The 115,343-nt window shown below is 39.7% G+C and carries 114 protein-coding genes, 2 pseudogenes and 1 other annotated feature (2 of these 117 cut by a window edge); of the genes and pseudogenes, 64 read left to right on the top strand and 52 right to left on the bottom strand.

All coding sequences use genetic code 11. From position 1 onward, the window contains the following. Nucleotides 1–308, bottom strand: partial view of an Rsd/AlgQ family anti-sigma factor gene (locus RB215_RS14240; RefSeq protein ID WP_011329527.1) — the 5' portion only. 163 nt of this gene lie to the left of the window's left edge; only the first 308 of its 471 coding nucleotides appear in the window; the start codon lies at nt 306–308; its stop codon lies beyond the left edge, outside the window. Between the two features lie 526 nt (nt 309–834). Between RB215_RS14240 and hemE the strand changes: the two genes are divergently transcribed. Further along, nucleotides 835–1,899, top strand: a complete 1,065-nt coding sequence (gene hemE / locus RB215_RS14235; protein ID WP_058374381.1) for a uroporphyrinogen decarboxylase — start codon at nt 835–837, stop codon at nt 1,897–1,899. A gap of 181 nt (nt 1,900–2,080) precedes the next feature. On the opposite strand, the gene sthA is transcribed toward hemE, so the two are convergent. Then, nucleotides 2,081–3,511 carry a Si-specific NAD(P)(+) transhydrogenase gene (sthA, locus tag RB215_RS14230; RefSeq protein ID WP_172459241.1) on the bottom strand — a complete coding sequence of 477 codons (1,431 nt, stop codon included), beginning with the start codon at nt 3,509–3,511 and terminating at the stop codon, nt 2,081–2,083. Nucleotides 3,512–3,524: 13 nt separating this feature from the next. Next, complete coding sequence (locus tag RB215_RS14225; protein ID WP_011329524.1) at nt 3,525–4,658, bottom strand: fatty acid desaturase; 1,134 nt, start codon at nt 4,656–4,658, stop codon at nt 3,525–3,527. Nucleotides 4,659–4,784: 126 nt separating this feature from the next. Between RB215_RS14225 and fabR the strand changes: the two genes are divergently transcribed. The 5 genes from fabR to leuD all read left to right on the top strand — a co-directional run bounded on the left by fabR (nt 4,785) and on the right by leuD (nt 10,494). Next, entirely contained in the window at nt 4,785–5,405 is a 621-nt protein-coding gene (gene fabR, locus RB215_RS14220; RefSeq protein WP_011329523.1) for an HTH-type transcriptional repressor FabR, read from the top strand. A gap of 395 nt (nt 5,406–5,800) precedes the next feature. After that, nucleotides 5,801–7,354 carry a 2-isopropylmalate synthase gene (leuA, locus tag RB215_RS14215; RefSeq protein ID WP_011329522.1) on the top strand — a complete coding sequence of 518 codons (1,554 nt, stop codon included), beginning with the start codon at nt 5,801–5,803 and terminating at the stop codon, nt 7,352–7,354. Beyond that, complete coding sequence (gene leuB, locus RB215_RS14210) at nt 7,351–8,427, top strand: 3-isopropylmalate dehydrogenase (RefSeq protein ID WP_011329521.1); 1,077 nt, start codon at nt 7,351–7,353, stop codon at nt 8,425–8,427. Before leuA ends, leuB begins: the two co-directional genes overlap by 4 nt. 67 nt (nt 8,428–8,494) lie before the next feature. Beyond that, nucleotides 8,495–9,895 carry a 3-isopropylmalate dehydratase large subunit gene (gene leuC, locus RB215_RS14205; protein WP_309216607.1) on the top strand — a complete coding sequence of 467 codons (1,401 nt, stop codon included), beginning with the start codon at nt 8,495–8,497 and terminating at the stop codon, nt 9,893–9,895. Then, nucleotides 9,895–10,494, top strand: coding sequence for a 3-isopropylmalate dehydratase small subunit (gene leuD / locus RB215_RS14200; protein WP_011329519.1), 600 nt, complete (start codon nt 9,895–9,897; stop codon nt 10,492–10,494). The genes leuC and leuD overlap by 1 nt, the downstream gene beginning before the upstream one ends. A 92-nt stretch (nt 10,495–10,586) precedes the next feature. Here the strand turns inward: leuD and RB215_RS14195 are convergent, their stop codons facing one another. Further along, nucleotides 10,587–10,880 carry a hypothetical protein gene (locus tag RB215_RS14195; RefSeq protein ID WP_011329518.1) on the bottom strand — a complete coding sequence of 98 codons (294 nt, stop codon included), beginning with the start codon at nt 10,878–10,880 and terminating at the stop codon, nt 10,587–10,589. Between the two features lie 209 nt (nt 10,881–11,089). Here RB215_RS14195 and RB215_RS14190 point away from each other — a divergent pair, with 209 nt between their 5' ends. Beyond that, nucleotides 11,090–11,683, top strand: a complete 594-nt coding sequence (locus tag RB215_RS14190) for a hypothetical protein (protein WP_011329517.1) — start codon at nt 11,090–11,092, stop codon at nt 11,681–11,683. A gap of 2 nt (nt 11,684–11,685) precedes the next feature. Here the strand turns inward: RB215_RS14190 and RB215_RS14185 are convergent, their stop codons facing one another. Beyond that, complete coding sequence (locus tag RB215_RS14185; RefSeq protein ID WP_011329516.1) at nt 11,686–12,042, bottom strand: hypothetical protein; 357 nt, start codon at nt 12,040–12,042, stop codon at nt 11,686–11,688. A 100-nt stretch (nt 12,043–12,142) separates the two neighbouring features. Here RB215_RS14185 and RB215_RS14180 point away from each other — a divergent pair, with 100 nt between their 5' ends. Beyond that, nucleotides 12,143–12,583 (top strand): TerB family tellurite resistance protein, encoded by a 441-nt coding sequence (locus RB215_RS14180; protein WP_011329515.1) that lies wholly within the window; start codon nt 12,143–12,145, stop codon nt 12,581–12,583. 12 nt (nt 12,584–12,595) lie between these two features. On the opposite strand, the gene RB215_RS14175 is transcribed toward RB215_RS14180, so the two are convergent. Next, on the bottom strand, nt 12,596–13,162 hold the full coding sequence (locus RB215_RS14175; RefSeq protein ID WP_011329514.1) for an NADPH-dependent FMN reductase: 567 nt from the start codon (nt 13,160–13,162) through the stop codon (nt 12,596–12,598). A gap of 354 nt (nt 13,163–13,516) precedes the next feature. Here RB215_RS14175 and RB215_RS14170 point away from each other — a divergent pair, with 354 nt between their 5' ends. Both RB215_RS14170 and RB215_RS14165 read left to right on the top strand, forming a co-directional pair. After that, nucleotides 13,517–14,413: a LysR family transcriptional regulator gene (locus tag RB215_RS14170; protein ID WP_089368868.1), complete on the top strand. Its 897-nt coding sequence runs from the start codon at nt 13,517–13,519 to the stop codon at nt 14,411–14,413. After that, nucleotides 14,413–14,643, top strand: a complete 231-nt coding sequence (locus tag RB215_RS14165; RefSeq protein ID WP_309216605.1) for a hypothetical protein — start codon at nt 14,413–14,415, stop codon at nt 14,641–14,643. The genes RB215_RS14170 and RB215_RS14165 overlap by 1 nt, the downstream gene beginning before the upstream one ends. Nucleotides 14,644–14,648: 5 nt before the next feature. On the opposite strand, the gene norR is transcribed toward RB215_RS14165, so the two are convergent. Continuing rightward, complete coding sequence (norR, locus tag RB215_RS14160) at nt 14,649–16,235, bottom strand: nitric oxide reductase transcriptional regulator NorR (protein ID WP_089368866.1); 1,587 nt, start codon at nt 16,233–16,235, stop codon at nt 14,649–14,651. 159 nt (nt 16,236–16,394) lie between these two features. Between norR and RB215_RS14155 the strand changes: the two genes are divergently transcribed. The 3 genes from RB215_RS14155 to hmpA are packed head-to-tail and all read left to right on the top strand — an operon-like array spanning nt 16,395 to nt 19,128. Next, nucleotides 16,395–16,664: a hypothetical protein gene (locus RB215_RS14155; protein WP_011329510.1), complete on the top strand. Its 270-nt coding sequence runs from the start codon at nt 16,395–16,397 to the stop codon at nt 16,662–16,664. Beyond that, the gene (locus RB215_RS14150; protein ID WP_086997149.1) at nt 16,664–17,896 is read left to right on the top strand and encodes an NnrS family protein; all 1,233 of its coding nucleotides are present in this window, start codon (nt 16,664–16,666) and stop codon (nt 17,894–17,896) included. Before RB215_RS14155 ends, RB215_RS14150 begins: the two co-directional genes overlap by 1 nt. 50 nt (nt 17,897–17,946) lie before the next feature. Continuing rightward, complete coding sequence (hmpA, locus tag RB215_RS14145) at nt 17,947–19,128, top strand: NO-inducible flavohemoprotein (protein WP_089368863.1); 1,182 nt, start codon at nt 17,947–17,949, stop codon at nt 19,126–19,128. Between the two features lie 305 nt (nt 19,129–19,433). On the opposite strand, the gene RB215_RS14140 is transcribed toward hmpA, so the two are convergent. Continuing rightward, nucleotides 19,434–20,087 carry an endonuclease gene (locus tag RB215_RS14140; RefSeq protein ID WP_011329507.1) on the bottom strand — a complete coding sequence of 218 codons (654 nt, stop codon included), beginning with the start codon at nt 20,085–20,087 and terminating at the stop codon, nt 19,434–19,436. 263 nt (nt 20,088–20,350) lie between these two features. Between RB215_RS14140 and RB215_RS14135 the strand changes: the two genes are divergently transcribed. The 3 genes from RB215_RS14135 to RB215_RS14125 all read left to right on the top strand — a co-directional run bounded on the left by RB215_RS14135 (nt 20,351) and on the right by RB215_RS14125 (nt 22,269). Further along, on the top strand, nt 20,351–21,316 hold the full coding sequence (locus tag RB215_RS14135) for a DnaJ C-terminal domain-containing protein (RefSeq protein ID WP_011329506.1): 966 nt from the start codon (nt 20,351–20,353) through the stop codon (nt 21,314–21,316). Further along, nucleotides 21,316–21,636, top strand: a complete 321-nt coding sequence (locus RB215_RS14130; RefSeq protein WP_011329505.1) for a chaperone modulator CbpM — start codon at nt 21,316–21,318, stop codon at nt 21,634–21,636. The genes RB215_RS14135 and RB215_RS14130 overlap by 1 nt, the downstream gene beginning before the upstream one ends. 252 nt (nt 21,637–21,888) lie before the next feature. Continuing rightward, a complete protein-coding gene (locus RB215_RS14125; RefSeq protein WP_011329504.1) occupies nt 21,889–22,269 on the top strand; it encodes a hypothetical protein in 381 nt (126 codons plus the stop codon). A 2-nt stretch (nt 22,270–22,271) separates the two neighbouring features. On the opposite strand, the gene RB215_RS14120 is transcribed toward RB215_RS14125, so the two are convergent. Together RB215_RS14120 and RB215_RS14115 are read right to left on the bottom strand one after the other, a co-directional pair. Continuing rightward, nucleotides 22,272–22,715 carry a PaaI family thioesterase gene (locus tag RB215_RS14120; protein WP_011329503.1) on the bottom strand — a complete coding sequence of 148 codons (444 nt, stop codon included), beginning with the start codon at nt 22,713–22,715 and terminating at the stop codon, nt 22,272–22,274. A gap of 98 nt (nt 22,716–22,813) precedes the next feature. Further along, complete coding sequence (locus RB215_RS14115; RefSeq protein ID WP_011329502.1) at nt 22,814–23,266, bottom strand: SRPBCC family protein; 453 nt, start codon at nt 23,264–23,266, stop codon at nt 22,814–22,816. Between the two features lie 279 nt (nt 23,267–23,545). Between RB215_RS14115 and lexA the strand changes: the two genes are divergently transcribed. The 5 genes from lexA to RB215_RS14090 all read left to right on the top strand — a co-directional run bounded on the left by lexA (nt 23,546) and on the right by RB215_RS14090 (nt 28,808). Further along, a complete protein-coding gene (gene lexA, locus RB215_RS14110; RefSeq protein WP_086997127.1) occupies nt 23,546–24,163 on the top strand; it encodes a transcriptional repressor LexA in 618 nt (205 codons plus the stop codon). 474 nt (nt 24,164–24,637) lie between these two features. Beyond that, complete coding sequence (gene coxB / locus RB215_RS14105; protein WP_011329500.1) at nt 24,638–25,780, top strand: cytochrome c oxidase subunit II; 1,143 nt, start codon at nt 24,638–24,640, stop codon at nt 25,778–25,780. Continuing rightward, nucleotides 25,780–27,372: a cytochrome c oxidase subunit I gene (ctaD, locus tag RB215_RS14100; RefSeq protein ID WP_011329499.1), complete on the top strand. Its 1,593-nt coding sequence runs from the start codon at nt 25,780–25,782 to the stop codon at nt 27,370–27,372. Before coxB ends, ctaD begins: the two co-directional genes overlap by 1 nt. Beyond that, nucleotides 27,372–27,902 (top strand): cytochrome c oxidase assembly protein, encoded by a 531-nt coding sequence (locus RB215_RS14095; protein WP_086997121.1) that lies wholly within the window; start codon nt 27,372–27,374, stop codon nt 27,900–27,902. Before ctaD ends, RB215_RS14095 begins: the two co-directional genes overlap by 1 nt. A gap of 30 nt (nt 27,903–27,932) precedes the next feature. Continuing rightward, a complete protein-coding gene (locus tag RB215_RS14090; protein WP_011329497.1) occupies nt 27,933–28,808 on the top strand; it encodes a cytochrome c oxidase subunit 3 in 876 nt (291 codons plus the stop codon). Here RB215_RS14090 and RB215_RS14085 read toward each other — a convergent pair. Further along, the gene (locus RB215_RS14085; RefSeq protein ID WP_050754475.1) at nt 28,786–29,016 is read right to left on the bottom strand and encodes a DUF2909 family protein; all 231 of its coding nucleotides are present in this window, start codon (nt 29,014–29,016) and stop codon (nt 28,786–28,788) included. The genes RB215_RS14090 and RB215_RS14085 overlap by 23 nt on opposite strands. 17 nt (nt 29,017–29,033) lie before the next feature. Here RB215_RS14085 and RB215_RS14080 point away from each other — a divergent pair, with 17 nt between their 5' ends. From RB215_RS14080 to RB215_RS14060, 5 genes are read left to right on the top strand one after another with little or no spacing between them, the layout of a single operon-like run. Further along, nucleotides 29,034–29,774, top strand: a complete 741-nt coding sequence (locus RB215_RS14080; protein ID WP_182677805.1) for an SURF1 family protein — start codon at nt 29,034–29,036, stop codon at nt 29,772–29,774. Then, a complete protein-coding gene (locus RB215_RS14075; RefSeq protein ID WP_011329495.1) occupies nt 29,764–30,258 on the top strand; it encodes a hypothetical protein in 495 nt (164 codons plus the stop codon). The genes RB215_RS14080 and RB215_RS14075 overlap by 11 nt, the downstream gene beginning before the upstream one ends. Nucleotides 30,259–30,271: 13 nt before the next feature. Further along, entirely contained in the window at nt 30,272–31,261 is a 990-nt protein-coding gene (locus RB215_RS14070; RefSeq protein ID WP_089368859.1) for a heme A synthase, read from the top strand. 40 nt (nt 31,262–31,301) lie between these two features. Beyond that, entirely contained in the window at nt 31,302–32,231 is a 930-nt protein-coding gene (gene cyoE / locus RB215_RS14065) for a heme o synthase (protein WP_011329493.1), read from the top strand. Continuing rightward, complete coding sequence (locus RB215_RS14060; protein ID WP_309216601.1) at nt 32,228–32,845, top strand: SCO family protein; 618 nt, start codon at nt 32,228–32,230, stop codon at nt 32,843–32,845. The genes cyoE and RB215_RS14060 overlap by 4 nt, the downstream gene beginning before the upstream one ends. Nucleotides 32,846–32,906: 61 nt before the next feature. On the opposite strand, the gene RB215_RS14055 is transcribed toward RB215_RS14060, so the two are convergent. Then, nucleotides 32,907–33,932, bottom strand: coding sequence for a polysaccharide deacetylase family protein (locus RB215_RS14055; protein ID WP_011329491.1), 1,026 nt, complete (start codon nt 33,930–33,932; stop codon nt 32,907–32,909). A gap of 42 nt (nt 33,933–33,974) precedes the next feature. Between RB215_RS14055 and RB215_RS14050 the strand changes: the two genes are divergently transcribed. Further along, nucleotides 33,975–35,246, top strand: coding sequence for an MATE family efflux transporter (locus RB215_RS14050; RefSeq protein WP_309217173.1), 1,272 nt, complete (start codon nt 33,975–33,977; stop codon nt 35,244–35,246). Between the two features lie 14 nt (nt 35,247–35,260). On the opposite strand, the gene RB215_RS14045 is transcribed toward RB215_RS14050, so the two are convergent. Both RB215_RS14045 and nfuA read right to left on the bottom strand, forming a co-directional pair. Continuing rightward, nucleotides 35,261–35,530, bottom strand: a complete 270-nt coding sequence (locus tag RB215_RS14045) for a hypothetical protein (protein WP_011329489.1) — start codon at nt 35,528–35,530, stop codon at nt 35,261–35,263. Between the two features lie 12 nt (nt 35,531–35,542). After that, on the bottom strand, nt 35,543–36,118 hold the full coding sequence (gene nfuA, locus RB215_RS14040) for a Fe-S biogenesis protein NfuA (RefSeq protein ID WP_011329488.1): 576 nt from the start codon (nt 36,116–36,118) through the stop codon (nt 35,543–35,545). A 179-nt stretch (nt 36,119–36,297) separates the two neighbouring features. Between nfuA and RB215_RS14035 the strand changes: the two genes are divergently transcribed. After that, nucleotides 36,298–38,829 (top strand): M14 family zinc carboxypeptidase, encoded by a 2,532-nt coding sequence (locus RB215_RS14035; protein ID WP_309217172.1) that lies wholly within the window; start codon nt 36,298–36,300, stop codon nt 38,827–38,829. Nucleotides 38,830–38,840: 11 nt separating this feature from the next. On the opposite strand, the gene RB215_RS14030 is transcribed toward RB215_RS14035, so the two are convergent. Next, the gene (locus RB215_RS14030; protein WP_011329486.1) at nt 38,841–39,518 is read right to left on the bottom strand and encodes a ComF family protein; all 678 of its coding nucleotides are present in this window, start codon (nt 39,516–39,518) and stop codon (nt 38,841–38,843) included. Nucleotides 39,519–39,592: 74 nt separating this feature from the next. On the opposite strand from RB215_RS14030, the gene bioH reads away from it, so the two are divergent. The 3 genes from bioH to RB215_RS14015 all read left to right on the top strand — a co-directional run bounded on the left by bioH (nt 39,593) and on the right by RB215_RS14015 (nt 41,601). Beyond that, a complete protein-coding gene (gene bioH, locus RB215_RS14025; protein WP_309216598.1) occupies nt 39,593–40,330 on the top strand; it encodes a pimeloyl-ACP methyl ester esterase BioH in 738 nt (245 codons plus the stop codon). A 90-nt stretch (nt 40,331–40,420) separates the two neighbouring features. After that, entirely contained in the window at nt 40,421–40,729 is a 309-nt protein-coding gene (locus RB215_RS14020; RefSeq protein WP_011329484.1) for a hypothetical protein, read from the top strand. A gap of 5 nt (nt 40,730–40,734) precedes the next feature. After that, nucleotides 40,735–41,601 (top strand): putative metalloprotease CJM1_0395 family protein, encoded by an 867-nt coding sequence (locus RB215_RS14015; protein WP_182677816.1) that lies wholly within the window; start codon nt 40,735–40,737, stop codon nt 41,599–41,601. Between the two features lie 311 nt (nt 41,602–41,912). Here the strand turns inward: RB215_RS14015 and RB215_RS14010 are convergent, their stop codons facing one another. From RB215_RS14010 to RB215_RS13995, 4 genes and pseudogenes are all read right to left on the bottom strand, one after another. Next, a complete protein-coding gene (locus RB215_RS14010; RefSeq protein WP_197182271.1) occupies nt 41,913–44,237 on the bottom strand; it encodes a Tex family protein in 2,325 nt (774 codons plus the stop codon). Nucleotides 44,238–44,406: 169 nt separating this feature from the next. Continuing rightward, nucleotides 44,407–44,988 carry a CBS domain-containing protein gene (locus tag RB215_RS14005; RefSeq protein ID WP_309216597.1) on the bottom strand — a complete coding sequence of 194 codons (582 nt, stop codon included), beginning with the start codon at nt 44,986–44,988 and terminating at the stop codon, nt 44,407–44,409. 50 nt (nt 44,989–45,038) lie between these two features. Further along, the gene (locus tag RB215_RS14000) at nt 45,039–45,350 is read right to left on the bottom strand and encodes a hypothetical protein (RefSeq protein ID WP_011329480.1); all 312 of its coding nucleotides are present in this window, start codon (nt 45,348–45,350) and stop codon (nt 45,039–45,041) included. A gap of 118 nt (nt 45,351–45,468) precedes the next feature. Further along, a pseudogene (locus RB215_RS13995) lies at nt 45,469–45,807 on the bottom strand (GreA/GreB family elongation factor); the annotation flags it as partial. A 106-nt stretch (nt 45,808–45,913) separates the two neighbouring features. Between RB215_RS13995 and gmtY the strand changes: the two are divergent. From gmtY to RB215_RS13965, 6 genes are all read left to right on the top strand, one after another. Beyond that, nucleotides 45,914–47,233 (top strand): gamma-mobile-trio recombinase GmtY, encoded by a 1,320-nt coding sequence (gmtY, locus tag RB215_RS13990; protein WP_306287708.1) that lies wholly within the window; start codon nt 45,914–45,916, stop codon nt 47,231–47,233. Beyond that, a complete protein-coding gene (locus RB215_RS13985) occupies nt 47,230–49,962 on the top strand; it encodes a VPA1269 family protein (RefSeq protein WP_248534024.1) in 2,733 nt (910 codons plus the stop codon). The genes gmtY and RB215_RS13985 overlap by 4 nt, the downstream gene beginning before the upstream one ends. Then, a complete protein-coding gene (gene gmtX / locus RB215_RS13980) occupies nt 49,959–50,570 on the top strand; it encodes a gamma-mobile-trio protein GmtX (protein ID WP_306288472.1) in 612 nt (203 codons plus the stop codon). The genes RB215_RS13985 and gmtX overlap by 4 nt, the downstream gene beginning before the upstream one ends. Before the next feature lie 177 nt (nt 50,571–50,747). Beyond that, nucleotides 50,748–50,867, top strand: a complete 120-nt coding sequence (locus tag RB215_RS13975) for a hypothetical protein (RefSeq protein WP_375144242.1) — start codon at nt 50,748–50,750, stop codon at nt 50,865–50,867. A 21-nt stretch (nt 50,868–50,888) separates the two neighbouring features. After that, on the top strand, nt 50,889–51,359 hold the full coding sequence (gene greB, locus RB215_RS13970; RefSeq protein WP_306287710.1) for a transcription elongation factor GreB: 471 nt from the start codon (nt 50,889–50,891) through the stop codon (nt 51,357–51,359). 384 nt (nt 51,360–51,743) lie between these two features. Next, complete coding sequence (locus tag RB215_RS13965) at nt 51,744–52,199, top strand: hypothetical protein (protein WP_309216596.1); 456 nt, start codon at nt 51,744–51,746, stop codon at nt 52,197–52,199. Nucleotides 52,200–52,422: 223 nt separating this feature from the next. Here the strand turns inward: RB215_RS13965 and RB215_RS13960 are convergent, their stop codons facing one another. The 3 genes from RB215_RS13960 to RB215_RS13950 form a co-directional block, all read right to left on the bottom strand. Then, nucleotides 52,423–52,632 (bottom strand): hypothetical protein, encoded by a 210-nt coding sequence (locus tag RB215_RS13960; protein ID WP_306287712.1) that lies wholly within the window; start codon nt 52,630–52,632, stop codon nt 52,423–52,425. A 91-nt stretch (nt 52,633–52,723) separates the two neighbouring features. Beyond that, entirely contained in the window at nt 52,724–54,157 is a 1,434-nt protein-coding gene (locus RB215_RS13955; RefSeq protein ID WP_086993196.1) for a DEAD/DEAH box helicase, read from the bottom strand. Further along, nucleotides 54,154–54,678, bottom strand: coding sequence for a hypothetical protein (locus tag RB215_RS13950; protein ID WP_086993195.1), 525 nt, complete (start codon nt 54,676–54,678; stop codon nt 54,154–54,156). Before RB215_RS13950 ends, RB215_RS13955 begins: the two co-directional genes overlap by 4 nt. A gap of 100 nt (nt 54,679–54,778) precedes the next feature. Between RB215_RS13950 and RB215_RS13945 the strand changes: the two genes are divergently transcribed. Together RB215_RS13945 and RB215_RS13940 are read left to right on the top strand one after the other, a co-directional pair. Beyond that, nucleotides 54,779–55,015, top strand: a complete 237-nt coding sequence (locus tag RB215_RS13945; protein ID WP_004588153.1) for a helix-turn-helix domain-containing protein — start codon at nt 54,779–54,781, stop codon at nt 55,013–55,015. A gap of 150 nt (nt 55,016–55,165) precedes the next feature. Further along, nucleotides 55,166–55,972 (top strand): N-6 DNA methylase, encoded by an 807-nt coding sequence (locus RB215_RS13940; RefSeq protein ID WP_309216593.1) that lies wholly within the window; start codon nt 55,166–55,168, stop codon nt 55,970–55,972. Between the two features lie 399 nt (nt 55,973–56,371). On the opposite strand, the gene RB215_RS13935 is transcribed toward RB215_RS13940, so the two are convergent. Beyond that, on the bottom strand, nt 56,372–57,046 hold the full coding sequence (locus RB215_RS13935) for a hypothetical protein (RefSeq protein WP_013463096.1): 675 nt from the start codon (nt 57,044–57,046) through the stop codon (nt 56,372–56,374). Between the two features lie 120 nt (nt 57,047–57,166). Beyond that, entirely contained in the window at nt 57,167–57,679 is a 513-nt protein-coding gene (locus tag RB215_RS13930) for a hypothetical protein (protein ID WP_024604506.1), read from the bottom strand. An 85-nt stretch (nt 57,680–57,764) separates the two neighbouring features. Here RB215_RS13930 and RB215_RS13925 point away from each other — a divergent pair, with 85 nt between their 5' ends. Then, a complete protein-coding gene (locus RB215_RS13925; protein WP_263972598.1) occupies nt 57,765–58,397 on the top strand; it encodes a recombinase family protein in 633 nt (210 codons plus the stop codon). A 415-nt stretch (nt 58,398–58,812) separates the two neighbouring features. Continuing rightward, nucleotides 58,813–59,256, top strand: coding sequence for a hypothetical protein (locus RB215_RS13920; protein WP_024604508.1), 444 nt, complete (start codon nt 58,813–58,815; stop codon nt 59,254–59,256). Nucleotides 59,257–59,314: 58 nt separating this feature from the next. Here the strand turns inward: RB215_RS13920 and RB215_RS17855 are convergent, their stop codons facing one another. From RB215_RS17855 to RB215_RS13900, 5 genes are all read right to left on the bottom strand, one after another. Further along, nucleotides 59,315–59,629, bottom strand: coding sequence for a DUF4879 domain-containing protein (locus RB215_RS17855; RefSeq protein ID WP_089368985.1), 315 nt, complete (start codon nt 59,627–59,629; stop codon nt 59,315–59,317). A gap of 35 nt (nt 59,630–59,664) precedes the next feature. Beyond that, nucleotides 59,665–60,867: an IS256 family transposase gene (locus RB215_RS13915; protein ID WP_008465246.1), complete on the bottom strand. Its 1,203-nt coding sequence runs from the start codon at nt 60,865–60,867 to the stop codon at nt 59,665–59,667. A gap of 125 nt (nt 60,868–60,992) precedes the next feature. Further along, nucleotides 60,993–61,712: a hypothetical protein gene (locus RB215_RS13910; RefSeq protein ID WP_024606314.1), complete on the bottom strand. Its 720-nt coding sequence runs from the start codon at nt 61,710–61,712 to the stop codon at nt 60,993–60,995. Nucleotides 61,713–61,818: 106 nt separating this feature from the next. Further along, a complete protein-coding gene (locus RB215_RS13905) occupies nt 61,819–62,718 on the bottom strand; it encodes a TniQ family protein (RefSeq protein ID WP_050582235.1) in 900 nt (299 codons plus the stop codon). Nucleotides 62,719–62,887: 169 nt separating this feature from the next. Beyond that, a protein-coding gene (locus tag RB215_RS13900) for an IS3 family transposase (protein WP_223230517.1) occupies nt 62,888–64,107 on the bottom strand; the annotation gives its coding sequence in 2 pieces (ribosomal slippage) (nt 62,888–63,819 and nt 63,819–64,107; 1,221 coding nt in all). Beyond that, nucleotides 63,713–63,829, bottom strand: a sequence feature (AL1L pseudoknot). It overlaps the preceding gene by 117 nt. Before the next feature lie 173 nt (nt 64,108–64,280). Here RB215_RS13900 and RB215_RS13895 point away from each other — a divergent pair. Further along, nucleotides 64,281–64,661, top strand: a complete 381-nt coding sequence (locus tag RB215_RS13895; RefSeq protein ID WP_024606317.1) for a hypothetical protein — start codon at nt 64,281–64,283, stop codon at nt 64,659–64,661. Nucleotides 64,662–64,901: 240 nt separating this feature from the next. After that, on the top strand, nt 64,902–65,339 hold the full coding sequence (locus RB215_RS13890; RefSeq protein ID WP_013463093.1) for a hypothetical protein: 438 nt from the start codon (nt 64,902–64,904) through the stop codon (nt 65,337–65,339). A 43-nt stretch (nt 65,340–65,382) separates the two neighbouring features. On the opposite strand, the gene RB215_RS13885 is transcribed toward RB215_RS13890, so the two are convergent. Then, nucleotides 65,383–65,955 (bottom strand): YolA family protein, encoded by a 573-nt coding sequence (locus tag RB215_RS13885; RefSeq protein WP_013463092.1) that lies wholly within the window; start codon nt 65,953–65,955, stop codon nt 65,383–65,385. Between the two features lie 988 nt (nt 65,956–66,943). On the opposite strand from RB215_RS13885, the gene RB215_RS13880 reads away from it, so the two are divergent. The 9 genes from RB215_RS13880 to RB215_RS13835 all read left to right on the top strand — a co-directional run bounded on the left by RB215_RS13880 (nt 66,944) and on the right by RB215_RS13835 (nt 78,339). Then, nucleotides 66,944–68,077, top strand: coding sequence for a tyrosine-type recombinase/integrase (locus tag RB215_RS13880; RefSeq protein WP_309216592.1), 1,134 nt, complete (start codon nt 66,944–66,946; stop codon nt 68,075–68,077). 7 nt (nt 68,078–68,084) lie between these two features. Continuing rightward, on the top strand, nt 68,085–68,798 hold the full coding sequence (locus tag RB215_RS13875) for a phage integrase SAM-like domain-containing protein (protein ID WP_309216590.1): 714 nt from the start codon (nt 68,085–68,087) through the stop codon (nt 68,796–68,798). Next, nucleotides 68,783–69,574, top strand: coding sequence for a hypothetical protein (locus RB215_RS13870; RefSeq protein ID WP_309216589.1), 792 nt, complete (start codon nt 68,783–68,785; stop codon nt 69,572–69,574). Before RB215_RS13875 ends, RB215_RS13870 begins: the two co-directional genes overlap by 16 nt. Continuing rightward, nucleotides 69,571–71,376, top strand: coding sequence for a site-specific integrase (locus RB215_RS13865; protein WP_309216588.1), 1,806 nt, complete (start codon nt 69,571–69,573; stop codon nt 71,374–71,376). The genes RB215_RS13870 and RB215_RS13865 overlap by 4 nt, the downstream gene beginning before the upstream one ends. Beyond that, entirely contained in the window at nt 71,369–71,773 is a 405-nt protein-coding gene (locus tag RB215_RS13860; RefSeq protein ID WP_165745027.1) for a TetR family transcriptional regulator, read from the top strand. Before RB215_RS13865 ends, RB215_RS13860 begins: the two co-directional genes overlap by 8 nt. Nucleotides 71,774–71,901: 128 nt before the next feature. Continuing rightward, nucleotides 71,902–72,606, top strand: coding sequence for an N-6 DNA methylase (locus RB215_RS13855; protein WP_309217171.1), 705 nt, complete (start codon nt 71,902–71,904; stop codon nt 72,604–72,606). Beyond that, nucleotides 72,606–73,856 (top strand): restriction endonuclease subunit S, encoded by a 1,251-nt coding sequence (locus RB215_RS13850; protein ID WP_309217170.1) that lies wholly within the window; start codon nt 72,606–72,608, stop codon nt 73,854–73,856. Before RB215_RS13855 ends, RB215_RS13850 begins: the two co-directional genes overlap by 1 nt. After that, nucleotides 73,856–76,366 carry an EcoAI/FtnUII family type I restriction enzme subunit R gene (hsdR, locus tag RB215_RS13845; protein ID WP_309216587.1) on the top strand — a complete coding sequence of 837 codons (2,511 nt, stop codon included), beginning with the start codon at nt 73,856–73,858 and terminating at the stop codon, nt 76,364–76,366. Before RB215_RS13850 ends, hsdR begins: the two co-directional genes overlap by 1 nt. Nucleotides 76,367–77,082: 716 nt before the next feature. Next, entirely contained in the window at nt 77,083–78,339 is a 1,257-nt protein-coding gene (locus RB215_RS13835) for a hypothetical protein (protein WP_309216585.1), read from the top strand. A gap of 196 nt (nt 78,340–78,535) precedes the next feature. Here RB215_RS13835 and RB215_RS13830 read toward each other — a convergent pair whose 3' ends face one another. The 6 genes and pseudogenes from RB215_RS13830 to RB215_RS13805 form a co-directional block, all read right to left on the bottom strand. Next, entirely contained in the window at nt 78,536–78,877 is a 342-nt protein-coding gene (locus tag RB215_RS13830) for a PDZ domain-containing protein (RefSeq protein WP_051385864.1), read from the bottom strand. Nucleotides 78,878–78,967: 90 nt separating this feature from the next. After that, nucleotides 78,968–79,270: a hypothetical protein gene (locus RB215_RS13825; RefSeq protein ID WP_024601566.1), complete on the bottom strand. Its 303-nt coding sequence runs from the start codon at nt 79,268–79,270 to the stop codon at nt 78,968–78,970. 690 nt (nt 79,271–79,960) lie between these two features. Continuing rightward, the gene (locus tag RB215_RS13820) at nt 79,961–80,836 is read right to left on the bottom strand and encodes a hypothetical protein (protein WP_013466103.1); all 876 of its coding nucleotides are present in this window, start codon (nt 80,834–80,836) and stop codon (nt 79,961–79,963) included. A 152-nt stretch (nt 80,837–80,988) separates the two neighbouring features. Further along, a complete protein-coding gene (locus RB215_RS13815; protein ID WP_174961883.1) occupies nt 80,989–81,801 on the bottom strand; it encodes a hypothetical protein in 813 nt (270 codons plus the stop codon). Nucleotides 81,802–82,266: 465 nt separating this feature from the next. Beyond that, the gene (locus tag RB215_RS13810; RefSeq protein WP_013466101.1) at nt 82,267–83,268 is read right to left on the bottom strand and encodes a hypothetical protein; all 1,002 of its coding nucleotides are present in this window, start codon (nt 83,266–83,268) and stop codon (nt 82,267–82,269) included. Between the two features lie 296 nt (nt 83,269–83,564). Further along, nucleotides 83,565–83,711, bottom strand: a pseudogene (locus RB215_RS13805) (transcription elongation factor GreB); the annotation flags it as partial. A gap of 193 nt (nt 83,712–83,904) precedes the next feature. On the opposite strand from RB215_RS13805, the gene ompR reads away from it, so the two are divergent. Together ompR and envZ are read left to right on the top strand one after the other, a co-directional pair. After that, nucleotides 83,905–84,624 (top strand): two-component system response regulator OmpR, encoded by a 720-nt coding sequence (gene ompR / locus RB215_RS13800; protein WP_089368855.1) that lies wholly within the window; start codon nt 83,905–83,907, stop codon nt 84,622–84,624. Nucleotides 84,625–84,629: 5 nt separating this feature from the next. Next, nucleotides 84,630–85,931: a two-component system sensor histidine kinase EnvZ gene (gene envZ, locus RB215_RS13795; RefSeq protein ID WP_011329477.1), complete on the top strand. Its 1,302-nt coding sequence runs from the start codon at nt 84,630–84,632 to the stop codon at nt 85,929–85,931. A gap of 72 nt (nt 85,932–86,003) precedes the next feature. Here the strand turns inward: envZ and RB215_RS13790 are convergent, their stop codons facing one another. Beyond that, nucleotides 86,004–88,046 (bottom strand): glycoside hydrolase family 97 protein, encoded by a 2,043-nt coding sequence (locus RB215_RS13790; RefSeq protein WP_086998930.1) that lies wholly within the window; start codon nt 88,044–88,046, stop codon nt 86,004–86,006. 179 nt (nt 88,047–88,225) lie between these two features. Further along, on the bottom strand, nt 88,226–89,089 hold the full coding sequence (speE, locus tag RB215_RS13785; protein ID WP_309216582.1) for a polyamine aminopropyltransferase: 864 nt from the start codon (nt 89,087–89,089) through the stop codon (nt 88,226–88,228). A gap of 200 nt (nt 89,090–89,289) precedes the next feature. Between speE and speA the strand changes: the two genes are divergently transcribed. From speA to RB215_RS13770, 3 genes are all read left to right on the top strand, one after another. Further along, nucleotides 89,290–91,170, top strand: a complete 1,881-nt coding sequence (gene speA, locus RB215_RS13780) for a biosynthetic arginine decarboxylase (protein WP_011329474.1) — start codon at nt 89,290–89,292, stop codon at nt 91,168–91,170. 73 nt (nt 91,171–91,243) lie between these two features. Then, nucleotides 91,244–92,116: an acyltransferase gene (locus RB215_RS13775; RefSeq protein WP_011329473.1), complete on the top strand. Its 873-nt coding sequence runs from the start codon at nt 91,244–91,246 to the stop codon at nt 92,114–92,116. A 227-nt stretch (nt 92,117–92,343) separates the two neighbouring features. Continuing rightward, nucleotides 92,344–93,597 (top strand): mechanosensitive ion channel family protein, encoded by a 1,254-nt coding sequence (locus RB215_RS13770; protein WP_011329472.1) that lies wholly within the window; start codon nt 92,344–92,346, stop codon nt 93,595–93,597. Here the strand turns inward: RB215_RS13770 and chrA are convergent. After that, entirely contained in the window at nt 93,563–94,714 is a 1,152-nt protein-coding gene (gene chrA / locus RB215_RS13765) for a chromate efflux transporter (protein WP_309216581.1), read from the bottom strand. The two genes, RB215_RS13770 and chrA, sit on opposite strands and share 35 nt — an antisense overlap. Nucleotides 94,715–94,900: 186 nt before the next feature. Here chrA and RB215_RS13760 point away from each other — a divergent pair, with 186 nt between their 5' ends. Continuing rightward, nucleotides 94,901–95,530 carry an OmpA family protein gene (locus tag RB215_RS13760; protein ID WP_011329470.1) on the top strand — a complete coding sequence of 210 codons (630 nt, stop codon included), beginning with the start codon at nt 94,901–94,903 and terminating at the stop codon, nt 95,528–95,530. Nucleotides 95,531–95,542: 12 nt separating this feature from the next. Here RB215_RS13760 and RB215_RS13755 read toward each other — a convergent pair whose 3' ends face one another. Next, complete coding sequence (locus RB215_RS13755; protein ID WP_011329469.1) at nt 95,543–97,318, bottom strand: ABC transporter transmembrane domain-containing protein; 1,776 nt, start codon at nt 97,316–97,318, stop codon at nt 95,543–95,545. Between the two features lie 114 nt (nt 97,319–97,432). Here RB215_RS13755 and RB215_RS13750 point away from each other — a divergent pair, with 114 nt between their 5' ends. Together RB215_RS13750 and RB215_RS13745 are read left to right on the top strand one after the other, a co-directional pair. Continuing rightward, nucleotides 97,433–97,618: a hypothetical protein gene (locus RB215_RS13750; RefSeq protein ID WP_041454610.1), complete on the top strand. Its 186-nt coding sequence runs from the start codon at nt 97,433–97,435 to the stop codon at nt 97,616–97,618. A gap of 10 nt (nt 97,619–97,628) precedes the next feature. Then, nucleotides 97,629–98,246 carry a LysE family translocator gene (locus RB215_RS13745; protein WP_011329468.1) on the top strand — a complete coding sequence of 206 codons (618 nt, stop codon included), beginning with the start codon at nt 97,629–97,631 and terminating at the stop codon, nt 98,244–98,246. Between the two features lie 107 nt (nt 98,247–98,353). On the opposite strand, the gene RB215_RS13740 is transcribed toward RB215_RS13745, so the two are convergent. The 4 genes from RB215_RS13740 to RB215_RS13725 form a co-directional block, all read right to left on the bottom strand. Next, nucleotides 98,354–99,091 (bottom strand): MipA/OmpV family protein, encoded by a 738-nt coding sequence (locus tag RB215_RS13740; RefSeq protein WP_306288456.1) that lies wholly within the window; start codon nt 99,089–99,091, stop codon nt 98,354–98,356. Between the two features lie 246 nt (nt 99,092–99,337). Continuing rightward, a complete protein-coding gene (locus RB215_RS13735) occupies nt 99,338–100,429 on the bottom strand; it encodes a hypothetical protein (protein WP_309216579.1) in 1,092 nt (363 codons plus the stop codon). 317 nt (nt 100,430–100,746) lie between these two features. Beyond that, a complete protein-coding gene (locus tag RB215_RS13730) occupies nt 100,747–101,091 on the bottom strand; it encodes a rhodanese-like domain-containing protein (RefSeq protein WP_192531955.1) in 345 nt (114 codons plus the stop codon). 3 nt (nt 101,092–101,094) lie between these two features. Further along, entirely contained in the window at nt 101,095–101,283 is a 189-nt protein-coding gene (locus tag RB215_RS13725) for a DUF2892 domain-containing protein (RefSeq protein ID WP_086998941.1), read from the bottom strand. Nucleotides 101,284–101,412: 129 nt separating this feature from the next. Here RB215_RS13725 and RB215_RS13720 point away from each other — a divergent pair, with 129 nt between their 5' ends. The 3 genes from RB215_RS13720 to RB215_RS13710 are packed head-to-tail and all read left to right on the top strand — an operon-like array spanning nt 101,413 to nt 106,079. After that, nucleotides 101,413–101,715 carry a metalloregulator ArsR/SmtB family transcription factor gene (locus tag RB215_RS13720; protein WP_309216577.1) on the top strand — a complete coding sequence of 101 codons (303 nt, stop codon included), beginning with the start codon at nt 101,413–101,415 and terminating at the stop codon, nt 101,713–101,715. Nucleotides 101,716–101,719: 4 nt separating this feature from the next. After that, nucleotides 101,720–105,004 (top strand): efflux RND transporter permease subunit, encoded by a 3,285-nt coding sequence (locus RB215_RS13715; protein WP_309216576.1) that lies wholly within the window; start codon nt 101,720–101,722, stop codon nt 105,002–105,004. After that, nucleotides 104,994–106,079, top strand: a complete 1,086-nt coding sequence (locus RB215_RS13710; protein WP_182684490.1) for an efflux RND transporter periplasmic adaptor subunit — start codon at nt 104,994–104,996, stop codon at nt 106,077–106,079. The genes RB215_RS13715 and RB215_RS13710 overlap by 11 nt, the downstream gene beginning before the upstream one ends. Nucleotides 106,080–106,122: 43 nt before the next feature. Here the strand turns inward: RB215_RS13710 and RB215_RS13705 are convergent, their stop codons facing one another. The 8 genes from RB215_RS13705 to RB215_RS13670 all read right to left on the bottom strand — a co-directional run bounded on the left by RB215_RS13705 (nt 106,123) and on the right by RB215_RS13670 (nt 113,743). Then, nucleotides 106,123–106,530 carry a YfeK family protein gene (locus tag RB215_RS13705; protein ID WP_309216575.1) on the bottom strand — a complete coding sequence of 136 codons (408 nt, stop codon included), beginning with the start codon at nt 106,528–106,530 and terminating at the stop codon, nt 106,123–106,125. A 1-nt stretch (nt 106,531) separates the two neighbouring features. Beyond that, nucleotides 106,532–107,386, bottom strand: coding sequence for an endonuclease/exonuclease/phosphatase family protein (locus RB215_RS13700; protein ID WP_309216574.1), 855 nt, complete (start codon nt 107,384–107,386; stop codon nt 106,532–106,534). Between the two features lie 194 nt (nt 107,387–107,580). Next, a complete protein-coding gene (locus tag RB215_RS13695; protein WP_182678963.1) occupies nt 107,581–108,819 on the bottom strand; it encodes an ABC transporter permease in 1,239 nt (412 codons plus the stop codon). Beyond that, nucleotides 108,812–109,519, bottom strand: coding sequence for an ABC transporter ATP-binding protein (locus RB215_RS13690; protein ID WP_011329456.1), 708 nt, complete (start codon nt 109,517–109,519; stop codon nt 108,812–108,814). Before RB215_RS13690 ends, RB215_RS13695 begins: the two co-directional genes overlap by 8 nt. Beyond that, complete coding sequence (locus tag RB215_RS13685) at nt 109,519–110,682, bottom strand: efflux RND transporter periplasmic adaptor subunit (RefSeq protein ID WP_011329455.1); 1,164 nt, start codon at nt 110,680–110,682, stop codon at nt 109,519–109,521. Before RB215_RS13685 ends, RB215_RS13690 begins: the two co-directional genes overlap by 1 nt. Nucleotides 110,683–110,736: 54 nt before the next feature. Then, nucleotides 110,737–111,450, bottom strand: a complete 714-nt coding sequence (locus RB215_RS13680) for a YIP1 family protein (RefSeq protein WP_309216573.1) — start codon at nt 111,448–111,450, stop codon at nt 110,737–110,739. A gap of 186 nt (nt 111,451–111,636) precedes the next feature. After that, nucleotides 111,637–112,314, bottom strand: a complete 678-nt coding sequence (locus tag RB215_RS13675; protein WP_197108721.1) for a TorF family putative porin — start codon at nt 112,312–112,314, stop codon at nt 111,637–111,639. A 265-nt stretch (nt 112,315–112,579) separates the two neighbouring features. Beyond that, entirely contained in the window at nt 112,580–113,743 is a 1,164-nt protein-coding gene (locus tag RB215_RS13670; protein ID WP_309216572.1) for a hypothetical protein, read from the bottom strand. Between the two features lie 424 nt (nt 113,744–114,167). Here RB215_RS13670 and RB215_RS13665 point away from each other — a divergent pair, with 424 nt between their 5' ends. Beyond that, nucleotides 114,168–115,343 carry the 5' portion of an AsmA family protein gene (locus RB215_RS13665; RefSeq protein ID WP_089368840.1) on the top strand. 774 nt of this gene lie beyond the right edge of the window, so only the first 1,176 of its 1,950 coding nucleotides appear in the window; its start codon is at nt 114,168–114,170; its stop codon lies beyond the right edge, outside the window.

Below are 115,343 nucleotides of genomic sequence, written 5' to 3'. Positions count from 1 at the left end.
GTGGTATCTGTTATTTTTGGGTAAATAGCATTTGCTAGCAATTGGCTTTCTGGGCCTTTACTTTCACAAGCCTTAGCAATGTCATCGTATATTTCAAAGTGACCGGCAGATAAGTAATCCATTAAAATTTGGCAAAACGTTTCAATTTGTTGTGGTTCAGGCAGGGCATGATCTTTTTTATCAGAAGGTGAAAACCCAGCTAGCTTACAATAAAGCACAATGAGGCGTTGTCGCTCGTTTAGCCATTTATCAATTACAGTATGGCTACCCCCCCACTTTTGTTGAGCATTTTCTACACGCGTCAGCATAATCGTTCTCCTAAGCTGGGTTGGTTTTTTAGTTAAAAGTAAAAATTGTTTATACCTCAAGATATAGTTAATTGATGTGTATATCAACTAGTAAAATAGATGATCTAGAAGCAGTTTATTTTATTTGTAGGGAATTGATAATTTATTGCAGGCAAGAAAAAACCACCTGTTACGGTGGCTTAATTTTTTTCTATGGCTTGTTATAACAAGCTTTCTTATTTTTATTAGAAGATTTTTGTTATTGTTATTTTAAAACTTTTATTTTTATTGTTTTAAGATTTTTATTATTGTTTTTGTTAACGCGGGATAAACAATACCAAGGATTTAAGTATGTTGCAAACATATTAATGAAAAGTTTTAATTGTTGCTATTGTTTGCTTGTTTAATAGTCAAAAACAGTTAAAAACTCAAAACATCTTGATCTACCTCCTGTTGCTGTCAATTTAATCGCTTAGCGATAGAGAGGGAATGAATATGGTGGTACAATCTTGCTCAATTTCTATAAGCATTAGGATTATTTTACGCTATGAGCGAATTAAAAAACGACCGTTATTTACGTGCACTTGCAAAACAACCTGTTGATGTAACTCCAGTATGGATGATGCGTCAAGCAGGACGCTATTTACCAGAATACCGTGCTACACGTGCACAAGCGGGCGATTTTATGAGCCTGTGTAGAAATGCTGAGCTTGCTTGCGAAGTAACACTACAACCATTACGCCGCTACCCGTTAGATGCCGCTATTTTATTTAGTGATATTTTAACCATTCCAGATGCTATGGGCTTAGGTCTGTACTTTGAAACGGGTGAAGGTCCAAAGTTCGAGCGTCCAATTTCATCGCTTGCCGATGTTAAAAAAATTCCTAAGCTAGATCCAAACGACGATCTTGGTTATGTAATGAATGCGGTTAGTACTATTCGTCGTGAACTAAAAGGCGAAGTACCATTAATTGGTTTTTCGGGTTCACCGTGGACGTTAGCGACTTATATGGTTGAAGGCGGCAGCAGCAAAGTATTTGGCAAAATTAAAAAAATGGCATTTGCAGAGCCGCAAACGCTACATTTATTACTCGATAAACTAGCTGATTCGGTTATCGATTACTTAAATGCGCAAATTAAAGCCGGTGCACAATCGTTAATGGTGTTTGACTCATGGGGCGGTGTATTAAGCCCGCGCGACTACAATGAGTTTTCATTGCAGTACATGCACAAAATTGTTGATGGTTTAATTCGTGAATACGATGGCCGTAGAGTACCAGTTACTTTGTTTACTAAAAATGGTGGCCAATGGATTGAAGCAATTGCAGCAACTGGTTGTGATGCTATCGGCCTTGATTGGACCATTAATATTAGCGATGCTAAGCGCCGTGTAGGCGACAAAGTAGCATTACAAGGTAATATGGACCCGTCAATGCTGCACGGTACGCCGGAGCGTATTCGTCAAGAAGTAGCGACTATTTTAGAAGACTTTGGCACAGGTAATGGCCATGTATTTAACCTTGGCCATGGTATTACACCAGATGTAGACCCTGAAAATGCGGGTGTGTTTATTAATGCCGTGCATGAGTTCAGTGCTAAATACCATAAGTAATTAATACCAAATAAAGTACTGAGTGTTTAGTGTGTTACTTTACTGCATGCTAAACAACAAAAAGCCCGCTTACTATTCTTAGTAAGCGGGCTTTTTAATAGGGCGTGTTTGGCACTTATGTGTCGTTATTGCCTATTTATCAAATAACCGCATTACATAGGTTATTCTTAGCTTAAAAGCTTTATTTAAATAAGCGATTTAATCCATTTAACGCTGCAACTCGGTAGGCTTCAGCCATAGTTGGGTAGTTAAAAGTGGTATTTACAAAGTATTCAATATTATTGCCGCCATTTTTTTGCTCCATTATGGCTTGGCCAATGTGGACAATTTCTGAGGCGCGCTCACCAAAGCAATGTACACCCAGTACTTCTTTGGTTTCTGTATGAAATAATATTTTTAAAGTACCCACTTCAGTACCCGCAATTTGCGCACGCGCAAGGTGTTTAAATTGCGCACGACCTACTTCATACGGAACTTTAGCAGCAGTAAGTTGCTGCTCGGTTTTACCTACTGAGCTCATTTCAGGAATAGTATAAATACCCGCTGGAATATCAATAATCAGTTTTTCATCACAGTTGCCACAAGAAATTGCATCAGCTGCAATACGGCCTTGGTCAAATGCGGCACTCGCTAGGCTTGGGTAACCAATCACATCGCCTACAGCGTATACGTTGTCAATTTCGGTTTGATAGGTTTCGTTTACTTTTAACTGGCCACGGCTATCAGGTTTTAAGCCAATTGCTTCAAGGTTAAGCTTGTCGGTATTACCGGTGCGGCCATTAGCAAACAAAATACAGTCAGCTTTTACGCGTTTACCCGATTTTAAATGCATAATTACACAGTCATCACGGGTTTCAATATGATCAAACTCTTCGTTATGACGAATTACAATACCGCTATTCCAAAAGTGATAACTCAGCGCGTCAGATATTTCTGTGTCCATAAAGGCAAGTAGGCGGTCGCGAGTGTTAACTAAATCAACTTTGGCACCTAAGCCTTTAAAAATAGAGGCATACTCACAACCAATTACACCCGCACCATAAATAAGTACGCGATGTGGATCGTGGGTTAACCCTAAAATAGTATCGCTGTCGTAAATACGAGAATGGGTAAAGTCTACTTCTGGCGGACGGTATGGGCGCGAACCTGTAGCAATAACAATAGTCTTGGCCGTTAAACGCTCAGTTGAACCATCTTGGCGAGTTACTTCAACTGTATGTTTATCAATAAAACGCGCGTCGCCTTGAAACATTTGAATACGGTTACGGTCGTAAAAACTGCTACGTAAATTAGACTGCTTAGAAATAACTGAGCTGGCATGGCGTAAAATGTCAGGAAAAGTGAGTCGAGCAAGTCGATCACCGGTATTAAATAAAGGGTTTGTTTTATATTCTATATAACGGCTAACCGAGTGACGTAGGGCTTTAGAGGGAATGGTTCCCCAATGTACACAGCCCCCACCTACGGCTTCGTGGCGTTCAATAACAGCCACTTTTTTGTTATTTTTTGAAAGGTTCATAGCGGTACCTTCACCGCCAGGACCCGTGCCAATAATTACTGCATCATATTGGTATGTCACGGGTGTTTTTTTCTTTTCTGGTTGTTTGGCCACAGCCACTCCTATATTAACTAAAAGAGGCTTTTAATAACCTCGCATTAAGTGCTAGCCATGCCTGTTTCTGATTTTCCCAGGCGGCTTCCAGCTCATGGTATTGTGCCATTAATGCTGAACGTTCACACTGCTTTGCCATGTTATTTTTTTTAACTTCTAACACTTGTTTTTGTAGTGAACAATAATTTTGCAGTTTTTTCAGCAGTAAATCATATTCTTGTTGTAATAATGTAAGCTTATCTTGTGCTAAAGGCAATTTTGCAAGACGAACTTGTGTTTTGCTCATTAAAGTTTCGGCCTTGGCTTTTTCAATGCGTTCAACCGGTGTGCGCTTTAGTTTACTGGCTAAACCAAGGGCAGCTAACGAGCGAATAACCCATTTAGTGGGGTCATAATGAAACCACCTAATGCCGTTACGGTAATCACTGGCAAAAATATGATGAAAGTTATGATACCCCTCGCCATATGTAAATAGGGCTAAAAAGCCGTTGTCGCGGGCGGTATTTTTTTCGGTGTACGGACGAGAGCCCCAAATATGGGCTACCGAATTAATAAAAAAGGTAAAGTGCTGACTAAGTACTAAGCGCAGTAAACCGGCAAGTAATAACATGCCCCATACATCGCCAACTAGTAATCCTAGCGTAAGAGGTAGGCCTACATTCATTAAAAGAGCTAACTTTAAATAATGTTTGTGTTGCCACATTACAATTTTATTGCGTTGTAAATCGCGACAGTTACTGTAATCGCCGTAGCTATCAGCTTGATAGTCACGTAACATCCAGCCAATATGGCTATACCAAAAACCATTGGTTGCGGCATAAGGGTCTTTTATTGGGTCGTCAACTTGGCCGTGATGCACACGGTGGTCGCTGCTCCAATGTAGTGCACTGTTTTGCAGTGCAAATGCACCGCCTAAGGCAAACACAAACTCAACCGCCGGATGGGCGTTATAGGTTTTATGTGCCCACAATCTGTGGTAACCGGCAGTAATTGATAAGCCTGCATAAAACATACAGCCGACAAAGGCAATCCAGTGGGCACTAGAAAATCCGTAGTTAATACCATACCAAGGCACAAGCGTTATCGCGGCCAAAAAAGTAAGGCTAAAAAATAGGACGTTGGTCCAAATAAGTGGTGGTTTGTTCATAATTCTCTATCTCAGCGTACAACTGTAAGCTAAAATAATATTTCAAACTCTTGGCGTCAAGTATTAGACTGAGTAATTAAACTATTTTAATCAAAATTTGCTATAAATTCATTCAGGGAGCTGTTGATGTCGGGTGTTAGAGCGCAACAGAAACAAAAAACACGACAAGCGTTAATTGAGGCGGCATTTAATCAATTGAGTGCCGATCATAGCTTTTCAAACTTAAGTTTACGCGAAGTTGCGCGTGAAGCCGGTATTGCACCAACTTCTTTCTATCGACATTTTAAAGATATGAACGAACTGGGTTTAACCATGGTTGATGAAGCGGGTTTAACCCTGCGTCAACTTATGCGCCAAGCGCGCCGACGCATTGCCAGCGGTGGTAGCGTAATAAATACCTCGGTGGTGACCTTTATGGAGTTTATTGACAACTCGAGTAATCAATTTAGGTTATTACTGCGCGAACGATCTGGTACTTCAAAAGCGTTTAGAGCGGCGGTAGCACGCGAAGTTAAGCACTTTATTTTAGAGTTGGCGCACTACCTAGAAAGCGAAACAAAATGCGATGCCACCCATGCGTATATTCAATCTGAAGCCATGGTAACACTGGTATTTAATGCTGGAGCAGAAGCGCTTGATTTAGAGGGCTTACAACGCGATGAGTTAGTAGAGCGTGTTATTTGGCAATTGCGCTACATTACTCGTGGTGCAACGCATTATGTGCGAGAAACAAATAAAGAGATTTAAACAGAGTAAAAAGTTAATCTAAGCACTGTGCTTTACAGTGCTTAGTAATTTAAGCACTTTGCGGTGCTTTATCGTTAAAAAACCTCACCAAACCTTGCTTTAGTGCATAATTATTTCTGTTTAAAGCGATGTTAAATACAAAAATTAGAATTTTTATGCTTGCACCTTGTGCATGGTAATGTTAAAAATAAGCCTCACTCGACACAAATAAGAAAGCAAGATGCATATTATTCGTTTAATTACACTAAAACTGAACCTCTTACTGCTATGGCAAGTGAGCGGGGATTAGTGTGTTTGCATTGAGCTAAACATAAAAAAACCCCGCACTTGCGGGGTTTTTTTTATCTCGCGGTAGGATAAGTTAACAATAAATAGCATTGGAATGAGAGGCTGTTATGCAAGACCAAGATAAAGTATGGATTTTTGATACCACATTACGTGATGGTGAGCAGGCGCTTAAAGCAAGCCTTACCGAAGATGATAAAATTCAGCTAGCGCACACCATTAGTCGCTTAAATGTAGATGTAATGGAAGTGGGTTTTCCGGTATCGAGCCCAGCAGATTTTCGCTCCGTGCAGCGTATTGCTACCGAGGTTAAAGGGCCAATTATTTGTGGCCTAGCGCGCTCAGTTGCTAAAGACATTGAAGCATGTGGCGAAGCACTTCGTAACGCGCAGCAAAGTCGAATTCATACTTTTATTGCTACCAGTCCTTTGCACCTTGAGCACAAGTTACGCATGAGCTTGGACGATGCCACTGCTATGGCAGTTAAATCAATTAAATTAGCACGTAACTATACCGATGATGTGGAGTTTTCGTGTGAGGACGCCGGACGTACACCGCATTGGGATTTATGCCGCATTGTAGAGCAGGCAATTAAAGCCGGTGCTTCTACTATTAATTTACCCGATACAGTTGGCTTTGTAACGCCGGACGAATACGCAGGCATGATCCGCCATTTAATGAACAATGTGCCAAATATTGATAAAGCACGCTTAAGTGTGCATTGCCATAACGATTTAGGCTTAGCTGTTGCCAACTCTATTGCTGCTGTGCAAGCGGGTGCTCGCCAAATTGAGTGTACTATTAACGGCATTGGTGAACGTGCGGGTAACTGCTCACTTGAAGAAGTGGCAATGATCATGAAAATGCGCAAAGACCACTTAAACGTGTATACCGATATTAAAAGTGAAGAAATTTATCGCGCATCTCGCCAAGTCGCTAAAATTTGTAATATGCCAGTACAGCCTAATAAAGCCATTGTGGGCGAGAACGCCTTTGCACACAGCTCAGGTATACATCAAGACGGCGTATTAAAAGCGCAAAACACCTACGAAATTATGTCGCCAGAAAGTGTGGGTGTACCGAGCAACCAATTAAATATGACTTCACGCTCTGGACGCCATGTTATTGAACATCGCTTAGAAGAATTAGGCTATCAAAAGTCTGATTATGATATGGATAGTCTATACGAAAGTTTTATAGCCTTGGCTGATCAAAAAGGTACTGTATACGATTACGACCTTGAAGCGATGATTTACTTTAATCAAATTAACGACAAAGACGAAAAGTACCAATTAGAGTTTGTTAACTCGGTATCTAACTCACAATCGGTAGCCAGCTCTACTATTGGCATGTTGATAGATGGCGAAGCTAAACAAGAAGCAGCAACGGGGAATGGCCCAGTTGAAGCCTCTTTTGCTGCTATTGAGCGCTTAACCGGAATGAGCGTAGAAATGATTGAGTATAACTTAGAAGCCACAGGCCAAGGTGCAAGTTCACTTGGGCAGGTAAACATTATTGCTAAATTTAACGGCCGCCCTTATCACGGTGCCGGCATAGCAGCAGATGTGGTGGAAGCGTCGGTACGCGCTATGGTTCGTGTTTATAATTTAATTTATCGCGCACAAAAAGTGTCTGATTTAAAACAACAAAGGAAAGCAGGATGAGTAAAACAAACTACAGTGTAGCCGTATTAGCGGGTGATGGTATTGGCCCAGAAATAATGGCAGCAGCAGAGCAAGTACTGGATGCAGTGAGCAATAAGTTTGGTTTTACTCTAAACCGCGAACACCATGCAATTGGTGGGGCAGCCATCGATAAGCATGGAAAAGCCTTACCACAAAGTACAGTTACAGCCTGTGAAAATGCCGATGCTATTTTATTTGGTGCTGTTGGTGGTCCAAAGTGGGAACATTTACCGCCCGATGAGCAACCTGAGCGTGGATCACTGTTACCACTGCGCAAACACTTTGGCTTGTTTTGTAATTTACGCCCAGCACAATTATTACCAGCACTAAGCACCGCATCGCCACTACGCGCTGATATTAGCGAGCAAGGCTTTGACATTTTGTGTGTACGTGAGCTAACCGGTGGCATTTATTTTGGTGAAAAAGGGCGCAGCGGCGAAGGCGAAAATGAATCAGCATTCGATACGCAAAGATACTCACGTAAAGAAATAGAACGTATTGCACGTTTTGCCTTTGAAGCCGCAAAACTGCGTAGTAGCCATGTTACTTCGGTTGATAAAGCCAACGTTTTAGCATCAAGCGTACTATGGCGCGAAGTTGTTACCGAAGTAAGTAAAGACTACCCAGAAGTAAAACTTGATTATATTTACGTAGATAACGCAGCAATGCAGCTTGTAAAACAACCAAGCCAGTTTGATGTATTGCTGTGCGATAACTTATTTGGCGATATTTTGTCTGATGAGTGCGCGATGATCACCGGCTCTATGGGGTTATTACCATCGGCTAGTTTGAACCAGTCGGGCTTTGGTTTATACGAGCCTGCCGGTGGCTCAGCCCCCGATATTGCAGGTAAAGGCGTGGCAAATCCGATTGCACAAATTTTAAGTGCCGCACTAATGCTGCGTTACTCATTGGGCCAAGACGAAGCTGCACGCACCATTGAAAAAGCAGTAGCTGAAGCCGTTGCAGCGGGCGTAGGTACGCCAGATATATTTCCAAACGCTGGCTACACTACCAATGATGTTGCTGCAGCGATTGTTGCGCGCATTTAACTAAAAACACATTTTAATGCCGCAGCTCCGTTAGGCTGCGGCTCAAAACAGATTAGGGGATTAGCAAGTGGCCCAAACGTTATACGACAAAATTTGGCAAGCACATACAATTGCCAGCATCAACGAGCAAACCGATTTACTTTATATTGACCGTCATTTAGTACACGAAGTTACGTCACCACAAGCCTTTGCTGGTTTGCGTGAAAAAAACCGCACTGTACGCTGCCCAGAAAAAACCTTCGCTACTATGGATCATAATGTATCGACCAAAAGTCGCTCATTGGATGCTGCTAGCGAAGTGTCGAAAAATCAATTAATGGCGCTAGATGCAAACTGTAAAGAGTTTGGCATTGTGCTTTACGATTTAAACTCAATTAATCAAGGCATAGTGCATGTTATGGGGCCAGAGCAGGGTATAACTTTGCCTGGCACTACCATAGTATGTGGTGACAGCCATACGTCGACTCATGGTGCATTTGGTGCGCTTGCTCACGGTATTGGCACCTCAGAGGTTGAACACGTATTAGCAACGCAAACACTGCAACAAAAAAAGGCTAAGTCGTTAAAAATTCAAATAAATGGCCGTTTGCGTCCCACCGTTACTGCAAAAGACTTAATTATGGCGGTTATTGGTAAGTTAGGTACAGCGGGTGGCACGGGCTACGTTGCAGAATTTTGCGGTGAAGGAATTGAAGCGTTGTCGATGGAAGCACGTATGACGTTGTGTAATATGAGTATAGAAATGGGTGCCAAAGCAGGTTTAATTGCTTCTGACCAAATCACTTATGATTACCTAAAAGGTCGCCCATTTGCTCCTAAAGGCGCTGATTTTGACGCAGCTGTTAAGTATTGGGAAACATTAAAAACAGATGATGGTGCGCAGTTTGATCATGTTGTTGAGCTGGAGGCCAGCAGCATTCAGCCACAAATTACTTGGGGCACTAGCCCAGAGCAAGTGATTGGCGTAGACGAGTGTATTCCTGATCCTGATAAAGAACCTGACCTAATTAAAGCTGATGCGATCCGCAGTGCATTAAAGTACATGGGCCTAAAAGCGGGCGAAAAGTTATCAAGTGCAAAAGTAGATACCGTGTTTATTGGCTCGTGCACCAATAGTCGTATTGAAGATTTACGTGCAGCAGCAAAAATAGTCGAAGGCAAAAAAGTAGTTGCCGGTATTGAAGCGTTAATTGTACCGGGTTCTGGTTTAGTTAAAAAACAAGCCGAAGACGAAGGCTTAGCAGATATTTTTAAAGCAGCTGGCTTTGAGTGGCGTGAACCGGGTTGTTCAATGTGTTTAGCAATGAACGACGACCGCTTAGGTGTAGGTAAACGCTGTGCATCCACCTCAAATCGTAACTTTGAAGGACGTCAAGGCCGTGGCGGGCGCACCCATTTGGTTAGCCCTGCAATGGCCGCTGCGGCAGCTATACATGGTCACTTTGTTGATATTAGAGGAGAAGCCTAATGAGCATTTATTTTAGTGGCTTAATGGCCCCATTGGATAAAAACAACGTGGACACGGATCAAATTATTCCAAAGCAGTTTTTAACCTCAACCAGCCGCGAAGGCTTTGATGCCGCATTATTTTATGATTGGCGCTATTTAGAAAATGACGAGCCAAACCCTGATTTTATTTTAAATCGTCCTTGCTACCAAGGCGCGCAAATATTACTAACGCGCGACAACTTTGGTTGTGGGTCATCACGCGAACACGCGCCATGGGCACTAAAGCAATATGGTTTTGAAGTGATTTTGGCTGAAAGCTTTGCCGATATTTTCTTCAATAACTGTGGCAATAATCAAATGTTAGCCATTGCACTGCCTGGCGATACGCTAGAGCAATTATTTGTGTTAAGTGAGCAACATGACGATATTCATATCGATATCGATCTTGAAAATCAAACACTGACTAGCACTAAATTTGCCCCCATTAGTTTTGATATTCGCAAAGACGTAAAAGAGCGTCTATTAAGCGGCCTAGACTTTATTGGCGTAACCGAAACGCTTAACCCACAAATAGACGCGTTTGAGCAGCAACTTGCTGCAGAGCGTCCTTGGCAGTAAGTTGTTAAAATAAATAAAAAGACGTATTTAGCGCAGCATAAGCTGCGCTTTTTTATTTTAGCGGCAACACATTAATTGTTTTATCAATTTGTTCAAAATAAAAATGCAGTAGCTAAACTAGCGGCGGAAATGGCTGCTATTATTAATAAGTTTATCCTTTTAAAGGTTTGAAAACGGGTTACTTTCGAGTCATCTATGGTCGCAAAAAAGCCATTTTTAAATGATTCAGCAAGGTTGGCATGTGCTGTTCCATCTAAAGAGTTTTGGGTAAGCTTTTGCCATTCATTTGGGTGTTGCTGAGCAAGGTATTTACATAGGGAAAGGTAATAACGATTTTGTAAAATCAATAATAATATGACTATTATTAAGCCTATATAATTTGTCATTTGGTTCTGCGCTCCATGCTAGTTATTAATTTTACAGTTGACAGTATTTAATTATTATATTTTTTTTGCAACAATTTATATTTTAAAATTATCAGCGAGTTGCAAGTATCATTTGTTGATTACTCCTGCACTTTGGTGGTTCATCGTGATTACTTCCTTTAAGTGAGTTAAAGGGCTATGGTACTAAAAACTATTATAAGGAATATGTGATGAAATTATTAACTGCAGCCACTTTATTATTGGCTTCATCAACTGTTGTAGCAAGCCCTGCGCCTTTGGTGTCTATTGCTAGCCACGATGCGTTTTTTAGTAATATTGCTGCACATTGCGGTAAAGCTTATGAAGGCAAGGTAAGTGTTGATAACGCCGCGGGACCAAGCTCGTTTGCGGGCAAAAAATTAGTAATGCATGTACGCAAATGTACCGACAGTGAGCTGCAAGTGCCATTTCATGTGGGTGATGATGCATCGCGCACTTGGATTATTACTAAAACGGGCAGTGGCTTAAGCTTAAAGCACGACCATCGCCATAAAAATGGTTCTAACGACATCTCAACTATGTATGGCGGGCATACAAATGATGCTGGCTTTGCACAAATGCAGTCGTTTCCTGCCGATCAATATTCAAAAGAATTATTTGTTGCACAAGGGATAGCACAGTCGGTAGGTAATACTTGGCAAATGTATATTTATCCTGAGGTATTTACTTATCGTTTAATTCGTCAAGGCCGCGAATTTAAAGTGGATTTTGATTTAACTAAACCCATCACTCCGCCAGCAGCCCCTTGGGGATACACAGACTAAAATTATTCATCTTCGCACTGTAGTAAAACACTTAATGCTGGTTGGTAAGCTCTAGGGTTAGTAGGCATACTTTCGTACTCTTGCACGCCATCCAGCACTTTAAGCATAAATGTTTTATTAAGGCACAAGCGATTAGCATGGCGTAGTAAAAATACACTCTGATTTGCAAAGTGTTTGTAATCGTCTGACTGGATCTCTATTTTATAGTTATCATCGTCGAGTTTTGTTTGGTAATAATGTACTTTATTATCAAAGTCGTAGAGTTTTTCTGTTTTTGCTTGTTCGGCAAAAGCTGTGCCTACGCTTGAACAAGCTAGCAAAGCACTGCCAATAACTAAGCTAATGTTTAATCCTTGCATAAATAATTCCTTTAATTTGCGAACTTTATACCCATTAATACTATCAGTATTAAGCGCTATTTATTTATATTAAGTTTAACACCCAATAAGGGAAAGTGTGATGTTCAAACAAATAAAACAACTTTTTTCTGTATTCGATGAGCAACAGCCAAGTATGCAAGAGCATGATTTAAAAACAGCGGTTGCTGCATTATTAATTGAGGTAATGCGCGCCGATGCTAAGTTAGATGATGATGAACAACATACTTTAACGACTACCTTAAAACGCTATTTTGCATTAAACGATGCAGACGTAAACGAGCTGCTAAATAATGCAAACAGTAGCGTGGATAGCGCGACAGATTATTTTCAGTTTTCAAAACAAATTAACCAACATTGTAGTGCTGCGCAGCGCATTGAAATAATAGAGTTATTATGGCGCTTAGCCTATGCCGATGGTGAGATTGATCCGCAAGAAGAGTACGTAATACGTAAAGTGGCAGGCTTGTTATATGTAACTCATGTAGATTTTATCGCCGCTAAAATTGCGGCGACAAAATAGAGCTTTAGCAGGTTAGCTAAGCTTGCTGGCAACAGTTACTAATTGTTGTGCTAATGCAGACACTTTTTCTGCTGTATTTGGGTTATTAATTTGGCCATTTTCATCGAGTACAGTATGCACAGCCGGTACTGCTAGCTGATCGGCAAGTACTAATGAGCCAACACCACTTAAAATATCACGCACGTGGTTTAAGCCACGTAGACCACCTAATCCACCGGGCGATGCTGCAAATAACGCCACTACTTTATTGCGAAAAGCAGGTACTGCACCTTGCTCTGTGCGAGAAGCCCAGTCGATTGCATTTTTAAGCGCTGCAGTAATAGAGCCATTGTATTCAGGGCTGGCTAATAAAATACCATCTGCAGCACGTAACTTCTCTTTTAACAGCTGCACATCGGCAGGAGTACCTTGCGCTTCAATATCTTGATTAAAAAGTGGGATATTTAAATCGGCAAGTTTAATTATTTCTACTTCTGCACCACTTTCTAATGCAAAGCGTGCTGCTTCATTGATCAGTTGTTGATTAAAGCTGTCTTTACGTAAACTACCTGCTAAAGCAATAATTTTTGGTGCTGTCATGGTTTATCCTGCTAATGTGTTAGTAAATCACTTAACCAAAGTTCGGGCTAATGTAACCTGATCTCCGGATAATAAACTTATCTCAAGCAGCTGTCTTCAGCGCTAACTGCGTTGAATTTACTTGCAATAGGCCAGCTATTGACGCGTAAATTCGCCTTGTTTTCACTGAAAACCTCTGGCTAGAGAAAATAAAATTAAATATAACGATGATTCAATATGTTAGTAAATCTCTTAACCAGAGTTCAGGTTAATGTAGATAATATGGGGCTACTTTACCAAAAAATGACTTGAAGAAAACCCGAATAAACGCAACACTTATGTGCGTATATGCACATAAGTTTAAGGTGGCACAGTATGGCGGTTAAGTTTGAAGATTGGCAAGATGTTAAAGTGGCTTTTGAGGTTGCACGTTTAGGTACCTTAACTGCGGCGGCAGAGGCGCTTAATGTGCACCATAGTACAGTGCTTAGGCGAATTAATAATCTTGAAAAAAACTTAAACACACGTTTGTTTCATCGCCATGCTCGTGGCTATAAAGCAACAGAAACAGGCGCTAAGCTGTTTAGTACCGCACAAGTGATCGACAGCTCTCTTGAGCAGTTACATAATGATATTGCTGCGGCTGATAGCACACTGCGCGGCAGTTTATTGTTAACCACGGTTAGTGGCTTTATGGATGTGCTTGGCGATGTGTGCGAGCAATTTCAGGCGCTACATCCACAAGTGCAGCTTGAGATGATTTTAGAGCAAAAGCGTTTACGGCTCGATCACGGTCAGGCGCACATTGCCGTACGGGCAGGGCCAAGGCCCGATGAAGGCGACTATATTGCACAGCATTTGGCTCAGCTTAACTCGGGTTTATATGCTAATCGGCGATATATTAATAAATATGGTATGCCTAAATCGCTGAGTGATTTACAGCAACATAACTTTATTTCTGGCGTGGCGGGCTTTAATGCGCGGGTGCCGTATTTTGAATGGGTAGATCAGCATATTGCAGCGCCGCAAATAAAACTGCGTGTGTCAGAAACCTCAGAAGCTACGCGTGCTGTAATTAAAGGCTTAGGAATTGGTGGGTTACAGCACAATGTTGCGGCTCAATACGCTAATTTAGTACCCATTTTATCTAATGAATTAATCTGGTGTACTGATATATGGCTAGTAACGCATCATTTGGTGCATCGTACCGCAAAGGTACAGGCGTTTAGCCAATTGTTAAAAACCTATTTTCAAACCAATAAAGCAAGCTAATGTGGCATTATAAAAACTTAGGTGATGCTATGTTTGCAGATGCAGAGCTGGCTAAAATAAAACAGCTAGCAATGGCTACCAACGCACCACTTTACGTTAAATATTACGCAAAAAGTGGACTGCATTGTGAAGTGTTACTGTATTTTTCACCGCACTATCAATCGCTTGCTGCTCTGCTGAGGGCTACTTGCTGTAAAGCCCCTAACTTAGATGAACTGACGGTTTTATAGCTATTTTATAGCGACTTTTTGACTGAAATACCTAAGCGTTTAGCCAAGCGAACTAAGTTTGCACGGTCTACTTTTAAGGTGCGTGCTGCACTTGCCCAGTTATAATTATGTTGCTCAAGCTGCTGACTAATTAAATGATGGGTAAAGGTATCGGTTGCTTGCTTAAGTGATAAATTTTGCTCTGCTATGTTAGTGCTACTGCCAGTGGTGGTGTTTGTGGTACTAGCAGGTAATGATAACTGTGTTGTATTACTCGCACTAAGGTTTAGCTCACAGTGCTCGGGCTTTATGGTAATAATGGCTTGTTGCCATTGGCTTTGTTTGGCCTTTAGTGCTGCGCGGCTAATTACATGTTCTAGCTCCCGTACGTTACCCGGCCACTGATATTGGGTTAACAATAATTGTGCATCGACACTTAACTTAAGTTGTTTTATTGCTAATTTTCGTGCGGTTTGCTCAACAAAAAAACCAGCTAATAAAACCACATCGTTTTCACGCTGGCGTAACGGCGCTACCGTTAGCGGGTAGACACTTAATCTATGGTATAAATCGGCTCTAAAGCGTCCTTCGGCTACTTCTTTTTTTAAATTACGATTAGTAGCAGCAATAACCCGCACATCAACATATTTCACTTCGTCTTCGCCTACTGTTTGTATTTCGCCACTTTGTAATACCCGTAGCAATTTACTTTGTAGTACCAGTGGTAGCTCGCCTATTTCGTCTAAAAATAAAGTACCACCGTGCGCTAGCTGAAACTTACCTTGGCGCGCATGATCCGCCCCAGTAAAAGCGCCTTTAGCATGGCCAAAAAACTCACTTTCGGCGAGATTTTCAGCAAGCGAAGCACAGTTTAAATGAATAAGTGGCTGCTCACTGCGTTTCGAGTGTAAATGAATATTACGTGCAACCAGCTCTTTGCCTACGCCGGTTTCGCCTAAAATTAACACACTAAAATTAGAGGCGGCGACAAGTTTTATATCATTTTTAAGTGCTTGTATTGCTGAGCTTTGACCAATAATTTCGCCGCCATCACGGGTGAGTGCTTCGCGGTTAAGCTCTTGCACTAAGGCGCTAGAATGCTGTGCATGTAATTTGTAATGAGCCAGCTGTAATGCCGTTTTAAAATGTGCGCTGCATAGCGTTTGTAAGGTGCTAAGCGTTTGCGCACTAATAGCGTTAAAGGCATTGGCATTTAGGCTGTCAAACGTAATCACACCTAATAACTGTTGTTGATAAAATAGGGGTAAACCTAAGCAAGCATGTACCGGAATGTCGCCAGTTTTTGCTAGTAGTAAGCCGTCGTACGGATCGGGCAATGGACAGTCATGGGCAAATTGCAGTGGTTGCTGAGTATTACAAATAGCTTCTAAGCGCGGATGCTCACTAAGCTTAAAACGCCGCCCCAGGCTATCTGGCATTAAGCCTTTAATTGCAAGTGGCTTGAGCTGCTCACCTTGTAGCTCAAGCAGTGCGCTGGCATCACTGGCAATCACTGTTTCAAGGACAGTAAGTAATTGCTCAAAACAGTTTTTATCTAATGTGCTTTGAGCCAGCTTTACCGCTACGGCAGTGAAGTTAATTGCGCTGCTCATGTCAAAATGACTCTTATGTGTTTTTTAGTTTGATTTATGGTAGGTCATAAAGACATAAAAAGCAAAGGTGGATAAGTTAGTTCATTGAAATATATATGTTTATTTTATTGGCACGATAAGTGTAATAGGTAGTTAAGTGCATTAGTTGTTGAGGCCGTTATGAACACCTTGGTTATACATAATCCAAGCTACAAAATTGAGACAGCTTGTTTACTGAAAAAACTACTGCTAGTGGCAAACTCATTATTAGCAGCTAGTTGTGCATTACTAATAACCAGTATTTTAATTAGCTACCCTTTTGCCGATTACTTTTCTATACCGGTGCAAATTTCGGCACATATTAGCACTATTGTTATTGCTGCTATTTTAAAAATTAGCTATGTGCTGCGTTGTATCGCACTGCATGGCATGGGGAAGGAAGTTCGTTAATGCGACCTATTAATTTATCTCAGCCGGTACCGGCTAATATTCGCTTTTACCAAATAACGCAGTGGCCAGTATGGATGCTGCCATTTAGACCCTATTTTTTAGCCGCAGGCTTGTTGGCTTTTAGTTCAATAGGCTACTGGTTATTAATTTTAACGGGTAGTGCAACTTGGCAGTTAACAATCCCCGCTACATTATGGCATGCCCACGAAATGTTATTTGGTTTTGCAGGTGTTGTTGCAGTGGGTTTTTTACTTACCGCCGCGCAAACCTGGACTGGAGTACCTAGCATTAGTGGCAAAAAGTTAATGCTATTAACGCTGCTATGGCTTGGGGCGCGAGGCGCATTTTTTGTGTCTTTGCCTGCTTTTGCACAATTTAATTTATATGCGGTGTTAGTGTTACAGCTCGCATGGTGGCTAGGTGTTATTGCAGCATTAGCTAATATGTTATTAACCGCTAAAAGCAAAAATAACTATCAATTTTTAGTGCTATTAGCGGCGCTGTGTACGTTAAATATTGTTTACTTGGCCCTGCTGATTGAACAAAACATGCAGTTTGCGCTTGCCATTGTTGATACAGCAGTATTACTGATGACCTTATTAATTGGCATAGTAGCAGGGCGTGTATTGCCATTTTTTACCAGTAAAGGCCTTGGTTTAACAGCGCAGGTACGTACAGCTAACGTTGACTCAGTATTACTGTATATGAGCGTTTTTAGTATTGCGGTGTTTTTTCTTAGTCAGTTATTTTTTAATCAGCTAAACCCAGGCTGGGCACTTGCTGTTGTTGCTGTGCTGCATTTAATCCGTAGTTTTTATTGGTGGGATAAAAACGTACTTAAAGTTCCTTTGTTATGGTCTTTGCATTTTTCGTACTTGGCACTAGGTGTAGGTTTAATGCTGGTAGCCGTGAGTTTTTACAGCAGTGTTATTTTATTTAAAGATGCATTACACCTCATTACCATAAGTACCATAGGGATGATGATTTTAGCCATGATGACACGCGTATCTCATGGGCATACCGGGCGTTCTTTGACTATTCCACATTATATGGCGGTTGCTTTTGCTTTAGTGTTAGTGGCTGGGATTACTCGTTCTTTACTGCCTTTTGTTATTGGGCCACACCTAGCTTGGCAGCTAAGTGCTGGGCTGTGGCTAATTGCCTTTTTATTATTTTTAATTCACTGCACACCTATTTTAACACAGCGTCGTGTTGATGGGCGTCGTGGTTAACCTATACCTATTTTATTAATTGGGTATTATTCACACGTAGGAAAACCTAGATGTTATCTGATAAAACTATTGAAATTGTTAAAAGTACTGTTCCTTTATTAGCAGAGGCAGGTACGGTTGTTACTGATCATTTTTACAAGCGTTTATTTAGTCATAATCCTGAGCTTAAAAATATTTTTAATATGAGCAACCAAGATACCGGCCGTCAACAATTTGCATTATTTAACGCATTGGCTGCTTATGCACAAAACATTGATAATTTAGAGGTGTTAAAAGCGGCACTTGGGCGTATTAACCATAAACATACTAGTTTAAATATTTTGCCGGAGCACTACCCAATTGTTGGTGCACATTTAATTGGCACGCTGAAAGAGCTTATTCCTGAGCAGTTCACGCCAGATGTTGAATATGCTTGGCGTGAAGCGTATGGCGTACTTGCTGATATTTGTATAACTGAGGAAGCTGCTTTATACGAGCACAGCAAAAATAACTTAGGCGGTTGGGCAGGCACACGTCAGTTTGCAATAACTAATAAGCAGGCTGAGTCAGAGCTGGTAACTAGCTTTACGCTTACGCCAGTTGATGGCGAGGCAGTAATTGCCCATAAACCGGGTCAATATTTAGGTATTAAAGTTAAGCCAGAGGCTAGTGAATATGAAGAGATCCGCCAGTATTCTATTTCGCAAAAAAGTAATGGTAAAAACTACCGTATTAGCGTTAAAAAAGAGTTATTACCAAACCCTGGCATGGTGTCTAACCATTTACACTCACTAGAGCAAGGCGCAATAGTAGAGCTATATCCGCCAGCAGGGGATTTCTTTTTACGAAATAACACCAGCCCTGCTGTGCTTATTTCAGCGGGTGTTGGGCAAACGCCAATGGTAGCAATGTTAGAGACGCTATTAAGCGATACTGCTAATCAAAATATTATGTATTTGCATGCTTGCGAAAATGCTCAGCAGCACTCATTTGCTAATTATTTAAATGAACTAAGCACTGTTTACCCGCGCTTACAAACCATGACTTGGTTTAATCAAGGCGATGCAGGAGCTGATTTTACCGGTTTTATGGATTTACACGCAGTACAAGCGCAATTGCCACTGAGCAACGGCGACTTTTACTTGTGTGGACCCGCTAATTTTATGGCCTTTGTGAAAAAACAACTGCTAGAATTAGGCGTTAATAACGGACACATTCATTACGAAATTTTTGGCCCGCATCAAGATCTATAATATTTATAGAATAAAACTCAATTAAAAAAGCGCGCTATTGGGCATTACTTCAATAGCGCGCTTTTTTGTGCCGTTAAATAACCTGAACTCCGGATAATAAACCTATCTCAAGCAGCTATTTTCAGCGCTAACTGCGTTGAATTTACTTGCAATAGGCCAGCTATTGACGCGTAAATTCGCCTTGTTTTCACTGGAAATCTCTGGCTAGAGAAAATAAAGCTAAATATAACTATGATTCAATACGTTAGTAAATCTCTTAACCAGAGTTCAGGTTAAATATTAAACTGGCTCCTAATACCTTTAAATTAAAGCTTTTTGGTATTGGTTTGCGCGGCATACGCTTGTTGTTGCCAAGCATTAAATAACTGCTGTTGTTTATTTGATATTTTTAAGCCGTAAGTTTTTTGCATATAGGCATAAGCGTCGGCTATTTGTTTACGGGCATAAAAAGGAGGCTCTATTACTCGTTGTTTAAAGTTAACTTTAACTTCACAGCGACCGTATTGGGTGGCGCTTTCACTAAGCATTCCAAATCGATAATTAGAACGATCTGCGTTAATTTCACCAATAGCAGGAGCTAAGTTGTTTATATCGGCTTCCATCTTTCTAAACTTAGCACTTACTTTACGGCAGTTTTTACGCCCGCCATCTTGCCAGCATTGTAATTGGTGGCCAAACTCCCAGGCAGGCACAATATGCTCCCATTCTATGCGTAAAGCGCGTGCATTTACGTTACCTGAGCGGGTATGTGTATTGCGTGGCACATAGCCACAGTTAGTGGGGTCGGGAACTAGTTTTTTACCCTGTTTTTTTATATCGCAGCCACAGTAAATACTTTTAGCATTACTAGGGAGGGTTTTAATTAGGTGTCTTTTAGCGGTTGAAAACCGAGTGAATTCTTCAGCCGATAGCGAAAAGCATACAAAAAAAGCCAACAAGGCTAAAATAAATCGAGTCATATCCATCACATACGTGAACTACAGGAGCGGCTAGTTTAATGACTTGAAGCTAAAAGATAAAGTTTACTTAAAGCCATATTTACCGTTCTTTAGTATTTAACCTTAGCTCTGGTTAAGAGATTTACTAACGTATTGAATCATAGTCATATTTAGTTTTATTATCCGGAGCTCAGGTTATCTACTTTAAATTGTTGTTTAAATAAACAAAAGTTGTTACTTAAAGAGTATGATGAAAGCTCATAAGTTTGTGATTTGGATTGCGAATGAAATTTGTAGATTATTATGCCGTGCTTGGAATATCGCCCGATGCAGACGATAAAGCGGTTAAAGTAGCTTATAAAAAGCTAGCTAGAAAATATCATCCAGATGTAAGTAAAGAACCTCAAGCCGAGGAAAAGTTTAAAGAGATAGGTGAAGCTTACGAAGTTATTCACAACAAAGAAGAGCGCGCTAAATACGATGTGTTACGTCGTAATCAACAAAACCGTGCTCAGCAGCAAGCAAATTATGGCGGTAGCTATGGCTCGTCACAAAACCATTATCAGCAAGGTGATCCCCAAGCCGATCAGGAGTTTTCTGATTTTGTAAATTCAATGTTTGGCGGCGCAGGTGGGTTTAACCATGGCGGGCAGGGCAGAACTGGTGGCGCTCGTGCGCAAAAAGGACAAGATGTGGAAATTGAATTCCCGGTATTTCTTGAAGAAACGTTAGTCGATACCGTTAAACCAATTGAGTTTATGCTGCCGCAGCGAGACAGTAGTGGCCGTGTATCTGAAGTTAAAAAATCGCTTAAAGTTAAAATTCCTGCCGGCTCGGTTAATGGCGAACGCATTCGCTTAAAAGGCCAAGGTGGATTAGGTTCGGCAAATGGCCCTAATGGCGATTTGTATTTGCAAATTCGCTTAGTGCCTCATCCATTATTTGACGTTGAGGGGCATAACCTAAACATAGTGGTACCTCTTGCACCCTGGGAAGCTGCTTTGGGCACTAAAATAAATTTACCTACATTAGCCGGAAAAATCCAACTAACTATTCCAGCTAATAGTCAATCGGGTCAACGTTTACGCATTAAAGGTAAAGGGTTAATTAGTAAAAAAGGCAAAGGTGACTTATTTGCTGTGATTAAAATTGTTAATCCAGCATTGAGTGATGATGTTAGCAAAAAGCTTTGGCAAGAGCTGGCCGAAAAAGCCCATTTTGACCCCCGTAGCAATTGGAGCAAGTCATAATGAAAATTATCGAGGCACCACAAGGCAATTTACTCACTAGCCAAGAATTGTGTGTGAGTAGTGATATTAGCGAAGCCATATTATATGAATTGGTTGAGCACAGCATTGCTATTCCTATTGAGGGCGAGCGCGTTACAGAATGGCAATTTACGGTATCAACAGTGATCTTAGTTAAAAAGGCTGCGCGTATTCAGCATGACTTATCGTTAGATTGGTCTGCTATTGCTTTGGTTTTACAATTATTGGATGAACGGGATGAGTTGATTGCTGAAAACCAAATGTTAAAGCAGCACTTAAGTCGATTTAAACATTTAGAATAAAAAATAGTGGTTAAATTTTAAATGCGAGTAGCTAGCTATTTTTATGGAGCTAGCTCAGCACTTTTATAATAGTGAGCTTTTGGTGCTTAAATATTTTTTATTCGTGAAATAAGAGTAAGTAAAGCGTCAATAAATGCGTAAAAATAGCCGACTATTCAGATAAAAAAGGTGAATATTGCAGAGTTGATTTGGTATAAGCGTAAAACTGCGTTAAAGTTTACAGCGAACTAATTAGAGGATAAACAGCAGACAATGTCGGAAATTCAATTTTTAAATGTAGACCTAGAGCTTGAGTCAAAGCAAGATATTAGCGTGCTTGTAGCTGACCTAAAAAAAATCGCCACTATTTTACATTATGATAAAGACGAATACCGTCAGTTAGCGCGTATAGAAGTAACAGGCGAAATATCTTCACCGGATAAAGCAATTAACCACTTATGTGAGTTAGTAGAGTCATGCTCGCGGGCTGCACTTAAGCAATGGTTGAGTTGTTCGCGCCGTACCTTTGATATTGGTTTTGAATCGGGCACTTCGCCAAAGTGTTTTAACCAAGCGCTGCACGCCGATACATTATTACGTATATCGGCAATTGGTGCAGGCATGGAAATTACTATTTACCCGCTAGAAAAATAGCGTTAGCCTTTGCGCTCTACAACAGCTGCGGTCATTTTTGATACGCAGCAAAGCTCGCCGCGACTATTCGTTATTTTTATTTCCCATACTGAGCTACGCTTGCCAATATGAAACGCTTTTGCGGTGGCGGTTAAGGTGCCATTACGCGAGGCTTTTAAATGGCTGGCACTGATCTCTTGCCCTACACAATAAAATTTAGTGAAGTCGACCACAAAATTAGCCGCGTAGCTGGCAACACTTTCGGCTAAAACCACGTTTGCTCCGCCATGCACCATGCCTATAGGGTTATGGTGCGCAGGAATTGCTGGCATAGTGGCAACTAAGTAATCATCACCAATTTCAGTTATTTCAATCCCCATGGTTTTCATCAGTGTACCTTGGCCATTTATGCCTTGGTCTAACTGCTTACAAAACGCTAAAGTAATAGGTTGATGCCAAATACTCATTGTTACTCCTTTAAAGGTTGAAAACGATAACCGATAATACGATTTTTCATGGCGATATGATAGCCAAATTAGTGCAGCTACTGCATGGTAATACAGTGCTACTTTTTGCTTTCTACATAGTGCTTAATTTCATCGAGATCTTTTTTTAGCATTTTACGCATCGAACTTTTAAGAAAAAACCCTATCACTGCAGAGATCATTTTTACCCAAATAGACTCAGAGCTATCAGAAAAAGTCATGGTTAAACAGGTGCTAGGTTCGGCGGCGGTAAGTGACAGCTTAGTGGTATAAACTGCCCCGCCATTTTCTGCGCGAGTGCAATAGTATTCATTAGTAACAGCTTCGGTGATCCACATGGTTTCTGAGGCTGCTTTGCCAAAAATTTTTCGTGTTTCTAACCATTTTAGGCCCACTAGCCCTTGTGGTGGCTTCTCGATTATTTTTACATCAATAATGCCAGACAGCATATTGGCACTGTTTTCGATGTCAGTTATTGCCGCCCATACTTTACGTTTAGGACCGTTAATTATTACCGCTACAGTGATATTCATAACACTCTCCGTTAATTCACATTGATGAAGTTAAGGCCCATTACAAAAACGATAGCTAACTAATTTTTAATAACAGCAACAACTTAGTAGTTATGTAATTAATGTAACGTAAAACTAACACTATCGTGATCTGCGTAATTTTATCTGTAATTTACTTGGTAATTTTAAGCTTAGACCAATGCCACCTTTGGCAGCAAAGGCGAGGAGTAATTTAAATTTGCGATTTTCAGATAACTGTATATACTCACAGTTAAATGTACTGTATGGAAAACCAGTTGTATGCGACCATTAACTAACCGCCAAGCGCAAATACTCGAACTTATTAAAGTGTTTATTAAAGACACTGGTATGCCTCCTACACGCGCAGAAATTGCACAAACATTAGGCTTTAAAAGTGCTAATGCAGCAGAAGAGCATTTAAAAGCGCTGGCTAAAAAAGGCGCTATTAAAATGAAACCAGGCGCTAGCCGTGGTATTCAACTTATTGAAGAAGATGAACCAGAACAACTTGGTTTACCGTTAATAGGTCGTGTAGCTGCCGGCGAACCTATTTTGGCGCAACAACATGTTGAGAGCCATTGTAAAATTGACCCGTTAATGTTTAAACCCGCTGCCGATTTTTTATTGCGTGTAAATGGTATGAGCATGCGAGATATTGGTATTATGGATGGTGATTTACTGGCTGTTCATCGCACTCAAGTTGCCGAAAATGGCCAAGTTATTGTTGCCCGCGTTGATGACGATGTAACGGTAAAACGCTTAGAAAAAGCAGGCAAAAAAGTATTATTGCATGCTGAAAATAAAGAATTTTCGTCGATAGAAGTGGATCTTGAAAAGGAATCTTTTAATATTGAAGGCTTAGCTGTTGGGGTTATTCGTAATGCTGACTGGATGTGACAATTAAGCTGTTATAGCTATGTAAAATATCGGCATAATTTAATAGCTCAGATAATTAATGCGCACTTTTTAGTGCGCTTTTTTTTTGCCTTTTTTTTGTGAAAATTCCGCTGCAATGAAAAAATTATATTAAGTTTATGTTTTTTATCATTTAAGTATTTAATACTCGTTATCGCTGTCTTTTTATTTGTAACCCTTGCTGTTGCTCACTTCCTGCTTAGAACAAAATTAAATAAATCCCATATTTACGCTAATCCCCTAATATTATTTGATTATTTTTCAAACTAAAACTTGCTAGTTGTTCAATTATTAACTAATTGTTAATGGGCTGGACTAACAATAACTCACAGCTTTAGTTTTGAGAAAATATATTTATATATCCGGCAGCAATACAAAAATAAAAAATAACAAATTGGCATTTAAAGCTTATGTCTTTTTGTTTTGCACTCGCAACAGTATTAAAGGAGCTGTCACATGGGTAAATTGAGCTCTACCTTGTGGCTTATATTGTTTGTTTTTCCGCAGTTAGCATTGGCAAATAGCCAATATAATATGCGCAAAGGCGTAACCGATATAAGTAATAATGTTTATCAACTACACATGACCATATTTTTAATATGCTGTGTAATAGGCGTGATTGTATTTGCCGTTATGTTTTGGGCACTTATTCATCATCGTAAATCTAAAGGAGCAGTTGCTGCTCAATTTCACGAAAGTACCAAAGTAGAAATACTCTGGACAGCAATTCCATTTGTTATTTTAATAGCAATGGCAGTCCCCGCAACTAAAACATTAATAGCGATGGAAGATGCCAGTAAAGCGGATATCACTATTAAAGTAACTGGTTCACAATGGAAATGGCATTACGAATATATGGGGGAAGATGTTGAGTTTTACTCAATACTTGCCACACCGCAAAATGAAATTGCCAACCTAGCCGATAAAAACCCCAACTATTTACTTGAGGTAGATAAGCCTCTGGTATTACCGATCAATAAAAAAGTACGCTTTTTAATGACCTCCGACGATGTTATTCATTCTTGGTGGGTGCCCGATTTTGCTATTAAAAAAGATGCAAACCCGGGGTTTATTAACGAAACGTGGACCAACATAAACGAAGTCGGTATTTATCGCGGTCAGTGTGCTGAGCTATGCGGTAAAGATCATGGCTTTATGCCAGTGGTAGTAGAGGCTAAGTCAGAGGCCGATTTTAAAGTTTGGCTAGCAGATGCTAAACAAGCAAAGCAAAAAGCAGCAGCAGCAGATGCTGCATTACTTGACCAAACACTCCCTAAAGAAGAATTAATGACTTTGGGTGAGCAAGTGTATATGGCCAATTGTGCTGCATGTCATCAGCCCACAGGGTTAGGTTTGCCAGGCGTTTTTCCTGCACTTAAAGGCAGCCCGATAGTGCTTGGCGATATAAAAGACCACATTGATATTGTTATTCACGGAAGCCCCGGCACAGCCATGCAAGCCTTTGCTAAACAGCTCTCTATAAAGCAATTAGCAGCGGTAATTACTTATAAGCGTAATGCATGGGGTAATGATACCGGTGATGTAATTCAACCAAGTGAAATACAGGCAGCACTTGATGCCGATGGGGAGGCGAACTAATGAGTAGCATAGTAGAACAACCTGACATTAATGAAGCTCACCACGCTCATCATCCTGCTAAAGGCTTTAAGCGTTGGTTATATACCACAAATCATAAAGATATAGGTAGCTTGTACTTAATTTTTTCGCTAACTATGTTTTTTATTGGTGGTGCTATGGCTATGGTGATCCGCGCTGAGTTATTTCAGCCAGGATTGCAATTAGTCGATCCTCACTTTTTTAATCAAATGACCACGGTTCATGGGTTGATTATGGTATTTGGTGCCGTTATGCCGGCCTTTACTGGCTTAGCTAACTGGATGGTGCCATTAATGATTGGCGCGCCTGATATGGCCTTACCCCGAATGAATAACTGGAGTTTTTGGATTTTACCATTCGCGTTTTTAATTTTATTATCATCGCTATTAATGCCCGGTGGCGGTCCTGCGTTTGGTTGGACTTTTTATGCGCCGCTGTCCACAACCTACAGTAATGACAATACCGCCATGTTTGTATTTGCTGTGCATATTATGGGTATTAGCTCCATTATGGGGGCAATTAATGTAATTGTAACCATAGTTAACTTGCGTGCCCCAGGCATGACTTGGATGAAGGTCCCTATGTTTGTATGGACTTGGCTGATAACGGCATTTTTATTAATTGCGGTTATGCCGGTACTCGCAGGTGCAGTGACCATGGTGCTCACCGATAAATACTTTGCAACCAGCTTTTTTGATGCAGCTGGTGGCGGTGATCCGGTGATGTTTCAGCACATATTTTGGTTTTTTGGCCACCCCGAAGTATACATAATGATTTTGCCGGCTTTTGGCATTATTTCTACTATAGTTCCTACCTTTTCGCGTAAAAAACTTTTTGGTTATTCCTCCATGGTATATGCCACGGCGTCAATTGCGTTGTTGAGTTTTACAGTGTGGGCGCATCATATGTTTACTACCGGTATGCCGGTGGCTGGCGAGCTATTTTTTATGTACGCGACTATGCTGATATCGGTGCCCACTGGAGTAAAAATATTTAATTGGGTAGCCACTATGTGGCGCGGTTCAATTACGTTTGAAGTCCCCATGCTGTTTAGTATTGCTTTTATTGTGTTGTTTACCTTAGGTGGTTTTTCGGGATTGATGCTGGCCATTACACCGGCTGATTTTCAGTACCATGATACCTACTTTGTAGTGGCACATTTTCATTATGTACTGGTAACGGGAGCGGTGTTTTCTATTATGGCAGGCGCGTATTATTGGCTGCCTAAATGGACTGGCAATATGTATAACATAGCGCTGGCTAAATGGCATTTTTGGTTATCGCTGGTAAGCGTAAATGTATTGTTTTTTCCTATGCACTTTGTAGGGCTTGCAGGCATGCCACGCCGTATACCCGACTATGCGCTACAGTTTGCTGACTTTAACGCCATTATTAGTATTGGCGGCTTTGCCTTTGGATTATCGCAGTTGTTGTTTGTAGCTGTAGTGATTAAATGCGCACGCGGCGGCGACAAGGTTCCTGCAAAAGTGTGGGAAGGCGCAGAAGGACTGGAGTGGGAGGTAGATTCACCTGCTCCGTACCATACATTTTCAACACCACCGGAAATTAAATAATGATACACGCACCGCTACTTAAGCGCTTAGTTGTTATTTGCTTAGCCATGTTCGCATTTGCATTTGCGTTAGTGCCTTTGTATGACGTGTTTTGTGATATTACCGGCATTAACGGTAAGCCATCATTAGAGCAAGCAAAGCAAAGCACGCAAGTAATACAAAATCGCGAAATAAGTGTGAGCTTTACCACGCATGCACAAAGCGGTGCACCCTTTGCTGTGAAGTCTAAAGAGTACAGTGTTGCGGTAAAGCCCGGTGCTATGCGTGAGGTAATGTTTAGCGCCAAAAATAATAGTGACCAAGATAAAGTAATGCAGGCAGTGCCTTCGGTATCACCCGGTAGAGCAGCAAAATACTTACATAAAATAGCGTGTTTTTGTTTTGATCAACAGCCATTAAAAGCAGGTGAAGAACTAGAGTTTACGTTGCTTTTTTATGTTGATACCGCACTACCAAGTGACATTGAAGAGTTAACTTTATCTTATACGGTATTTGATATTAGTGAGCGGCTAGCAGCCAATAACAACTAGCCTAACTAGTGACAACCAGGAGCAAATAAAATGAAGCAAGAATATGAGCATTATTATGTACCAGATCAAAGCCCATGGCCGATTGTTGGCGCAGTAGCATTATTTTTTATTGCAGTAGGTGCAGCTCTAACCGTAATGAGTGCCGGTAAAGAAGGTGACAGTGGCATTTATATTTTGTACGCAGGTATAGCAGTACTGCTGTATATGTTGTTTAGCTGGTTTAAAAACGTGATTGATGAGGCCGGGAAAGGCTTATATTCGGCGCAAATGGACCGCTCTTTTCGACAAGGAATGAGTTGGTTTATTTTTTCTGAAGTAATGTTTTTTATGGCATTTTTTGGCGCACTTTTTTACGCCCGTATGCTTTCTGTGCCTTGGCTTGGTGGTGCCGATAACAATGCCATGACTAACGAAGTGCTTTGGCCTACATTTGAAGCTGTGTGGCCATTAATTACCACGCCAGGGGGCGACACTACCCAAGCTATGGGATGGCAAGGTCTACCGCTGATTAACACCTTAATTTTATTGACCTCATCAGTTACTTTGCATTTTGCCCATGTGGCAATAGAAAGTGATAAACGCGGCCAGTTAAAAGTGTTTTTAGGACTGACTATTTTATTGGGTGCAGTTTTTTTAGGCCTACAAGTAGAAGAATATATTCATGCGTATAACGATTTAAACTTAACATTAGATGCCGGTATTTATGGCAGCACGTTCTTTTTACTTACGGGTTTTCATGGCATGCATGTGACCTTAGGAACTATTATTTTATTGGTAGTATTTTTACGAATTTTAAAAGGACACTTTACTAAAGATAAGCACTTTGCTTTTCAAGCGGCGGCTTGGTACTGGCATTTTGTTGATGTAGTTTGGTTATGCTTATTTATATTTGTGTATGTGCTGTAGTTATTAAAGGGGCGTTATTGCCGCTAATAAAGCCAAGTTTTAGTGCGGCAATAACAACTATTAATACCACCACAGAAAATAATACGCGACGACCTAAAAAGTGAGACATAGGTCGTCCTTGGGTTTTTCCAGAGACCATAATAAATAAAGCGCGAAACAAGTTAAAAAGTATAAATAATAACAACAATACAATAAAAATTTTAATCATCACTAGGTTGACCCTTTATGCAGTTAATTAGATGGCGTGAACAAAAGTTTAGCTCAATAATCACCATTTGTATGGTGGTGATTGTAGTTTTGGTGTGTGTGCGTTTAGGTTTTTGGCAGTTAGAACGTGCGACACACAAACAACAGCAGTTAGCTTCTATTGCAACGCTGCAAACGCACGGTGTAATGAGCTGGCAGCAAATGCTTAAACTACCTAGTAACTGGAATAAAACAGGATTGTTAGTTGAGTTAACAGGGCATTTTATTAACGATGAATATTGGCTTTTAGACAACCAAGTTTATAACGGGCAGGTGGGTTATGACTTACTGGCACTGTTAAAGCCAAATAACGAAACACATGCCATTTTGGTTAATTTAGGCTGGATAAAAGCTCCCCTATCGCGCGATACATTACCTAAAGTAACCCTACCTAAACACGCTTTTACGCTTACTGCTCAAATAAAAGAAAATAACCTCACTGCTTTTAGCCTCGAGAGTAAAACCAATAACATTGATTTACCAAAGCGAGTGCAAACAATTGAATTAAATAAGTTGAGCGAACAAAGCCAGCAATTATTAGTTAATTTTATGGCGTATCGCCAAGGTAGCGGCGATGCAATAGGTATACCTCACTATACCGCGGTTGTTATGAGCCCACAAAAACACCACGCTTATGCGGTGCAATGGTTTTTAATTGCGCTGGCGTGCGTTTTAGTGGCTATTTTTGCAAGTAAAAAAAGGACACATAATGAAAAATAACCCCCTTTTACTGTTTGTCATTTGCTGCGCTATTCCGCTAATTTTAGCGTACAGCGCGCTTAAATTAGATTGGTTACCTACCGCCATTACTAACAATGGTGAGTTTTTACAGCAACAGGTTAAATATGAAAGTTGGTCGCAAAACAATCATAAGCAATGGACTATTGCCCTAAATTACTCCAATGGATGTACTACGCCTTGTAGTGAGCAATTAGCCGCACTAAATAATTTATACATAGCGCTAGGCAAAAACCAGAATAAAGTAGATGTAGCCGTGATAGGCGAAGTAAAAGCTGCCAACTCCCCGTGGAAAAGTATAGATGCGCAACCAAACTTACAACCGGCTAGTTTGTATTTAATCGACCATATGGGGCTTGTAGTGCTTGAGTATCCATTTAAAACACAGCCACAGGAAAATAGATTAGTACAAAAAGGACTATTAAAAGATCTAAAAAAATTACTGAGTTATTCTCGTTCGAGCTAAGTAGGAAGATGCCATGTATAAAAATTATAAAAACTGGGTATTAATAACGGGCTTATTGGCTTTGATAGTAGTGGCGTTGGGTGCTTATACTCGCTTAAGTGATGCCGGGTTGGGTTGCCCAGATTGGCCAGGATGTTATGGCTTTTTAACTGTACCCAAACATGAAGCCGATATAGCGCAAGCAGCACAAAGTTATCCCGATATGATGTTTGAAACCGCTAAAGCATGGAAAGAAATGATTCATCGCTACTTTGCCGGTACGCTAGGCTTGCTCATATTAGCCTTATTTGTATATGCTTTTTTAAAACGTCAATCGCCAACAACGCCAGTTAAATTACCATTACTACTGTTATTGTTAGTGATATTTCAGGCTGCATTAGGTATGTGGACGGTTACGATGAATTTACAGCCGTTAATAGTGATGGGCCACTTACTTGGTGGCTTTAGTATTTTAGCGCTGCTCACTTTATTATATTTACGATTAAACGCCAAGCCAATAATGGGGGGAGATGCAGGTGCAAGACGCTACTTTGGTTTAAGCCTAGTGGCGCTTAGCGTACTAATTATACAAATAGCATTAGGAGGTTGGTTGGCTGCAAATTACGCTGCTCCGCATTGTAATGGCTTGCCTTTATGTAGTAATGCCCAGCCATTTTCGCTTAGTAGTGTGTTTCAGCTCCCGCTTGAGCATGGTAACTACGAGTTTGGCGTCCTGTCGCAGCAAGCACGTATGTCGATTCATTTATTACACCGTATTTGGGCATTAGTTACTTGCATAGTATTGGCATTAATTATGTGGCGAATATACAGCCGTGCCTACTCGCAAAAAATAAAAAGCTGCGCCGTTAGCGTGTTAGTTGTCTTATTTTGCCAAATTGCTTTAGGCCTCGCAGTGGTGCATTGGCATATTCCGTTAAGTATGGCACTGGCACATAACTTAATGGCTGCCATACTGTTATTAACTTTAATTAGATTATGCTATTACCTCAAAGCACGAACTTAAAAGCACGAACCTAAAATTACAAATAGAAAGGAGCGTTGTTATGGCACTTACAATAGATAAAAAAGCAATACAACCTATAAATACACTACCGCTAATTACACGTAGTTATAATTTACTACAAGATTATTTAGCCATTAGTAAATTTAAAGTAGTCGCTATGTTGGTACTGACCGCGTGGGTTGGTTTGGCGCTAGCACCCGATGTAGGCAGAGGCATGGGTGTACAGTTTATAAGCTTACTTGGCATAGGATTGCTTTCAGCAGCAGCAGCGGTAATTAACCATGTTGTTGATAGCGAAATAGACAGCAAAATGGCGCGTACTCGTCATCGCCCAGTAGCTAAAGGCCGCTTAAGTAAGGCACATGCACTGAGTTTTGCAGCAATAATAGGTGTGGCAGGTTTTATTATGCTAATGCTATGGGCAAATACACTTACCGCCATATTAACCTTATTTGCGCTGGTGGGTTATGCCTTTGTATACACCTCTTTTTTAAAGCGCGCTACACCACAAAATATTGTTATTGGTGGCCTTGCTGGCGCTATGCCACCCTTATTGGGTTGGGTGTCTGAAACAGGGCAAATGGCAGCTGCACCTTGGCTACTAGTGATGATTATTTTTACGTGGACCCCTCCGCACTTTTGGGCCTTAGCTATAGCTCGTAAGAGCGATTACGCACGGGCTAAAATTCCTATGTTACCGGTTACGCATGGTATCGATTTTTCTAAAACCTGTGTGGTTGCTTACTCTGTGTTACTGGCAATTGTGTGTATATTTCCTTATTTGATAGGAATGTCGGGGTTAATTTATTTAATCGGCGCATCTGGATTAAATGCAGTCTTTATTTATAAAGCGATTAAATTAAAACTAGCCGCTAACGACGACACTGCTATGGATTTATTTCGCTTTTCAATTATTCATTTAATGGTACTCTTTATCATATTATTTATAGATAAATGGCTACTATTATGAAGCAATTATGGCTAGGGTTAGTTATTGTTTTAACACTGTTTTTATCGGCGTGCTCAGATGATAATGCACCGCCAGACGTTAATGCTTTAGTGTACGAGAATGCTAAACCTTTAGCCGACTTTAGTTTAGATGATCAACATGGCGAATTGGTTACTAAGCAGCAATTTTTAGGGCAATGGAATTTAGTGTTTTTAGGCTACACCAGCTGCCCCGATATTTGCCCGTTAACACTGGCTAAACTAAATGCGGTGTATAAAAATTTACGTAGTGATTACCCAGTGCAAATTTGGTTTGTATCGGTAGATCCAAAACGAGATACCCCAGCAAAACGCAAAGACTATATTGATTACTTTAACCCCGATTTTTTAGCGGTTTCGGGGGAGCACAAACAGCTTTTCCCTATGGTAAGAGGGTTAGGCTTAATTTACGCTATTAGTGATAGTAGCGAGTCAGAGTATGCAGTTGATCATAGTGCTTCAGTGGCTATGGTTGATGGCAATGGGGCGGTAAGAGCTATATTTAAACCTGAATTTAAACAAGGTAGCGTGCCGTTAATAAATTCCAAAGAGTTAACTCAAGAATTTAAACAAATAGCTGATTATTATAAAAACTAGTTATTTAAACAGTAAATTAAAAAAGGAGCCCTAGGCTCCTTTTTTACTGCTGTAATTTAAGCTATTCAATAACCCAAGGCTGCGAAAACCAAAAATAGCTACCAGCATTGTTAATTGCAGGGGCGGTACAATTAAAGCGCGAACGACCTTTATTGAGCGCTTTAGGTGAGGTGACTTCTACTGTGTTTTTATTTATCCAGGTTAAATTAGCCTGGCCAACACTCGATACATAACAAGCAAACTGACTCTTATGAAAATCCCCCATAGTAAACTCAATAGTGAGTTTGGGTGGGTTTTGCGCCGTTACACTGTCTTCATAAGTGAGCGCGGTTATATTAAATGCGCGAGAATTCAATTTAGTGATCAGCGTATCTAATTTACTATAAAAGCCCGAAGCCGGAAAACGCGGTAAGCGACTAAAGTTAGAATCTTTATTTACAGCGCCAGAATGCTGACCTATACCAATAAAACCAAGCTCGGTTACTAGGGCTTGTAACTTATTGTTAAACTCGCCATACGGATAAGCTAAATATTTATAATCATGGCCAATTTCTGTTTTTATACGCTGCTGTGAATGTAGGATGTCTTGTTTAATGCGGGCTTGCCATTGTGCATCGCTTTCGTTTGCAAGCATATGGTGTAAGTAATCGTGTTGGCCACTATGATTGGCAATAAGTGCGCCTTTTTTTGCTAGCTCTTGGAGTTTATCCCAGCCCATTACATAGCCTTTACCTTCGTCTATTAGCTTAGGATTGACAAAAATTGTGTACGGATAGCCAAACTTTTCTAAAATTGGCGCTGCTTGCTCGTAATTATTGTTGTAACCATCATCGAAAGTAATAGCGACGGTTTTATCTGGTAAAGTGTGTTTTTGCTGCAACGCAGTTATCAGCTCATCTAAAGGAATAACATTAAAGTTATGCTCTTTTAAATAACTTAAGTGCTCAGTAAAAGTGCTCGCGCTAACACTGGTTACCGCCGGAAGGGTTTCACTAACGTGATGATACTGTAAAATAACGGCTGCTTGAGCGCGCAGTGAAATACTAATAAGGATAAATAATACTAAATGAAACAATTTCTTATACATAATAAAGCACACCATAAAAGCTTGTTGTTGTTAGCGGGTCCGATGATATTATCAAATATTACCGTCCCACTGTTAGGAATTGTTGATACTGCAGTAATTGGCCACTTAGGGAGCGCTCATTATTTAGCCGGTATTGCGCTGGGATCTGCGGTTATATCAATATTATTTTGGCTCGCAGGCTTTTTAAGAATGAGCACCACAGGGTTAGTGGCACAAGCTTATGGGCAAAACGATTTAACCCAATTGGCGGCGTTATTAAAACGCAGCTTAGTGCTTTCTTGCTTTGTTGCCGTATTGCTTATCGCCTTATCGCCTTTAATAAAACACGCCATTGCATTTTTATCTGCGGCCAATAGCGACGTGCTTACGCAAGCGTATCAGTATTTTAGTATTCGTATTTTTAGTGCGCCTGCGGCCTTATGTAATTTAGTACTATTAGGTTGGATGCTAGGTATGCATTATGGCCGTGGGCCGTTTTATTTATTATTAGTGACTAATATTACCAATATAGTGCTCGATATATATTTTGTTGTATACCTAGATTGGGCGGTAGCAGGCGCTGCATGGGCGTCACTTATTGCCGATTACACCGCGTTAGTTTTTGCCGTGGTGTTAGTTATTAAATTAGCTAAAAAACGCGGCATAAAACTAAGCGTACCAGGTTGGTTTAGCATTACAAAAATGGCAAACCTACTAAGCTTAAACCGTGATATTTTTATTCGCTCATTTATTTTACAGCTCTGCTTTAGCTTTATGACCTTTTACGGCGCACGAATTGGCGAAACCACGCTAGCAGCAAATGCAGTATTACTTAACTTTTTAATGTTGGTAAGCTTTGCACTCGACGGCATTGCTTATGCCTGTGAGGCAAAAGTAGGGCATGCTAAAGGTCAACAAAGTGTAAAAAATATTGAGCTTTGGGTAAGAATAAGTGTGTTTTGGGGCGCGCTATTTGCCTTAGCATACAGTTTGTTTTTTGCTATATTTGGCCGCTATATTATTACGCTATTAACTAATGTGCCGGAAGTGATCACCACGGCTACGCTGTACTTGCCTTGGATTATAGCCTTGCCATTATTGGCAATGAGTTGCTTTTTATTTGATGGTGTATTTGTTGGACTTACCCGGGCAAAGGCAATGCGAAATAGTATGTTGCTCTCAGCAAGTGTTGGTTTTTTTGGTGTATTTGCAGTGTTTCATCAGTGGGAGAATAATGGTTTATGGTTAGCAATGAGCTGCTTTATGCTAATGCGAGGAGTAACATTAATAGTGAAATACCAAAAGTTAAAGGCAAATAATCAGTTATTAGATTAAGGTAATTTGGTGGCTTATTTCCATAGGTCGGGGTCGTGGTTTTTAGGCTCAATATTTTTAAGTACTTGTGAAAAGCGATTAGCAAAAATACCGCTGTAGCCCCAAGCAGCAAAAAACAAAGCTGGCACTAAAATAACAACGCCAATAATTTGCAAGCTGTAGTGACTGTAATAGCCTAAAAAAATAAATATCACGGCTAGCACAAACAGTGCTACGCCGCGAAAAAAACGCTTTAAGCTAAGCTTAGGGTTGCTCCCTAAGCTATATATAAGCGACTTTAGCATTAAAAATGCTTATTAATAGTAAGAATGATCGCCCGCTTGGTGCTCAGTAATATCGGCAACACCAGTGATCTCTTCAAACTTTTCGATCATCTCTTTTTCAATGCCTTCTTTTAACGTGACATCGATCATAGAACAACCATTACAACCACCGCCAAACTGTAATACAGCAATACCTGCAGCGGTAATTTCCACTAAGCTTACTTGGCCACCGTGGTTAGCAAGTTGTGGATTTACTTCGGTTTCTAGCATGTGTTGTACGCGTTCGTTTAACGATGCATCACCGCTAATTTTACGCGCTTTAGCATTAGGTGCTTTTAGTGTTAACTGAGTACCCATTTTGTCGGTAACAAAATCAATTTCAGCGTCTTCTAAAAAGGGTGCACTTTCTGCATCTACAACGCCGTCAAAACCATTAAAGTTTAGGCGAATATCGCTGTCTTCTACAGCGTCTTCTGGACAATAAGAAACACCACATTCCGCTTGTGATGTACCAGGGTTTACAACAAAAACACGAATGTTGGTTTGTTGTGCTTGATCTGCTAATAGTTTAGCAAAATGCGCTTGTGCTGTTTCGGAAATTGAAATCATAAGACCGTCTATACTTGACTAAATTACTCGGATACTGCATATCATACCCCGCTCATCGTGTTGCGGCTAGTGTTGAGCGTAAAAAGTTGGCATCTATTTTAAGCAATGCTAGCGTGCAAACAACAAACATTTTATGAGTAAATTATATGCGTATAATAATAAAAATAACATTAATGATAATGGTGGCAATACTGAGTTTTTCAACTCAAGCTAAACCATTGTCTTACTACTTTGCAGAGGATGTTGAGTTTGATCCAAGTATACCCACTCCAGAGCAAGTGCTTGGTTATCAAGTAGGTGAGTGGCATGTAAGGCACGATCAGTTGGTGCGTTATATGGAAATACTAGCACAAAAAAGTGATCGAATTAATTTTGAAGTAATAGGGCGCACGCACGAACAGCGACCATTAGTGATGCTGACTATTACCGCCGCCAATAAATTAAAAAATATAGAGCAAATTCGCCAAGCCCATTTAGCGCGTTTAACGCCTAGCAACACGCAATCATCAGAGCAGCCTGGTGTTGTATGGATGGGTTACAGCGTACATGGTAATGAGTCGTCGGGCAGTAATTCTGCATTGCTGGTGGCGTATTACTTAGCCGCAGCGCAAGGTAATGAAATAAATGAGTTATTAAATAATACCGTTATTTTACTCGACCCTTCACTTAATCCCGATGGTTTAGCTCGTTTTGCTAATTGGGCTAATAGTAATCGTGGTATGAACTTATCGTCAGACCCCGTTACCCGAGAACACGTGGAAAGCTGGCCAAGTAGCCGCACTAATCATTACTGGTTTGACTTAAACCGCGACTGGTTATTACTACAACACCCAGAATCGCGTGCGCGTATTGCAAAGTTTCATCAGTGGAAACCAAATATTTTAACCGACTTTCATGAAATGGGGCCAAACAGCAGTTACTTTTTTCAGCCCGGTATTCCATCGCGCAAACACCCGATTACGCCTGATGAAAATGTCAGCTTAACTAAAGCAATTGCAAATTATCATGCTAAAACATTAGACGAAAATAATGCGCTATACTTCACCGAAGAAAGCTTTGATGACTTTTATTATGGTAAAGGCTCAACTTACCCAGACGTAAATGGTGGCGTAGGTATTTTATTTGAACAAGCCAGTTCGCGCGGGCATATTCAAGAAACCGTAAATGGGCCTCTCAGCTTTGCTTTTACTATTAAAAACCAGCTGCTTACTAGTTTATCAACATTTAAAGCCGCGATAGACAACCGCCAAGCCTTACTCGATTACCAAGCTAAGTTTTATAACCAGGCGATAGATTTAGCAGCCGATGAAAGCTTTCAAGGTTATGTAGTTGCAGGTGCAGCCGATAACACCCGAGTTAACGACTTTTTAAGCATACTGCAACAGCACCAAATTAACGCTTACCCTTTAACAAAAGAGCTAAAAGCAGGTGGTGAAACTTATTCTAGCAATAGCTATTTTGTGCCTTTAGCACAGCCACAATACCGTTTAGTTAAAGCTATTTTTAGCGAACAAAAAAACTTTGCCGATAACACTTTTTACGATGTATCTGGCTGGACACTAGCGCATGCATTTAATTTACCCTTTGCTAAAGTAACCAGTAGTTGGGGATTAAAAGTTGCTGATAACGCATGGCAACAAGCCGCTACACCGCGCTTTGCACAACTTAATGAAGGGTATGCATTTGGCTTTTCGTGGGATGATACCTTGGCGCCAAAAATGCTCAATAGTTTACTGCAGCAAGGGGTAAAAGCCCGTGTTGCATTAAATTCATTAACGGCTAAGTCAGTAAACAGCGAAGAAGTAAATTTTGCAGCGGGGAGTATTATTATTCCTGCAGGGTTACAAACAAATAGTGATTGGATAGCACAGCTTAATCAGGCGCAAAATGAGTTTGGCATTGCTATTAAGCCAATAACGTCAGGATTAACCAGTAAAGGTGCCGATTTAGGGTCACGCTCAATGGCGGTGCTTAGCGCTCCCAAAGTGCTGCTGTTAGGCGGTAAAGGGGTAAGCCAATATGAAGCTGGAGAAGTGTGGTATTACCTAGACCGTTTTGTAGGTGTTGCTCCAACCATTGTTGAGCTAGAGCGTTTGGGCTCAATTGAGCTAAGTAATTACAGCCATATTGTGCTGGCTCATGGTAACTACAGTGGTTTATCTGACGCTGATAAAGTGGCCATAAAAGGTTGGGTTAGAAAAGGCGGTGTTATTTGGGGTCACAAAGGCGGTGCTAAATTTTTAGCGGATCAGCAACTATTAAAAGCCAGCTACTTGTCTCGCAAAGAAGTAGCCAGTGCGTTTAAAACCGACGGTTTAAACTATGCTGATAAAGAGCATTTAGCTGGGCGTCAGCGTATTGCAGGCGCTATTTTTAATACCCATGTAGATTTAACTCACCCACTTACCTTTTCATTACCACGTAATACGCTACCTGTATTTAAAAATAGCACTTGGTTGCTGGAGACCTCAGAGGCACCGTTTGTTAATGTGCTTACCTATACTGAGCAGCCATTACTTGCGGGCTTTACCGATGCTGTAAATGTTACTCAAGTTGCCGGCGGAGCAGGCTTAATTGCGCACTCTTACGGGCGTGGAGCAGTAATTGGTATGACCGACGATCCGGTGTTTAGAGGTTATTGGTACGGTACGAGTAGGTTACTTAGTAACGCATTGTTTTTTGGCCACACGTTTCGGGTAAGTGGCGACTAACTATTAAAATTTTAAATAGGCGTTAAGCAAGTGGTAAAAGCCCACACTTGTTTAGCGCCTGCCTGTTTTAAAGCCTGGGTGGCTGCATTAAGTGTAGCGCCTGTGGTCATAATATCATCAACAATTGCCACCGTTTTACCACTCATATCTGCAGTACATATAAATGCGTCTTTTAAATTTTTAACCCGCTTAGCTTTAGTTAGCTTAGATTGTGCGTGCGTTTTTTTATTACGTAACAGCGAATCACTAAGTAAATTAAAAGATGATAAACACGGTTGCCATACTTGTGTTACTTGATTAAAACCGCGCTGAAAAAATCGACTTTTATGCAGTGGTAATATAATAAAGGTATCGGGCAGCGGGTAATCAGGAGTAAAAAAAGTACTCAATTGTTTAGTAATAACTTGTTGTAATGCATTTTTATAATGTATTTGATTATTAAACTTAAGTTGCTTCAGCCATTGCTCAAAAGGGGGCTGGTAAAACGCACAGGAAAATAACTTATCAAATTCGCAGTTAGGAAACATTTCAATAATATCAGGGCGATATAGCAAGTTTTTTTGCTCGCTTAAATCAAATAATGGTAAATCTTCTAAGCAATACTCACACAAGCCCAGCGCGGCTGGGACTGGGCCTTGGCAAAGTACGCAATGCGACTCAAACAGCCAATTTATAAATGCGTGCTTCATCGGATAAATATACTCATTACAATCGCCTAGTTAAACGCTATTATAAACTTCAGTTTGGTTAAGGTTTGGCAAATATGCAAAATGAATTAGTATTACTACATGGTTGGGGTATGAACAAAGGTGTATGGCAATTAGTGCAGCCAGAGCTAGCATTTATTCATAATAACAACGTACGCAGTATTGATTTACCTGGCTACGGTAGTAGTAAAACATGCCCAAACCCTTATACCTTACACAGCGCTGCAGCACTTTTAAGTGAGCAGTTAAAACCACACTCTATTTTAATGGGTTGGTCTTTAGGTGGGTTATTTGCACTATATATTGCTAAACATTGGCCCGAAAAAGTAGCTAAAGTGATACTTGTTTCTGCTAGCCCCTTTTTTGCAGAGCAAGCGCCGTGGCCGGGTATAAAAGCACAGGTTTTAACGCAATTTAAAGAGCAGCTTGTTAATCATGGTGAAAAAACCATAGAGCGATTTTTAGCTATTCAGGCAATGGGCAGCGAATCGGCTCGTGATGACGTAAAACAACTTAAACAATTGCTAAATCAATATAAAGCCCCTGAAAATGAGGCTTTGACTGCGGGTTTAGATATTTTACAAAATGAAGATTTACGAGCGCTATTTACTCATTGCCCTGTGCCTATAAGCGCTATATTTGGTCGTTTAGATGCACTTGTTCCTTATAGAGTAATTGCCCAAATGGCAGCACTTAATACTGAGTTTGAGTATGAAGTATTAGATAAAGCGTCACATGCTCCTTTTATTTCTCATAAAAATGAATTTATATCTGCCGTTAAATCAATGCTTTAAAATAGAGCGACGAATAGCGCTGGTTAAAGCTTTATTTTGCGCATTAGTTGAGCGATAATTAAACAATATTTATTTTAATGGAGATTTAATATGCCAATAGGATCTGCATTTAATAGTGGCCTAGAAGGGTTTAACCGAGCTAGCCAAGGAATTGAAAGAGCCAGCGCAGAAATTAACCGTGCCAGTATTGAACAACAAGACGATGCGCAACTAGCACAGCAGCGCCAACTTACGGCTGCTCGCTCAGAAGAAGCGGTTACTGCGCCAGTAGCAAAACCTGCCCGTATTGATGAAGCTTTGGTAAACTTAAAAGTTGAAGAGTTTAACGCTAAAGCGAATACGCAATCGATTCAAACTGCCGATGATGTGCTCGGTACATTAATTGATATAAACGTTTAAATATTATGAATATTGTCACGCCATTCCCGTCTATTAATATAAACACCGCAAATGTTTATACCGAAACTGCACGGCGTGATAATCAGTTGCGAGAAGTTATTCCCCCGCCAGCATCAAGTACGGCTAGTAGCACCGAAAATAAAGCCCAAAGTGATGCCGAAAAAGCTAAATTACCGGGTAACAGTGACCCAGCTACTTACGACGCGAAAGGAAAACTGGCCGGTGAAAAGTCTGTTGAGGCACGTGACGAAAGTTCAGGCAATTCAGATAATGCTGAGCAAGAAAACGAGCAAGAAAAAAACCAAACAACAGAACAAGAAGCAGCAAAAGAAGAGCAGCAGTTAGCGCAACAAGAACTACAAATTAAAGAGCTTAAAGCGCGTGATACCGAAGTGCGTGTGCACGAACAAGCGCATGCAGCAGTGGGTGGGCAACATGCGGGCTCGCCTAGTTATGAGTATCAGCGTGGCCCAGATGGCACTAATTACGCTGTGGGTGGCGAAGTGCAAATAGATGTGGGGGCTATAAGTGGCGATCCACAAGCAACCATAGAAAAAATGCAAACAGTACGTGCAGCAGCACTTGCCCCAGCTCAACCATCGGGTGCAGATAGAGCAATTGCTGCCGATGCCACGCAAAAAATAGCCACCGCACAGGCTGAACTTGCAAGCCCAAAAAGTAATGAAGACGAAAAAACAACAAGTAAAGCAGCCGCTTCACTTTCAAGTAATGATAGCAGTGAAGAAAAAACAGCAAAAAGTGCAGAGCAAACTCGCGATACACAAGTTGAAGCACGCGCTGGGCGCATTGCTAATTTTTATCAAATGGCGACATCGCCCGCAAGCAACAGCGGTTTTTCAGCGCAAATATAGTTAACCTGAACTCTGGTTAAGAGATTTACTAACGTATTGAATTATAATTATATTTAACTTTATTTTCTCTAGCCAGAGATTTTCAGTGAAAATAAGGCGAGTTTACGCGTCAATAGCTGGCCTATTGCAAGTAAATTCAACGCAGTTAGCGCTGAAAATAGCTGCTTGAGATAGGTTTATTATCCGGAGATCAGGTTAGTTATGTAGCTTAAGCAATACTGAGCTTAAAGCTTTTATCAAAATACCCAAATAAAAAAACCGCTAACGCGGTTTTTTATTTTTAGCTAGATTTATTCGGAGCTATATAAGTATTACTTTTTCAGTTTAGCGTTAGCAAATGCATCAGCAAACGCATTGCCCATTAGCGCATTACCATTATCACGCTTTGGCTTAGCAGCTCTTGGCTGTGAGTTGTTGTTAGTGCGTGGCTTTTGCGCAGCAGGAGCTGCTGGCTTATTACTGGTATCAATGTCGTCATCTAGGCGCATGGTAAAGCTAATGCGTTTACGTGCGGCATCAACTTCAACTACTTTAACTTTTACAATGTCACCGGCTTTAACAACTTCACGCGGATCAGAGATAAACTTATTAGTAATTGATGAAATATGTACTAAACCATCTTGATGTACACCTACATCAACAAAAGCACCAAAATTAGCAACGTTAGATACAACACCTTCTAAAATCATTCCTGGTTTTAGATCGCTTATTTTTTCTACGCCGGCTTTAAATTCAGCAGTTTTAAACTCAGGGCGAGGATCGCGCCCAGGCTTATCAAGCTCGCTAATAATATCGGTAACGGTAGGTAAACCAAATTTATCGTCAATGTAGTCGTTAGCGGCTAACTTATTTAAAAAGTCGCTGTTACCCATTAAGCTATTTACATCAATGCTATTGTGCTCACAAATACGCTTAACAACAGGGTAAGCCTCAGGGTGAACAGATGAGTTATCTAGCGGATCGCTGCCGTTGTTAATACGTAAAAACCCTGCGGCTTGTTCAAACGCTTTTGGCCCTAAACGCTCTACTTTTTTAAGCTCACTGCGTTTTGCAAACGAACCATTAGCATCGCGGTAGTTAACAATATTTTGCGCTAAGGTTTTGTTTAAACCAGAAACACGGGTTAGTAATGGCACCGAGGCCATATTTAAATCTACGCCTACAGAGTTTACACAGTCTTCTACTACTGAGATCAGGCTTTGCCCTAATTGGCTTTGCGATACATCGTGCTGATATTGACCTACACCTATGGCTTTAGGCTCAATTTTAACCAGCTCAGCTAGAGGGTCTTGTAAACGACGGGCAATAGAAACCGCGCCTCTTAGAGAAACGTCTAAATTAGGAAATTCATTAGCAGCAAGTTCTGAGGCAGAATAGACCGATGCACCCGCTTCGCTAACCATAATTTTATTAAGTTTAAGCTCGGCATTAGCTTTCATTAGTTCAGCAATTAACTTATCAGACTCGCGAGACGCGGTGCCATTACCAATCGCAATAAGCTCAACCTTATGTTGACGACAAAGCAGCTCTAAGGTGCGTACAGATTTTTCCCAGTGATTTTGTGGCGCATGTGGGAAAATAGTTTGTGTGGTTAAAAGTTTGCCAGTGCTATCTACAATCGCAATTTTACAACCGGTACGTAGACCAGGATCGAGCCCTAGAGTAGTACGCGGGCCAGCTGGTGCGGCCATGAGTAGGTCTTTTAAGTTTTTAGCAAATACATCAATTGCACCGGTTTCGGCTTTTTCGCGCATAGCCGCTAAAAATTCATTTTCTAAGTGTAAGCCTAGTTTAATTTTCCACGCCCACTGCACCACAGTTAATAGCCAGCTGCTAGCTGCTTGGTTTTTAATATCTAAGCGATAATGATCAGCTATCATTTGAGCACAAAGTTGCGCTGAATTTTCTGAGCTTGGTTCAGGATTAATATTAAGTTGTAAAATGCCTTCATTACGGGCTCTAAGCATAGCAAGCGCACGGTGCGAAGGTACTTTTTTAAGAGCCTCTTGATGCTCAAAGTAGTCACGATATTTAGCGCCAGCTTGTTCTTGGCCTTTAATTAAGCTGCTTTCAATAACCCCATTTTGACTAATGTAGCTTCTGAACTTCGCGAGTAACTTGGCGTCTTCGGCAAAACGCTCCATTAAAATAAACTTAGCACCTTCAAGGGCTGATTTTGTATCAGCTATGCCTTTATCGGCACTTACAAACTGCTCAGCTTGCTGCTCCGGATCTAGGTTGGCATCATTAAATAGTGCATTGGCAAGCGGCTCTAATCCCGCCTCTATTGCTATTTGCCCTTTGGTACGACGCTTTGCTTTATAAGGCAGGTATAAATCTTCAAGCTCAGTTTTACTTTGTGCAGCATTAATATCGGCGCTTAGCGCTGCAGTTAGTTTTTTTTGTGACTCTATAGTTGATAAAATAAAGCTACGGCGCTCTTCAAGCTCTCGTAAATACGACAACCTTTGCTCTAACAACCGCAGTTGCGTGTCGTCTAGTCCGCCGGTTACTTCTTTTCTGTAACGGGCAATAAAAGGAACCGTTGCGCCTTCATCAAGTAACTTTGTTGCTGCAACAACTTGTTGCTGTTGTGCGTTTAACTCACTGGCTAAACGTGCAGAGATATCGCTCATGCAAAAACCTTATAAAACAAAAATAAGACCAGTTAAATTAACTTAACTGGCGGGTCAATTGCTTGAATAATATCACAGGGGAGGGTAATAAAAAGGTCTTAAAGCAAGCTATTTTGCTTGCTTTAAGATGTAACAATCAAAGCGATAACTTTAATTGTTGTAAAGCGCTTTAATGGGGGTGATCTACGCTCTCTAGTACTTCACTAAATGAGTTAGCAATAGGGGTTATGTGCACAGGTATTTGCAGTGTTTTGGCAATTTCGCGAGCTGAAATTAAGCCACATATTTCATTATTAGCAGTAGTCACTAATAAAAACATAGCGCCACGGTGCTCCATTGTTTGTAGTGCATCGCCAATACATGCGTAGCTTAAGCTTTGCATGCTTACACCGAGTAAATTAGTTAACGGGGTCATTAAGTGGTGTAAGTTAACTTCGCTGCGCGGCAAGCCTATGCGCTGGGCTATTATCATTGTTTTTGAGCTTTGTAAGTCTGCACTCGAAACAATGCCTATTAGCTTATGCTGCTCGTCGGTGACTAAAATAAAGTTTGAAGGTTGCACACTAAGTTGTTTTAGCGCTTGCTCAATGGTTGTTTCGAATGATGCACGCACTGGTATTTTATTCGTAAAGCTATTAATCATTTTAATAGCAGGAGAGGTTAAATCAATAAGCGGTTGTTCAACAGCAAACGTGTTAGCAATAACGCCATGAGAAATATCTTGAATACGAAGTTCTTTAAAGTTAGACATATTAGTCACCTTATTTAGTTATAAAATTTAATAGTTTGAAAAGTAAGTTATTAAATTAAATAGCTAGGTGGGCCTCGCTGATGCGCGCAGCTAAAAGGTTTGTCTAAAATAGTACTCTGGTAATAAGAGTAGGGTGCTTTAGGGAGTGGTTGCAGTACCCTAAGGCTAATAACATAGGCATGAGAATCAAAGTCTATGTCGGGATTTGTTTGATCAGGAGTGTCACAAGCAATAAAGTGAGGGGTAACTATACTTGAGTCTAGTTGTGTGTTTTTAGGGCTAGCATGCAAGGTCAAACTTACACTCATGAAGAGTGCAAACAATACGGCATTACTTAATATGCGCGATACTATGTTTGACATAAATACGACCTTAATTAACGAGTCTCAAATTAAAATTGTGTAACTTGAGTTAAATCAGTTATAGCTCATTGCATTAAGTTACACAATAAAAAGTTAATATGATCTGAATCAAAGCAGCTTAACTATTTTTTTGATAGCTAATGCTATTTACGTACCACTGTTTTTTGCCTTGAGGGGTGATAACGTCAAACTCGTCATCTACTTGTTTTTTTAACAACGCTCGCGCCATTGGTGAATCAATCGAAATATAGTCTTTACGCTCGTAAATTTCATCGGGACCGACAATTTTAAACTTTTTAGTCTCGCCTTGCTCATTTTCAATTTCAACCCAAGCACCAAAAAACACTTTGCCATCTTGCACAGGCGAATAATCAATAATTTTTAAGTCGGGTATGCGCTTACGTAAGTAGCGCACACGGCGGTCTATTTGCCGTAGAAGCCGTTTATTATATTGATATTATAACCCCACCCAAATATATACTAAAATTACTGTTTTAATACTTGTTAGATAATAAAAAAGAGTTAGTATTAAGGAAAAGTAAATATACTATATAATAAAAAGTATGGCATACATCCAAAAAATAAACGTAAAGTATCATGACAAAGAGACTGGCAGTATTTGTGAGTTACCTGCTCTTTATACAGAGAAAGGTGTCGTGATATCACACATAAGATATCTTGCTTGGTACAGCTCTAAAAGCGAGTCATGGAAAGAACGCTCTATATTTTCTTTAAAGCTTCTACTCACATATATTGATGCCGTACCTAACTTTGAAAACTCAACTTTATTATTAAAAGGTTTTACTAAAGCACTATTAATAGGAACAATCGATTACGATAAAATGGATGATGAGCTTGGATTGTATTGGAAGGCAAGAAAGCCTAGAGATGCTAATAATATATTATTTCATATAACGCATTACTCTGATTTTTTAGCTTTACAGAAAGGATTTGACTCATCAAGGATAAACCCCTTCAGAAAAGCAACAAGTTATGAAGAAAGATTAAATTGGTGTGCATATTATCATAAGCATGCAAATGTGTTCTTAAATCACTTATCTAATCAAAAAGATGCTGCCTTTAATGCACAGAGAGTAAGATTTATTGATCGGTTATTAGAGCCTAAAATAAATAATGAAAAAGCGATGAAATTCCCCGATGGTCACTTTGAAAAGCTTCTTTATATTGGAATGGTAAAAGGCTCAACACCAGACTATAAATCTCAAGCTATGACCATGTTATTAAATTATGGTGGATTACGTAAAAGTGAGCTATTTCACCTTTATGTTTCAGATATAACTTTACATCCAATATATCGAGATGAAGCATTAGTTAGGGTCTATCATCCAGAAATAGGCCGCTCACCTGACAGTAGTTTTGCAAATAGGCGAGAATACTTACTCGAAAGCACTTTTTATAAACCAAGAAATACATACCGATTATCAAAAAGACTATATGCGGGTTGGAAATCACCTTTACTCACAAATAAAGACGGTTATTTTGAAGTGATATTTAACCCACCTGAAAAAGCAAAAGAATTTTTAATATCTTGGGTTAACTATCTAAAATATCAACGTGTAGAGCCTGCAAAAACAGACACTCATCCATTTGCATTTACCAACTCCACAGGAGCGCCTGAAACGATAAAAAACTTTCAGCGAATTCATAAAAGAGCAGTTAAAAAAATTGGACTGGAAGTTAAAAAAGAGCTTGGAACTACAGAGCATGGGCACAGGCATGCATATGGTTATCGCGCACGACAACTTGGTTTAAGCCAAGTTGAAATTCAAAAAGCAATGCATCATAAGAGCTCTCTATCCTGCTTGATATATATACAACCAACCTCAGAAGATATTCGTAATAAGATGAGAGAGATTAAATGAGCAAACTTAAAGGTAACTCGAGCCTTCCATTAAATATACCTGTATCAATAAAAACATTGGGTGAATACAAAGCAATATGCAAAAAAAACGGTATCACTAACTCAAGGCTACATTTAGAAAATTACAAAAGCATACCAGGTCTTATTGCACATCCAGAGAGGGTTTTTAAGGATGAGTGGGTGAGCTATAAAGATACATTTGATGTCCCTGATTTTTATTCCTATAACAAGTTAAAGAGTATTATTAAGCCATTAGCTCTTAAATCACAAAAGGAATACAGGGCATTTGTTAAAAAACAAGGTGACCCTCAAATACCAAATGATCCGCAGGGGGTGTGGGAAAGTGAATGGGAAAATTGGTTTAAATTTTTAGGTAAAAAAGAACCTTACAATTTAAAATTTATTGCAAAACCATATATAGCTTGGGCGGTAAAAATAGAAGAATTTATGACCCAAGCATTAGGGGGAGGCTCTAAAAACTCATTGCTTTGTCGATTCGTTCGAATCTATATAGAAAAACATGATAAAAGCTTAACTCCAGAAGCATTTCTTACTAAGCAAAAAGTTAATATCAGACCTTTAAAGCAAGAATTAGAAAAGTTGAATACCGATAATATGCGGCGTAATTTAATAATTGCAGTAAATGAGTTTTTGGACTTTGTGATTACCAATGATCTAACTAGTGAGGATGAGGAAACTGGAGAGATCATTCGAGTAATGGATGCTAGAAACCCTTTATCGCTTCTATCAAATTCATCCAGTGTGATGTCTCCCCAGCGAGCTGAATCAACTAAACCTTGCTTACAGTACTATTTTGTTAAAAAGGCCCAAGAGTGGATAATCCCTGCGAAAGCAAAAAATTTTAGAGACCTAAAGCATTTGCAAAAGTTTGATGCTGACTGGCTGAAAGTATCAGCGTGGGAAGTAGATAAAAGTGATCCTGATTGCGTAATAAAAAAGGTTGGAGAGCAGCTTTATATGTGGTCTCCGATCAATTGGCTGCATACGTTTACTTTGACAAAAGTTCCATTACGGGGTCGTCAGATTGCATATAATGACTCAGGTGAAGCTGATGATGTAATAGCTAATGTTGATCAAAATGGAAAAATAATTTGGGAAAAAAATAAATCTATTTTTTCAGGGTTAACAAAAAACCAAGCTTTTATAAAAAGAATGCCTGACGATAACGCAGGGATGTTTATCACTACAAACAAAACAAGTAATAATGGCCAAGGTTATTCAATTCCGTGGATACCTGAAGATCTTATTTACTGGTTGATAAGACTTCGTAAATGGCAGCAAAAATATAATCCTATAGATAGTCCTACAAACTGGTCTAGTTGTAAAAGAACAAATTTAAATGAGTTGCAACTTAAGGCTAAAGGAATAAATTGTTTTTTATTTAGGGCTTATCAGGATGTTGAGCCACAAAGTGTTGGTAATGCGCTAACACCAAGGTTAGCGGCCGCACTTTATAATGTTCAACCATCAAACTTAGAGCTCGCAACGCTATCAGGGAAGGAAACAACATTAAATCAATATAAGTCTAAGTATACTCCTCACTCTATGCGAGTGAGTCTTATAACGGCTTATATAATGGAAATGGGGATGCCTATTGAAATAGTTATGAAAGTTGTTGGGCACTCGTCAATTGTAATGTCTATTTATTACTGCAAAATTACGCAAGGTGACATTAGAAAACGATTAGAGGAGGGCGAGAAAGAGGCATTAAAAACGAGGGTTGACGCTACTCAAAGTTTAATAGAACAAAATAAGATAGAGAAAGTAAAAAATGAACTGGTATCAAATAATGAAGATTTACTAAATTCATTAACAAACTCTATTCCTGCAGGAAACTTCATTTTCAGGGATTATGGTATCTGCCCATATGCCGCCACTCGTTGTGAAGATGGCGGAGAACTTAATGGTAGTGGTACATCATTGCGTGTACCGGCTCCATCTGGTTATCTAGGGACGCAAAACTGTCTACGCTGTCGTCACTTTATTACAGGTCCCGCATTTATTGGTGGATTGCTATCCATCACTAATGAAATATTACTTTACTCTAACACCCAGTCATCTCAATGTACAAAGTTACAAAATAAAGTAACTACTCTTGAGCATAGTTTAGATGAATTAGATCGTAAAGAGTACGTAGCTAATTTAAAAAAAGAAAAAATAGACTTATCAGAGCGTAAAGTTCTTGAGTTAAAAATAAGAAAAACTGAGTCAGAATATGAAAGTGCAGCCAAGAAAATGGATATGCTTTTATGTGACTTACAGTCAGCCTATAAGCTAATTAAAATGACACAGTCAATAACTAATCAAAAAGACAGCTTGTCTCTAGTTAAAATGAGTGATGCAGAAATAGAGATATCTTTAGAAGAAACATCATTATTTGAGCAGCTGCAAGAGGTTTGTGAGAATGCAACGATTTACGAGTCGGCCAATGCATCGCATGCCATAATTCCAAGATCTCAACTGTTGGATAAAATGGCTGCATTTAATGAAATATCTCCAGGTTTATTCTTGCTAACAGAAGAGCAGCAGTTGCATGCTGGAAATCAACTGGCACGCCTTTTAAAGTCTCGTTTAAAAACATGGTCAAAAGTAAGTCGTGTAATTAATTGTGATATTAAACTCTCCGAGCTTCTTGGTGAGGAACAGGTTTTAAAGTCTGAAATAGAGTTTATTAATAAAAACAATGTATTAACTGGTGTTGAGTCATGAATATGTCACCTGAAAATCTACTAACTGAATTACAAAAAGGGTGTTCCGCTAAAGTTAGTGAAACCCTCGAAGCAATTTATAAGGTTTGTATGGAGCAAAGAAATAGAGGTGTTGATGACTATTCTATTTCTACTATATCAAAGTTAGGCACTCAACGAGGAGTTCCAAAGGCACAAAGCATTCGCAATAAATCGGGTGAAAAATATAGAGCACTTATTGCATCATTTGCAGAGAGTAGCCCAGTAAAAGATCTTGGTAAGCAAAAGCATCAAGAGTTAAATTGGATAGATGAAATAAATAATCCAAAGCATCGATTACTAGCAAAAATTCAAGCTTCCGAGTTAATTGCGACTCGAAAAAAGCTACAAGAAATTATTCCACCAAACCTTAAAATTGATATTTATGACTACAAGTCTACTGGGCTTGATTCAGAGCACAAACTGTCGCCTCAAGAGCGCAGGGCATTAGAATATTTATTATCAAATAGCTTTCAAAGCAAATGGAAATTAACACCAACTGATTATGGGGAGCTTATTGATGAAAATAAGCAGGCTGTTTTTAAAGCGGCTACCCTTGACGCTATAAAAAAAGCTTTAGATTTTTTATAGCCGTAATATCTATAACACACGCTAAAATTTAATTTGCTGCGACAACTAACTTGAAAAACTCCGGTACCGATTGGTCCAGTCATAGAATTTTATGAGGGTGGGTCGTCTTCGTCACCAAACTCAAAATAGACTGACTTAGAAAGAGAAGCTCTTGAATACCTCATATCTAAAGAGTTTATGCGCCGAGCAGGTTTGGAAGTGGGGCCAAACGGTAGTATATTATCAAGTAATGATAAAGATAATTTTCTCCCGGTTGCAACTTTAGATGCTGTTAAAAAAGCATTGCAGTATTTGTAATAGTGGGATGGGGCAAACTAATTGTATACCAATCTAATAACGCGTGAAGGATTAGACAAGCTAAATAAAGAGCTTAATTATCTTTGGCACGACTACAGACCTGAAATAACAAAAAAAGTAGCTTGGGCTGCTAGCCTTGGCGATCGTTCAGATAATGCCGATTATAAAGAAAATAAAAGATTACTTAGACAGATAGATTCTCGAATTAGGTTCCTTAGAAAGCGCATCGAAGCCGTCAAAGTTATTGACTACTCTCCTCAGCAAGCCGGCAAGGTTTTCTTTGGGGCATGGGTAGAGATTGAAAATGATGATGGTGAAACAAAAGCTTTTCGCATAGTTGGCCCTGATGAGATCTATGGTCGTAACGATTACATTTCTATTGACTCTCCTATGGCCAGAGCGATGCTAAAAAAGGAAGTTGATGATGATTTTCAAGTTAAAACGCCAGTAGGGATAAAAGAGTGGTTTATTAATAAAATTGAGTATAAGTAAAGAGCTAGTGCAGCTTATGCGACAACTAACTTGAACAACCCGAAAGAGAGTACTTATATTTCAGCCCTCTGAACTTTAGTCATCAAAGTCTCCTTTGGTATAAAGACTGTTAGTCTGCTTAGAGCGATTTATAGTCATTCACACCTAAGAACTACACTTTAAAGTGGTTTAGGGTATGTGCTTACTGGCTACGAATAATGAGCGACGCGCGCATATTGTTCCATTTAACTTTACTGAAAAGTTTTAGAAATCTTAGTGATGGCAATACCTTAGATTATTTGTTAAAACTATATAATGTAGAAAAATGAGCGTGGCATCGGCAGAAATATGCGCGTTGAGCGCACTATTAAATTGTTAAATCTGTAACACTATGGGAGTTGTGCATTGAAAAGGATATTAGTTTTTTTCTTTTTTGTTATCTTTACTAACATGTCTCAAGCTAATGAAGGTCTTGAAAAAGCTCTCGACCTCTGTACAAAGGCAATACTACCAGAAGGGTCAGAAGAGTTTAGTTATTTTGCAGAGGGATACTGTATCGGAGTTCTCGATACAACGAGCTTTTTATGGGGCACTACTCATATGTCAAGAAATACTAAAATCTGTCCTAAGGATTATCCTCATAAATACCTTAACGAAGTTGTGATTAAGTTAGCAGAAATGAAGAGAGGGGCAGATCTAATAAGGCTGGGTGATCGCGCACCTGTACCAAAAAATGAAAAAGAGGCTCGAGAGCAACTAATTGCAAAAACCTCTCTTCCTCCAGGTTACAAAGCGAATAAAAAAGCACCACCAGAGTATTTTATTGGATGGGCATATGTTCAAACACAAAAATGTGATTGACATAAAGGTATAGGTCACTATCTCCTTACAAGATAGGAATTGCTGTCAATGATGTAGATCGATCATTGATTTAACAAATGCAGGCACTGTGACGTCCACTACATTGCGCCTTTGGCTCCATTCCGTGGGCGCGCGTGCTGCAAGCGTTAGTTGACACTCAGTTTTCAAGCAAAGGAGTGGACTGAGTACTCCTAATGTTTAAAATGAAATTTACTGTCAGTTGTTAGGTATAAAAATGAAGGGTTCTAATAGCTGAAGAAAATGCTTGTATACCCCAGCCTAACTCTATCCTTAAACGCTCAGTATTTTTTATATCTACACCTTGATGTATAAAGTTAATTTGCTCAAGATGACTTGGTTTTGCACTGATTTTTCCATTGCTTAAAATCTCTATAAGGTCTATTTGTTTATGAATTTCAGAGAAGCTATCCATAGCAACACCTTAAATTAAGTTATGTTTCCTCGTGTAACTGAAATCGATGTTACCTGTAGATTGCTACTTAAGGCCTTAAATTCTAGCGTATTTACCGCAATTCACTTAACCCTAAAGCAATAGCCTCTTGCTGAAAGCGGCCTGATATATTAATAATTCGCTCATAGGCACCGGTTAAAAAATGCTCCTCTGTCGCTTCAGGCCTATTGCTCATAATTGGCTGATCAAAAAAGTCAGCAAAGTTATTAAAATCAAACTGAGCTTTGGAAGATTTTTTACTTTGTTTATTAAAAGTGATATCGCTTGAGTCTGTATCTGCGGTGTTTTTTCCAGCAGGAGTTTCAATCTTTTCAAACTTAACTACATCGGCTTCAAATGGAACATCTTGATTAACTCTATACGCGTACTCTAAAAGCTTAGGTTCGGCGGGCATGTACATAATAGCTTCTTGGTTTTTAGAGTTTGTTACCCTCAGTATACGGCCCAATATTTGCCTAAAATGCATTTCTGTTTTTATGTTTGTAAGGTGGCAGCAAACCTGCAAGCGAGGGATGTTTGTACCTTCGCTAATCATACCAACAGAAATAATCCACTTAGTTTGTGCATGCCTAAACTGCTGAATAATACTTGTAGGTTCACTTTCTCGGTAGGTCACTACAACGCTGTCCTCGTCAAAGTAAGTTCGCATTAGCATAGAGATTTGATGGGCATGCTCAACAGACGATGCAACAATCAACCCCGCGGCATCAGGGTTTTTTAATCTGATTGAAGTAAGCTTTTTTTGAGCGGAAGAAACGATGTATTTTATTACCGCTTCATTTTCAATAACTTCTTGATAAGAAACGCCAGAGTCGGTTAATAACGCTTTAAAGCAGTTAAATGTTTTGGTTTCAGCGTCATCTACAACTGTAATTCGGCTATTATCAACAGCTACTATTTGTGGAACCCGACAAACATTATCTCCAATAGCCTCAGAAAGCCCGTAAACGTAGTCGCACGCTATTTTATTGTTAGGCTGTTGATATGATGAAAGAACAATAGGAGCAGCGTCAGAACGCCAAGGAGTGCCTGTTAAGGCTAATGTGTACTGTGCTTTATTTTGAATGTTAAGTATTATCTGCTCACCCCATGCATTCGCATTGTCAATATTAGAGCCAGCACAATGATGAATTTCATCAAATATTACAAAAACACGATATCGTTCAAATAGCTGCCAAAAGTGCACATCTAAATACTGTAAGCTTTGATAGGTTAAAGCTCTACCTTTAGCGCCAATAAGTCCATCAAATCGTTCATTCGTTTTTAGCTGTAAGCTTTCCTTAAAGTCTTGAGAAACAATTGAAGACGGTGAAAAACAAATGATTAAATCGACCATATTGTTTTTTAATAGTTGATCGGCTAATTCTGAGGCCATTAAGGTTTTACCCGCCCCAGGGGTTGCCAAGGCTAAAAAGTGGCTATCGCCGCTCTGGTATTGTGTAAGCGCTAAATTAATACACTCGGCTTGCCATAGTCTTAGTTTCATATTTTCTCTAATGCTTCGTTTTGCTTCAGTAAGCCTTCAATCGCTCTAATCTTGCCAAGTATTCTGGTATTGTTGTCTCTCGCTTTGTTGTATTGTGGCTGAAGCTCATCGACTAATTCGGGTGACTCCAAATAAAGCTCTTTGTATGCCTCAGATTCCCCCATATTCAATAATAGCTCGGCTTTGTAATGATTTAACTTACTAAGTAATAGCGCGTGTTTATCATCTGCCTTTTCTGTAGTTGCAATAGGTATTGCACTAGCTAGCTGAGTAATTACCTCAACGTTAAAGCTCTCTGTTTTATTGAATCGCGTAAATCCTTTTTTATTTGATACCACCTTTTTTAACCAGCCTTTTTTAACAAGCTTGATCAGTTCGGCATATATACTTCGCCTAACTGCTGTAGGTACTAAAGAAGAATCACTTTTTAATGCTAAGTACGCCGAGCGTACATCACTTGTTGTAAAGTTATCAAAATTTGGTGCAACAATAATTTGAGCTACAAGAGGGTCAAATTTCAAAGTAAATCCTAATAAACTTCTTATAATAATGGGTATTATAGGGCGTGGTAGTTAAGCCCTCAACATGAAAATCTAATCATTTTGCCTTGAGGAAAATCAGGTGAGTGATTTAGTTAAACATTTTGGTGAAAAGCTACGAGAAAAACGCAAAGAAGCAGGCTATTCGCAAGAAGGTTTTGCTGCCTATGTAGGAATAGAGCGCGGTAATTACGGAAAAATGGAAAGAGGTAATGTTAATATTAAACTCGAAACCTTATATAAATTAGTAAACGCATTAAATTGCGAGTTTGAAGAGATACTACCGGCAAGGCAAAAGTATAAAATTGACCTAGACTAACCAAAAACTACTTGGTACTAATATATTATTAATTTTTTAATTAATTAGGGTATATTAATCACTATTACCTCAGGAATATAAATAAGCGAGTGAGTTGCTTTAAGCAAAAAAATCATCTCAAGCTCACTGGCTAACAAGGACTTAATTTACATGTTCGAACAAACCTTTAAAAATATCGACGACATTTTCCATAAAGACGCAGGTTGCTCTAGCGAACTAGACTACACAGAGCAATCGTCGTGGATGCTATTTTTAAAATACCTTGATGACTTAGAGTTTACTAAGTCTCAAGAAGCCGAATTGATGGCAGAAGACTACCAATATATTATTGATGAAGAGTACCGTTGGAGTTCGTGGGCTGCACCGAAAACCGCTAATGGTGAGTTTGATCACGACAACGCCTTAACAGGTACCGATTTAATAGATTTTGTCGATGGCGAGTTATTCCCTTACCTTAAAGGCTTTAAGCTTCGTGCTAAAAGCCCTGACACCATTGAATACAAAATTGGTGAGATATTTAGCGAGATCAAAAACAAAATTCAAAGTGGCTACTCACTTCGTGACGCGCTAGAGAAAGTAGATGAATTACGTTTTCGCTCACAAGAAGAAAAACATGAGCTTTCACACCTGTACGAAGTAAAAATTAAAAACATGGGCAACGCTGGTCGCAACGGCGGTGAATACTACACACCTCGCCCATTAATTCGCGCGATGATTGACGTATTACAGCCACAAATTGGCGAAACCATATACGATGGTGCCGCAGGCTCGGCAGGTTTCTTATGTGAAGCATACGACTACCTTCGCCAAGGTGGTGCCAGCAACAAGCAGCTTTCAACCAGCGACTTAAAAACCCTGCAAGAAAACACCTTTTACGCCAAAGAGAAAAAATCTTTAGCGTACGTTATCGCCATTATGAACATGATTTTGCATGGCATTGATGTTGGAGGACATTAAAGTATGAAACTCGACAATAAATACTAAAACCATGACAATAAAGTTCGAAACTTTTCGATGCTATTTGTCTCAGTCTGCCTTTTGTTCTAACAAGCTTTTGCCCCAAACGTGTTAAAGTAATTACTTTATAGGTCGGCTTTGAGCGATAACCGGACACTGAAAAAGTTAAATTTATTCCTGTGTTTTAAGTAGAAATCTAATTTTGTCCAATAACATTATTAAACGCCGTTTTGGGGCAAAATAACATGCTTAATTCCTAGCTGTTTTAATTACTTGTTTACAAAGGTAATTATTGGTGAAATTATCAGGGTATGTAATATACGCCGTTTCGGTGTGTTATAAACCACCAAAATGGTGTTCAATAAGCTGTTAGCTGTTTTGCTATGTTCTAGGCTTTTTTCAAATAAAAACATCGACTTTCTTTTTGTCGGTTAACAATAAAGCAGCCTTTTCTTGATATAAATCAAAAGTATCGTCTGATATAAATTTATCAAACGTATTAATTATTTCTTTCATGTAAGAGGCTCTTACTTGATAAGTCTGACGTTCAGGATATTCTTTAGCAAGTCCATCTAATTTCTCTGAACTATTAGAAAAATACTCCATAACATTAATTTTTTTATCAGGATCTACATCCCCTCCACCATAAGAAAGGATCCTAAGTTTAGACTCTAAACTATTCATATCTTCTCTTTTTTTGGATATTATGGGGTTTCCTGACTTACCTAATCTAACTGGTTCATCACTATCGTATTTTTGTGTGTATTCTCGTTCCATTTCATTCACATTTTTAACAATACTATGAAGTTCTTTTATACTCATATTAGAAAAGTTGAGCTCTTCTTTTTTAAATACTTTTTCATATGCACTTCCCTCAATTAATGATGAATCAAAAGCATTATTGTCTTTTTTTTCTTTAACTTTAGGATCAAGGTGAGTTGTGTTTATATTAATTTTTAAGCCACTTTCGCTTGTTTTAGTAGAAAAGCTTTTTATTTTTTCATCATCACTGTTTGTAAAAATAGATATTTTACTTTCAAATAGAGTAGGTAGTAGATTGGTGCTGATTTTCATAAAAATCCTTTTTCATATGTCGTTTTCTTTTATCGACATAATTTTATAAAACTTAAGCTTTTATTTTAGATTGTTTTCTATTAACGACTCATAGGGCTGAGTCGTTAATAGAAAGTTTAACTAGCCACCAGATCTTACTTCATAAGTAATTCCACCATAAGTAGATCCAGTTGTTGTTTTATTTTCAACTTCCCAATAATAAGTGCCTGCATTAAAGATAGAAGTGGAAACTGCTACGCTATATCCGCCAGCAACTCTATCTCCATTGCTATCAACCAAAGTCACTTTGAAATCATGTCCGTCATAGTTTCTTAAAATTGCAAAACCGTATCTACGGCAATTACCACCATCATAAGTAAAGCTTGCAATAGTTCGAGTCTGCTCCAATTTAAGACTAGTGTATCTAGTGTAAATTGTAGGGCTACAACGTTCATATTCACTGGTTGTTTGCTCATTTTTAGCTGCTTCTTCAAAATCAAGAATAGAATTCAATGATGCAACTTGATCATGTTGCTCTTGTACTTGAATCGAAGATGACTCTGTAACCGAAGTATCAGCACTGATTGCATTGAAAGAAAAACTTGCAGCAGCAACAACAAACATTGTTGCAGGGAGTAAATGTGAATATTTCATAACTTAAAATCCTTTATTGAGTTAGTTTACAAAAAGCTATACTTTATGATAACTATATTTGACTATTATCAAAAGTACTCTCATAATGTTTTTATCAAAACATCTTAAAGTATACGATAAAAAAATGTCAAAAATTGGATACGCGAGAGTAAGCTCAACAGGTCAAAGTTTAGAAGTGCAACTTGATAAGTTAAATCAAGTTGGCTGCGATAAAATTTATCATGAAAAGCAAAGTGGTAAAACAGCGGCTCGACCAGAGTTTCAAAAGTGCATGAATTATCTTCGGGAAGGGGACACTTTTGTTATCACCAGATTAGACCGTCTTGCGCGTTCCGTTATTCACTTATCACAAGTTGCGGAGCGCTTTCAGGCAGAAAATATTGATCTAGTAGTAATTGACCAAGCAATTGATACATCTACTCCCACTGGAAGGTTAATGTTTAACATGTTAGCAGCCATTGCCGAATTTGAAACTGATTTACGCTCTGAGCGGCAACTAGAGGGTATTGCTAAAGCTAAAGAGCACGGCGTTAAATTTGGTCGACCAACAAAAAGAACCGATGAAATAGATTTAGAAATTTATAATAAAAGGAAAGAAGGTGTACCCATTGGTCAATTGGCAAAAGATTATGACTTGGGTTCGGCTACGATTTATAGAATATTGAATGATGTATTTGAAAAAGTATCAACTGAAGCAACAAAATTATCGCTAGGCTAGATCTCATTCATTCGAGATTTAAATGAATACTTAATTATCCCCTTATTTAATCGGCAATAGTTTGCCGTTATTAAACCATACTATTTCCCATTTGCCGCTTCTGTTGGCTAAAATCACTGACATTTCTACCTCGATGTGTACTTTCGTGCTTATACCACTTTCATTAATTAAGTGATCTATTTTAGGCGGAGGAAAATCATTAAACACAAGGCTTTTTTACATAACTAGCTGTTCTAATAATTAAATAAATAACGCAGTAGTTAGTGGTTTTAACCCATATAAATGATCACTTAGTTTGTGAGATTAGTATTAATACTTCTAAAAAACCTGTTGCAAATAACAGGTTTCGATTTGTTGGCCTGCTACTTGCTCTGATATAAGCATTGTCGTTGCAATATTTAATAAGGGAGCAAATATGCAAATTACTAATACACCGTATGTTAATCATGCTGAGTCAGCCCAACATAGCGCGTTAAGCACAAGAATAAATGATGGACAGGCTACTAACACAACCAAGAAAACCGAAACAGACACCGTTTCAATCAGCTCTGCCGGTCGCAATGCTGAAGCTAAATGGCAAGAAATTGCAAATAAATACGATATGACCAATATTTCTGGAAATGAAGTAATGGGAATGGCTAAAGAGCTTTATGACAATAAGTTAATTTCTAGCGGTCAAATGCTTGATATGTATACACCACCAAGTATTGATTTTAATTTAGATGAAAAAGTTAATTATGTAGCTCACGTGACTAAGGAATTGGAAAGCCTAAAATTACATAGTGACGGGTCAGCTCAAATGAGAAATGCAATTGAAGCTAAGTCTAGAGTGTTTGATATTGTAAAACTTATTGGTTAAATACCCATGTTCGTGTGTCATTGTGAACATGGGTTGTGCTCTAATTCTTGTGTGTTAATTATTGAACGAAAACAGAATCACTCCAAAAACCAAATGGTGATGCTATCGAATTTGCTGAAACATTAACAGTACCACTTATATTTGATGCGCCAAAAAAATCGAATTGATGGAGGAATCCAGTAACTGTTTGGCCTGCACTACAAGTACTTAGGTTTGCTCCACATCTAGGAGTGCTAGATGTGGCAGATACACTAGAACCTGCAAACGTTGCGTTGTTTGTATTACCGTAACCGAACTGAAATACATAAACTCTAACTTGGCCACCGCCATGATTTTGAGTGGTTGAGAACTGATTAGCTGATACAGGGTCTATAGAGGGCGTTCAGAATTCTGTGTCAGCCTAAGTTGCTAAATATCTAGCACACCATCTAACCTACCTTCGAAGTGGATGGCCAATTGCGACAATGTCAGATTCCAATTATGGATTGGCATTGTCCATTTCTTCGAGGCATTCAATATGCCTGCATACAATAATTTCATCAAGCTGTTTTCATTAGGGAATGCTCCCTTAGTCTTGGTGAGTCGTCTAAACTGACGATGTACAGCTTCAATTGCATTTGTGGTATAAATAGCTTTTCGCACGTAATCTGGATACTTGAAGTAAACCGACAGATTGCCCCACTTTCGACGCCAAGACTCGATAACGATAGGGTATAACTTGCCCCATTTGGCATCTAATTCGGCGAGAGCGGCTTCTGCTGCATCTTTAGTGGCTGCCTTATAAACGGGTTTCAAGTCAGCCATAAACTCTTTTTGGTGCTTTGAAGCAACATACTTCATCGAATTACGAATTTGATGAATAACGCACTCCTGCACTTCGGCGTCAGGATAGATTGTTGCTATTGCTTCAGGGAAGCCTTTTAGTCCATCAACACAGGCAATTAAAATATCGGATACACCACGATTATGTAAATCTGTTAATACTGATAGCCAATAGTTAGCCCCTTCACTTTCAGAGATATATAAACCAAGTAACTCTTTGCGGCCCTCGATATTGACACCTAGTACGGTATAAATAGCCTTACTCACGTAGCGCCCATTTTCTTTAATCTTATAATGAATAGCATCAAGCCAGATAAACGGGTAAAGCGTGTCTAAGCTGCGCGCTTGCCATGCTTTAAGCTCTGGTATCAGTTGGTCTGTTACGGCAGTGATGGTGGCCTCTGATACCTCAACGCCATACATATCCTGTATGTGGCCTCGAATATCTCGGTAGCTCATACCTAAAGCAAACATAGATAGGATTTTCTCATCAATTTCAGGCGTTAACTTGGTTTGGTTCTTTTTAACAAGCTGAGGTTCAAACGAACCTGAACGATCTCTGGGCGTTTCAAGTTCGAATTGACCTATGGATGACTTAACTGTTTTTTTGGTTGAACCATTTTTACGGTTAACTTGGGTCTCAGATTCTAAATGCTGCTCTAATTCAGCTTTAAGAGCCGCTTCGGTGAGTTGTTTAATTAATGGTGTTAGAACACCGTCTTCGCCAGTAAGGCCTTTACCAGCTTGAAGTTCAGCTAATGCTTTGTTGAAGTCGAAAGATTGAGTCATGTGTCACTCCTGTTTTCTTAATAATACTGAAATGACACAGATTTCTAAACACTACCTCAGGATTTAATTTCTAGCGAACCTTCATAATTTAAAAGGGCCTCTAAATGAGGCCCTTTCGCAATAAATTACTCTCGTTCTGCATTTCTTCTAAGTTGAGATGAGATATTATCGTTTAACTCAAGCCAACTAAAGTCCTTATTCCAAGCCTGTTTAAAGCTTTCTCCTCCTTGTGAATTATCCAGAATTTCTTTTAAATCAAATATTTTTGAGAAATTATCTTCGTTTACGTCGTAACTTGACCACCCCCTAACTCCCAAGTCAATGTGCTCTAGAAAGCTCGATTTAAACTCGTTAGCTGCGGCCACAAAATCCCCGTTGTCATTTAATTTTTCAGATATCAGACTTTTCTCTTTATCATTAATAGAACCTGTAACTTCTAGCTCACCTGATTGACTGATTGATATCCCCCAGTCTTTATTCGCTAATGATGGTTGTTCGGCCGCTATTTCAGCCACAATATTGTCATACTGAGTAAACATTTTTTCAACAGAGTTGGAAACTTCACCACCCGGCATATAAAGATTCACAGTAGCGATTCGAATATTATTTAACGCTTTTTCTTCTGCTTCCCTTGTTGATACAACATTATTTGTTGATATATTCATTGGCTTATCATAGGTCGCTTTAGGCTCTTTAGGCTGATCATTATGATATATGTCCTTAGCTAGTCGCTCCATTTCACTATTTATTTGTTCTTTACCATTTACAGGTTTATTAATTTTCACTTCTGAACCGTTCGATATAAACTGCGATGCTAGATTAGTATCATTTGAATTAACTTTCATATCATTTTCCTTGTTCGTTATTTATTACTAGTTATCGGCAGGTTATTATCTTACTTTAGTTGTTTCTAATAAGAAAAATTAACTTAATATACATAGATAATAAGCATTACTTAAATCTTAGACTCGGCATATCTTTGTAGAGGTAATGTGGGCGTAGTTTTTTATACTTAATGGCTTCATTTATCTTCCTTGGGTATTTTTCGATTAACCACCATGCGAGCTCTAAAATATAATGCCGCTCAGATAAAGAGCGCTGCTCAAATGCTATTTTTACATCACTTATATGTTGATACGGCATATTTGTTTTGTCACATAAGTATTGTTGTAAATCGGGAGCCAATGAGTGTGAGGCAATAATTCTACAAAGCTGATGCAGTAAATTAAGCCTCTGAGTTTTTACTTGACCTGAATTAACAAAACCACGGTCTAATACCGCTAACTTCCATTTCCACCTTCGATGTACGTTCTGGTGCCAAATATTAACAGGAATAGGAGTGAAATCAGTTAAACTTACCCCGCATTTCCAACACACCGCTAGATCTGGAGCATCTAACTGGTGATATTTTCCAAGCTCTATTCGGTGAAAAGCAACTGCCATTCCACAATGTCTACACCTATCTTCCATGAGTATTAAGTGTTTTGGGCAAAAAGTATAAAAAGCCACTCGCCAAGCAATTCGATAATAAGCGTCTGTACTTTCAGCTAAGCATAGGGGACAATACTGCATGCCAAAACCTGTATGAGTACGATGATATAATTTAAGCGGTGTTATCCAGCGTAGCTGACCTGACAGGCTTGTAGACTCAAATAAACGCCCCTCAAATAGACTTAGCGTTGTTTTCTTTGCTTCCCTAAGTGTTACCCCCGTTTTTACTGACATCTGCTCTAACAACCTTTCAGGCGCTAGCCTATCTATATCCCTATTCCAAAGTTCATAACGCTTATTAAAAGCAAAATGACCAAAGCTTTGTACTTTCAGGCCATTGTGATGTGCAGTTCGCACCATCCATGAAGATAAACACTCCCCTGGTAATGGGTGCGGATGAGCTGGCTATAATTTTCCAGACAACATTTAAATTGCCTTGTCTAACTGACGCTTTCTTTGTGAAGGTGTTACCCAGTTTATTTTATCTAATTGAATCGCCCCGAGTTCATCGGAGACCAGTTTGTTTAAGTCAGGCCACTTTACCTGACTCGTTTAAATTATCATAGTAGTCTGTTTCATATTGAGCTGGTGAAATATACCCAATTGAAGATAATAGGCGTTGATTATTAAACCAATTAACCCACTCTAACGTTGCGTATTCAACAGCATCAACATTCTTCCACGGGCCATTTCTGCGAATAATCTCTGTTTTAAATAATCCATTTATTGTTTCAGCCAATGCATTGTCATAAGAGTCACCCACACTGCCTACAGACGCTTGAATTCCAGCTTCAGCAAGTCGCTCAGTGTATCGTATAGACAAATATTGGCTGCCTCTGTCGCTGTGGTGAATTAACCCTTCGGGGTTGCCACGATGCCAAATAGCTTGCTCTAACGCATCAAGAATAAGCTCTGTGTGCATTGTCGTTGATACACGCCAACCTACAATGTATCGTGAAAAAACATCTATCACGAAAGCGACATAAACAAACCCACTCCATGTGGCAACATAGGTGATGTCAGCTACCCAAAGTTGATTTGGCTGCTCAGCAGTAAATTGACGATTAACTAAATCAAGTGGCTTATCTTGTTGCTCGTCAGGTATCGTTGTCTTATGTGCTTTACCCCGACGAACACCTTGAATTCCCATAACTCGCATCAATCGTTCGACTGTACAGCGGGCGACTTGATGGTCGTCAAGCTGTAGCTGCTTCCATATTTTTCTTGCACCATAAACTGACATATTATCCTCCCACACTTCGCGAATGAGTATTATCAGCTCAGCATCACGCTTTTTGCGGTTAGACAGTCGCTCAGGCTCTCTTTGTATCTGTTTATGAGAATAATACGTTGATGGTGCAATCGGCAATTCCTTGCAAATTGACTCGACACCGTAATGCTCTCTGCAAGCATCAATAAAATCCACTATTACTTCTGTTTGCGGTCGAGCTCCGCTTGGGCGAAAAAAGCGGCAGCTTGCCTCAGGATATCATTCGTTCGCTTGAGCTCTTTATTCTCGCGCTCTAAGACGGCAAGGCGTTCTTCAGTTGATTGCGTATTAGAAGAGGGTTTAGACGGTTGAGCTTGAGATTTCTTGACCCATGCTCTAAGTGTTTCTGGGGTACATCCCAGTTTATCTGAAATCGATACTAGCGCAGCCCAAAGAGAAGGGTATTCATGCTGTTGTGTGGTAACAAGCCTAATTGCACGTTCACGAAATTCTGATGTATAGCGATTTGATTTTTTCATAGTTCCAGTTTCTCAAGTTATTGAGTCTCTGGCAAACACGGGGCGATTCATTCGACAGCGTGCCTATTATCTCATTTTGTCATACACAGTTTTCATCTAAAATAACCTGTTGCGCCTTTAAAAATAGGCGTATACGCTTTGTTTACACCCGTATACATCAGAGGTATTTTAGAATGGCTATTCTAAGCATCCGAATTGACGATAAATTAAAAGAGTCTTTAAGTAGTGAGGCGCAAAAGGAAGGTATTTCTTTATCTGAATATGTGAAGAAATCACTGGAAATTAAGAGCGTTGATACTCATATACTAGCAACAGAGAAAAACTTAAAAAGCTCTGTTGATAGTATTAAAGATTTAGCGCTCGTCTCTCAGGAGACTGTACACGAAGTTGAACTAAATATTCAGCGGCTAAATGAATCGCTTAAAAATGCAAATCACTTAAAAGAAATCAAAAAATTGAAATGGATATTGATTTCTATATCCCTCATCTTTGTATCAATCTCGATCCCAATATTTCACTTTAATATTGCTTATTTCAAAACCTTCTTTTATTAGGCTTTATCCTGAATAATTTAAGGCCTATGAGCCAAGCCTATTAGTAAATATTCCAGTTACCGGAAAGCCTTTGCCGTCCAACACCTCTGTATTAAGCTTTTCACTTTACGATGAATTACCTTCAACAACTTAATTTAAATAAACTTTTTAAAGGCGTTTTCAAAAGACTATAAGTGTATAATTATGGCGCAGGTTTTGCAGTTAATATCACTCATACGATCATACTAAGGAAAAGAACCTATGCGAGTTGATGCAAACGTACATTATTTTAATGGGAACCAGCGTACCAAGCCTTCAACAGAGGCCTCAACGTCATTTTCGGCTGCATTAACAGCAGCACAAACAGACAATGATAAGACTGACAGCAGCACAAAACAGGCGGATTTCACTAGTATGACCCGGCAAGAAATGCGGGACTGGGCCAACACTCAAATCCGCAATGGAGAAATGTCTCTCGATGACGGCAGGCCTTTCATGGCTATGACTATGAAAATACCCGTAAATGGAGGCGAACTGGCAGGTGCACACAGTGATGAAACACGATATAACTTCATTCAAAAAACGCGTGATGGCATCCAAGGCGCACTGTCACGCAATGACGAGACTACTTTGAAGATGTTAGAATCAGCTATGTCTATCATGCAAGACAAAAGTACTGGTGTTAACATTCGTATTTAGAAATATAAAAAGGCCAGAATGTCTGGCCTACATCATTAATAAATCAAAGAATACTGATCTGGACTGACATAGTATTCCATGGCGAATTAGTCGAAGTATTTTGGTATTTGAATAATCCGTTTTGATGACCATCGACATTGTATTCATTGAGGAAACCCACGACAGTTTGCCCAGCGGTACAAGGCCATGTGTAATTACTACCAGTCACACAAACAGGCGTACTTGAGTACATTGTGGAACTCGGAAGTAACCCACCGTTCATCCAAGCAATATGATTATAACCATAACCAATTTCTAAAACAGCAGTACGCAGCTGCTCTCCCCCATGATCACATGCAGTTGTTGTCATACCAACAGTGGACTCCCACCCACAATCAGTTGAACCAACAGCATATACCCACATTGAAGATAGCGGCGGAGCTGATGCTCGAGCCATTAATTCAGACTCCATGCGGATGTTTTTGATTTCGGCAGGAGCTGGAGCATTCTGACTAGTGAGTACAGGAAGGGAGGTAATTACTTGTTGACTGCGCGGAACTTCCTCAGCATAACTCATATTACTTACACCAGTTGCTATGACTACAGATAGCAGGCAATTAATTAAATTTATTTTCATAGTCCTTGAATTTCCCTTTTAATATCAATTGAAAGGTATTTATAGTTCACGCCTTTAGCATTGTCAAAAAATGAAAACATAATGATAAATAATTAATTTTTATATTTGTTAACTGATAGCAGAAAATCAAACACAAGACCTTCATCCAACAACTGAGTTTCACCGGTGAAACTTTAATTTTAGCGGCTAAAATAATGGGGTATCACACTTTGACCTGCAATACCCCCTACCTAACAATTAACCTATTAAACTTATAACCAATTGGGCTACAGAAATTAGGGAAATTAAATTAATAGAAAACCTTCCTTCTACTTTCACTTTATAATGAATATCTATTTTCATTCGCGTGCTCATTAATATTGATAGTGCCCCAACCGCAGTGTAATCTTAAATTGCCGTAAAAGATTGGCGGTTAGAACGTGGCATCCATGCCATTTTACTATCGTTGATTTTCAACCAGGCCTCGTGCCTGGTTACCTTCATTTTTTATGTTTCTTTGATACTAACAAAATTTTTTAACTATCTGCGGCGCTGAAAAAATTAACCTGTCGCCTTAGTTCCGCTTAATCATAATTTAACGCATAGCACTTTTACGAATAAGCAAAAGGTGAGTATTTATTAAAATAATTGCCGGTGTATCTACCATTTCACATTAAAAACAGGTGCGGCGGCACTCTAGGTTACACTGTCGTATTAACCTAGAGGCCTTGCCATGTAAGCGCTAATAACGAATTGCACACGGGAAAGTTACACGCGTGATGTGAACGGTACTTTTGAACGGACTCGATAAAGTTATTGAATAAACAGGTCTGATAAACACAGCCGTACGTATTGCTATCTGTGCGTTGCTAATTTAGAAAAGTCCCTGACACGTTTCTGTCCAGAAACGTGTTACATACCAATGTCCACATAAAAAATCGTTTATTTTTGTAGCAAAGCATAATGCGTACAATTATACTGTGTTAATATACAGTGAATTAGGGCGATTATGCTTTGCATTAAATCCACATCTGACTTTGAAATTGAAAGTGTGAAGTACCCTAACTTTCCCCTCTTAACGTGGGAAGTTGATAATGCAAAGCTAGGGATTGAATCTGGAATGCTTTGTGTGGAAGCAATGCAATTCCTTATTTATGAGTGCTTGAAACGTGGTCGAGTAGATAGTGAAAATACTTGGTGGACTTATGCCCGCCACTTAAATCAATTCCTGACATTCTGTGAACAGAACGGTTTAGATTGGCGAGATATTTCTGAAAGCAGTGAAGATGAAATGCTAGTCAGTGCCTATCGTGACCTTTGTGTTGGGGATTTTGGTATGTCAGTTAATTCGACCAATCAGCATTTAAGAACGATAGTACGGTTTTATAGCTATGGTGTTGGTCGGTGGTTTGACTCATTACCTTATTCACTAGAGTCAGTTTCAGTGCGAAAGGGTCAGCAGTTCTTAGCTCACACCGAGAGAAATGGTGGTAAGAAATACAGCTCTGATTTGATGATGAAAACTTTTGAAAAGAAAGCTCAGTTTTTATCGGCTAATGAAGTTCAAGAATTGTTATCTTCGATTGAAAATCCAACCTTAAAGCTGATGGTTCGCTTATGTCTACAGACAGGTATCAGACGTAAAGAGCTGTTGTTGTTTCCGTTGCACGTAATACGAAACCCAACTGGAAATCGAGCTTACTACGAGGTCAATATTTCGCGAACCAAAGGTGAGAAAGAGCGTAAGATACACATTCCAACACGACTGATGGAAGACTTGTGGCGTTATGTCAATGAGGCTCGTTTTCGGAAGCAGCAAGAGTCAGGAGTGGTATCAGACTGCTTGTTTTTAACGTCTGATGGTCAAGAGTGGACTTCTCAAGGCTCTGCTTTTGGTAAGGCTCTCAAGTCGCTTAATTTGCCCTTTCACGTATCACCGCACATGTTAAGACATACTTACGCAACGCACATGCTAAAAGGAATGCTAGAACATAAAAGCAGCAGATTTGAACCCTTGATGTACCTACAAGCTCGGCTTGGGCATTCAAGTATCACAACCACAATGAAGTATTTGCACTTGGTTAATGATTTAGTCGATGACTTTTCGATTGAGTATCAGCAACAAGTTGATGCGATTGCGTAGGTAAAGTATGGCTAGGCAAAGAAAAAAACTGTCGATTAACAAAGACAAGCTAAAGAAAACGTCGGCAGTAGAGCCAACTATTGACACTACTCAAAATCGAGAAATAGTCCGACCAATCAACCCTGTTGTGAATTACCCCAATATCGGTTCAAAAGGTGGTAATGGTTCTAACATTAATTTTACTCGTTTCTATGGCAAAGGTTATGACGACATTACAAATCGAGTGTACTACACCGCAAAAGCTCTGCTGAAAAATACCGATGCTCTTAGCGAGGAAACTCAAAGAAGTTATTTTAATAGTGGTTTTTCCCATTTCGCTGAATACCTTACATTATTTAGGTATTCAGCGAGTGAGGACTTAACACAAGCAGATATTACACCAGAGTTGATCGACCAATATTTACTGCACCTTAAAGGTAGTGATATTGGGTATAACACCCAAAAAGGTTACTACACTCATCTCAAGTCAATGCTGATACACATGAGGGACAAGGGCTATTGGTCAGTCATTGGTTACATCAACCTAAACAGTGATTTCTTTCCTAAGAGCCCATTTCCAAATTCAAGTAAACGTGCAAAGGGCGAGAAACCTCTGACTTCCCATGAAAAAAGGCAGGTGGTAGTTGCGCTAAAACAAGCAATTAAGCCGATTTATCAAAAGACCGAACCACTAACAGGTATTTACGAAAATCACAGGAACTTGAAGTGGTGCAAGGAATAAAGCTTGATGTTGCTTATCTTATTGAGGCTATCATTGAGCGTAATAGCCAAGTGAGAAAGTCTATCGATTCCGACTTGGTATTTGTCTATGAGCCTAGAGTTGCCCACATAGGTGCAGAGAGAGGTACGGTCTCCTCTCTAGCAGAAAGGCTGCTTCGATATAACATCAAAAAATTCATCAAAGAGTACGACTTAAGAGATGAAGATGGTCGAACGATGAAACTTAATGTAAGCCGTTTTCGCAAGACGTTCATCAATGGTATTTATGAGCTGAGTGGTGAGAGTTTGTTAATTGCTGCGCGGCAAGCCAAACACAGTGGGACAGGAACGCTTGACCACTACCTGCAAGCTCCTGAGCAATCAAAGCGCAACTTGGGCTTAATGGGTGAGATACGAGTTAAAGAGCTAACGTGCGCAGAGCCAAGTGTCCCTGTAGGGCATTGTAAAGACCCTAAGAATGGCGATAAAGCACCGAAAAATGGCTCGTTCTGTAATGACTTTTTAGGCTGCTTCCGCTGTAAAAGCTTCGTTATTACAGGTGATGATTTGTACAAACTCTTTAGTTTTTATTGGGCGATTATTCGAAGCCGTGACGAGTTTGGTCGTAAAGACTGGAAGCGTCATTTAAAAAATGTTCTAAGAATCGTAGATGAAGAAGTTGTCCCTGAATTTGCAAAGCTTGGTCAGCTACAGCGTGTAGAGGCTGAAAAAGAACGGGCAAGATCTAATCCACATCCGTACTGGCAAAACCTTGATATGTTGAAGGTGACGCAATGAGTTCAATTGTGTTAATACTCACGCAAGCTGAGTTTGCAATTCAGCAATGCCCAAAGCCAAGCACCAGTGCGCTTGAGCAAGTCATTGATGGCTCTCTAACGGGTATCGTGACCTACATTAAACTCGCCAATGGTGAATACCAAACGCTATCTCGATTTGAGGAAGATGTATGGGTGTTTCCTGCTAGGAAAGGTACGAAAGCAACTATAGCAAGTGCATTAAACCTTACTTTTTCTACGATTGATGATACTCAAATGAAGCGCATGGCAAAGTGGGTAATCTGGAGCAAATTCAAAAAGGGGTTAGCTCTTAATACTCTTGTGAAAACATTGGACAAGTTGAAAAGTTATTTTCAGTGGGTTTTAAGCTCAGATACTACAGTTACACATGGGCTGACAGCTTTTACCTCAAATGCCTACGTTAGGCATGTAAATACCCTGCACTCAAAACGAAAAGGCGAGACTAAACCACTGACAGCAGTCACCAAGGTGGATAGATTCCGCGTTCTAGAATACCTTTATTACCACTGTAAAGAGTTTGATTTTGTCAAAGAGCATCCTTGGCCTCAATCAACCGCTAATGAGCAAGCAGGGTATGTTGGTGAAGCGTATCGGGAAGCCATTACCAAAGGTAAGACCCCCATTATTCCAAATAAAGTGCTAATTCCGCTGTGCCAGTTCACTAAATCATACCTAGATAAAGCTGATGAAATTCTGGAATCGTCAAAAAAGAGAGAAACATTGCTACTTCGAGATAGCTGTATCTTCTGGCTGTTACTCACAACGGGTATGCGTATCCATGAAATATTAGGCATTAAGCGTGATGCGTATCGCTCTGAAACGAAAGGTGACACCACTTACTACCACATCGAAACTGTCTCTGAGAAAACACATACAGGGTTAGCTGAGTGGATTGCGCCAAGGATAGCCACGGAAGCGATTGATATTCTTGGCCGTTTGAGCGCTCCACTTCAAGACCAACTTGAGTGTGATTTACTAAAAGCGAAAGCAAGCAACGATCATGTGGAAGCACATCGACTTGAGGAAATCTCAAACCACATCTGCCTATCGAAAAACCGGGGAAAAGGAAACGCAATTTACCTATTGTCAGGGGTGGCAATGACTAACACTAGGTTGCCAAACTTATGTGAACAAATAGGGAATAATTGGAACCTATCAGCGCACCAATTCAGACGTACCTTTGCTAATTATGCGGTTCACTCTGAATTAGGTGACTTGAGAGCATTAAAAGACCACTTTAAACATTGGTCAATTACCATGACCACTTTGTATGCCTTTAATGATGCTTTTGATGCTGAATTGTTTGAAGAAATGCTTCGAGAGAAATATCTGGTTGAAGAAGAAATTAAGCAAGATTGGTTTGAACTAGACATGCCTATCACTGGTGGCGACATAGCTCAAAACATCATGAAAGTCCGTGAGGATAAAGAGTTAATTAAATCTTTTGGCTCTCTTAGTGCTATGGCAAAGGCATACTCTAGCTCCATACCAATTCGCTCAACAGGTATTGGGTGGTGCACCAATGATGATGAGTGTAAGTGTGGTAAGCCTGATAGCTGTGAAAGCGGCATTGTAGATAAGCGACACCTGCCCTATTGGGAGGGAATGCTAGTGCAGCAAATGAAACTGATGCAATTGGATGATATTGGTGAAGCTGGTAGAGCGGCGGTAAAAAAAGGCATGGAACGCTGTGAAAAGGTTCTAGTGGCATTGGGTATTGATGTTGAAGCTATGAAGCAAGAGATTAACGAAAGAGAGAATATCGAGGTGATAAATGTCTAACCAGAAAGAAAAAGCGACACATAAAGCGGTTCGACTTGCCATTGTTCGAATCGAAAAAGGTCGTCCAAATACTGTTTCTCATAAACGCAAAATGAGTGTCGCTGCCGTTGCCGAAGAAGCAGGTGTAAGTCGAGCATTGATTCACCGTGATTGCCCTGAACTATTAGAGCGTATTAAAGGCGGTGTAAACAAAGATATTCGACAGCAACGTGATGCCAAACAAACTGAACTTAATAAATACAAAGACCGCAATCGAGACTTGCGGTCTGAGGTGGCAGAATTGAAAGCTATGCTCGCTAAAGTTCAATCACAAAATGCTACGTTAATACGAAAAAACATGGCTCTGAGCAATGTTCTTGCGGACAATAGCAATGTAACGCAACTAATATACAGCTAACTGCCTGAATTTAATGTTAATAATTTCAAATTAAGGTTACTTTTGAGATAGTTAAAAACATCCAAAAGTGTAACCTCAAACAAAGTTATATAAAACAGAAGGTTAGCCATAGTTACATGTAACGAACTATTTATAAATATTGTCTTCCGACAATTGAAGCACCTAACGTTATCCACACCAATACGCTGGGCGAAAACCTACAAGACATTACCCCAAGCAACCAGCACGACATTGTATTAGCTAACCCGCCCTTTGGTGGTAAAGAGCGTAAAGAAGTTCAACAAAACTTCCCGATTAAAACCGGTGAAACTGCCTTTTTGTTTTTGCAGCACTTTATAAAAATGCTCAAGCCTGGTGGCCGCGCCGCTATTGTTATTAAAAACACCTTTTTATCGAATACCGATAACGCCGCCATTGCTTTGCGTAAAGAGCTATTAGAAAACTGCAACTTACACACCGTGCTAGATTGCCCAGCCAAAACCTTCTTAGGCGCTGGTGTAAAAACCGTGGTTTTGTTTTTTACCAAAGGCGAACCGACACAAAAAACATGGTTCTATCAACTAGACCCTGGCCGCAGCTTGGGCAAAACTAACCCACTCAACGATAAAGACTTAAAAGAATTTGTAGAGTTACAAAAAGGCTTTGAAGACAGTGCTAAGTCTTGGTCATTAGCGATAACTGATATTGACGAAGCAACTTGGGACTTATCGGTTAAAAACCCGAACACGCGCGAGGCAGCCCCACTGCGTGAACCGCAAGCTATTATTGAAGAAATTATTGCGCTGGATAAAGAGAGCGAAGCGATTCTAGGTAAGATTCAGGAGTTGTTGTGATGGAGTGGCCGATTGTAAAGCTTGGGGATATTTGTGATTTTCAAAATGGTTTCGCATTTAAAAGCAAACTCTTCACAGATATTGGTGTTCCAATTCTACGCATATCAAATATCCAAAGTGGCTCTATTGATTTAAAGCGAGTTGCTTACACAGACCCAAATTCATACAAAGAAAACTTAGATCGTTACCGTGTTGTAGATGGTGATCTATTGATCGCGATGTCCGGGGCAACGACTGGAAAAATAGGTATAAATAATACAGGCATTGATTTTCTTCTTAATCAACGAGTTGGTAAATTTGTCCCTAGCAATAAATTAGACAAGCAATATTTATATTATTATTTATCTACACAAGTAGAAAAGCATTTAGAAATATCAGCTGGTGCAGCACAGCCAAACCTTAGTACTGAGCAAATAAAAGGGATGAAAATCCCATTCCCCCCTATCCCAGAACAAAAATTCATCGTCGCCGTTCTCGACCAAGCTTTTGCCGATATAGAACAAGCCCGCGCCAAGACCGAGAAAAACCTCAAAGACGCCCGCGAGCTTTTTGAAAGCTGCTTGCAGCAAGTATTTAGCCAGCGTGGTGAAGGGTGGGAAGAGTACCTTTTAGGAGATGTTTGCACTTTTAAACATGGCTTTGCCTTTAAAAGCGAGTTCTTTACCCAAGACAAAGGATATGTGTTACTAACGCCAGGCAATTTTTTTGAAGAAGGTGGATACCGAGACAGAGGCGAAAAGCAAAAATATTACGATGGCACTTTTCCTAACGAGTTTTTGCTATCAAAAGGGGCTCTTCTAGTCGCAATGACTGAACAAGCCGTTGGGTTGTTAGGCTCCCCAGCTTTGGTTCCAAAAGATAGTACTTTCTTACACAACCAACGATTAGGCCTTGTAGAGCTTACAGACGAATTTAGGGATAATCTGAGTATGGAGTTCTTATTTCACTTGTTTAATACAAAATATTTTAGATCTAAGGTACAAGAGACTGCCACAGGTCTTAAGGTAAGGCATACATCGCCTAAAAAAATGCAGGTGATACCTATCTGGCTACCTAGTGATTTAAATAAACAAAAAGAGATTGCTTTAAAGTTATTTAATTTAAAAGAAGAGTCTTTGAAACTTGAAGAAATATATAAAGCAAAAGCCCTTCAATTAGACGAACTAAAAAAATCCATCTTACAAAAAGCCTTTTCAGGTGAGTTAACGAAAACGCTTGAGGTTGATACAAACAAAGGAGCGGTGGCCTAATGTCACAAGCAAGGATGCGTAACGAAGCCGACACCAGAGCTGATTTAATCGACCCTAAGTTAGTCGCTGCCGGTTGGGGTGAAGTTGATAACAGCTTTATTCGCCGTGAACTTATCTGCCCTGGCCAAATTATGGCCGGAGGTAAACGCGCTAATAAAGTGCCGTGTGATTATGTGCTGGTATACAAAGGCCGAAAGCTTGCCGCCGTAGAAGCAAAAAAAGAAAGCCTAACTTATAGCGAAGGTGTGCGCCAAGCCAAAGACTACGCAAAGCGTCTGCAATGCCGTATTGCGTATGCTACCAACGGCCATGATATTTACCAGATTGATATGCTTACAGGCATTGAGACGCTAGTAAATGAATACTTATCACCGCAAGAGCTTTGGGAGCTTACCTTTGAGCAAAAAGGTGATACACCAGAAGCCTCTTTTACCACAGCTTGGCGTGATGCATTTTCTACCATTCCCTTTGAAGCCAAAGGCGATTGGGCACCGCGTTATTATCAAGAAAATGCCATTCATAATGCCCTTGAAGCCATTGCTCAGGGCGAACCACGAATTCTGTTAACGCTTGCTACAGGTACAGGTAAAACCTGTATTAGCTTTCAAACCGCATGGAAGTTATTTCAAACCCGTTGGAGCCTAACCGCGCAAAAAGACATTAGCCTTGCGAAAAAGCGCCCACGTATTTTGTTTTTGGCCGACCGTAATATTTTAGCCAATCAAGCGTTTAACGATTTTGGCTCATTTGGTGAAGACGCCATTGTGCGCATCACCCCTGAAGATATTCGTAAACGAGGCGGCGTGCCGAAAAATGCTAGCGTATTTTTTACAATTTTTCATACCCTTATGTGTGGGCCTAAAACCGAATTAAATAAAGCCACAACAGAAGAGGATGAAAATACACCAATCAAAAAGGCAGAAAACCCGTATTACGAGCAATATCCGGCTGACTTTTTTGATTTAATTATTATTGATGAGTGTCACCGTGGTGGTGCGAACGATGAAAGTGCATGGCGTGATATTCTTAATTACTTTGCCCCTGCTGTGCAACTGGGTTTAACCGCAACACCCAAACGCACCGATAATGCCGATACCTATGGCTACTTTGGCGAACCCGTTTACAGTTATACCCTTAAAGAAGGCATTAACGATGGCTTTTTAACGCCATTTAAAGTGTTACCCATTGTTGGCACTATGGATGAGTACAAGTACATAGAGGGGGATGGTGTTGTTGTAAAAGGCGATCCTGAGCCTGGTAAACTGTACAAAGAAGGTGACTTTAACCGCATTATTACCATACCTCAGCGCGAAGAGCGCCGAGTACACTATTGGATGGATCGCTTTAATCCTAAAGAAAAAACCATCGTGTTTTGTGCAACACAAGTTCATGCCGGTATGGTGCGAGATTTTATCAACCAGTATGCGGTGAAAAAGGGTTGGACCACCAATACCAACTACTGTGTGCGAGTAACCGCAAACGATGGCGTAGCGGGTGAAAACGATTTAAAAACCTTTTGTGATAACGAAAAAACCATTCCGACAATTCTAACTACATCACGCAAACTCTCTACTGGTGTAGATGCACGTAATGTTCGCAATATTGTGCTTATGCGCCCTTGTAACAACATGATTGAGTTTAAACAGATCATAGGCCGAGGCACTCGTACTTACGATGGGAAAGACTATTTTACCATTTACGACTTTGTAAAAGCGCACCATAACTTTGCTGACCCAGCTTGGGATGGTGAACCAATACCCAACAAAGTATGCCCAGAGTGCGGCACAACCCCGTGCCAATGTGAAGACACTGGCGGCGATGGTGCCGGTGAAAAGAAACCCTGTAAAGTGTGTGAACAAAAGCCATGTGTTTGCGAAAAGCCAGAGCCTGAAGGCTGTGATAAATGTGGCGAAAGGCCATGTGTATGTGAAAAGCTTGAAATAAAGCTCTCAGACGGTCGTACAAGGCAAATTAAGCATATTTCCTCAGCAATGTACTGGAGCGCGGAAGGTAAGCCCATTACAGCTAAAGAGTTTGTTGAACGTATGTTTGAAGACCTACCACGCTTCTTTGAAAACGAAGACGAACTACGTGAAATATGGAGTGACCCAACCACTCGCGAAAAGTTATTAGAAGATTTAACTGAAGCGGGTTACGACAGTGAAAAACTCGACAGTATGAAGGCAGTAATCGACGCTCAAGACAGCGATGTATACGATGTTTTATCCTACGTAGCGTATGCCGCAGAAGCGCAAACACGCACGGAGCGAGCTCAACAAGCCAAGCCTAAAATAAACTCAGCCTTTACTGAGTATAAACAACAAGAGTTTATCAACTTTATATTAAATAAATACATTGAAGATGGCGTGCAAGAACTGGCTCCTAAAAAAATGCGTAGCCTAGTAGAGCTTAAATACAACACCATTAATGATGCAGCGATTGAGTTTGGCTCACCAGCCGCGATACGCGATACGTTTATTGGTTTTCAGAAGTATTTATATGCAAGGTAGTTAAATTATCTATAGCTATCAGTAAGCAATTGAAAAAGCTTACTTGATGCCTCTGAGGGGTAAGTGAGCGACTATACTCTTAAGAGGCTGATATAATTATTAATTTAAAAAAAGGTAAGAAGATCAAAAATTACTTTTGCTCTTCTTACTGCTAGGCGTGCTTATAACCAGTATACCCACACCCACCACAATAACTACAGACAATTCAATTACATGCCGCGCATTCTATATCCTGAGAGTTATCAACAGGATTTTTACACGAGTAACAGCTATTTGTTCGCCGGTATTTAGGAGTATTAGAAATACCTTTGTATTCACATGGAGGATTTGTTTACGTAGCCTTCGTAATAGATGTAGTCAATATTTATCTAGAAGATACACTGAACGACTTTCTTAAGTAGGTATTCAAGCATATGTAGACAGTACCGGCGATTCTTATGATAATGCAGTACCTGAAACTATAAATGGTTTATTTATAACAGAAATTATTCGCAGGAATGGCTTGTGGAAAAATTAGATGTTGTTGGATATACAACCTTAGAATGGGTAAATTGGTTTCAATCAACAATTATACTCTTCAATAAGGTATGTTTCACCTGCTCAATATGAAACAGACTACTGTGTTAACTGAAACGAGTCAGGTAAATTGGCCCGACTTAAATAAACTGGACTCCGATAAGCTCGGGGTGATTTAAATTTAATGCATTGAAATTAATATGACTGATTTATACATTTGTTATGAGCAAGAAGTGAGTGAGCGTGAGGTTATAATAATTAACGAGTATTGGAGCCTAGCAAGCTCTGAGATACCCAGTTTCACTTACTCAATTAAAAAGCATGATGAGCTTTATAAAAGCTATAAGAATGATGTCGGAAACCTTACTAGCTTAATTAAAAAAAAGAGCAGTGTTAGTTGTTGCCATCCAAGTTTTATATGCGACAGCTGTAAGTCAAAAGTGACCACTTCATCAAGGCATGAGTGTTTGTCTAGGTTAAAACTAGCATCCTATACATGTGAGCGTTGTTTAATGACAGCAGCAGAGAAAGTTAAAAAAAAATCATTCGATATTATTAACGCCTACAAAAACAAGATATTGCAATCGGACTACCAACTTACGTCTTTAACGTATGTTGAAAAGCTGTGCTTGTTTATATTACTTACTGAATATCAATCAGCAGATAGGCAACCGTTAAGAATAATCCCCGAAGCTTTGCATTTAAGTGGGTGTAGGGAAATCGATATAAAATATATACGAAGCCTTGAGTCAAAAGGTGTGTTGGCTATAGTTGAATCGGTTCCTACAGAAGTTGCTCAAGCTAATAACCAGCTAAAGTATAACCGCTCAAGCTTTTTGGCTCCAGCAGATGTAAAGCGAGGTAATGGTGAGTTTGGCATGGGTGTATATCTGCGCTATACAAATGAGTTTGAATCACCCATAGAGCTCCAACAAAGGTTGTATTCTGAGATATGTTCTCGAAAGTTTAAAGAAAGTGATATTGAAGATCTCCGAATACTGATAAATGATATAAGACTAAACAACTTTTATAAAATTATAGCTTGGGTAAGCGAAGAGTTTCGAGTGCCTATTGAGAGCTCTTTAAAATTAGAAGGGTTACTTAATCATTGTGCAAAAAATTATTCGCCTTTTGTCGTTTGCTATTATATGTACTCAAATGCGGAAAAGGTGGCAGCACAGCTTTATAGGCGAAATACACAAATATACATAGCAAATAAGCTGTTTACTAAGTTGTTTGACAATTATCTTACTATGGCTGCAGAAAAAGGTTGGACACTTAAATATACAAAAAAATTACCTGATACAATTGAAACATCTCCGCTCGAATCTTTAGTTAGCAGTCACTTTTGTGGTAATAACTTTAACTGGCTTTTATTGAACACTAATGAAATATTTGATTATTGGATTTCAGGTGCTGACCTTAATACAGAGTTACTCAGGGTTGAAGCTAAGTGACGCAATATTTAATTGAGCTAGAGATAATAAAGGTATATTGACCTCAGGATTTTTGAGCTGACTTGAAGGTCAGCTCTGTGCCATAAGCGGACTGTAACAATAAAGTTGTAGAATAACCCCAAAATAAGCTCTTGAAGTTAATGGAGCCCATATAAAAGCCAACTTTTTTATCCTTGTTTAGTTTCTCGTTAGATTTTTACTCACCTACATGTATTTTTAGCAAAGCTTCACTGCCATCTAAGTTTTTAACTAGTAATAGTAATATTTCACCTGTTTCTTTATCCATAAGCTTTTTAGCTTTATCTGCTGGGCAGCCCGGGATTTTGCAACCATCAAGTTCGATAACTAATTGACCAACTTTAACTCCAGCTTTTTCTGCAGGAGATCCAGAATGAACTTCATCAATTTTAAACTCGGTTATTTCAGGACTAAAAAACCCATCAACAGACACACCGACGGCAATCCCAACTTTCCCTTTGGCGAAAGCTACAAATGGAAAAAACAAACAAATTAATAGAACCTTCCTAGTTAAATTCAAAAACCTTACTCCTTTAAAAAATTAACCGCCGTTTTAAGCGGTTTGTAATTATTTGCTAAAATATGAAACGACGTGGAACCGACAAAACTGTTAGAGGCCCGACTTGAAAAACCTTATACACGTATTGCTAATTAGTGAATTTTGTTTCTTAATTTCGTTAGCATTTTTATTTGTTTCTGCAACTGCTAAGTCAATTTTAGCTTTGGTACATTTATCAGACAGCTCTTTACTTACAAGGTAATTCTGATCTTTTTGATACTGAGCCATACCTTCTAAACCGTTATATTGATCTCTATCTTCAAGTATTTTATCTTTTTGGTATGGTGCTGGTTGGGTTGCACCACAAGCTGATAACAAAACGATCAGAGAAATTGGAATTAATTTATTGAACAATACCCTTACTCCATGTGTATAATTTAATAGCACGCGAATAGCGCATTTCTCTGCTATAGGCACGATAATATCTACATAGTTTTACCAAATTACCTAAGATATTACTATCTCTAAGTTTCTATCGCCTACAAAAAAGCTGAGTCAACAATATACGCTTTTCCTCATTTCATGAATATATGAGTAAAAAACAGTTTGACCAATCAATTAACTCTTACATTTAGCCACTCTCAATGTCCGCTTCTCGCTCAAAGCCGACCTATAGAATAATTGCTTTAACACGTTTTGGGGCAGAAATGAGTTTGGCAACATCGCCTCTGTTAGATTCCAATCAGCACAGAAAGTACTACCTCTATAAGAACTATGCTTTAGTTCAGTTCACCCTTACAACCGCAGATATTAACCATTAAAGGAGATGTTACACTTTTAAGTATGCATAACAATAATGTTTGAAACTTTTTTGCCTTCCCAGTTCGTTCCTTTTGTGTCAATAGAAGGTATGCATGACAATCATGATCAATACTTAGATTCAATCAACGTGCCTATCCAAAGAAAAATTGTGACAACAAAGATTGAAACTCACTTTTGGACAAAAACGCTTCAGAGTCGAATGACAGCTCTGTGCCAACAGCGGACGGTCAGGAAAATAGTGCCTGAAGTCAAGATTTTCCCCCTTTGGCCTAAAACTCCGCATTATATGCCAGCTTGAATAATATCTTGCTTACACTTTTGCCATGCAACAATATGATCCATATTTAATTCATTTACAGGCTCTACATGAAGCTCATTTAATTGAATATGATTTATAACTTTTAGAGCCAAAATTGATGGATTAAATGCGAAAGTTAATAGAGCAGAAAATTTATCTCGTTGTTTTTCTAAAAATGCATCTATTTTTTCTTTTCCAAATTTGTGTTCAAAAATAAAATTTTGATCATTAATTGGAATCATCATATGTAGCACCCCTTGTGCTGCGGGGTGGCTAAGTTGGCATAGTTCAGAATAACAATCATAAAAATCTGAGCTTGTTTCTTCATCTAACATTTTAACATAGCGTGCGGCTGTTTCTGCTTTATGAGAATCAGGCGCAGATTCACCACTATTTAATCTTCTAGCATGGGAATAGTGGATAAGTTGATTTTCTAAATCTGTGTATATATGGAAATTCGGGGAGTTTTGATTAATGGAGATATTAATATCTTTTATGTTCTTTGAAAGAGTGGTGCATAAATTTGATAGAGAAAAATAACTGTCGGCTACTGACTCAATAAGGCACCTAAATGAAGATGAAAAGGGCAAATATAGTCCAGCCTCATATGAATTATGCATTCCTCTTAACCATTCATAATTTTTAGCAATTGCAGATAAGGAACCAAAATTTGCTCTATACAATAATTCTTTCATATATTGAGATTGCCCCTCACTTGGTGAGGTTTGCGTTAGGGATGTAAATTCACTCTCGTTCATGAAATGATATTTATGATTTTTAACTTCGGAAAGAATCTTATTAATTATAGGGATAAACTGTGATGCTTCTTTACCTAGTATTTTTTCGTACGTGTTTTCCATTACAACTTAACTCCTTTGATGGGCCTGAATATTTCGCCAATAGTTGATTTGGCATATAACTAACTCACTAAGAGGAAAATAATAGTTGGTTTAAATAAGCGACGAAGGCGTAAAAACCAGCTGCTATTTTTCCTTTTGAGTGACTTATAGTGCTACACACTCTCGCTGACGGACAAGCTTTTTGGTGCTGAAAGTTGAGCTCCAGTTTTATCATAAGCTAAGAATTTAAACGATGACTTATTTTTGAGCCCCTTGATTTCTGTCTCTACAACGTTTTCCATTTCTGTTTGTACATTGGCATGCACTTTAAACATTTCTTCATTTGTTTCTTTAATAGTTTTCTCTAAAGCTTCCATAGCTGTACCTAAAACTGGAATTTTAGATAACTCTCCCCACATATAATTTTGTAAGAAAGTAATTAAAAACTCCCATGCGCCATTAATGGAAAAGTATGAGCCATCCTTATTCTTTTTCAGAGTGGCGATAACTTTGCCTAGTCCCTTAATCATAACAAGGCTATCCAGTTCACCGCTTGCTTGAATTTCTTCGAGGATTCTAACTATGTCATTGAATAATTCAGGTAAACGACTTTCTGCTTTGTAGTGTTCATAAATTGAATCAAAATCAAATGCAGTATCAGTTGGGTTTTCAAAAACCCACTTATGACTTTTAATTTGATTTATATTCTTAATTAAATGATCAATTAAGTGAGTTTGCTTCCACGAATTTCCTTGGAAGTGATTGAGTCCTTGAATTAAACTAGGTAGCCACGCTGGTGAGTCTTGCTTAGATATTGAAGCTTTTAAATCATTTGCCTTCGTTAAGGCTTCTTTTCCCTTATTCTTTTTACCCTCAAGTTTTTCTCCTACGAGAGCAGCAACTAATTCATCTAGCGTTTTAATTAATTCTTGATGTTTCTCAGTCACAAAACGCATGTGAAACTGAACGCTTTCATTGGTAGTCAAAGTGTAACTCCTGTAGCACTAACATTTTATAGTGCGCTAATGGCGCATATTTCTGCCGACGCCACACTTATTTATCTATTTTATATAGTTTTATCAAATAACCTAAGGTATTGCTATCATAAAGTTTTCTAAAGCTTTAAAGAAAAGTTAAATAGAACAATATGCTCGCGTCGCTCATTTTCATGAATATATGCGCAAAGAGCTGTTTGCCCACTCAATTGACTATTATATTTATCCAATCTCAAGACCGTTACTCGCTCTATGCCGAAATTCGGCTCAGTCCCATGAGCGGACATTGGGCATCTATACAATGTAAATTGCATGACGCGACCCCTGCGGATTTAGAAATATGAATAAGTCTTAAATTAAACTTTAGATTTGTTTACAGATCTCAATCAAATCTAACTGTCGTATATGCGCCAGAAGCTAATCTTCAACGCCAACATATGCGGCATGATGTTCTTGCTATATGAAGTTGCAATGCTTCTCGATGAACTCTTGCGGATTACACACGACGGTCGAACAATCAACGTATGCGAAACACGCTTTAGCCTTTTTGACAAAGTTTATGTCACCTGAAATCAAGAAACTTGCCCCCAAAGCTGACACTGCATGTTGCATATCATTATTTGAAGCATTGAAACGATCTTTACCCTTTTTGGTTCTGGTAAAATCATCAGCGTGATAACCAGCCCAATTCATTAGACTATATGCACGCGCAACGGCATTTTGCGGTGTGTCCTCAAAGTAATCTGCAAAATCAAAACTATTATTTTCCAATTTAAACGTTGCTTCAATAGCATTTACTACATCCTTGATCTCAATACTTTTTACTTCCAATGCTTTAATGCTCGGCATCTCTCTAAATTGTTGAGGCCCTAATTGTTGCTCATTAGCAATATTAGGCGCTTGCAACGAGGACAATTTTGTTCTCAACTCATCCAGTTGACTATGCATATTTACGAAATAGCTTCTTAACGGTTCATCAAGTTTTTCGAGGTCAATCGAATCCAATTGCGATTCACAATTAAAAATTAAAGTGCCCAAGTTCACCTTTAACTTCTCGTTGATTTCGGAAAAGCTTTCATCAATCGGCAACCCCGAAATTTTACGAGAAGATAACTGGCTAATCTCCATTAGACTAGTAATACCGAGGTCTGCATTTGATTTTTTGTTTTCTAGGTGTGCGTACCATATATTATCTGGCTCTTGGTTGCTAAGTGTATGTTGTAATGGCTCAATATATTTAGCATCTAATTCAGCTAGAATATCGATATGTTCTTGGCGATATTCAGCCTTTGGAATTTGCAAAATTTCATCAAGAGTAACATGAGAATAAACGACCGTTATTTGTTCAGATTTGAGAGCATGTTTAAGTAGTCTGAATAAGTCGTTTGGAGACTCATCTATTTTACGTTGACGTAAATCACTCAATGTATTTTGATCTAAATAGATCACGAAACCCATTGAACACCTCCATTTATATAGCAGCTTATTGAACACCATTTTTGTGGTTCATAACACATCAAAACGAAATAACTATAACTTTTTTAGTGTCTGTTTTTCGCTCACACCAGTCTGGAACATGAAACTTTATCTCTTGAATCATGGAGTAGCATAATAAATACCAATAGCAAGGAACAGTATAAAGTTATATTACTTTCTGTATCGGTAATTTAGTATGGTTTATAGTATGCGTACTAAATATAAGTAATTGTTTTTATTTGTTAAAAGTTAAAATAGTATTCTTTGTGGGGTTATAATTGATAATCTGCATTTTCAGATCTATCTCCTAGGCTGGCCGCCCAGCTTACTATTTTGGTGACTTCAGGGCGTTTTACATTCCATAAATGGGTATGTTCTTGTTGTAATTGTAAGTAGCCTTCGCGGGTAATTAAGTTTGTTTTCACGCCATGTTCTTTTTTAATACTCATACAGAGCAAGGTATTAAAATAACCCAAACTTGTCGAGTGTATTATTAATAAAACACGCGCACAAATGAGTTTGAAATGTTCAGTAACAATCTAAGCGGCTAATAAATTGTTGCTTACAGGTTTTTTCATTTATATTAATGGGTAATAGATTATAAAAATAAGAAACACAATGGGACACGAAACGACAAAAGTATTGGTTGTAGATGATGACATGCGTTTACGCAGCTTACTGGAGCGCTATTTAGTAGAGCAAGGCTTTATTGTAAGAACAGCGGGTAATTCAGAGCAAATGGATCGGCTTATCGAACGTGAAAACTTTCATTTAATGGTGCTCGATTTAATGCTGCCGGGTGAAGATGGTTTGTCTATTTGTCGTCGTTTACGCCAAAAAGAAAACGACATTCCAATTGTTATGCTTACCGCTAAAGGTGATGAGGTTGACCGTATTATTGGCCTTGAATTGGGAGCAGACGACTACATTCCAAAACCATTTAATCCACGAGAGCTGTTAGCGCGAATAAAAGCTATTTTACGACGCCGTGCCAAAGAAGTGCCGGGCGCACCTGCTGCAGAAGAAAATTTGATTGAATTTGGGCGATTTTCGCTTAATTTAGCCACTCGCGAAATGAGCGAAGGCGAAAAAACAATTTCCTTAACCAGTGGCGAATTTGCAGTGCTTAAAGCGCTGGTCTTGCATCCACGTGAGCCGCTGAGCCGTGATAAATTGATGAACCTAGCGCGCGGGCGAGATTACAGCGCACTGGAGCGCAGTATTGATGTGCAAGTGTCGCGACTTCGCCGCATGATTGAGTTAGATGCCGCCAGCCCACGTTATATTCAAACCGTTTGGGGCTTAGGATATGTATTTGTTCCCGATGGTGAAAAGTAATTTATATGGGACTATTTCCGCGTAGCGCATTTGGACAAACCGTTTTTTTAGTGGCGGCTTTGCTGTTAATAAATCAAATAGTATCTTACGTAACGGTGAGCTTATACGTAGTAAAACCTACCATTGAACAAGTTAATTTAATGCTGGCTAAGCAAATTAAAACCGTATTTATTGACTGGGAAGATGGTGTTGAAGTAACCAATGAAGTATCGGATAAGTTTTTTGAAATTACCGGTATTGAAGTAATGACTCAGCGTGAAGCAATGCGCAGTGGTTTGGGGCAAAGTCGCGAATATTCGGTATTATCGCGTAGTATGTCTGAGCAGCTAAATGGCTCTGCGCGGGTGCGTATTAGCCAAACCGATCCACTCATATACTGGGTAGAAGCCCCGCAAGCATTAGGTTACTGGGTAAAAGTGCCGCTTAGTGGGTTTAAAGAAAATAACCTCGAGTTTTTAACCTTTTACTTATCAAGTATTGGTTTTTTAAGTGTATTAGGTGGTTGGTTATTTGCTAGGCACTTAAATAGGCCGCTAAAAGCATTGCAACAAGCGGCGGTTAAGGTAGGTAAAGGCGATTTTAGTACTAAGTTAGCCGAACAAGGATCGAGTGAAGTTATTGCTGTAACACGGGCATTTAATCAAATGTCGCGGGGTATTGCTGCGCTTGAAAACGATCGTCGGCTGTTAATGGCAGGGGTGTCTCATGATTTACGCACTCCACTAACCCGCATTCGTTTAGCCACCGAAATGATGGCAGATGAAGATGACTATTTGCGTGAAGGCATTATTTACGATATTGAAGACATGAACGGCATTATCGATCAGTTCATTGAATATTTACGCCATCACAAACGTGAAGAGCTAAGCTGTGAGGACATTAACGCGTTAGTGGCAGAGGTAGTGCACACTGAGCTTAAACACCAGCGAGTAATTACCTTTAAAGGTAATCCTAGTATTGGCAATATACCTATTAGTGCAGTGGCAATTAAGCGTGTAATAACCAATATGATTGAAAATGCGCTGCGTTACTCAGAAGGTGATATTGAAGTGCTCTGCTATTTTAATAGCAATAAAAAGTATGTTGTTATTGCGGTAAACGATAGTGGCCCGGGTATACCAGAGGGCGAACTGGAGTCGGTATTTGAGCCGTTTAAGCAAGGCGATACAGCACGTGGTAGCGAGGGCAGCGGTTTAGGGCTGGCTATTATTAAACGCATTATAGATATGCATGACGGTAAAGTTAAATTATCTAACCGGCCTGAGGGCGGGTTAAGTGCACAAATTTACTTACCAATTAAAGTATAATACCAACCCACTTTACTGCAGCGGGTTGGTATTAAGTTGTGCTGGCCAAAATTATAAATACGCAGTAAGCGATTAAAGTGCTTTAAAACGAATAGCCGTACCGCCACTGGTGGCCAGCTTAAGCGTTAATTTATCGCTTGCAGTAACAAGGCGTTTTTCGATAGTTAAATCGTACGGATTATTTTTCCATTCGGCATTCTTACCATCTTTATAAATATGTGCCTCAAACTGTTTGCCGTTATCTAAAAAGTCTAAACTAATCTCAATAGTACGCGCTTGCTCGTCAGTCACTGCGCCTAAATACCAGTCGTTGCCGGTATATTTGTCGCGCTTTCGCTCTTTTCGCGCAAATACAATAAAGTCACCTACTGCACCATCAAGGGCAATGCTTTGTTGCCAGTCGGTCGGTACGTCTTGAATAAATTGAAATGCATCGGGTTTAGCTAAATAATTTTTAGGTAGGTCGGCCGCCATTTGAATCGGACTATACAATACAACATACAATGCTAGTTGTTTAGCCAGCGTAGTTTGCGGGCGATTAGTATTAGCGCCTAAACCGTTAAAACTTAAATCGAAAATACCAGGAGTAAAATCCATAGGCCCAGCAAGCATGCGGGTAAATGCCAGCATAGCAATGTGCTCGGGTGGATTAGGAGGAGTACCCCATGCGTTAAACTCTTGTCCGCGTGCGCCTTCTCGAGTGATCCAGTTTGGATAAGTACGGCGCAGTCCGGTATCTTTAATCGGCTCGTGGGTGTTAATACTTATTTTATGTTTAGCAGCTAGCTTAACGTTATGTAAGTACTCGTTAACCATAAATTGGCCGTCGTGCCACTCATGGCGAGCTATACCGTTTTTGTCAATGCGCTTAATGTTTCCGCCATCGGCTACGTAACCGGTTTTAACTTGGCTAACGTTAGATTTTTCATACAATGCAAAGGCATCTGCCATTTGCTTGCGATAGTTACTGACGTTGCCGGATGTTTCGTGATGGCCAATGAGTTGCACGCCTGTTTGCTTAGAATATTTTGTTAGCGCTGCTATATCAAAATCATCGTAGGGCTGAGTAAAGCTAAACACATCACCATTAAAAAACCAGTCGCCATCCCAGCCTGTGTTCCAGCCTTCAACTAATACGCCATCAAAACCATATTTGGCGGCAAAGTCCATGTAGTATTTGGTATTTTTTGTAGTAGCGCCGTGCTTGTCGCCGCTGCCCCAAGTGTGTGTGTTTATATGCATACCCCACCAAATACCTATGTATTTACCTGGTTTTACCCACGACACGTCACCGAGTTTATTCGGCTCATTTAGATTTAAAATAATATCTGAGTTAACTAAATCAACGGCTTTTTCGCCAATTTGAATAGTGCGCCATGGGGTATTAAACGCGCCCTGTTTTTTAACGGCAACACCGCTCGACCATGGCGTTAAATCGGCTTGAAAAACCCCAGGGCGGCGTTGATTAAGTACCATGGCGGCGTAATCAACAAGGGCGGCTTCATGAATACTAATATGCACACCATCTTGGTTTTTAAAGGTAAATGGCGTATGTACCAATGCGGCATCGTTTAATGGGGTGGTATTATATACATATTCGTAGCGATTCCAGCCGCGGGCAGGGATCCACCAAGCTGTAGCTGTGTGGCTGTTATTAACAGCAAACTCGGTAAGCTCTTTGGTTATTTCAATATTGTTAAGGCCTGCTTGTTTTGGTACTTCGTATCTAAAACCCACGCCACTATCAAACGCTTTAAAGCGCACGCTATAAGTACCGCCTTGAGGTTGTGGCTTAGCAAAGGTTACAGTTACCTCGTTATGCTGATCTACAACCGTTTGTCGCTCGCCCCAAGGTTGTTGCCACTGAGTGTTGGTACTTTGTTGTTGAACTTTGGTTATTTTAAAGCTGTTACTAAACGGTGCATGTTGTTTAAATTCAAACCCGAGAGCAGAATTATTAATGACTGTTTTATTTTTAAAACTAATAGAATAACTAGGTGTACTCTGCTCGTCTGAGATGATTATTTTTATATTACCGTCAGGCGATTGTACGGTAGCTGTTTGAGCAACCGTGATACTTGAAAAAGCCATGAGTAGCAGTGCCAATGTGCGCATAATAGTTCCTTGGGTTAGCGACGTGTTTGGCTATCAAGCATAAAGCGAGAGGGTGGTGAATACGACAGGTTGCATACGTATTCAGGGTGATAAAAAGTGAGCAGTTAGGTTGCTTGTACGCTAAGCAATAAAAAAGGGCTCTGTCGAGCCCTTAATTTAGTATTGCTTAGATTGCGAGATTATTTTTTATCAAAAGCGCGTTGCATAAAGTTTGGCGTAGCTAATGCACCGTGATGAATGCCGTTGTTGTAGTATTCGCTGTTCTTTGCAATATCGGCTGCTGCATCTTCTCTAAAGCCATTAAAGTCTGCAGATTTACGCGCTAAAGTTACTGACCATAAACCACTTGGGTATATAGGTTGCGGGAATGGCAGTGTTTGTAAGTCGTTAAAACCTACCGTTAGCATAGCTTCGCGCATTTCAACTAATAACGGCATATGCATAAGCGGTGATTCGCTTTGTTGTACTAAAATGCCACCTGGGCGAAGTGCGTTTAAGCAGCTAGTGTAAAATGCATGATTAAATAAACCTTCACCTGGGCCTACTGGGTCGGTGCCATCAACAATAACAACATCGATTGATTCGCTTGCGGCTTCGCGCATGTATTTAATGCCGTCGTCAAACATAACTGTTGCACGAGGATCGTTGTTAGATTCACACAGCTCTGGGAAGTATTTTAACGACATTTGCGTTACTACTTCGTCTATATCTATTTGCGTAACGCTCTCTACACCAGGGTGCTTTAACACTTCGCGTAAGGTACCGCAGTCGCCGCCGCCAATAATAACTACATTTTTAGGTGCTGGGTGCGCTAAAAGTGCAGGGTGGCTGATCATCTCATGATAAAAAAAGTTTTCGCGGCTACTTACCATAGTGCAACCGTCGATGATCATTAAATTACCAAAGTCGGTGGTTTCGAACATTTCTACTTTTTGAAAAGGAGACTGTTTTTCATCTAACTTTTTGTTAATACGTAATGAAAATGCGCTGCCATCGCGGTCGCTAATTTCAGTAAACCACTTACTTTGATCTAAATTTGCCATAGTTACTATTACACTTTTTTAAGTTGAGGATGAAAAAGGGGGCAATTTTGCCAGTGCTTGACGTTTTGCTCAATGACATTTTAACTGATTTAACCAATAAAGTTAGTTAGGAATGAGGGAAAGTTCAATTTTTGTTAGCCTAGAGGATAGCGACGTATTAAAATGCGTCATTGTATTTAATTGATTAAAGAAGAGTTGCCATGACTTGGGGTTTAGAAACAGCACGTGCCACTTATAATGTTGCACATTGGAGTGAAGGCTATTTTGATATTAACGCACAAGGCGAGTTGGTGGCCTACCCAGATGGCGACCAAGCAAAGGCCGCAATTTCTTTAACGCAATTAACCGAACAATTTAAACAACAGGGTTTAACCTTACCAGTATTGGTGCGCTTTACCGATATATTACAAAACCGGGTAGATACGCTTACCAATGCCTTTACTCAAGCACGAGCAAATCGTGAGTATCAAGGCGAATATACCTGCGTTTATCCAATCAAAGTAAATCAGCAGCGCTCTGTAGTGAGTAAACTTTTAGCTCACCCTAGCGGGCTGGTTGGCCTTGAAGCTGGCTCTAAACCAGAGCTAATGGCTATTTTAGGGGTGGCAAAAGAGCCCATTACTATTGTGTGTAATGGCTATAAAGACAGTGAGTTTTTACGCTTAGCCTGTATTGGTCAGGCTATGGGTCACAAAGTTAAAATAGTGGTAGAGAAGCTCTCGGAGTTAACCACCTTACTGGAAGAAATTGATAATTTAGGCATTGAACCGGCTATTGGTATTCGTATTCGCCTAAACTCAGTGGGCAAAGGTAAATGGCAAAACACCGGTGGCGAAAAAGGTAAATTTGGTTTAACGGCAGGGCAAGTGCTTAGCGCTGTTGAAGTGTTAAAAAAACATAATAAATTGCACTTAATGCAAATGGTGCATTTTCATATTGGCTCTCAAATAGCCAATATTCGCGATATTCACCGCGCTTTGCGTGAATGTGCACGCCATTTTGCTGAACTTACTCAGTTAGGTGTACCACTTAATACCGTTGATGTAGGCGGTGGGTTAGGGGTTGATTACGAAGGTTCGGGTTCACGTAGTGCGTGTTCAATGAACTATACCGTTGCAGAATATGCCCGTAACGTAGTAAATGCGTTTTCTGAGGTGTGTGACCAACATCAATTAACTCATCCGGCCATTATTACTGAATCAGGGCGTGCGTTAACCGCGCACCACGCGGTATTAATTACCGATGTAATTGACGTTGAAAAAGCGCCTAATCACTTAAACCCAGAGGCGCCTGCGCAAAACAGTACACTGGTATTAGATGAAATGTGGCAATGTTTACAGCGTTTAAGCCCGCGTATGGCGCTGGAAATTTATCACGACGCAATGCACTTATTTAGCGAAGCACACGATCAGTACGTACACGGTTTAGTGAGCATGCTAGAGTGGGCGAAAATAGAGCAACTTTACTTTACTATTTTACATCGGGTGCGCTCATCTTTGAGCAATAATGTGCGTGCGCATCGCGAAGTACTCGATGATTTAAACGAAAAATTAGCTGATAAATTATTTGTTAACTTTTCACTATTTCAATCGTTGCCAGATATATGGGGAATTGGCCAATTATTCCCAGTAATGCCTATTGAAAACCTCACTCAACCGCTTACCCAGCGCGCTATTATTCAAGATATAACGTGTGATTCTGATGGGCAAATTCGCGAATATGTAGAAGGTGCAGGTATAGAAACAAGCTTACCTATACCTGAATATACACAAGGGCAGCAGTATCATATTGCAATGTTTATGGTTGGCGCTTATCAAGAAATTTTAGGTGACTTACACAACCTATTTGGCGACACCGACTCAGTGCATGTGGAGTTAAACGATGATGGTTATGTACTTACTAACGCCATTAAAGGTGACAGCGTTAAGGATGTATTAAAGTGTGTTGACTATGATAGCGCCATTTTAGCAGACAACTTTGCAGAGCAAATTAATAAGCTCGATGTGTCTGAGCCATGTAAAGCAGGCTATTTAGCAGAGCTTAATGCGGGACTAGAAGGCTATACCTATTTTGAGGACTAACCTCAGCCATTATTAATTAAGTATAAAAAGCGCAGTAATTAGCTGCTGCGCGCTATTTAAAGGAATAGAAACAATGTCAGTTATCCGCAGTGTATTTAGTATTTTGTTGTACTTTATAAATACTCTTATTTGGTTTGTGCCAATTTTTATTTGTGGTGTTATTAAGCTTATACCAATTAAGCCGCTACAAAAGTTAATGAGTTGGGCCGCCAAACAATTTGCCACTATTTGGGTTACCTTTAACAGCTTAAATCAAAAATTATTTACGCCAACTAAAATTAACGTTACTGGGCTTGAAGATATAAAGCTAAAAGATTGGTATTTAGTTATAGCTAATCATCAAAGCTGGGTTGATATTTTAGTATTGCAACGCGTATTAAATCGCAAAATACCCTTTTTAAATTTCTTTTTGAAAAAAGAGCTTATTTACGTGCCTATATTAGGTTTGTGCTGGTGGGCGCTTGATTTTCCGTTCATGACTCGTACGAGTAAAAGTCAGCTTAAAAAGAACCCTAAATTACGCGGTAAAGATTTAGAAACCACGCGTAAGGCCTGCGAAAAATTTAAAGAAATGCCAGTAAGTGTGGTTAATTTTGTAGAAGGTACGCGCTATACGAAGCAAAAGCACGCTCGCCAAAACAGCCCTTTTCCACATTTGTTAAAACCCAAAGCAGGAGGCGTTGCCTTTGTAATGCAAGCTATGGGAGAGCAAATTACTAAAGTAGTTAATGTGACTATTCATTATCCTGAGGGCATTCCGACCTTTATGGATTTTGCCAGCGGTAAAGTAAAAAATATAAACGTACATGTTGAAGTAAGACCGGTCAGTGACGAGCTAATTGGTGACTACACTAACGATCCCGACTTTAGAGTGCGCTTTCAAAGTGAGCTTAATCGGTTATGGAAAGAAAAAAACCAAACATTAATAAACCTTGAACAAAAATAAATGCATAAAAATATGAGCCTACAGTTACGCTAAAAACACTTAGCTATTCACGGTCAATACAGATTAACTTAGGTAGTGTTTTTTAATGTCACTTTGCTTGGCTCTGTTAATTTTACAGCGGGTATTACCCGCTGTAGTTACTATAATTGGTTATGCTGCAATGGCGCTTTTTACTCTAGCTAGCACTGTAATTTTAAACCTAACTCCCGCAAGGAAATAAAAATACCATGACCGATACCCACTTACAGAAGTTAATAGCGCCTTGGTTTGAAAAAGTGCCCGACGCTTTTTTTCTAAGCACTATTACTGCCGTCGCCATTGGTATATTTTCATTATTATTTGTGTACTTATTTACTCGTCGCTTAATGTTTCCTGCGATCCAAAAAATTGTTACTAAAATCTCACCTGAACGCATTGGCTTACTTGCACCTATGCTAAACAAGCTCAATAAGCGCATAGCTTGCTTACTTTGCTGTGCATTGTTTCTAGCCACATTTGATAGTGTGTACCCGGTGAATGAGATTGCAGAGGAAATTTTAAAAACCTTAGGCCAAGCGCTGCTCATTATTTATGCGGGCTTTATTTTTAGTAGCATAGTGAGTATTGCGGGCGCTATTTATAATCAATTAGATTTTGCCCGCGAAGTACCCATTCAGGGATTAATTCAGGTTGTTAAATTAATTACCTTTATTGTCAGTGTTATTTTAATTGTTAGTATAGTGCTAGAAAAATCACCTACTTATATTCTCTCGGGTTTTGGTGCTATTGCCGCCGTCACTTTATTAGTATTTAAAGACACCATATTGGGGTTTGTCGCAAGCATTCAAATTGCAGCCAATAGACTCGTTACGTATGGCGACTGGATCCAGGTAGATAATTATGGGGCCGACGGAGAAGTAATTGATTTAGGGTTAAACACAGTAAGAGTGCGTAACTGGGATAATACTGTAACTACTATTCCTACTTACATGTTAGTAGCAGGTTCATTTAAAAACTGGCGTAGTATGCAAGAGTCTGCCGGGAGGCGCATGAAGCGCTCGCTTAATATTGATATGAATAGTATTTTTTTAGTTGAAGATGATTTTCGCCAGCAAATAGAAGCGGCTATACCTTTGGCCGACTACATTCGTACGTCTTCACTGCCTGATCCTGTGTCTAATTTAGGTTTGTTTCGCCGTTATGCCGAAGGTTACCTAAAGCAACATAAAAAAATCAATACTTCACTGACCTTGCTAGTACGTGAGTTACAGCCGACAAACCACGGCTTACCGATTGAGTTTTATTGCTTTAGTAGCGATAAACGTTGGATATCGTATGAGCATTTACAAGCCGAAATAATGGATCATTTATTGGCTGTGTTACCTATTTTTGGCCTGCGTCCGTATCAAAGTGTGAGTGGCCAATTTAGCCCACCCACAGCCGTGCCTACAAGCGAAAAACCTAAAATTAAAGTGCCCAATAATACTGAGCCAACCCCGTAGCAATAAAGAGTATTAACAGCCACCAAATAGGTGGCTTTTTTAATCTTAGCCAAGCGAATGCTGCAATAACTAGCGCAATGTGCCAAAAATTGTGCACCGCCGATGTCCAAATAGATGAATACAGCGCCGCGGCTAAAAACCCCACTACAGAGGCATTAAGTGCGGCAATAACACTGGCAAAGCGAGGCTTGTTGGCTAAGTTTAACCAACTTTTTTGAAACGCAAGTATGAGTAAAAATCCGGGCATAAATATAAGTACCGTGGCTATGATAGCGCCTAATAAAGGTTGTTCGGTACTTAGTTGTGCACCTAAGTAAGTAGCAATGGTAAACATAGGCCCAGGCACAGCTTGCGCGCTTGCATAGGCGCTCAAAAACTGATCGCTGCTTAGTGCAGGTACGCTTGCTTGCAATACAGGTAATACTACATGCCCACCACCAAACACCATGGCACCTGCTTGATAAAAGGGGGCAAACAAAGCTAATTCAGTAGTCAAAGGAATGAAACTGAGCGCTAGCAGCAGTGTAAATAACCCTAAAGCGAGCCAATTTATATTACTTTTTGACTTACTTTGCTGTGCGGGTTCAGGATTTAATTTTAATAATGGCCATATTGCACCCACAGCAGCCGCGGTAATTAAAATAGCTATTTGTGTGCCCAGCAGAGGAAAAAGTATTAAGGCTAACGTGCTTAGTACGGCTAATAGCTTTAGGGCTGCGCTAGTGCAAAAGCTTTTTGCCATACTTAATGTGGCATCGGCGACAATAACCACAGCAAACAGTTTTAACCCAGCAATAATGGCAAAATAAACAGCATCAAACTGATGCGCACTTATAGCCAATAGCAACATAATTAAAAATGATGGTAGGGTAAAACCAATAAAGGCAGCAATGCCACCAAGTACACCCGCGCGCTCTACCCCAATGGCAAAACTAACTTGGCTAGAACCAGGCCCAGGCAAGGCTTGGCTTAAGCTTATAAGCTGTGCATAACGGGTGTTAGTGAGCCAATTTAGGGTATCGACAAAATGGCGCTTAAAATAGCCTAAGTGAGCAGCAGGGCCACCAAAACTCATGCAGCCAAGTAAAAAAAACTGTCTAAAAATAGCAATTAACATTACGCCCCAATCCTCGTTATAAATTATAAAATTATCATCCAGTAGTATGACATATTTATGAACTCAGCTATCGATAGAATTTTTGTTGTTATACAGCATAAAACGCTAATTATAATAGATTCTTCATGGCTTGTTCATTCATATATTTGCATAATAGCGCAAAATACTAAATAGATAGGACATAGCATGACTTTAACTAAATCACTTTTAAGCGTAACGGTAGTTGCTGTATTACTTAGCGGTTGTGAAATGAATAACACAGGTAAAGGAGCGGCAATTGGTGCTGCAGCTGGTGGTGTATTAGGTAAGGCTACTGGTAATCATAAAGATAAGCGTATCTTTATTGGTGCTGCAATTGGTGCATTAGCTGGTGCTGCAGTAGGCGATTACATGGACAAACAAGAAACCGCTTTTCGTGATGAATTAGCGGGTTCTGGTGTTGAAGTGGTACGTGAAGGCGATAACTTACGTTTAGTTATGCCGTCAAATATTACCTTTGCAACCGATCAGTCGTATATTTCGTCGGGCTTTCACAATACGCTAAGTGCGATTGCTAAAGTGATGAACAAATACGAAAAAACTTATTTAAGCGTAGAAGGGCATACCGATAGCACAGGTAAAGATAGCTATAATATGAGCCTTTCACAGCAACGCGCTCAAAGTGTTAAAAACTATTTAGTTAATCAGCAAATTATGGCTGAACGAATTAGCACTACAGGTTATGGTGAAACACGTCCAATTTCATCAAACGATAGCGCAAATGGCCGTGCACAAAATCGTCGTGTAGAAATTCAAATAGTGCCCAACACGCAATAAGCACATAAAAATCTAGTCTTTATTGAACTGTAGTTCACATAAGCGCTGGTACAACGGGGAGCTTTGCAGTAATTGCTGATGGCTCCCTGTTGCTATTATTTCCCCGTGTTCCATTACCACAATCATATCTGCATGTTTTACCGTTGCCAGACGATGCGCAATGATCAACGTTGTTCGGTTTTGCATTAAGTGCTCAAGTGCGGCTTGTACATGGTGCTCGCTTTGTGCATCGAGTGCGCTGGTGGCTTCATCGAGTAATAGTATTTCAGGGTCTTTTAAAATTGCTCGCGCGAGTACAATGCGTTGCTTTTGACCGCCCGATAGTCTCACTCCTTGTTCCCCTAAAAAGCTGTTATAGCCTTGTGGTAGCTGTTGAATAAACTCATCAGCATGGGCATGTTTAGCCGCCGCATAAACCTGCTCGTCGGTAGCATCTGGATTGCCGTAGCGAATGTTATGCATTACATCTGAGCTAAATAAAATAGGGTTTTGTGCCACCATGCCCATTTTATTACGCAGCGTATTGAGTGATAAATCTTTAATATTTACATCACGAAACTTAATAGCACCGCTGGCTGGATCGTAAAAGCGTTGTAGTAATTCAAATAAGGTGGTTTTCCCTGCACCAGAAGGACCCACAATTGCCACTGTTTGCCCTTGCTGTATGTTTAAACTCACATTATTAAGTGCGCTTACATCAGGACGAGAGGGGTAATTAAAGCTAATGCTTTCAAGTGTAATGGCAGAGTGGTTAGTGCTACTTAGGAGCTTTTCGTCTTGTGGGGAAATAGGGTTTTCAATTTCGCTTTTTACAGCGAGTAATTCTAGTAGCCTTGCAGCAGCACCTGCTGCGCGCTGCAGCTCACCATAAACCTCTGCCACAGTTGCAACCGACATGGCCACCATAATAGCGTAAAACACAAAGGCACCTAGCTCACCTCCAGTCATAGTGCCGGCTAGTACATCGCTGCCGCCAACCCATAACATAGCGCTGATGGCACTAAAGGTTAAAAATATAACGGCGGCAATTAAAAACGAGCGTTGTTTTATACGGCTTTTAGCGACGTTAAAGGCTTTTTCGACCTCCAGAGCAAAAGCTTGCTGCTCTCGCTGTTCGTGGCTATAGCTTTGCACTACTTTAATATTTTGAATGATCTCACCGGCGTAAGTACTTATATCGGCAATAGCACTTTGGCTGCTACTGGCTAACTTTCTCACTTTGCGGCCAAATACCATCATGGGCACCAGTACTAAAGGTACACAAGCAACGACCACTAAGGTCAGTTTTAAATTGGTAAACAGCAGCATGGCTAAACCACCCACTAGCATTAATGCACTGCGTAGCGCCATTGAAAAAGAAGAGCCAATAATAGATTGCAGCAAAGTGGTGTCGGTGGTTAACCGCGACATTAACTCACCGCTGCGGTTTTCTTCAAAATAACTTGGGTGCAAAGTAACAATACGGTTAAACACCGCTTTTCGAATATCGTTACTGACACGTTCACCAATCCACGACATTAAATAAAAACGACTAAAGGTGCCCACCGCTAATAAACTAATTAGGCCAATAAGCACCAACACAGCTTGCTGTAGCTGTGCTTGCGAGCCGGCAATAAAACCATGGTCAATGACAAATTTAACGCCTTGGCCTAATGATAAATTAACCCCCGCCGTCACTAAAAGAGCAATAAGGGCGGCAATAACCATTAGTTTATACGGTTTAATAAACGCAAAAACAGGTAATAAACTACTAAACGCGGCTTTTTCTGCAGCAGGGGCTTGAGACATAGTGGGTTCTTTTTAATGATTGAGCTTTATATATGGCGTCTGTAAACTAAAATTCAATAGTGCTAAAAATAATCAGCAAGGATAAGTGATGACAAATAAAACGGATAATAAACAATGCAAAAAATAGTGGAATTTAAAAAGCGTGGATTTTTTAGCCACGCTATAGATTTAGATGCATTGAATGAGCGTATTTACCAATTAAATCAAGATGGATGGCGAGTTATTAGCGTAACAACAGCAACGGGCTTTCAAGGGCAAATAACGGCTTATGCCTTATTAATAGAAAATAATGAATTATAAAGGGTGATTAATGGTTTTATCTGTTTGGCTAAGTTTAGCGTTAGTTTGCATAATGGGCGCAATGTCGCCTGGTCCTAGCTTGGCTGTGGTATTAAAGCATACGTTAAGCGGTGGGATGAAAAACGGTATGCTTGCGGCATTGAGCCATGGCGTAGGAGTAGGATTGTATGCAGCTGCATCTTTACTCGGTTTAGGTGCCTTAATGGTGCAGTTTCCTAATGTTTATCAATTATTAGTCTATTTAGGAGCAGCCTATTTAGCTTACTTGGGAATTAAAATACTGCTGGCTAAACCTAGTAATAATGAGCTACAAGTGCAAAAGAGTGAAGTAAGTGCATTAAAGGCGCTACAAGATGGCTTTGCAATTGCATTTTTAAACCCCAAACTCGCTATCTTCTTTTTAGCCTTATTTTCGCAATTTATTGACCCGCAAAATCTTACTCTCAGCATTGGTATTATTATGTGCTTAACGGTATTTGTAATTGATACCGGCTGGTATTTACTGGTGGCACTGTTAACTGAGGTTTCTAAAAATCGCTTTGGTTTTACTAAACAAAACCCATGGCTAGATAAAGTGTTAGGTGCGGTATTTATTGCTTTAGCTATAAAAGTAGTAGTGAGTGTTTAGCTATTGCTGCTATTTATGGCTATATAAATACCTATAAACAGAGTTAACAATGGTGTTGAGTGAGCGTTAAAAACCGAGCACAACTAGGTGCTCGGTAAAGTTATTAATTAAAAGTGATAAGTGATAGACATCATTGCAGTCGTGAGATTGTCGGTGTCTATAATAGGCGAGTCTTCAATATCAGCATCTAGCTGATGATATTTAACCAAGGCGTTAACATTTAAGTTTTTATTGATTTTGTATGTTGCTAACAAGCCAATATTATAGTTAACCGTAGAGCTAAGCTCGTATGCATCAAAAGTGCTAGATTCGCCCTCAGCCACACCGTAATAATAGTTTGATAACTGGCTACTATTAATTTCAACCCCAACGAAAGGCGCTAACATTAGCTCTTTTGTTAACTTAACTGGGTAGTTGTAGTCACCATTAAACTTCAGGCCATCGCTGTGGCCTAGTATATCATGCGTTACACTTGCATTGAGGCGGCCAAAATTTGCGGCGTAACTCACTTTCGTTCCCGCGTATAATGACATCTTGCGCTCATTAAGTGCTTTTATGGCTGGATTGTCGGAGTCTGATGAGTCAAAAAATTGCCCCGGTGCTAACGTGGCAGACCAGCTAAAGCCGTGTTGTTGCAGTAATGTATAGTCGAGTGTGTAGCCACGTAGCGTTAGCTTTTCACCTTGGTAGTTGATCATAGGTAACGCCATCACTTTCGTGTCGGTATTGGCATAGGGCGAATCAACGGCGATCACGCCGCCAGCCACAGACCATGGCGAGTCAGCATAAGCAGCTGAGGTTGTAACAAGTAAGGTGCTGAGCAATATGGGTAATGGTTGTTGCATATTTTAGTAGCTATAAAGTTGCCTAGTAATTTAATAAGTAAGTTTAACGGCAATCGAAAGCCAGTGTTGTAAGTTACTGTATAAAAGTTTGTCGTAATGTAAAGATGGTAAGCGATTTGGTTACGTGTATGCCTGCGCTGATGCAATGCAGCAGCGATAGCTGCTTGGGTGTGGTTGCATTTAAGCCAAGCTCGGCGAGCGCGCACTCACTGTTCACCGCCATTTTTTGAGCTAATTATATAAGGTCTAGCAAGACACCTTGATTGTAAGCATTTTTACACCATTGATATAGTAATGCTTTTCGCAAACTTGATTATCCCAGCCGCCACCACCAGAGTTACCACCACCAGGGCTACCACCACCAGAGCTGCCACCACCAGAGCTGCCACCACCAGAGCTTGGCGAAGAAGTGTTTGATGGGAGTGTATGATCTAAAGCATCTTGAAGGCATTGATCTACAGTATTACTCGTTGTTTTTTGAAGCTGATTTAATGCAATTCCATCTAAATAAGTTAAAAAGGGATTCACTGATACGCTTAGTGCGCCAAACTCTCTTATCCACTTTATTGAGAAAACTACGTCGTACAGCCCTGTACTACCTGTAGGAATATCTTGGTTTTGATTAAAACGCACGCTTGTATTAAAGTTTTTACTTACTTTTTTCCAAGTGCCTTGATATGAAATTCCGCCCACACCAATTGAAAAACCTTCGCTACTATATTCCTTGGCATGAAAAAAGCGTTCTGGATCCTCAAAATCTGCTTTAGCTTTATTGTTTAACTTATGCTGTAGTTCGGATGCAGTTCGCCCTTCAAATACTGCTTTTACTGCATCTGTTATATGAGGGGGACAGCTGTTTTCAGTATTTGAATGAATCATATTGAGTGGGAGGTGCTGGCTTACTTGTAGTGGTGATACATTTAGCTCTGCCTGCATTTCTTTTATAAATTTAGAGAAATTTTTGTCAGTTGTTTTTAACCTAAATATTGCGGTTTCATCATTGTTGCTCAAAGACGTTGGTTCTGCATATTTATTGAGGAGAGGCATATTTGAGCCTTGATGATGATGCCCAACCATAAATGCAAAATGCCCATTACCAAGTACATCTGCAACTATAACCTTTTTAGGATTTGAGTAGCATGCCTGATTATCAATTGTGATAATTTCGTTTGGGTCTGATGAGTAGCATTGAGTTAATGGGGGGTTATCTTTTGCCAACTGATAGGCTTCATCGTAATTACAACCCTCGCACATAAATAAAGTAACGTTGTTATTATTTGCTTCTGCAGCATTTGCAAACACAAATAAAAAAGTCAGAAATATGATTATATATTTCATTTATTTCCCTTAAATATTAATTTTTGTCCCTATTTTAGCTAATTTAAAATTAGCACACCAAATACCAACAGTCAACAATGGTAATAAACACTATTTTAACATCAAGAGAAATAAAGGTTGTAGCGTTAAGGTTGATTGATGGGGGGGTTAATGTAGTAGTAAATCCTCTTTGCATTTTTATAAAAAAACAACTTGAAAAATATTATTAATAGGAAAAGCTGAAATAAAAGAAATAATGACGATTGGTAGATGCTTTTAAGTGAAATTTTTTAAACAAAGTTGAGGGCGATCATACCTGATCGCCTAGCTATTTTAACTCAAAACACCTCATGTACTTTTTCTGCTTTACAAGTAATAACTGTGACATTTTCGTAGCCAACCCGCGTAAGTGCTTCGGCGCCTAAAGTGGCGCGAGCAGCACTGGCGCAGTGTAAATAAATGGGCCGTGAGGCGTCTTTTTCTAGCTCCATTAACTTCATTTCGAGTAAGCCACGCGGAATGTTGATTGCTCCAGGCGCTGCTTTCGCGGCATGTTCAGCCGGTTCGCGTACATCAATGAGTAACCCTTTATTGCTTGCAAGCTCTTGCTTTGCTTGTTGGGCGTCAATACGGCGCTGGTTAGGGATAATTGTTTTTAATAAGTCGGGAATGGATGTAAGCATTTGTTATTCCTTAACGCCAAGTTTGCGTAATAGTGTGATCATTGGGCACCAGCAGGTAAAAGCTGATTGCATTAGATTTAGTGCTATAAATACAGTAAACCATATCCAGCGTGGGTCATGAAAGCTTTGTAATAAAACAGAGATAATAATCATGATGCCAGCAATTAAGCGCAGTGCATTATTAAGCTTCATTATAGTCGGTCATTTTAATGAGTATGTATAGCTACTATATTAGATTTTTATACATTAGCAAGATCTAATGTTAGACATGGCTGTTCTAGCAACCTATACTTACTAACAAATTAAGTATAAGAGCACAGTATGAATATTGACTTTACTGCCATGGCTGCCAACGTAGAAAAAGCAGAGAAATTATTAAAAATCTTAGCCAATAAAAATCGCTTAATGATTTTATGCTCCTTACAAGACACCGAAATGAACGTGTCGCAGTTAAATGAAGCTGTACCTCTTGCACAATCGGCACTCTCTCAGCATTTAGCAGCACTGCGTAAAGCAAATATAGTGGCTACTCGACGCGACAGCCAAACAATTTATTATCGTGTTATTGATAAAGATGCTGTAACACTGCTGGCAACTTTATATGGGTTGTTTTGTAAGGAATAACACAATGAACGCTATAGATAACGCTGTAAAAAGCAGTTTAAGTGGCCGCGTACCAATTATTATTTTTGTGTTGTCGGTACTGTGTGGGTTATTTGCTTTACAGCAAACGCCGCGTGAGGAAGAGCCACAAATAGTGGTACCTATGCTCGACATTTATGTGTCGGCACCTAATGTAGAAGCCCCTGAAGTTGCTAGGTTAGTCACCGAGCCATTAGAAAAGTTATTGGCGCAACTTAGTGGTGTAAAACATATATATTCAACTACGCAAAGTAGTCGTGCTGTGGTTACTTTGCGCTTTGAGGTAGGGCACGATCGCGAACAAGCCATACTCGATACCTACGCCAAGCTCTATAGCTATCAACATACTATGACTCCTATTATTAAAAGCTGGCAAATACGCCCAGTAGAAGTAAATGATGTGCCTATTGTTATGCTTGGGTTATATAGCAAGGATCCTAAGCTTTATAGTGATTATGAATTAACCCGCTTTGCAAACGAAATAGCCAATAATTTACAACGAATTGAACACACGAGCGAAGTAAAAGTAATTGTGGGGCGTAACCGCGCCATTACCGTTAATTTAAATGCCACCGCTTTGGCTGCACACCAAACCACATTAAGTGATGTTTATTATGCGCTTAGTGTATCTAATCAACTCACCGAGGTAGGTAGCGTGGTAAATGCCCAGCAGCAAATAATTTTGCAAGCGGGCGATGTATTAAGAACTAAAACAGCGATAGAACAACTAGTCGTTAATGTTGTTAATGGTAAAAGTGTTTATTTAACCGATGTAGCCCAGGTTAGTGATGGCCCCGATGAGGCGCAAAACTATCAATGGCTGGCGCAGTCAAATGAGCAACAGCATTACCCTATGGTAACGCTGAGTATTGCCAAACAAGCAGGCACTAATGCTGTAGCGGTGGCAAGCGATGTACATGCCATGATGGCAGAGCTAAAAACAAGGTTACTACCAGCAGAAATAACGTACTCAGTACTGCGAGATTACGGCCAAACCGCCGACGAAAAAGTAAATAATTTAGCCTCAAGCTTAGTGTTTGCAGTATTTACTGTGGTTATATTTGTGGGCGTATTTTTAGGTTGGCGCCCGGCAATAGTAGTTGGACTTGCTGTACCCATTTGTTATGGCATTACGCTCTCGCTTGATTTTGCCTTTGGTTACACAATTAACCGAGTGACCTTATTTGCGTTAATTTTATCTTTGGGGTTACTGGTTGATGATCCGATCACAGGTATAGATAACATCAGCCGTTTTATAAATAAAAAGGGTGATAAAAAACAGCAAATAGTGAATGCAATGAGTGAAATTCGCACTGCACTATTAATGTCGACCCTAACTATTATGGTGGCATTTATTCCACTGGCTTTTATTACTGGAATGATGGGGCCTTATATGGCGCCAATGGCATTTAACGTACCTGTGAGTGTTATGGTATCAACATTAGTGGCATTTTTTGTAACCCCATGGCTTGCCATGAAATTACTAAAAACTAATAGTGAAGAGCCCGATCAAGCAAATAACAAAACGAGCCTTTACGAGCGCTTACTAACCCCCTTACTGGCCTCAAAACCACGTGCTAAATGGGTACTGTGGATCACGCTTGCGTTATTTATTATTAGCGCCATGTTACCTGTGATGCGATTAGTACCGCTGAAGTTATTACCGTTTGATAATAAAAATGAACTACAAGTACTTATTGATATGCCAGAGGGCACTAATTTAGAGCAAACAGCTGCTTTTACCCGACAAGTGCAAACGCTCACATGGCAATTAACCGAGGTAAGTGAAATAGCCACTTATGTAGGCCAGCCTTCAAGTATGGACTTTAATGGTATGGTACGCGGTTATTACCGACGAGAAGCACCGAACTTAGCTGAACTAAGAGTGCTACTACTAGATAAAACAGCACGCGAGCATCAATCTCATGCGGTGGTAATGCGTTTGCGTAAACAGTTAGCACCATTAGTAAATAACGGCATAGTGATTAAAGTAGTTGAAGTGCCGCCAGGGCCGCCGGTGTTAAGTACTTTAGTGGCAGAAGTTTATCGAGATACATTTATTGATAGGCAAACGCATTATTTAGCCGCAGAGCAAGTTGCAACGCGCTTAAAACAAGAACCTCATGTGGTAGAGGTTGATACTTCAATGGTTGCAGCAGCCCCTTTGCAACGTTTTATTACTGATAAAACGAAAGCGGCGCATAGTGCTATATCTACCGAAAATATCACGCAAACACTTAGCATAGCGTCACAAGGGCAAACGGTTGGGCAGCTTTATGTCAGCAACGAAGCTCAGCCTGTGCCAATAAAACTGCAGTTATCTTATAGCGAACGCAATCAATTTGCACAATTGCTAGCATTACAACTAAGGGGCGACAGAGACATAGCTAAAAATGCGAGTAAATTTGGCTTAAGCAGTGCGCCGCGGCCTTTAGTTGCGCTTTCTGAGCTTGGAGAGTTTACTCAATTAAATGTAGCGCAAACTATTATGCGCAAAGATCAGCGCGAAGTTATTTATGTTATGGCAGAGCTAAATGGGAGAACTCCCGCAGCAATAATTGCCGATGTAACTGCTGATTTAAATATATCAACAGACGATTTTGTAAAAACGCCTTGGTTAGCGCGGCACTTTTTTAATAATGGTGGCACTGCACCTTGGCAATTACCGCCAGGTACGCAAGTAACATTTAGCGGTGAAGGAGAGTGGCGTATTACCATAGATGTATTTAGAGATATGGGGATTGCCTTTGCATTTGCACTTAGCGCCATTTTTATTATTTTACGGCTACAAACACGCTCAGTAAGCTTGTCGCTTATTATTATGTCGGCAATACCACTCACTGTTATTGGTATTATGCCTGGTTTTTGGTTACTTAATCAGTTTGGTGAGCGCAGTATTGCATCAGCTCCCGAGCCGGTTTTATTTACCGCTACTGCGATGATAGGCATGATTGCCTTGGCGGGTATTGTGGTGCGTAATTCACTTATTTTAGTTGAGTTTATTAATCAAGCACGCGCCCAAGGTATGGCAATAAAAGCAGCGTTAATTGCAGCAGGAACAGTGCGCATGCGCCCCGTACTACTAACCGCAGGCACCACATTATTAGGTAACTTAGTGATTACACTAGATCCGGTATTTAGTGGCTTAGCAATTGCGATTATTTTTGGCATTGTGGCATCAACGTTGTTTTCGTTATTTGTAGTGCCGCTTGTTTATTACTTAGTATTTGCAAACACAGAAACCACTGCGGGAGAAACGCATGCAAGGTAAATCAAAACTAGTTGGCTCGTTACTCGCTTTATTAGTGGTAGTAGGCGCCGTATTGTATATGGCGGGCAGCTTTTCAAATAAGCAAGTTGCTGGTTTAAAAACGACCAACGCTAACAATTACCACGGTAAGCGGGAAACGGTTTTACTACAAAAAATATCCCGTAGTGAATGGGTGCCAGGCAGTATTATTGCGAAACAAAATACCCAAATTTCATCGCGAGTTATGGCGCAAGTTGAGCGTTTAAGTGTACGCGCGGGCGATAAAGTAACCAAAGGTGATTTACTCATTACCTTACAACAAGATGACTTTAAAGCGCAATTAGCACAAAGTGAGGCGCAAATTAATGCTATTCAAGCCGCATTAACCCAAGCTACAAAGCAACTTAAGCGAATTGAAAGTGTGTATGCGCAAGGCTTAGTATCGTTAAGTGAGTTAGATAATGCGAAGGCAAATTTTGATAGTTTATCGGCCAATTTAATTGCCGCTAAGCAGCAGCAAACACAAGCCAAAGTTGCGCTGAGTTACACTCGTATTACAGCGCCTATTTCGGGGGTTGTAGTAGAGCGGTTAGTCGAACCGGGTGATACAGCTACGCCTGGGCAGGCTTTATTGGGATTATATAACCCGCAGCAGCTACAAGTTGAGTTTAATGTGCGAGAAACGCAAGCGGTTAAATTGCAGTTAGGGCAAAGTTTAACCATAAAGTTGCCTGCACTTAATTTAACCTCGCCAGCCACAGTGGCCGAAATAGTTCCGGTTGCCGATAGCGCCTCACGTAGTTTGTTAATTCGCTTAGACTTTGACTCTTCTGTAGGGGTAATGCCCGGCTTGTATGCGCAATTAGAGTTAGTATTACCCGATGAACAAGGAATATTGCTAGATAGTAGCTGGATACATGAGTTTGGCCAATTAACTATGCTGTATGTGATTAATAGTGACAATGAGCAAATAGAACGCCGGTTTGTGCGCTTAGGTGAAATAATTGGCGCAAAGCAGCATGTAGTTACTGGGCTTAACCCCGGCGATATTCTAGCGGTAGATTACTTACCTAACTTAGCGCATACAGCTAGGTAACGCTTAGCTTGTTATTATTGATAGCTTTAGAGAGCCGTATTTACTACGGCTTTTTTGTGTTTCTAAATCGTATTAGCTCATTGGTTAGCCAGCTATTTGCGGTTAACTTAGCACCACTGCTTAAAATTACCGTGTAGGCTTTACCACTCCATGAACTTTTACTAGCGAGATTATTAATGAAGTCGTCGGCTGTTTTTGCATAACGTTTAGCTTTACGGTATTTCATGGCTAAATGCTCGGCGGCTTCTTTGCTAGTATGTTCATCGCCATTGCGGATAAAAGTGGCGTTGCTGTTGTAAATAAAGGTAATTAAATGCTGCACTTCTTGGTCGGGTTCTCGATTGGGTTCTTGATTAGGTAATTGGTTGGGGTGTGCAGCTAGGCTTATTTGGCTAAAAAAGGTGAATAATATGGTCAGTAGCCAAGCAGAATAAATACGAGTTTTTTTCATGTTATACATCATCAACTTTTAAAGTGGCTAAAATAGGGTTGTGATCAGAGCTGTTATATTCGCTTACTAAAGTATCAGAAATAACAACACCACGAGCCCACACTTGATCCAGGGCTAAACCAAATGCTTTTGTACGCTTGTCATCTACGTATATAGCTTCTTTAAGGCCCAGTTTAGTCAGCGCGTCATTAACTAGCTTTTGGCGTGCATCGCTCCATGCGTTTAAATCGCCCGCAAAAAGAATTGGCCCTTTGTGTTGTTGCATTATTTTTATACTGGCTTGTAACTGTTGCGCGTAGGCTTTAGTACCAAACGTAAAGTTAATGCCGTGCAAATTAACACTCAATAGACGTTGTTGGTTAGCCATTGCATATTCAACAATGTTAGTTGCTTTAGGGCTTCGTAACCATGGCTCTTTATGAATAAAAGTACAATGTACAGTTGCAGGCCAGCGGCTAAGCGTCATTACACCAGATTGTACATTGCCACTTTTATAACCGGGCGAAAAACGCCAAAAAGGTTTAAGGCTAGTAAGGCGTGTATCTACAATAGCCTCTTGTAATAAAACAATATCAGCAGTTTCATTAAGGTGAGTTAAATCTTTATATAGGCCTTGGTTTTGTGCCTTATAAATATTCCATGAGAGTAACCTAGCTTGTTGAGGAACAATAAACTTACGGCTGTATGTTTTTTGCCTACTTGCCTGTAGTTGCTGATTACAACGCAGAGGAGTATATGCGGTTTCGGTTATACCTTGCGCTTCATCTGATGGGTTTAGTTGTGCTAGCGCCAAGCTAGAGTTTATAGTTAAAAAAGAGCATGCAGCAATAATGCAACGTATTAGCTTTTTGTGCATTTAATACCTTATTTAAAATTAGCAGTGAGCAATATCAATAGTGTGTACTTTGGGTGGTTTAAGCGTTAAAAGTTCATTTTTTAAGTGGTGTTTAAGTAGGGTAATACTTTGTGCTTGAAGTTTAAAGAGAGTTTTAATCACTGTGTTAATTATGTACTAGGCTTACATCCTTGTAAGCAACTACAATGCTATTGTTACTCGTAACGCAGTGCATCTATAGGGTTGAGCCTGGCGGCTTTAATGGCTGGGGCTAAACCAAACACTATGCCAATTAATGAAGTAAAACCAAACGACAACATTACCGCCCATGCCGGAATATACGCATCTGGCATGCTAGGAACCATAAACGAAATAAGCCCCGCTGCGCCATAACCAATGGCAAGCCCAATCAACCCGCCAAATAGCGATAACACCACAGCCTCAACTAAAAACTGCAACATTATAAAGCCGGGTGTAGCGCCTAGCGCTTTAAGGGTGCCAATCACGCGGGTGCGCTCAGTTACCGACACTAACATAATATTCATTACACCTATGCCACCAACTAATAAGCTAATACCAACAATACCTGCGGTTATGGCAGTGGCACTACCGGTAAATTTATCTACTTGGGCGCGGGCTTTTTCAGCAGTTTCAAATTCAAAGTCATTGTCGTCGCCGTCTTTAAGTTTATGTAACTGGCGCAGTATACGAGTAATTTTTGCTAGTACCTGCTCTTCGTTAGCGTTGTCTTCAAGCCTAAACATAATTTGTACATTACTTTGCGTATTGCCTCCCTCTAACGCACTCATAGTGCTAATGGGAATATTAATATAATCGTCTTGATCAAAGCCCAAAAAGCTACCTTGTTTTTCGGCTACACCAATAATTCTAAACCATTCGCCACCTAGCTTTATGTATTCGCCTACCGGATTGTTGGGTAAGTTTAATTTTTCGATAATTGACGGCCCAATAAAAGCTACGCGGCGGCGTTTTTCGTCGTCTTCAGCGCGAATAAAACGGCCTAGATCGGGGTAGGTACGGTATGCTTTTTGATAGTCTTGCTCAGTACCCATAACCCGCGATGAATGACTTTTATTACCATACTCAGCTCCGCCCGAAAAACGCCAAGTAAACATTAGTGCGGTGAGTGTTTCTGCTTCTTTTACTCGTGCTTTTAAGGTTAAAAAATCGTCGTAGCTAAGTTTTGCATTTTTACCAACCATTTCTAGCTCAATACTGGTATACGCCTTAATAGTAGTTACATCGGGCGACATATCAGCGAACTGATCGTTTATTTGCTTGGTAAAGCCTTGCATTACAGCAACCACAGTTACTACTGCGGCCACGCCAATAATAATACCTAAACAGGTAAGGGCAGAGCGCATAGCATTTGCTTTAATTGCTGAAAATGCGGCTTTAGTGCCTTCCATAGTGGCCAGTGCAAGTTTAAACATGCTGCCTTGCTCCTTGGTTTTTAGTTACGTCACTCACTACTTTACCATCCACTAAGCGAATTACCCGCTGACAGTGGTCGGCAATTTCTTGCTCATGTGTAACCAAAATAATGGTATGCCCTTCGTTATGCAGCTCATCAAATAAGGCCATAATTTCGCGGGTGGTTTTACTGTCTAAGTTACCGGTTGGCTCATCACCTAATAATATATGCGGTTTAGTGACTAAAGCACGAGCAATAGCAACTCGTTGACGTTGCCCGCCCGACAGCTGGCTTGATAAGTGATTTACTTTGTCGGCTAAGCCCACGCGCTTTAGCGCCTCAAGGGCTTGTTGTTTGCGTTGTTTGCTAGGGGTAAAGCGGTAAACTAAAGGCTGCATTACATTTTCTAGCGCCGATGCGCGTGGTAATAAGTTAAAGCTTTGAAATATAAATCCGACGCTTTCGTTGCGTTGGTGCGCAAGCTCGGTTTCGGTCATACTTTTTACTAACTTATCTTTTAAATAATACTCGCCGCTGGTGGGGGTATCTAAGCAGCCTAACAAATTCATTAGGGTAGACTTGCCAGATCCTGAGGGGCCAATAATGGCCACATATTCATTGGGCATAATGCTAATGTTTACATCATCAAGTGCTTTAAATATCTCAGCGCCCATTTTGTATTGTTTATTAATATGCTCAAGCTTGATCACCGCAGTCATTAGTTGTTTTCCTTCGCAGCGGCTTTTACTTTTACTGTGTCGCCTTCTTTTAAAGTACTAATAGGGCGAGCCGGGCCAATAACTATTTTGTCACCTTCATTGAGCCCCTCGGTAATTGCTTGTTCAATATCTGATGATATACCAACAGTTACGGTTACTTTACTAACGCTGTTGTCGTTATTTAGGCGCCAAACAAAGGTGCTGTCGTCTTGTTTTTGAATTGCTTCTATTGGTAACTTTAAACCATTTTCGGCAATGCTGGTGGCAATTTCTGCTCTACAGCTCATTCCGGCATATAGTTGACGATCGGTAGCATCGAGTAATACTTTTACCTTAAATGATAACCCTTGTGAGCCAGGCTGATTTTTAGCCGAGGTACCAATGTTTATTACTGTGCCAGTAAAAGGATTATTAGGATAAGCAGCGGCATAAATATTTGCTTTTTGGTGGAGTTTAATACTGGCTATGTCGGTTTCATCAACCCGCAACTCAGCTAAAATAGCACTGGGGTCAGCAACCAGCATTAAGTCAGAGCCTATTATATTGGTCGTTCCGGCAATAACCGTTTCGCCTTCTTTAATATTAACCGAAGCCAATAGGCCACTCATAGGCGCTTTAAAAACACTTTTATTTAACCGATCTTGGGCAATTTGCAACGACGCATGAGCTTGGTTAAACGACTCTTTACGAGATTCAATATCTATTTTAGCTAAGTCGCGGGCACTTGCTAGGTTTTCATAAGCCTCTTCGTTGCCCAAACCGACATCGTAAAGCTCTTTTTGTCTTTTTAGTTGGCGCTCAAAGTTAACTAAGCGAATTTGGCTATGTTTAATTTCTATTTCGGTGGCACGTAGTAGCGCTTTATTGCGGGTTACTTCAGATTCAAATGCAGTGGTATCAAGGCGCATTAAAATATCGCCTTGTTTTACACTTTGGCCTTCTTCGACAAATACTTTATCTACTCGGCCGGTAACTTCAGAGCGCAGCTGAACTTGAGTATTAAATACTAAGTTACCAGACGCCATTATTGAGTCGGCAATATTGCCTAGTTCAACATGGGCGATATTTACCTCGGGCTGTTTTTTATCACCAGAAATTTGTTTTGATACAATTAACGCTATAAAAGCGGCAATAGCGAGTGTGATGATAATGGCTTTTTTCATTTTATCGGTCCGTGAGTGAAAATGTGCAGAGGCTAACTTGCCTCTGCATAATAATTAAAGTACGGCTATAATCGCCCAAACACTAAAAATAATAATACTTGGTAAGGCTGCAAACAGCAGCGCTTTATTAGTTGAGAAATTAGTCCAGCATTTTAGCCCAACCATGCCCAGCGCAATGCTCCAAATAGTGAACAGGTTAATTGATTCTAGTAAGGTATAAAAAGTATGTGTGGCATCAAGCCCAACAATGAGCTGATTGATAGAAGCGTAACTAAACACCGCTTGTTGCGAAATTTGATCTGTGTTGGCCATTAATACTAAGGCGATAGTGCCAAGGCTTGAAATAACCGTAGGCATCATTGTCCATAATGAAAAGCCATACCAAGCACCGTAACTATGTTGTGAGTTAGGATCGAGTTTAGCTATCAGCATATAATAAAGTGCAACTAAAGCATTCATTATTACTATGCCAATAATACCGCCGATCATGCCAAACCACATTTGGTTTGGGGCATTTAGTTCAATCGCTTGACGAATCATTTTTTGCTCGCCAATAGTGGCATCAACACTTGAAACGGCTACTTGCTCATTAATTAAAAACTGTATATCAACACTATTATAAAAAACAAACATACTCGCGGCGGTGGCAACTGCTATACAAATAAGGGCCAACCATGACCAGCCTTTTGCTTGCTCTATACCATTAAACGCTTTACTTGGGCTGATATAAATATCGATTAGTGCGCTTAGCGCGTTAGGTGACTTCATTATTATTCCTTAATAACCTAATTTGGGGGGAATTACTGGCTATAGCATAAGGCAAAATGAGGATAAGGTGATTATTTTATTGTAACGGTTTGTTAACGTAGTTTGTTTAGTGGCCAGGTTATTTATGCTGCTAAAACTAAAAAAGAGCCTTTCGGCTCTTGGGTTGCAGCAATTACAGTGTAATTTTTAAAGTGTAAAGTCTACTGAATAAGCAACATAGGCTTTTACGTCAGAGCCATCTATATCGGTATCAGATAAACCAAAAGTGAAACCATCTTTAGATACTGCTATGCCATAATCAATAATATTGTCATCACCTATAAAATCACCAGAGTAGTGGCCTAAATGAAATGCTATTTCGGTGCCGTTATTGCCAACAGCAAAAGCATAATCTGCCGTTAGGTAAAGTGAGTCAGCAAAGTCTGTACCGTCACCACTTGCTGCAGAGGTTGCTAATACAGCAGCACCAAAGGTGAAGCCTTTTACACTTATACTGCCGTAAATCTCAGAAAAGTCAGCATCAGCCGTGGAAGCTGCATCTGGGTATGCATAATAAATGTAACCAACATCGTAGCTCACGCTTTCATTAATAGCGCCACCAAAGCCTGCATACAAGTCTAATTCATAGGTCATCTCATCGGCCCAAGAGGCATTTGATGCCCAAGCACCGGCATAAAAACCAGACTCGTTGGTGTAGTCAATGCCGCCTGAAATGGCAGCATCACCACTGGTTTGTTCTTGTCCGCGCCATAAATAGTTTGATGTTGCTGCCGCATTAGCGGTTACTTCAGCATAGGTTGCTGTTGATGCGACACTAACTAAAGAGAGTGCTGTTATTGTTATGACTTTTTGTAGTTTTAGCATGTTTTAGTTCCTGTTATATGATTGCATGCCAAAGCTTTAAGGCTTATAGCTTGGCAGCATTTTATTATTTAACAGAAAAGAAGATTGCACGGGGTATGCCAGCTTCACTTTATTGCAGTGAATATGGTTTTAGGTTTTTTAAAACAATAGCTTATAATTAGTAGAGGGAGAGGTGCAGAGATAAGATTTTAAGGGGTTTTACATTTGTGGTGCATAAATTAACCTAGCTGCACCAAATCGGCGCTGCTAGGTTAGTTATTAATAATTAACCAAAAATAGTACGCATTAAGCTAATTGTTTCGTTAACTCCACGACCTTTTTGTACTTCATTAATAATAGAATCACGTTTGCTACGAATATGCTCAGGAATATCGTCAGCTGCAAGTGCGCGGTCTACTAAAATTTCTGCAGATTCTTTACCTCTACGCTTAGTTTTACCTGTACCTGAAGTACTGCGCTTTGGCTTGCTTAGCAGCTTGATGTAATTAGAGCTATCGGCTGTTGTGGTGTCTGCATAGTAAAAAAAGCACGGAATAAGCGCTTTAATGCTTACCAGCTGCTCTTCTAATTCGCTGTCTGCTTTAGCCATTTTAAACCAAGACAGAGTTTGAATTTTTTGTACTATGTCTTGCCAGTAACGCTCAAAGTCAGTGTTTTTTAGCTTGCTAACACCCAGTGCGCCACATAAAGCATCTAATCTATTATTGCTAATAGGAGTAAATACGTCAGGACGACGCATCGCTAATAAGCGAGTTGCTGGAGCGAGCGTTGGCTTTTCGTTACCATCGCTAAAAGCTTTTAAGTAAGCAGCAACAAATTGCTGGTACTCATAATGAGTAATATTACCTTCCAACGGAATATTGCTAAGTGCATCATCAAACGCATCAGGCATATCAGCCAGTAGTTGATGAAACGCTTTAGCGCTTTTAGTTGATGCAAACCATTCAACATCAAAGTTGTAAGTGCTTGGATCAAGCGATGCCATGTGCTTACCACTAAACGCAAGTAAGTCTTCTGGGATCATATCTTTAAGTGATTGCGGGCGAATGCTTGCAATGTAGCTTGTTAAGCGAAGCTGCTCATCAAGTGCAATAAGATCTTTGTGCTGCTCAATAAATGTAGTTACTACAGGCCAAGGCGCTACACGTAACGTTTTAACTTGTAAAAAGCTAATAGCAGAAATAAGTTGGTCGTGCAGTTTTTTTAGTACTGGTAACTGTTGCGGCTCTAGCAAGTCGTAATTCATACGATCTTTGCTTGCGTTAAGCAGTTCATAGCACCAAAGTAAAAAATCATCTGGGTGGTTTTCTACTTTCACGGCCATTAGATTTAGGCTGAGTTCTGAGGATTGCTTCAGAATGTTTTGGTATATTTGGTTTTCTTGCTCGCCTAGCGACATTTGTGACGGTGAAATTAGCAGTTTTTTCATGCCTTGTAGAACCTCGAGTTAGATGCATTTTTTAGCTGGTCTATTTTAGCGCAAATCTTGCAATAACAACAGAGGCATATACAAGCCTTAAGAATACAACAGTTAAAGTGCTCATAATTATTAATTTATTAAAACAATAAAATAGTTAACTTAAGTGATGAAAACTCAATTAGTTTAGATTGTTTGAAAATCATACGGCAGTGTGTTTTTCATGTCTTACTTGTTGAAAAGTAATGATTTGTTGTTTTTTATAAAGCGATCATGTGTTGTTTGTTAATATTTAAATAGTGTTGATATTATTAGCGCGTAGATTCATCATTAAAAAATAAATTAGTTGAAAGTTATTTTTTTTAGTACTGACAATGATTTTAGTGATAACTCTCGCTATGATATGAGTATTATTTGCACATTTGAAAGGACGATCATGAAAACCTTATTTAAAATTATAGGTGTAATACTGCTGTTATGTATTGCACTTATCGTTGCAGCACCCTTTTTAATTCCTACTGATGCTATTTTTAATAAAGTCTCTGAGCAGGTAGAACAAACCACAGGACGTACATTAACTATTAAAGGCGATAAAACGCTGAGTGTATTTCCTGCATTAAAATTAGAACTTAATGATGTACATTTTGCCAACATGAAATCGGGCTCTCGCGCCGATATGGCAAGTATGCAGCAGCTTGCAGTACACATCCCTTGGCTATCGCTATTAGATGGTGAATTTAAACTCGATAAGTTTGTTATTAACGAGCCTGATATTTTATTAGAGACCGATAAAAACGGTAAAGCTAACTGGCAGCTATTTGATGCGGTAGCTGAGCAGCCTAAAGAGCAAACAGGATCTGCGGAAGCTATAAAATTACCTGAGAACTTTGACATTGAGCTAGGGGAGGTTGCCATTTATGGTGGTACCTTTACTTATTTAGATGGTAAAACCGGGGTTAAACAGCAAATAAGTGATTTAGAGCTGGCTATTTTACTTCCATCACTGCGTAAAACATTAGAAGTAAAAGGCGCAATAACTTACATGCAAGAGCGCTTTGAGCTTGATGTAAAACTAGATACGCCAGCAAAAGCGATCGAAGGCACTACTTTTAATATTCAGCAGAGTTTAGATTCACGTTTAGTTGATTTAACCTTTGAGGGAACTATTGCTAAACAAGGCCAAGATATAAAAGGTCAGTTAGCGCTAAGTGGAGACTCGGTAAAAAATATAGCCAAATGGCAAGGTGTAGAGTTAAACGCCAAAGATAACGCCTTTAATGCTTTTAGTGTAAATGGCAAAATGCATTTAGCGGGTGAGCAATTTAAGCTTGAAGAGCTTATTGCCACATTAGATGCACTGCAAATAAAAGGTAAAAGTGAGCTTAATTTAGGTAAACGACTTGCTGTAATGGCAAACATTGACTTAGGTATGCTTGACTTAAACCCATACTTACCAGAAGCCGTAGCTAAAAAAGAGCAGCCAACTACAGACGAAACTAAACCAGCAGAGCCTATTGTATGGGACGACACTAAAATAGACTTAAGTGCCTTAAATACGCTTGATGCTAATGTAGTAATACGCTCAAGTGGTTTAAAAGCTAACGATATTAAA

This window comes from Pseudoalteromonas sp. HL-AS2, from assembly GCF_031198805.1.
GTDB lineage: Bacteria > Pseudomonadota > Gammaproteobacteria > Enterobacterales > Alteromonadaceae > Pseudoalteromonas > Pseudoalteromonas nigrifaciens.
This window is presented reverse-complemented; position numbering and strand designations above follow the sequence as displayed.

Excerpts from the sequence above, each read along its gene's own strand:
- norR (WP_089368866.1), bottom strand. The coding sequence starts at position 16,235 with ATGAGCAGCGCAATTAACTTCACTGCCGTAGCGGTAAAGCTGGCTCAA.
- RB215_RS13975 (WP_375144242.1), top strand. The coding sequence starts at position 50,748 with ATGCGCCGAGCAGGTTTGGAAGTGGGGCCAAACGGTAGTATATTATCA.
- RB215_RS13700 (WP_309216574.1), bottom strand. The coding sequence starts at position 107,386 with ATGCACAAAAAGCTAATACGTTGCATTATTGCTGCATGCTCTTTTTTA.
- hemE (WP_058374381.1), top strand. The coding sequence starts at position 835 with ATGAGCGAATTAAAAAACGACCGTTATTTACGTGCACTTGCAAAACAA.
- RB215_RS14195 (WP_011329518.1), bottom strand. The coding sequence starts at position 10,880 with ATGACAAATTATATAGGCTTAATAATAGTCATATTATTATTGATTTTA.
- RB215_RS13725 (WP_086998941.1), bottom strand. The coding sequence starts at position 101,283 with ATGAAGCTTAATAATGCACTGCGCTTAATTGCTGGCATCATGATTATT.
- ompR (WP_089368855.1), top strand. The coding sequence starts at position 83,905 with ATGGGACACGAAACGACAAAAGTATTGGTTGTAGATGATGACATGCGT.
- RB215_RS14190 (WP_011329517.1), top strand. The coding sequence starts at position 11,090 with ATGAAATTATTAACTGCAGCCACTTTATTATTGGCTTCATCAACTGTT.
- RB215_RS13985 (WP_248534024.1), top strand. The coding sequence starts at position 47,230 with ATGAGCAAACTTAAAGGTAACTCGAGCCTTCCATTAAATATACCTGTA.
- bioH (WP_309216598.1), top strand. The coding sequence starts at position 39,593 with ATGCAAAATGAATTAGTATTACTACATGGTTGGGGTATGAACAAAGGT.
- RB215_RS13790 (WP_086998930.1), bottom strand. The coding sequence starts at position 88,046 with ATGCGCACATTGGCACTGCTACTCATGGCTTTTTCAAGTATCACGGTT.
- RB215_RS13850 (WP_309217170.1), top strand. The coding sequence starts at position 72,606 with ATGGAGTGGCCGATTGTAAAGCTTGGGGATATTTGTGATTTTCAAAAT.
- RB215_RS14045 (WP_011329489.1), bottom strand. The coding sequence starts at position 35,530 with ATGCTAAAGTCGCTTATATATAGCTTAGGGAGCAACCCTAAGCTTAGC.
- coxB (WP_011329500.1), top strand. The coding sequence starts at position 24,638 with ATGGGTAAATTGAGCTCTACCTTGTGGCTTATATTGTTTGTTTTTCCG.
- RB215_RS13885 (WP_013463092.1), bottom strand. The coding sequence starts at position 65,955 with ATGAAAATAAATTTAATTAATTGCCTGCTATCTGTAGTCATAGCAACT.
- RB215_RS13710 (WP_182684490.1), top strand. The coding sequence starts at position 104,994 with ATGCAAGGTAAATCAAAACTAGTTGGCTCGTTACTCGCTTTATTAGTG.
- speA (WP_011329474.1), top strand. The coding sequence starts at position 89,290 with ATGACTTGGGGTTTAGAAACAGCACGTGCCACTTATAATGTTGCACAT.
- RB215_RS13925 (WP_263972598.1), top strand. The coding sequence starts at position 57,765 with ATGTTTTTATCAAAACATCTTAAAGTATACGATAAAAAAATGTCAAAA.
- RB215_RS13930 (WP_024604506.1), bottom strand. The coding sequence starts at position 57,679 with ATGAAATATTCACATTTACTCCCTGCAACAATGTTTGTTGTTGCTGCT.
- leuA (WP_011329522.1), top strand. The coding sequence starts at position 5,801 with ATGCAAGACCAAGATAAAGTATGGATTTTTGATACCACATTACGTGAT.
- leuD (WP_011329519.1), top strand. The coding sequence starts at position 9,895 with ATGAGCATTTATTTTAGTGGCTTAATGGCCCCATTGGATAAAAACAAC.
- nfuA (WP_011329488.1), bottom strand. The coding sequence starts at position 36,118 with ATGATTTCAATTTCCGAAACAGCACAAGCGCATTTTGCTAAACTATTA.
- RB215_RS14130 (WP_011329505.1), top strand. The coding sequence starts at position 21,316 with ATGAAAATTATCGAGGCACCACAAGGCAATTTACTCACTAGCCAAGAA.
- RB215_RS14185 (WP_011329516.1), bottom strand. The coding sequence starts at position 12,042 with ATGCAAGGATTAAACATTAGCTTAGTTATTGGCAGTGCTTTGCTAGCT.
- RB215_RS13750 (WP_041454610.1), top strand. The coding sequence starts at position 97,433 with ATGCAAAAAATAGTGGAATTTAAAAAGCGTGGATTTTTTAGCCACGCT.
- RB215_RS14005 (WP_309216597.1), bottom strand. The coding sequence starts at position 44,988 with ATGTCTAACTTTAAAGAACTTCGTATTCAAGATATTTCTCATGGCGTT.
- RB215_RS13910 (WP_024606314.1), bottom strand. The coding sequence starts at position 61,712 with ATGAAAGTTAATTCAAATGATACTAATCTAGCATCGCAGTTTATATCG.
- RB215_RS14140 (WP_011329507.1), bottom strand. The coding sequence starts at position 20,087 with ATGACTCGATTTATTTTAGCCTTGTTGGCTTTTTTTGTATGCTTTTCG.
- RB215_RS14155 (WP_011329510.1), top strand. The coding sequence starts at position 16,395 with ATGAACACCTTGGTTATACATAATCCAAGCTACAAAATTGAGACAGCT.
- RB215_RS14125 (WP_011329504.1), top strand. The coding sequence starts at position 21,889 with ATGTCGGAAATTCAATTTTTAAATGTAGACCTAGAGCTTGAGTCAAAG.
- RB215_RS14095 (WP_086997121.1), top strand. The coding sequence starts at position 27,372 with ATGATACACGCACCGCTACTTAAGCGCTTAGTTGTTATTTGCTTAGCC.
- lexA (WP_086997127.1), top strand. The coding sequence starts at position 23,546 with ATGCGACCATTAACTAACCGCCAAGCGCAAATACTCGAACTTATTAAA.
- gmtY (WP_306287708.1), top strand. The coding sequence starts at position 45,914 with ATGGCATACATCCAAAAAATAAACGTAAAGTATCATGACAAAGAGACT.
- leuB (WP_011329521.1), top strand. The coding sequence starts at position 7,351 with ATGAGTAAAACAAACTACAGTGTAGCCGTATTAGCGGGTGATGGTATT.
- RB215_RS13720 (WP_309216577.1), top strand. The coding sequence starts at position 101,413 with ATGAATATTGACTTTACTGCCATGGCTGCCAACGTAGAAAAAGCAGAG.
- RB215_RS14175 (WP_011329514.1), bottom strand. The coding sequence starts at position 13,162 with ATGACAGCACCAAAAATTATTGCTTTAGCAGGTAGTTTACGTAAAGAC.
- ctaD (WP_011329499.1), top strand. The coding sequence starts at position 25,780 with ATGAGTAGCATAGTAGAACAACCTGACATTAATGAAGCTCACCACGCT.
- RB215_RS13695 (WP_182678963.1), bottom strand. The coding sequence starts at position 108,819 with ATGTTTAAACTTGCACTGGCCACTATGGAAGGCACTAAAGCCGCATTT.
- cyoE (WP_011329493.1), top strand. The coding sequence starts at position 31,302 with ATGGCACTTACAATAGATAAAAAAGCAATACAACCTATAAATACACTA.
- RB215_RS13905 (WP_050582235.1), bottom strand. The coding sequence starts at position 62,718 with ATGGTGCGAACTGCACATCACAATGGCCTGAAAGTACAAAGCTTTGGT.
- RB215_RS13940 (WP_309216593.1), top strand. The coding sequence starts at position 55,166 with ATGTTCGAACAAACCTTTAAAAATATCGACGACATTTTCCATAAAGAC.
- RB215_RS13865 (WP_309216588.1), top strand. The coding sequence starts at position 69,571 with ATGAGTTCAATTGTGTTAATACTCACGCAAGCTGAGTTTGCAATTCAG.
- RB215_RS13880 (WP_309216592.1), top strand. The coding sequence starts at position 66,944 with ATGCTTTGCATTAAATCCACATCTGACTTTGAAATTGAAAGTGTGAAG.
- fabR (WP_011329523.1), top strand. The coding sequence starts at position 4,785 with ATGTCGGGTGTTAGAGCGCAACAGAAACAAAAAACACGACAAGCGTTA.
- RB215_RS14055 (WP_011329491.1), bottom strand. The coding sequence starts at position 33,932 with ATGTATAAGAAATTGTTTCATTTAGTATTATTTATCCTTATTAGTATT.
- RB215_RS13810 (WP_013466101.1), bottom strand. The coding sequence starts at position 83,268 with ATGGGTTTCGTGATCTATTTAGATCAAAATACATTGAGTGATTTACGT.
- RB215_RS13770 (WP_011329472.1), top strand. The coding sequence starts at position 92,344 with ATGACCGATACCCACTTACAGAAGTTAATAGCGCCTTGGTTTGAAAAA.
- gmtX (WP_306288472.1), top strand. The coding sequence starts at position 49,959 with ATGAATATGTCACCTGAAAATCTACTAACTGAATTACAAAAAGGGTGT.
- hmpA (WP_089368863.1), top strand. The coding sequence starts at position 17,947 with ATGTTATCTGATAAAACTATTGAAATTGTTAAAAGTACTGTTCCTTTA.
- RB215_RS13745 (WP_011329468.1), top strand. The coding sequence starts at position 97,629 with ATGGTTTTATCTGTTTGGCTAAGTTTAGCGTTAGTTTGCATAATGGGC.
- RB215_RS14170 (WP_089368868.1), top strand. The coding sequence starts at position 13,517 with ATGGCGGTTAAGTTTGAAGATTGGCAAGATGTTAAAGTGGCTTTTGAG.
- RB215_RS13955 (WP_086993196.1), bottom strand. The coding sequence starts at position 54,157 with ATGAAACTAAGACTATGGCAAGCCGAGTGTATTAATTTAGCGCTTACA.
- RB215_RS13835 (WP_309216585.1), top strand. The coding sequence starts at position 77,083 with ATGACTGATTTATACATTTGTTATGAGCAAGAAGTGAGTGAGCGTGAG.
- RB215_RS14050 (WP_309217173.1), top strand. The coding sequence starts at position 33,975 with ATGATATTATCAAATATTACCGTCCCACTGTTAGGAATTGTTGATACT.
- RB215_RS14075 (WP_011329495.1), top strand. The coding sequence starts at position 29,764 with ATGAAAAATAACCCCCTTTTACTGTTTGTCATTTGCTGCGCTATTCCG.
- RB215_RS13675 (WP_197108721.1), bottom strand. The coding sequence starts at position 112,314 with ATGCTAAAACTACAAAAAGTCATAACAATAACAGCACTCTCTTTAGTT.
- envZ (WP_011329477.1), top strand. The coding sequence starts at position 84,630 with ATGGGACTATTTCCGCGTAGCGCATTTGGACAAACCGTTTTTTTAGTG.
- chrA (WP_309216581.1), bottom strand. The coding sequence starts at position 94,714 with ATGTTAATTGCTATTTTTAGACAGTTTTTTTTACTTGGCTGCATGAGT.
- RB215_RS13890 (WP_013463093.1), top strand. The coding sequence starts at position 64,902 with ATGCGAGTTGATGCAAACGTACATTATTTTAATGGGAACCAGCGTACC.
- RB215_RS14085 (WP_050754475.1), bottom strand. The coding sequence starts at position 29,016 with ATGATTAAAATTTTTATTGTATTGTTGTTATTATTTATACTTTTTAAC.
- RB215_RS14010 (WP_197182271.1), bottom strand. The coding sequence starts at position 44,237 with ATGAGCGATATCTCTGCACGTTTAGCCAGTGAGTTAAACGCACAACAG.
- RB215_RS13735 (WP_309216579.1), bottom strand. The coding sequence starts at position 100,429 with ATGAAATATATAATCATATTTCTGACTTTTTTATTTGTGTTTGCAAAT.
- RB215_RS13705 (WP_309216575.1), bottom strand. The coding sequence starts at position 106,530 with ATGAAAAAAACTCGTATTTATTCTGCTTGGCTACTGACCATATTATTC.
- speE (WP_309216582.1), bottom strand. The coding sequence starts at position 89,089 with ATGGCAAATTTAGATCAAAGTAAGTGGTTTACTGAAATTAGCGACCGC.
- RB215_RS14120 (WP_011329503.1), bottom strand. The coding sequence starts at position 22,715 with ATGAGTATTTGGCATCAACCTATTACTTTAGCGTTTTGTAAGCAGTTA.
- RB215_RS14070 (WP_089368859.1), top strand. The coding sequence starts at position 30,272 with ATGTATAAAAATTATAAAAACTGGGTATTAATAACGGGCTTATTGGCT.
- RB215_RS13895 (WP_024606317.1), top strand. The coding sequence starts at position 64,281 with ATGGCTATTCTAAGCATCCGAATTGACGATAAATTAAAAGAGTCTTTA.
- RB215_RS13960 (WP_306287712.1), bottom strand. The coding sequence starts at position 52,632 with ATGGATAGCTTCTCTGAAATTCATAAACAAATAGACCTTATAGAGATT.
- RB215_RS13775 (WP_011329473.1), top strand. The coding sequence starts at position 91,244 with ATGTCAGTTATCCGCAGTGTATTTAGTATTTTGTTGTACTTTATAAAT.
- RB215_RS14080 (WP_182677805.1), top strand. The coding sequence starts at position 29,034 with ATGCAGTTAATTAGATGGCGTGAACAAAAGTTTAGCTCAATAATCACC.
- RB215_RS14180 (WP_011329515.1), top strand. The coding sequence starts at position 12,143 with ATGTTCAAACAAATAAAACAACTTTTTTCTGTATTCGATGAGCAACAG.
- RB215_RS13915 (WP_008465246.1), bottom strand. The coding sequence starts at position 60,867 with ATGACTCAATCTTTCGACTTCAACAAAGCATTAGCTGAACTTCAAGCT.
- RB215_RS14020 (WP_011329484.1), top strand. The coding sequence starts at position 40,421 with ATGCCAATAGGATCTGCATTTAATAGTGGCCTAGAAGGGTTTAACCGA.
- RB215_RS13875 (WP_309216590.1), top strand. The coding sequence starts at position 68,085 with ATGGCTAGGCAAAGAAAAAAACTGTCGATTAACAAAGACAAGCTAAAG.
- RB215_RS13820 (WP_013466103.1), bottom strand. The coding sequence starts at position 80,836 with ATGGAAAACACGTACGAAAAAATACTAGGTAAAGAAGCATCACAGTTT.
- RB215_RS14225 (WP_011329524.1), bottom strand. The coding sequence starts at position 4,658 with ATGAACAAACCACCACTTATTTGGACCAACGTCCTATTTTTTAGCCTT.
- RB215_RS13680 (WP_309216573.1), bottom strand. The coding sequence starts at position 111,450 with ATGAAGTCACCTAACGCGCTAAGCGCACTAATCGATATTTATATCAGC.
- RB215_RS14000 (WP_011329480.1), bottom strand. The coding sequence starts at position 45,350 with ATGTCAAACATAGTATCGCGCATATTAAGTAATGCCGTATTGTTTGCA.
- RB215_RS14135 (WP_011329506.1), top strand. The coding sequence starts at position 20,351 with ATGAAATTTGTAGATTATTATGCCGTGCTTGGAATATCGCCCGATGCA.
- RB215_RS14115 (WP_011329502.1), bottom strand. The coding sequence starts at position 23,266 with ATGAATATCACTGTAGCGGTAATAATTAACGGTCCTAAACGTAAAGTA.
- RB215_RS13755 (WP_011329469.1), bottom strand. The coding sequence starts at position 97,318 with ATGTCTCAAGCCCCTGCTGCAGAAAAAGCCGCGTTTAGTAGTTTATTA.
- RB215_RS13740 (WP_306288456.1), bottom strand. The coding sequence starts at position 99,091 with ATGCAACAACCATTACCCATATTGCTCAGCACCTTACTTGTTACAACC.
- RB215_RS14060 (WP_309216601.1), top strand. The coding sequence starts at position 32,228 with ATGAAGCAATTATGGCTAGGGTTAGTTATTGTTTTAACACTGTTTTTA.
- RB215_RS14030 (WP_011329486.1), bottom strand. The coding sequence starts at position 39,518 with ATGAAGCACGCATTTATAAATTGGCTGTTTGAGTCGCATTGCGTACTT.
- RB215_RS13670 (WP_309216572.1), bottom strand. The coding sequence starts at position 113,743 with ATGAAAAAACTGCTAATTTCACCGTCACAAATGTCGCTAGGCGAGCAA.
- RB215_RS13730 (WP_192531955.1), bottom strand. The coding sequence starts at position 101,091 with ATGCTTACATCCATTCCCGACTTATTAAAAACAATTATCCCTAACCAG.
- RB215_RS14015 (WP_182677816.1), top strand. The coding sequence starts at position 40,735 with ATGAATATTGTCACGCCATTCCCGTCTATTAATATAAACACCGCAAAT.
- RB215_RS13935 (WP_013463096.1), bottom strand. The coding sequence starts at position 57,046 with ATGAAAATCAGCACCAATCTACTACCTACTCTATTTGAAAGTAAAATA.
- RB215_RS13860 (WP_165745027.1), top strand. The coding sequence starts at position 71,369 with ATGTCTAACCAGAAAGAAAAAGCGACACATAAAGCGGTTCGACTTGCC.
- RB215_RS14165 (WP_309216605.1), top strand. The coding sequence starts at position 14,413 with ATGTGGCATTATAAAAACTTAGGTGATGCTATGTTTGCAGATGCAGAG.
- RB215_RS13685 (WP_011329455.1), bottom strand. The coding sequence starts at position 110,682 with ATGAAAAAAGCCATTATCATCACACTCGCTATTGCCGCTTTTATAGCG.
- RB215_RS13690 (WP_011329456.1), bottom strand. The coding sequence starts at position 109,519 with ATGACTGCGGTGATCAAGCTTGAGCATATTAATAAACAATACAAAATG.
- RB215_RS14090 (WP_011329497.1), top strand. The coding sequence starts at position 27,933 with ATGAAGCAAGAATATGAGCATTATTATGTACCAGATCAAAGCCCATGG.
- RB215_RS13920 (WP_024604508.1), top strand. The coding sequence starts at position 58,813 with ATGCAAATTACTAATACACCGTATGTTAATCATGCTGAGTCAGCCCAA.
- RB215_RS14150 (WP_086997149.1), top strand. The coding sequence starts at position 16,664 with ATGCGACCTATTAATTTATCTCAGCCGGTACCGGCTAATATTCGCTTT.
- hsdR (WP_309216587.1), top strand. The coding sequence starts at position 73,856 with ATGTCACAAGCAAGGATGCGTAACGAAGCCGACACCAGAGCTGATTTA.
- RB215_RS13715 (WP_309216576.1), top strand. The coding sequence starts at position 101,720 with ATGAACGCTATAGATAACGCTGTAAAAAGCAGTTTAAGTGGCCGCGTA.
- RB215_RS14035 (WP_309217172.1), top strand. The coding sequence starts at position 36,298 with ATGGTGGCAATACTGAGTTTTTCAACTCAAGCTAAACCATTGTCTTAC.
- RB215_RS13760 (WP_011329470.1), top strand. The coding sequence starts at position 94,901 with ATGACTTTAACTAAATCACTTTTAAGCGTAACGGTAGTTGCTGTATTA.